The organism is Gluconobacter sp. P1D12_c (assembly GCF_018812105.1).
Taxonomy (GTDB): domain Bacteria; phylum Pseudomonadota; class Alphaproteobacteria; order Acetobacterales; family Acetobacteraceae; genus Gluconobacter; species Gluconobacter oxydans_A.
The window spans coordinates 114,526-229,868 of the sequence record NZ_JACSIQ010000006.1 but is presented as its reverse complement, the minus strand read 5'-3'; the positions used below and the strand labels follow the sequence as shown (position 1 = coordinate 229,868).

The 115,343-nt window shown below is 55.2% G+C and carries 95 protein-coding genes and 1 pseudogene (2 of these 96 only partly in view); 44 read left to right on the top strand and 52 right to left on the bottom strand.

Annotation, left to right across the window (positions count from 1 at the left end; translation table 11 throughout):
- The 3 genes from coaD to KP705_RS09035 form a co-directional block, all read right to left on the bottom strand.
- On the bottom strand, nt 1-411 hold the 5' portion of the coding sequence (gene coaD / locus KP705_RS09045; RefSeq protein WP_215764355.1) for a pantetheine-phosphate adenylyltransferase. The gene continues 108 nt to the left of window position 1, outside the view; 411 of the gene's 519 nt are visible here — the first part of the coding sequence; the start codon lies at nt 409-411; the stop codon falls past the left edge of the window.
- Entirely contained in the window at nt 404-3,244 is a 2,841-nt protein-coding gene (gyrA, locus tag KP705_RS09040; protein ID WP_215764332.1) for a DNA gyrase subunit A, read from the bottom strand. Before gyrA ends, coaD begins: the two co-directional genes overlap by 8 nt.
- Before the next feature lie 73 nt (nt 3,245-3,317).
- Nucleotides 3,318-3,944: a class I SAM-dependent methyltransferase gene (locus tag KP705_RS09035; RefSeq protein WP_374195560.1), complete on the bottom strand. Its 627-nt coding sequence runs from the start codon at nt 3,942-3,944 to the stop codon at nt 3,318-3,320.
- A gap of 220 nt (nt 3,945-4,164) precedes the next feature.
- On the opposite strand from KP705_RS09035, the gene KP705_RS09030 reads away from it, so the two are divergent.
- Nucleotides 4,165-4,962: a helix-turn-helix transcriptional regulator gene (locus tag KP705_RS09030; RefSeq protein ID WP_046900539.1), complete on the top strand. Its 798-nt coding sequence runs from the start codon at nt 4,165-4,167 to the stop codon at nt 4,960-4,962.
- Nucleotides 4,959-5,426, top strand: a complete 468-nt coding sequence (locus tag KP705_RS09025; protein WP_046900538.1) for a GNAT family N-acetyltransferase — start codon at nt 4,959-4,961, stop codon at nt 5,424-5,426. Before KP705_RS09030 ends, KP705_RS09025 begins: the two co-directional genes overlap by 4 nt.
- A 64-nt stretch (nt 5,427-5,490) precedes the next feature.
- Here KP705_RS09025 and ssb read toward each other — a convergent pair whose 3' ends face one another.
- Complete coding sequence (gene ssb / locus KP705_RS09020) at nt 5,491-6,072, bottom strand: single-stranded DNA-binding protein (RefSeq protein WP_046900977.1); 582 nt, start codon at nt 6,070-6,072, stop codon at nt 5,491-5,493.
- Nucleotides 6,073-6,204: 132 nt separating this feature from the next.
- On the opposite strand from ssb, the gene uvrA reads away from it, so the two are divergent.
- A complete protein-coding gene (uvrA, locus tag KP705_RS09015) occupies nt 6,205-9,237 on the top strand; it encodes an excinuclease ABC subunit UvrA (protein ID WP_215764331.1) in 3,033 nt (1,010 codons plus the stop codon).
- A 20-nt stretch (nt 9,238-9,257) separates the two neighbouring features.
- Here the strand turns inward: uvrA and KP705_RS09010 are convergent, their stop codons facing one another.
- From KP705_RS09010 to KP705_RS09000, 3 genes are all read right to left on the bottom strand, one after another.
- Nucleotides 9,258-9,497 carry a hypothetical protein gene (locus tag KP705_RS09010; RefSeq protein ID WP_046900536.1) on the bottom strand — a complete coding sequence of 80 codons (240 nt, stop codon included), beginning with the start codon at nt 9,495-9,497 and terminating at the stop codon, nt 9,258-9,260.
- An 83-nt stretch (nt 9,498-9,580) separates the two neighbouring features.
- Complete coding sequence (locus tag KP705_RS09005; RefSeq protein WP_200898340.1) at nt 9,581-10,522, bottom strand: rhodanese-related sulfurtransferase; 942 nt, start codon at nt 10,520-10,522, stop codon at nt 9,581-9,583.
- Between the two features lie 112 nt (nt 10,523-10,634).
- A complete protein-coding gene (locus tag KP705_RS09000; protein WP_046900535.1) occupies nt 10,635-11,999 on the bottom strand; it encodes an autotransporter strand-loop-strand O-heptosyltransferase in 1,365 nt (454 codons plus the stop codon).
- Between the two features lie 267 nt (nt 12,000-12,266).
- On the opposite strand from KP705_RS09000, the gene guaD reads away from it, so the two are divergent.
- Nucleotides 12,267-13,577 carry a guanine deaminase gene (guaD, locus tag KP705_RS08995; RefSeq protein ID WP_215764330.1) on the top strand — a complete coding sequence of 437 codons (1,311 nt, stop codon included), beginning with the start codon at nt 12,267-12,269 and terminating at the stop codon, nt 13,575-13,577.
- Between the two features lie 18 nt (nt 13,578-13,595).
- On the opposite strand, the gene KP705_RS08990 is transcribed toward guaD, so the two are convergent.
- The 5 genes from KP705_RS08990 to KP705_RS08970 are packed head-to-tail and all read right to left on the bottom strand — an operon-like array spanning nt 13,596 to nt 18,265.
- The gene (locus KP705_RS08990) at nt 13,596-15,041 is read right to left on the bottom strand and encodes a nucleobase:cation symporter-2 family protein (RefSeq protein WP_046900534.1); all 1,446 of its coding nucleotides are present in this window, start codon (nt 15,039-15,041) and stop codon (nt 13,596-13,598) included.
- 6 nt (nt 15,042-15,047) lie between these two features.
- Nucleotides 15,048-15,380, bottom strand: coding sequence for a hydroxyisourate hydrolase (gene uraH / locus KP705_RS08985; protein WP_046900533.1), 333 nt, complete (start codon nt 15,378-15,380; stop codon nt 15,048-15,050).
- Nucleotides 15,377-15,901, bottom strand: coding sequence for a 2-oxo-4-hydroxy-4-carboxy-5-ureidoimidazoline decarboxylase (gene uraD / locus KP705_RS08980; protein WP_046900532.1), 525 nt, complete (start codon nt 15,899-15,901; stop codon nt 15,377-15,379). The genes uraH and uraD overlap by 4 nt, the downstream gene beginning before the upstream one ends.
- On the bottom strand, nt 15,898-16,797 hold the full coding sequence (gene puuE / locus KP705_RS08975) for an allantoinase PuuE (protein ID WP_046900531.1): 900 nt from the start codon (nt 16,795-16,797) through the stop codon (nt 15,898-15,900). Before puuE ends, uraD begins: the two co-directional genes overlap by 4 nt.
- A gap of 16 nt (nt 16,798-16,813) precedes the next feature.
- Nucleotides 16,814-18,265: a SidA/IucD/PvdA family monooxygenase gene (locus KP705_RS08970; RefSeq protein WP_046900530.1), complete on the bottom strand. Its 1,452-nt coding sequence runs from the start codon at nt 18,263-18,265 to the stop codon at nt 16,814-16,816.
- Nucleotides 18,266-18,436: 171 nt separating this feature from the next.
- Between KP705_RS08970 and KP705_RS08965 the strand changes: the two genes are divergently transcribed.
- Both KP705_RS08965 and KP705_RS08960 read left to right on the top strand, forming a co-directional pair.
- The gene (locus tag KP705_RS08965; RefSeq protein WP_046900529.1) at nt 18,437-19,345 is read left to right on the top strand and encodes a LysR family transcriptional regulator; all 909 of its coding nucleotides are present in this window, start codon (nt 18,437-18,439) and stop codon (nt 19,343-19,345) included.
- Nucleotides 19,346-19,428: 83 nt separating this feature from the next.
- Nucleotides 19,429-19,914 carry a cupin domain-containing protein gene (locus KP705_RS08960; protein WP_064275269.1) on the top strand — a complete coding sequence of 162 codons (486 nt, stop codon included), beginning with the start codon at nt 19,429-19,431 and terminating at the stop codon, nt 19,912-19,914.
- Between the two features lie 72 nt (nt 19,915-19,986).
- On the opposite strand, the gene KP705_RS08955 is transcribed toward KP705_RS08960, so the two are convergent.
- Both KP705_RS08955 and KP705_RS08950 read right to left on the bottom strand, forming a co-directional pair.
- The gene (locus KP705_RS08955) at nt 19,987-22,107 is read right to left on the bottom strand and encodes a protein-disulfide reductase DsbD domain-containing protein (protein WP_308267325.1); all 2,121 of its coding nucleotides are present in this window, start codon (nt 22,105-22,107) and stop codon (nt 19,987-19,989) included.
- A gap of 123 nt (nt 22,108-22,230) precedes the next feature.
- Nucleotides 22,231-23,295, bottom strand: coding sequence for an SDR family oxidoreductase (locus KP705_RS08950; RefSeq protein ID WP_215764329.1), 1,065 nt, complete (start codon nt 23,293-23,295; stop codon nt 22,231-22,233).
- A 290-nt stretch (nt 23,296-23,585) separates the two neighbouring features.
- On the opposite strand from KP705_RS08950, the gene KP705_RS20065 reads away from it, so the two are divergent.
- Nucleotides 23,586-23,819: a helix-turn-helix domain-containing protein gene (locus tag KP705_RS20065; protein WP_252348310.1), complete on the top strand. Its 234-nt coding sequence runs from the start codon at nt 23,586-23,588 to the stop codon at nt 23,817-23,819.
- Between the two features lie 195 nt (nt 23,820-24,014).
- On the top strand, nt 24,015-26,387 hold the full coding sequence (locus tag KP705_RS08940; protein ID WP_252348309.1) for a mechanosensitive ion channel family protein: 2,373 nt from the start codon (nt 24,015-24,017) through the stop codon (nt 26,385-26,387).
- Between the two features lie 17 nt (nt 26,388-26,404).
- On the opposite strand, the gene KP705_RS08935 is transcribed toward KP705_RS08940, so the two are convergent.
- The 3 genes from KP705_RS08935 to KP705_RS08925 all read right to left on the bottom strand — a co-directional run bounded on the left by KP705_RS08935 (nt 26,405) and on the right by KP705_RS08925 (nt 29,211).
- Nucleotides 26,405-26,746: a hypothetical protein gene (locus KP705_RS08935; RefSeq protein ID WP_215764327.1), complete on the bottom strand. Its 342-nt coding sequence runs from the start codon at nt 26,744-26,746 to the stop codon at nt 26,405-26,407.
- A gap of 336 nt (nt 26,747-27,082) precedes the next feature.
- The gene (locus KP705_RS08930) at nt 27,083-28,369 is read right to left on the bottom strand and encodes a YncE family protein (RefSeq protein ID WP_215764326.1); all 1,287 of its coding nucleotides are present in this window, start codon (nt 28,367-28,369) and stop codon (nt 27,083-27,085) included.
- Complete coding sequence (locus tag KP705_RS08925) at nt 28,366-29,211, bottom strand: creatininase family protein (protein ID WP_046900522.1); 846 nt, start codon at nt 29,209-29,211, stop codon at nt 28,366-28,368. Before KP705_RS08925 ends, KP705_RS08930 begins: the two co-directional genes overlap by 4 nt.
- A gap of 107 nt (nt 29,212-29,318) precedes the next feature.
- On the opposite strand from KP705_RS08925, the gene KP705_RS08920 reads away from it, so the two are divergent.
- Both KP705_RS08920 and KP705_RS08915 read left to right on the top strand, forming a co-directional pair.
- On the top strand, nt 29,319-29,822 hold the full coding sequence (locus KP705_RS08920) for a DUF2721 domain-containing protein (RefSeq protein WP_046900521.1): 504 nt from the start codon (nt 29,319-29,321) through the stop codon (nt 29,820-29,822).
- A 278-nt stretch (nt 29,823-30,100) separates the two neighbouring features.
- Nucleotides 30,101-30,241 carry a hypothetical protein gene (locus tag KP705_RS08915; protein ID WP_157091237.1) on the top strand — a complete coding sequence of 47 codons (141 nt, stop codon included), beginning with the start codon at nt 30,101-30,103 and terminating at the stop codon, nt 30,239-30,241.
- 43 nt (nt 30,242-30,284) lie between these two features.
- Here KP705_RS08915 and KP705_RS08910 read toward each other — a convergent pair whose 3' ends face one another.
- Both KP705_RS08910 and pstS read right to left on the bottom strand, forming a co-directional pair.
- Nucleotides 30,285-31,529, bottom strand: a complete 1,245-nt coding sequence (locus KP705_RS08910) for a multidrug effflux MFS transporter (RefSeq protein ID WP_046900520.1) — start codon at nt 31,527-31,529, stop codon at nt 30,285-30,287.
- Nucleotides 31,530-31,676: 147 nt separating this feature from the next.
- Nucleotides 31,677-32,693, bottom strand: coding sequence for a phosphate ABC transporter substrate-binding protein PstS (pstS, locus tag KP705_RS08905; protein WP_046900519.1), 1,017 nt, complete (start codon nt 32,691-32,693; stop codon nt 31,677-31,679).
- A 323-nt stretch (nt 32,694-33,016) separates the two neighbouring features.
- Between pstS and KP705_RS08900 the strand changes: the two genes are divergently transcribed.
- From KP705_RS08900 to KP705_RS08885, 4 genes are all read left to right on the top strand, one after another.
- Entirely contained in the window at nt 33,017-34,708 is a 1,692-nt protein-coding gene (locus KP705_RS08900) for an OprO/OprP family phosphate-selective porin (protein ID WP_046900973.1), read from the top strand.
- Between the two features lie 227 nt (nt 34,709-34,935).
- Nucleotides 34,936-36,591: an OprO/OprP family phosphate-selective porin gene (locus KP705_RS08895; protein WP_046900518.1), complete on the top strand. Its 1,656-nt coding sequence runs from the start codon at nt 34,936-34,938 to the stop codon at nt 36,589-36,591.
- Between the two features lie 124 nt (nt 36,592-36,715).
- Nucleotides 36,716-38,596, top strand: a complete 1,881-nt coding sequence (locus KP705_RS08890; protein ID WP_215764325.1) for an AsmA-like C-terminal region-containing protein — start codon at nt 36,716-36,718, stop codon at nt 38,594-38,596.
- A 90-nt stretch (nt 38,597-38,686) separates the two neighbouring features.
- Nucleotides 38,687-40,012, top strand: coding sequence for a UDP-glucose/GDP-mannose dehydrogenase family protein (locus tag KP705_RS08885; protein ID WP_200898326.1), 1,326 nt, complete (start codon nt 38,687-38,689; stop codon nt 40,010-40,012).
- 61 nt (nt 40,013-40,073) lie between these two features.
- Here the strand turns inward: KP705_RS08885 and KP705_RS08880 are convergent, their stop codons facing one another.
- From KP705_RS08880 to KP705_RS08870, 3 genes are all read right to left on the bottom strand, one after another.
- Complete coding sequence (locus KP705_RS08880) at nt 40,074-41,456, bottom strand: sugar porter family MFS transporter (protein ID WP_046900515.1); 1,383 nt, start codon at nt 41,454-41,456, stop codon at nt 40,074-40,076.
- 380 nt (nt 41,457-41,836) lie between these two features.
- Nucleotides 41,837-43,240, bottom strand: coding sequence for a PLP-dependent aminotransferase family protein (locus tag KP705_RS08875; protein WP_046900514.1), 1,404 nt, complete (start codon nt 43,238-43,240; stop codon nt 41,837-41,839).
- Nucleotides 43,241-43,255: 15 nt separating this feature from the next.
- A complete protein-coding gene (locus KP705_RS08870) occupies nt 43,256-43,738 on the bottom strand; it encodes a hypothetical protein (protein WP_099211446.1) in 483 nt (160 codons plus the stop codon).
- A gap of 656 nt (nt 43,739-44,394) precedes the next feature.
- Here KP705_RS08870 and KP705_RS08865 point away from each other — a divergent pair.
- The 4 genes from KP705_RS08865 (at nt 44,395) to KP705_RS08850 (ending at nt 49,369) form a co-directional block, all read left to right on the top strand.
- Nucleotides 44,395-44,877 carry an RNA polymerase sigma factor gene (locus KP705_RS08865; RefSeq protein WP_046900512.1) on the top strand — a complete coding sequence of 161 codons (483 nt, stop codon included), beginning with the start codon at nt 44,395-44,397 and terminating at the stop codon, nt 44,875-44,877.
- The gene (locus KP705_RS08860) at nt 44,805-45,785 is read left to right on the top strand and encodes a DUF4880 domain-containing protein (RefSeq protein ID WP_252348308.1); all 981 of its coding nucleotides are present in this window, start codon (nt 44,805-44,807) and stop codon (nt 45,783-45,785) included. The genes KP705_RS08865 and KP705_RS08860 overlap by 73 nt, the downstream gene beginning before the upstream one ends.
- A 91-nt stretch (nt 45,786-45,876) precedes the next feature.
- On the top strand, nt 45,877-48,411 hold the full coding sequence (locus tag KP705_RS08855; RefSeq protein ID WP_215764324.1) for a TonB-dependent receptor: 2,535 nt from the start codon (nt 45,877-45,879) through the stop codon (nt 48,409-48,411).
- Between the two features lie 19 nt (nt 48,412-48,430).
- A complete protein-coding gene (locus KP705_RS08850; protein ID WP_046900509.1) occupies nt 48,431-49,369 on the top strand; it encodes a metallophosphoesterase in 939 nt (312 codons plus the stop codon).
- Nucleotides 49,370-49,507: 138 nt separating this feature from the next.
- Here KP705_RS08850 and KP705_RS08845 read toward each other — a convergent pair whose 3' ends face one another.
- Nucleotides 49,508-49,903 (bottom strand): nuclear transport factor 2 family protein, encoded by a 396-nt coding sequence (locus KP705_RS08845; protein WP_046900972.1) that lies wholly within the window; start codon nt 49,901-49,903, stop codon nt 49,508-49,510.
- An 88-nt stretch (nt 49,904-49,991) separates the two neighbouring features.
- On the opposite strand from KP705_RS08845, the pseudogene KP705_RS20060 reads away from it, so the two are divergent.
- A pseudogene (locus tag KP705_RS20060) lies at nt 49,992-50,261 on the top strand (AraC family ligand binding domain-containing protein); the annotation flags it as partial.
- Nucleotides 50,262-50,333: 72 nt separating this feature from the next.
- Nucleotides 50,334-50,792 carry an AraC family transcriptional regulator gene (locus tag KP705_RS20055; protein ID WP_235271780.1) on the top strand — a complete coding sequence of 153 codons (459 nt, stop codon included), beginning with the start codon at nt 50,334-50,336 and terminating at the stop codon, nt 50,790-50,792.
- Between the two features lie 57 nt (nt 50,793-50,849).
- On the opposite strand, the gene KP705_RS08835 is transcribed toward KP705_RS20055, so the two are convergent.
- From KP705_RS08835 to KP705_RS08820, 4 genes are all read right to left on the bottom strand, one after another.
- Nucleotides 50,850-53,198: a TonB-dependent receptor gene (locus tag KP705_RS08835; RefSeq protein WP_215764323.1), complete on the bottom strand. Its 2,349-nt coding sequence runs from the start codon at nt 53,196-53,198 to the stop codon at nt 50,850-50,852.
- Nucleotides 53,199-53,298: 100 nt separating this feature from the next.
- Complete coding sequence (locus tag KP705_RS08830; protein WP_215764322.1) at nt 53,299-54,642, bottom strand: MFS transporter; 1,344 nt, start codon at nt 54,640-54,642, stop codon at nt 53,299-53,301.
- A 72-nt stretch (nt 54,643-54,714) separates the two neighbouring features.
- On the bottom strand, nt 54,715-55,869 hold the full coding sequence (locus tag KP705_RS08825) for a Xaa-Pro peptidase family protein (protein ID WP_046900505.1): 1,155 nt from the start codon (nt 55,867-55,869) through the stop codon (nt 54,715-54,717).
- A gap of 157 nt (nt 55,870-56,026) precedes the next feature.
- A complete protein-coding gene (locus KP705_RS08820; protein WP_046900504.1) occupies nt 56,027-56,659 on the bottom strand; it encodes a TetR/AcrR family transcriptional regulator in 633 nt (210 codons plus the stop codon).
- Nucleotides 56,660-57,213: 554 nt separating this feature from the next.
- Here KP705_RS08820 and KP705_RS08815 point away from each other — a divergent pair.
- Entirely contained in the window at nt 57,214-58,944 is a 1,731-nt protein-coding gene (locus KP705_RS08815; RefSeq protein ID WP_215764321.1) for a Hint domain-containing protein, read from the top strand.
- Nucleotides 58,945-59,067: 123 nt separating this feature from the next.
- Here KP705_RS08815 and KP705_RS08810 read toward each other — a convergent pair whose 3' ends face one another.
- From KP705_RS08810 to pspF, 11 genes are all read right to left on the bottom strand, one after another.
- On the bottom strand, nt 59,068-60,822 hold the full coding sequence (locus KP705_RS08810) for a dihydroxyacetone kinase family protein (RefSeq protein WP_215764320.1): 1,755 nt from the start codon (nt 60,820-60,822) through the stop codon (nt 59,068-59,070).
- Nucleotides 60,823-60,861: 39 nt separating this feature from the next.
- Complete coding sequence (locus KP705_RS08805) at nt 60,862-61,881, bottom strand: ABC transporter permease (protein ID WP_046900502.1); 1,020 nt, start codon at nt 61,879-61,881, stop codon at nt 60,862-60,864.
- Nucleotides 61,871-63,376: a sugar ABC transporter ATP-binding protein gene (locus KP705_RS08800; RefSeq protein ID WP_046900501.1), complete on the bottom strand. Its 1,506-nt coding sequence runs from the start codon at nt 63,374-63,376 to the stop codon at nt 61,871-61,873. The genes KP705_RS08805 and KP705_RS08800 overlap by 11 nt, the downstream gene beginning before the upstream one ends.
- A gap of 28 nt (nt 63,377-63,404) precedes the next feature.
- Nucleotides 63,405-64,325 (bottom strand): substrate-binding domain-containing protein, encoded by a 921-nt coding sequence (locus KP705_RS08795; protein WP_046900500.1) that lies wholly within the window; start codon nt 64,323-64,325, stop codon nt 63,405-63,407.
- Between the two features lie 59 nt (nt 64,326-64,384).
- On the bottom strand, nt 64,385-64,867 hold the full coding sequence (locus KP705_RS08790; RefSeq protein ID WP_046900499.1) for an RpiB/LacA/LacB family sugar-phosphate isomerase: 483 nt from the start codon (nt 64,865-64,867) through the stop codon (nt 64,385-64,387).
- Nucleotides 64,868-64,881: 14 nt separating this feature from the next.
- The gene (locus KP705_RS08785; RefSeq protein WP_046900498.1) at nt 64,882-65,721 is read right to left on the bottom strand and encodes a DeoR/GlpR family DNA-binding transcription regulator; all 840 of its coding nucleotides are present in this window, start codon (nt 65,719-65,721) and stop codon (nt 64,882-64,884) included.
- Complete coding sequence (locus tag KP705_RS08780; protein ID WP_046900497.1) at nt 65,718-66,482, bottom strand: triose-phosphate isomerase; 765 nt, start codon at nt 66,480-66,482, stop codon at nt 65,718-65,720. The genes KP705_RS08785 and KP705_RS08780 overlap by 4 nt, the downstream gene beginning before the upstream one ends.
- A 475-nt stretch (nt 66,483-66,957) precedes the next feature.
- Complete coding sequence (gene cysC / locus KP705_RS08775) at nt 66,958-68,838, bottom strand: adenylyl-sulfate kinase (protein WP_215764319.1); 1,881 nt, start codon at nt 68,836-68,838, stop codon at nt 66,958-66,960.
- Between the two features lies 1 nt (nt 68,839).
- On the bottom strand, nt 68,840-69,634 hold the full coding sequence (gene cysD / locus KP705_RS08770; protein ID WP_064275312.1) for a sulfate adenylyltransferase subunit CysD: 795 nt from the start codon (nt 69,632-69,634) through the stop codon (nt 68,840-68,842).
- Nucleotides 69,635-69,684: 50 nt separating this feature from the next.
- Complete coding sequence (locus KP705_RS08765) at nt 69,685-70,365, bottom strand: phosphoadenylyl-sulfate reductase (protein WP_046900495.1); 681 nt, start codon at nt 70,363-70,365, stop codon at nt 69,685-69,687.
- A gap of 284 nt (nt 70,366-70,649) precedes the next feature.
- Entirely contained in the window at nt 70,650-71,702 is a 1,053-nt protein-coding gene (gene pspF, locus KP705_RS08760; RefSeq protein ID WP_046900494.1) for a phage shock protein operon transcriptional activator, read from the bottom strand.
- A gap of 112 nt (nt 71,703-71,814) precedes the next feature.
- Between pspF and pspA the strand changes: the two genes are divergently transcribed.
- The 10 genes from pspA to KP705_RS08710 all read left to right on the top strand — a co-directional run bounded on the left by pspA (nt 71,815) and on the right by KP705_RS08710 (nt 82,528).
- A complete protein-coding gene (pspA, locus tag KP705_RS08755; RefSeq protein ID WP_046900493.1) occupies nt 71,815-72,498 on the top strand; it encodes a phage shock protein PspA in 684 nt (227 codons plus the stop codon).
- 25 nt (nt 72,499-72,523) lie between these two features.
- Nucleotides 72,524-72,766 (top strand): envelope stress response membrane protein PspB, encoded by a 243-nt coding sequence (gene pspB, locus KP705_RS08750; protein ID WP_046900492.1) that lies wholly within the window; start codon nt 72,524-72,526, stop codon nt 72,764-72,766.
- Entirely contained in the window at nt 72,763-73,953 is a 1,191-nt protein-coding gene (locus KP705_RS08745; protein WP_046900491.1) for a hypothetical protein, read from the top strand. The genes pspB and KP705_RS08745 overlap by 4 nt, the downstream gene beginning before the upstream one ends.
- Complete coding sequence (locus KP705_RS08740; protein ID WP_235271750.1) at nt 73,953-75,377, top strand: GIN domain-containing protein; 1,425 nt, start codon at nt 73,953-73,955, stop codon at nt 75,375-75,377. Before KP705_RS08745 ends, KP705_RS08740 begins: the two co-directional genes overlap by 1 nt.
- Nucleotides 75,378-75,425: 48 nt before the next feature.
- On the top strand, nt 75,426-76,211 hold the full coding sequence (locus KP705_RS08735) for an ABC transporter permease (RefSeq protein WP_046900490.1): 786 nt from the start codon (nt 75,426-75,428) through the stop codon (nt 76,209-76,211).
- The gene (locus KP705_RS08730; protein ID WP_046900489.1) at nt 76,208-76,996 is read left to right on the top strand and encodes an ABC transporter ATP-binding protein; all 789 of its coding nucleotides are present in this window, start codon (nt 76,208-76,210) and stop codon (nt 76,994-76,996) included. Before KP705_RS08735 ends, KP705_RS08730 begins: the two co-directional genes overlap by 4 nt.
- Complete coding sequence (locus tag KP705_RS08725; protein ID WP_046900488.1) at nt 76,993-77,196, top strand: hypothetical protein; 204 nt, start codon at nt 76,993-76,995, stop codon at nt 77,194-77,196. Before KP705_RS08730 ends, KP705_RS08725 begins: the two co-directional genes overlap by 4 nt.
- A 77-nt stretch (nt 77,197-77,273) precedes the next feature.
- Nucleotides 77,274-78,677, top strand: a complete 1,404-nt coding sequence (gene radA, locus KP705_RS08720; RefSeq protein ID WP_064275239.1) for a DNA repair protein RadA — start codon at nt 77,274-77,276, stop codon at nt 78,675-78,677.
- A 127-nt stretch (nt 78,678-78,804) separates the two neighbouring features.
- Nucleotides 78,805-80,553, top strand: coding sequence for a Hint domain-containing protein (locus tag KP705_RS08715; protein ID WP_252348307.1), 1,749 nt, complete (start codon nt 78,805-78,807; stop codon nt 80,551-80,553).
- Nucleotides 80,554-80,575: 22 nt separating this feature from the next.
- On the top strand, nt 80,576-82,528 hold the full coding sequence (locus tag KP705_RS08710) for a glycosyltransferase family 4 protein (RefSeq protein ID WP_215764318.1): 1,953 nt from the start codon (nt 80,576-80,578) through the stop codon (nt 82,526-82,528).
- A gap of 7 nt (nt 82,529-82,535) precedes the next feature.
- Here KP705_RS08710 and KP705_RS08705 read toward each other — a convergent pair whose 3' ends face one another.
- Nucleotides 82,536-84,179, bottom strand: a complete 1,644-nt coding sequence (locus KP705_RS08705) for an alginate export family protein (RefSeq protein WP_308267322.1) — start codon at nt 84,177-84,179, stop codon at nt 82,536-82,538.
- Nucleotides 84,180-84,332: 153 nt separating this feature from the next.
- The gene (locus KP705_RS08700) at nt 84,333-84,932 is read right to left on the bottom strand and encodes a YigZ family protein (protein WP_211495631.1); all 600 of its coding nucleotides are present in this window, start codon (nt 84,930-84,932) and stop codon (nt 84,333-84,335) included.
- 71 nt (nt 84,933-85,003) lie between these two features.
- Here KP705_RS08700 and KP705_RS08695 point away from each other — a divergent pair, with 71 nt between their 5' ends.
- The 4 genes from KP705_RS08695 to KP705_RS08680 all read left to right on the top strand — a co-directional run bounded on the left by KP705_RS08695 (nt 85,004) and on the right by KP705_RS08680 (nt 92,321).
- On the top strand, nt 85,004-87,592 hold the full coding sequence (locus tag KP705_RS08695) for an MMPL family transporter (protein ID WP_215764316.1): 2,589 nt from the start codon (nt 85,004-85,006) through the stop codon (nt 87,590-87,592).
- A gap of 76 nt (nt 87,593-87,668) precedes the next feature.
- A complete protein-coding gene (locus tag KP705_RS08690) occupies nt 87,669-88,232 on the top strand; it encodes a VOC family protein (RefSeq protein ID WP_046900483.1) in 564 nt (187 codons plus the stop codon).
- Nucleotides 88,233-88,235: 3 nt separating this feature from the next.
- Entirely contained in the window at nt 88,236-88,754 is a 519-nt protein-coding gene (locus KP705_RS08685; protein ID WP_046900482.1) for a cupin, read from the top strand.
- 306 nt (nt 88,755-89,060) lie between these two features.
- On the top strand, nt 89,061-92,321 hold the full coding sequence (locus KP705_RS08680) for a TonB-dependent receptor (RefSeq protein WP_215764315.1): 3,261 nt from the start codon (nt 89,061-89,063) through the stop codon (nt 92,319-92,321).
- A gap of 195 nt (nt 92,322-92,516) precedes the next feature.
- Here the strand turns inward: KP705_RS08680 and KP705_RS08675 are convergent, their stop codons facing one another.
- Genes KP705_RS08675 through KP705_RS08665 form a run of 3 tightly spaced genes read right to left on the bottom strand, consistent with a single transcriptional unit; the run spans nt 92,517 to nt 94,993 of the window.
- Nucleotides 92,517-93,752 (bottom strand): FAD/NAD(P)-binding oxidoreductase, encoded by a 1,236-nt coding sequence (locus KP705_RS08675; protein WP_215764314.1) that lies wholly within the window; start codon nt 93,750-93,752, stop codon nt 92,517-92,519.
- Nucleotides 93,753-93,791: 39 nt separating this feature from the next.
- Nucleotides 93,792-94,745: a nucleoside hydrolase gene (locus KP705_RS08670; protein WP_046900480.1), complete on the bottom strand. Its 954-nt coding sequence runs from the start codon at nt 94,743-94,745 to the stop codon at nt 93,792-93,794.
- Nucleotides 94,742-94,993: a DUF3297 family protein gene (locus KP705_RS08665; RefSeq protein WP_046900479.1), complete on the bottom strand. Its 252-nt coding sequence runs from the start codon at nt 94,991-94,993 to the stop codon at nt 94,742-94,744. Before KP705_RS08665 ends, KP705_RS08670 begins: the two co-directional genes overlap by 4 nt.
- 132 nt (nt 94,994-95,125) lie before the next feature.
- Between KP705_RS08665 and KP705_RS08660 the strand changes: the two genes are divergently transcribed.
- The 3 genes from KP705_RS08660 (at nt 95,126) to KP705_RS08650 (ending at nt 100,502) form a co-directional block, all read left to right on the top strand.
- Nucleotides 95,126-96,313 (top strand): lipase family protein, encoded by a 1,188-nt coding sequence (locus KP705_RS08660; RefSeq protein WP_046900478.1) that lies wholly within the window; start codon nt 95,126-95,128, stop codon nt 96,311-96,313.
- A complete protein-coding gene (locus tag KP705_RS08655) occupies nt 96,310-97,116 on the top strand; it encodes an SDR family oxidoreductase (RefSeq protein ID WP_046900477.1) in 807 nt (268 codons plus the stop codon). The genes KP705_RS08660 and KP705_RS08655 overlap by 4 nt, the downstream gene beginning before the upstream one ends.
- Nucleotides 97,117-97,196: 80 nt before the next feature.
- Nucleotides 97,197-100,502 (top strand): efflux RND transporter permease subunit, encoded by a 3,306-nt coding sequence (locus KP705_RS08650; RefSeq protein WP_252348305.1) that lies wholly within the window; start codon nt 97,197-97,199, stop codon nt 100,500-100,502.
- Nucleotides 100,503-100,563: 61 nt separating this feature from the next.
- Here the strand turns inward: KP705_RS08650 and flgA are convergent, their stop codons facing one another.
- From flgA to KP705_RS08620, 6 genes are all read right to left on the bottom strand, one after another.
- Entirely contained in the window at nt 100,564-101,520 is a 957-nt protein-coding gene (flgA, locus tag KP705_RS08645) for a flagellar basal body P-ring formation chaperone FlgA (RefSeq protein WP_235271748.1), read from the bottom strand.
- Nucleotides 101,521-101,555: 35 nt separating this feature from the next.
- The gene (gene flgG, locus KP705_RS08640; protein ID WP_046900475.1) at nt 101,556-102,347 is read right to left on the bottom strand and encodes a flagellar basal-body rod protein FlgG; all 792 of its coding nucleotides are present in this window, start codon (nt 102,345-102,347) and stop codon (nt 101,556-101,558) included.
- A 33-nt stretch (nt 102,348-102,380) separates the two neighbouring features.
- The gene (gene flgF / locus KP705_RS08635) at nt 102,381-103,121 is read right to left on the bottom strand and encodes a flagellar basal-body rod protein FlgF (RefSeq protein WP_203548029.1); all 741 of its coding nucleotides are present in this window, start codon (nt 103,119-103,121) and stop codon (nt 102,381-102,383) included.
- A gap of 76 nt (nt 103,122-103,197) precedes the next feature.
- Nucleotides 103,198-104,385 carry a GNAT family N-acetyltransferase gene (locus KP705_RS08630; RefSeq protein WP_215764313.1) on the bottom strand — a complete coding sequence of 396 codons (1,188 nt, stop codon included), beginning with the start codon at nt 104,383-104,385 and terminating at the stop codon, nt 103,198-103,200.
- A 126-nt stretch (nt 104,386-104,511) separates the two neighbouring features.
- Nucleotides 104,512-104,979 carry a RidA family protein gene (locus KP705_RS08625; RefSeq protein ID WP_010503058.1) on the bottom strand — a complete coding sequence of 156 codons (468 nt, stop codon included), beginning with the start codon at nt 104,977-104,979 and terminating at the stop codon, nt 104,512-104,514.
- Between the two features lie 65 nt (nt 104,980-105,044).
- On the bottom strand, nt 105,045-106,820 hold the full coding sequence (locus KP705_RS08620; protein ID WP_215764352.1) for a chloride channel protein: 1,776 nt from the start codon (nt 106,818-106,820) through the stop codon (nt 105,045-105,047).
- 131 nt (nt 106,821-106,951) lie between these two features.
- Here KP705_RS08620 and KP705_RS08615 point away from each other — a divergent pair, with 131 nt between their 5' ends.
- Complete coding sequence (locus tag KP705_RS08615; protein ID WP_215764312.1) at nt 106,952-107,731, top strand: alpha/beta fold hydrolase; 780 nt, start codon at nt 106,952-106,954, stop codon at nt 107,729-107,731.
- Here the strand turns inward: KP705_RS08615 and KP705_RS08610 are convergent.
- Nucleotides 107,728-108,378, bottom strand: coding sequence for a DNA-3-methyladenine glycosylase (locus tag KP705_RS08610; protein WP_215764311.1), 651 nt, complete (start codon nt 108,376-108,378; stop codon nt 107,728-107,730). The genes KP705_RS08615 and KP705_RS08610 overlap by 4 nt on opposite strands.
- Nucleotides 108,379-108,575: 197 nt before the next feature.
- Between KP705_RS08610 and KP705_RS08605 the strand changes: the two genes are divergently transcribed.
- The 3 genes from KP705_RS08605 to KP705_RS08595 all read left to right on the top strand — a co-directional run bounded on the left by KP705_RS08605 (nt 108,576) and on the right by KP705_RS08595 (nt 112,226).
- Nucleotides 108,576-109,691, top strand: coding sequence for an energy transducer TonB (locus KP705_RS08605; protein WP_046900470.1), 1,116 nt, complete (start codon nt 108,576-108,578; stop codon nt 109,689-109,691).
- A gap of 72 nt (nt 109,692-109,763) precedes the next feature.
- Nucleotides 109,764-110,696, top strand: coding sequence for a hypothetical protein (locus KP705_RS08600; RefSeq protein ID WP_046900469.1), 933 nt, complete (start codon nt 109,764-109,766; stop codon nt 110,694-110,696).
- Nucleotides 110,697-110,774: 78 nt separating this feature from the next.
- A complete protein-coding gene (locus tag KP705_RS08595; protein WP_046900468.1) occupies nt 110,775-112,226 on the top strand; it encodes a deoxyribodipyrimidine photo-lyase in 1,452 nt (483 codons plus the stop codon).
- A 44-nt stretch (nt 112,227-112,270) separates the two neighbouring features.
- Here the strand turns inward: KP705_RS08595 and KP705_RS08590 are convergent, their stop codons facing one another.
- Entirely contained in the window at nt 112,271-112,717 is a 447-nt protein-coding gene (locus tag KP705_RS08590) for a hypothetical protein (RefSeq protein ID WP_046900963.1), read from the bottom strand.
- A gap of 76 nt (nt 112,718-112,793) precedes the next feature.
- Entirely contained in the window at nt 112,794-113,396 is a 603-nt protein-coding gene (locus KP705_RS08585) for a Crp/Fnr family transcriptional regulator (protein ID WP_235271778.1), read from the bottom strand.
- A gap of 270 nt (nt 113,397-113,666) precedes the next feature.
- Here KP705_RS08585 and KP705_RS08580 point away from each other — a divergent pair, with 270 nt between their 5' ends.
- Together KP705_RS08580 and KP705_RS08575 are read left to right on the top strand one after the other, a co-directional pair.
- The gene (locus KP705_RS08580; RefSeq protein ID WP_046900467.1) at nt 113,667-114,452 is read left to right on the top strand and encodes an OmpW family protein; all 786 of its coding nucleotides are present in this window, start codon (nt 113,667-113,669) and stop codon (nt 114,450-114,452) included.
- Nucleotides 114,453-114,729: 277 nt separating this feature from the next.
- Nucleotides 114,730-115,343, top strand: the 5' portion of a protein-coding gene (locus KP705_RS08575) for an efflux RND transporter periplasmic adaptor subunit (RefSeq protein ID WP_046900466.1). It continues 523 nt past the right edge of the window; the window shows 614 of its 1,137 coding nt (coding positions 1-614); the start codon lies at nt 114,730-114,732; its stop codon lies off the right edge, out of view.

Below are 115,343 nucleotides of genomic sequence, written 5' to 3'. Positions count from 1 at the left end.
GGCCGTCGTGCGATGCCCTTCGGAAGACAGCAGAAAGACCGTCTCAATTTCCGGCGCCAGACGACGCAACGCCCCAGAGAGCTGACTCTCAAAGTCGAAATCTCCCGCAGAGCGAAGGCCGCGCACAACCGTCCCAGCCCCAGCCTTGCGCACGGCATCCACCAATAGGGTATCAAACCCCAGAACCCTGATCCGGTCAGTATGAGGCAATTTAGAGACCTCTTGCCGCATCATCTCCAGACGCTCTTCCAGCGTCAGAAGCGGCTGCTTCCCCTCATTAACCGCCACACCAACCAGCAGGCGGTCAAAAAGAGTGGACGCACGGTCGATAATATCCAAATGACCGAACGTCACCGGATCAAACGTGCCGGGATAAAACCCGACACGCGGATCAGTCTGCCACTCAGGCATCAGGGGCTGCGTCACCCACAGAAGCCTCACCGTCCGTCACAGTGCCATCAACAGGCGCTGTACCGTCCGGCGTTGCCACGACATCCCCTTCGATCAGGTCGCCCTCTTCCCCATCATCTTCCACAACCGGGAAGACACAGATCACGGTTTCACTGTCGTTCAGGCGGAACAGCGTCACACCACTGGCCTGACGTGCCATGACACGCACCTGAGACACCGGCAGACGGATCAGACGACCCGTATCGGTCACGAGCATGACATCCGTGCCATCCAGCGTTGGAAGCGTTCCAACCACTTCCTTGCCGCGGCGATTGGCCGAGAAGGTCATGTTCGTAATGCCCTGACCGCCACGGCCCGACACACGATAATCATAGGCAGAGGAACGACGGCCAAACCCGCCATCCGTCACGGTCAGAAGTATTTCTTCCTGCTGTTCCAGCTCCTCGAAGCGCTCCTGCGTCAGATCGCCAGCGATCTCCACAGTGTCTTCGTCACCGGACACCACCTCTTCTTCAGCACCTTCTGCCAACGCAGCATTCTCGGCACGACGTTTTGCATTGGCCATCCGCAGATAGGCCGCACGCTCTTCAACGCTGGCATCCACATGGTTGAGGATACACAGTGAAATCACCGCATCCCCGTCACCAAGTCGGATACCGCGCACGCCCGAGCTGCCACGGCCGGCAAACACACGCAGCGTATCATCGGTGATCTGGAAGCGGACACAGCGCGCGTTCTTCGTTGCCAGGAACACGTCCTGACCTTCACGACACGTCGCCACACCAATGAGGGAATCACCCTCATCCAGCTTCATCGCAATCAGACCGGACGCCCGGATATTCCGGAAGTCGTTCAGGCGGTTACGACGAACATTGCCGCTGGCGGTCGCAAAGGTGAGGTGCAGGTCTTCCCACAGCTCCTCATCCTGCGGTAGCGGCAGAACAGCCGTAATAGCATCCGAACCAAGCTCTGGAAGCAGGTTGACCAGCGCGCGCCCCTTGGACGTCGGAGACGCTTCCGGCAGATGCCAGACCTTGGTGCGATACGCCTTGCCGCCCGAAGAGAAGAACAGCACCCACTGATGGGTATGGGCATTGAAGCTGCGAATAATGACGTCATCGCCACGACGGCCAGACGCCGTACGCCCACGCCCACCGCGGTTCTGCGAGCGGAACATCTCAAGCGGCGTCCGCTTGATGAAGCCGTCACGCGTGATGGTCACAACCATCTGCCCCGGCTCGATCAGGCTTTCGTCAGACTGATCGCCCAGCGCATCGGAGATTTCCGACATGCGTGGGGTGGCAATTTCAGCCCGGGCCGCCAGCAATTCATTGCGCATGACATCCATGCGACGACTGTGATTGCCAATGATGTCGAGCAGGTCGGCAATCTTGGCCGCAACTTCGCTCAGCTCACCCTGGATCTTCTCACGTTCCAGACCGGTTAGACGCTGCAAACGCAGTTCAAGAATACCGCGAGCCTGCGCTTCTGTGAGGCGAACCTTGCCATCATAGATGACATTGCCTTCGTCCTGGATCAGCTCCAGCAACGGCACAACTTCGCTCGCATCCCACTCGCGCGCCATGAGCAGCTCACGCGCTGTCGAGGCATCAGGGGCAGAACGGATCAGCGCGATCACTTCGTCAATGTTGGCAACAGCCAGCACGAGGCCAACCAGCAGATGCCCACGATCCCGCACCTTGTTCAGATCGAAGCGTGCGCGACGCAGAATGACGTCTTCGCGGAAACGAATGAACGCCTGCAGAACGTCCATCAGCCCCATCGTGCGCGGCTTGCCCTCATCGAGTGCCAGCATATTGACACTGAAGGACGTCTGAAGCTGCGTGAAGCGATAGAGCTGGTTCAGCACCACTTCCGGCGTCGCATCGCGCTTAAGCTCAATGACAACGCGCATTCCAGAACGATCACTTTCGTCCCGGATATCAGAGATGCCTTCGATTTCCTTCGCACGAACGAGATCGGCAATCTTCTCCTGAAGGGTTGCCTTGTTCACCTGATACGGGATCTCGGTGATGACGATCGCCTGACGATCCTTGCGGATCTCCTCGATCTCAGCACGAGCCCGGACCGGAACAGACCCACGCCCTGTCTCAAACGCCTTGCGGATACCGCTGCGGCCCATGATGATTCCGCCGGTCGGGAAATCCGGGCCGGGGATGATCTGCATCAGCTCATCCAGCTCGATCGCCGGATTGGCAATCATCGCCAGCGTGGCATCAATGACTTCGCCAGGATTATGCGTCGGGATGTTCGTGGCCATACCGACCGCGATACCCGAAGCGCCATTCACCAGAAGATTTGGGAACGTCGCTGGCAGAACCTTAGGCTCGTGCTCGCTCTCGTCGTAGTTGGGCTGAAAATCAACCGTGTCCCGCTCAATATCATCCAACAGGAACGACGCAGACTTGGCCAGACGGGCTTCGGTGTAACGCATGGCAGCCGGGCTATCGCCATCGACCGAACCGAAGTTACCCTGTCCATCAATCAGCTTGACGCGCATTGACCAATGCTGCGCCATACGAACCATGGCATCGTAAATCGAGCTGTCACCGTGCGGATGGTATTTACCCATCACGTCACCGACCGCACGCGCAGACTTGCGGTAAGGCTTATCAGACGTAAACCCACTCTCGCGCATCGCGTACAGGATGCGACGATGGACGGGTTTCAGGCCGTCACGCACATCCGGCAAGGCACGCGAGACGATCACCGACATCGCATAGGCCAGATAGGAGGAGCGCATCTCCTCCTCAATCGTCACCGGAAGACGATCGGAAGGTACAATATCAGTCGGCTCGTTCAGCTCGGTCAAGACAGGTCCACCACGCTAAAATACAGTCCGCACAGCATAGCCCATGCGCGGCCTACATGCCACACCCACCCCATTATGGCCTGTGAGACTGAAAAACGGTCACGTCCAGCAGGAAACTGCCGTCTTCTTCCAACCCCAGTCTTTCACGGACAGCTACAGGCGCACCACGCTGTAACGACCGGATGCCCTCTACCCGCTCCGCCGGCGTCCGTGTTCGTGATACCCAGCTCTCAAATTCCATCCGCAAACGGCTGCGTCTCAGGCTATCCACAACAAAACCGGATCTTCCGAGAGCAGACACCCATTCTGTCACGGCATAGTCCCTCACATGAGAGATATCCCGCATCAATTCCAACGTCTGGAGCCAACTATCGGACATAGCGTCTTCAGGAGCCGTAACATCCCCGAAAATAGCCAGACCTCCTGGCTTCAGAACGCGATGCACTTCTCTCAGACCAGCCTCAAAGCCTTCCCAATGATGGGCACTAAACCTGCATAAAACAGCGTCAAACACACAATCATCAAATGGAAGTGCTTGTGCGGCGCCCTGTTCAACAACAATGTTGCCAAGGCCACGGTCTTGAGCGGACCTGCTTAAAGCAGCCAACATTCCAGCCGTGACATCGCAGGCGACAACCTGCCCGACATGTGGCGCAACAGCATAGCTGACATGCCCCCCGCCACAGCCAAGGTCCAGCACACGTTCAAACCCGCCCCCTGAACAGCCCGAACCATCACGTCCAGATCATCGCCCTGATTATGCACCACGCTATTTACGTAAGATGACGCCCTGTCTTCATAATGCTTCGCAGCAAATTGTCCTGCCTGCCTAACCATCTGATTTTTCTCCCTTGAAGATCATCATCAGGCAATAAACAGTCAGGTATAAGATCCTATCTTATCATGGTATAAATTGCACCATGCCTACGTCTAGCCGTAAAACTCTTGGTCTGTTTCTTCGCTCGCACCGGGAAAGGCTTCCCCCGTCAGAAGCAGGCTTGCTGACTCCATTGCGTCGCAGACGCACCCCAGGGCTACGCCGCGAGGAAACAGCTCAACTCTGCGGGATCAGCACGACATGGTACACGTGGCTGGAACAGGGACGCGACGTCTCATGCTCGTCCGCCACCCTGTCGCGCATTGCCACGGCTCTGAAACTGTCCACGACAGAAAGACGCTACGTTTTCACTTTGGCAGAACTGCGAGACCCTCACGGGGATCATACCGAGCCAACTGCACCAGCTGCACTGCTCAGCCTCCCGGAACAGATCTCCAGCCCCGCTTATTTGCTCGATCCCTTGTGGAATGTTCTGAGCGCAAATTCCGCAGCCAAAATCCTTTTCGATGCCTGGCTGAACAGCTCAGAGACCAATCAGCTGCGCTATGTTTTTCTGAACCCCCATGCCCGAATTTTCCTTACCGACTGGCTAACCCGCGCCCAGCGGCTTCTGGCCGAATTTCGGGCCGATACAGTTTCGAGTGCCCGTACAGAACCTTTTCAGACGCTTGTCTCAACCCTTCAAAGAGAAAGTCCGGAATTTAACCGTTTCTGGGAAGACCAAAGCGTCCTCCCCAGAGAAGGAGGGCACCGGAGTTTTCAGCATCCAACACAAGGCCTTCTCCACTACCATCAAACAACGTTCATCCCGACAGCTCATACGGGCTATAAACTTGTCATTTTATCCAGAAGCACGACCACTCCGGATTCCACTCTATGAACCCGAACTACACTCTCCGCCCAGCCGATTTTTCCGAACAAGAAACACGCGACCTTTTGGCCCTTCACCTTGCCGGAATGCACGAAAACACCCCTGCTGGACACGTCTTCGCCTTGGATCTGGCTGCTCTCACCTCATCTGATATCGAGGTCTGGACTGTCCGCCACCGGGGCCACGTTGCGGGCATTGGTGCGCTAAAACGACTACGTGCTCAGGACGGTGAGCTCAAATCCATGCGGACTCATCCGGATTTTTTAAGACAGGGCATCGCCAGCACTCTTCTGGATCATCTCATTCACAGGGCACGCTCTCTGGGCCTGAAAAAGCTCAGCCTTGAAACCGGCCAGAATTCTTCTTTCGAACCGGCACTAAAGCTCTACAAGACCCGGGGCTTTCAATTCGGCGGACCTTTCGCTGACTATCAGGCCTCTGAGTTCAACCAGTTCCTTCATCTGTCGCTCTAAAACGGGCCTTTCACGCATAAAAAAACCGGACTGACACTGCCAGCCCGGTTCTCCGGAAAATCCCTTAGAACGGGATTTCATCATCCAGATCGTTATCTGGCGGAGCATCCCAGCCACCACCACGACTGCCCGACGCGCCGCCTGCGCTACCGCCGCTACTCCGAGAGCCGCCGCCAAAGCCACCTTCACTGCCACCGCTCCGGTTTCCACCACCAAAGCCGCCGCCGTTGTTGCTTCCGCCACCGTAGGACGAACCACCACCGTCGAAGCCACCACCTTCATCACCGCCACTGCGGTTACTGTCGAGGAGCACCAGCTCACCGCGGAAGCGATCAATCGTCACTTCCGTCGTGTAACGTTCCTGGCCAGACTGGTCGGTCCACTTACGGGTCCGCAGTTCACCTTCGAGGTAAACCTTGCGCCCCTTGCGCAGAAAACGCTCAGCCACATCGCCCAGGCGATCATTGAAAATGACGACGCGATGCCATTCCGTACGCTCGCGGCGCTCACCGGACTGACGGTCGTTCCATGTTTCAGACGTGGCGATCGTCAGATTGACAACCTTCCCACCTGACTGCGTGTTCCGGACTTCCGGGTCCTTGCCCAGATTCCCGACCAGAATCACCTTATTGACGCTACCTGCCATTCCGTACCAACCATTTATTCTCGAATTGTTCTTTTCATGCGGCTCAGAAAGCCCATCTATGAAATGATCTAGCATCCCTTTGGATGCGTTCCCATCTCACATTCTACTTTCTGCATAGTCTTCGGGGTTTTCGTGAGCTTTCCAGACAATCATTCGATCCGTGTCCGTGGTGCCCGCGCCCACAATCTCAAGAATATCGATGTCACGATTCCCCGTGACTCCCTGACGATCATCACGGGTCTCTCCGGCTCCGGAAAGTCATCTCTCGCCTTCGATACGATCTATGCCGAAGGTCAGCGCCGATACGTGGAAAGTCTTTCCGCTTACGCCCGCCAGTTCCTTGAACTGATGGGCAAGCCGGATGTGGACTCCATTGAGGGCCTCTCCCCGGCCATCTCGATCGAACAAAAAACGACGTCAAAGAACCCCCGCTCCACCGTCGGCACCATCACGGAAATCCATGACTACATGCGCCTTCTCTGGGCGCGCGTAGGTGTTCCCTATTCACCCGCAACCGGCCTCCCTATTGAAGCCCAGACGGTCAGCCAGATGGTAGATCGCGTCATGGCGCTTCCTGAAGGCACGCGTCTCATGCTGCTGGCGCCGGTCGTCCGGGACCGTAAAGGGGATTGCAAACGCGAATTGGCAGACCTGGCTCGCAAGGGCTTCACGCGCGTCAAAATTGACGGTGAGCTTTACGAAATTGCCGAAGCCCCCGAACTCAATCGCAAGACCCGCCACAATGTCGAAGTCGTGGTGGATCGGATTGTCGTCAAACCTGATCTCGAATCCCGTCTGGCAGACAGCTTTGAGACAGCGCTCGAACTCTCCGACGGTCTGGCCTACGCCGAAGAAGTCAGGCGTGCGGGAGAAACAGCTGCCCCCGCCCACATCGTTTTCTCCTCACGTTTCGCCTGCCCTGTTTCAGGCTTTACGATTGAGGAGATCGAGCCCCGTCTGTTTTCGTTCAATGCCCCGATGGGCGCCTGTCCCACCTGTGATGGTATTGGTACGGAAACCCATTTTGACGAGAACCTGATCGTCAGTGACGACACCCTGACACTTTCTGAAGGTGTGATTGCCCCTTGGAGTGGTGCCAGCACGGACTGGTATGACCAGACTCTTGCAGCTCTTGCGCGCCATTGCGGGGATACCATGAACACGCCATGGCGAGACCTGAAAGCCGAAACCAGGGATTTGATCCTGTACGGTTCCAAAGAGGCCATCGCCATTCCGTATCGTGATGGCAGCAAGGTCCATACCGTTACGAAGCCCTTTGAAGGCGTGCTCAAAAACCTGCGGCGGCGCATGGCGCAGACAGACAGCATGTGGGTCCGCGAGGAACTGTCGCGCTACCAGTCAGAAAAGCCCTGCCACACCTGCCATGGCGCACGCCTGAAACCTGAAGCCCTCTGCGTAAAGGTCAATGACCTGAACATCGCCGAAGCGTCGGATATGCAGATCCGCAAGGCACTGGACTGGTTTTCTGGCGTTGAAGTTACCCTCACCCCACAACGCGCGGAAATCGCACGCCGCATTCTTCGCGAAATCACGGATCGCCTACACTTCCTCGACGATGTCGGCCTCGACTACCTCACGCTTTCCCGCGGATCGGCCACACTTTCTGGGGGTGAAAGCCAGCGTATCCGGCTGGCGTCCCAGATTGGCTCCGGTCTGACCGGCGTTCTGTATGTGCTTGATGAACCGTCCATCGGCCTGCATCAGCGCGACAACGAGCGCCTTCTCGGCACACTGGAGCGTCTCAAACGCCTTGGAAACACCGTCATCGTCGTCGAACATGACGAAGATGCCATCCGTGCTGCTGATTACCTTATCGATATGGGGCCTGGTGCTGGCACGCGCGGCGGAAACGTCATCGCTATCGGCACACCTGCGGAAGTAGCCAAGAATAAAGAAAGCCTGACCGGTGCCTATCTTTCGGGTCGGAAGTTTATTCCAGTTCCCGAAAACCGACGCATCTCGGACAAAACACTCACATTGGTTGGGGCCAAGGGAAACAATCTCAAGGATCTGACTGTCGATTTCCCGCTGGGGACTTTTATTGCGGTCACCGGTGTATCAGGTGGCGGAAAGTCCACTTTGGTCGTGGATACCCTTTATAAAGCGCTGTCTCGGCAGCTCATGAAATCGAGCCAGTCTCCACTCCCTTATGACCGACTGGAAGGCGTAGAGAACCTCGATAAAATCATCGAAATCGATCAGTCTCCGATCGGCCGTACACCTCGTTCCAACCCCGCCACCTACACGGACCTGTTCGCCCCTATCCGGGACTGGTTTGCCGAACTCCCGGAATCCAAGGCACGCGGTTACAAACCAGGCCGCTTCTCCTTCAATGTAAAGGGCGGCCGTTGCGAAGCCTGTCAGGGCGATGGCGTCCTGAAAATCGAAATGCACTTCCTGCCTGACGTTTTTGTCACCTGTGACACCTGCAAAGGCGCGCGGTACAATCGTGAAACGCTGGAAGTGAAGTTCCGTGGCAACTCCATCGCTGATGTACTTGCCATGACTGTGGACGAGGCGTTGCCGTTTTTTCAGGCTGCATCGAGAATTCGGGACCGCCTCGCCATTCTCCAGCAGGTTGGTCTCGGCTATGTCGCCCTAGGCCAACAGGCAACCACGCTTTCAGGCGGTGAAGCCCAGCGCGTCAAACTGTCCAAGGAACTCGCCAAACGGGCTACTGGTCGCACACTCTACATTCTTGATGAGCCCACCACCGGCCTGCACACTGAAGACGTCCGCAAGCTGCTGGAAGTGCTGCATACGCTGGTTGATCAGGGCAACACAATTTTGGTGATCGAGCATAATCTGGAGGTCATCAAGACAGCAGACTGGCTGATCGATATCGGACCGGAAGGCGGTGATGGTGGTGGCAAGATCGTAGCCGCAGGAACACCGGAAGACATTGCTGCCTGCAAAGCAAGCCATACTGGCCGTTTCTTGGCTCCCCTTCTGGATGCCCCCGGTGTCAGGCAGCACCGTGAGCCCACAGGCAAAAGAATCACTCAGGCGATGATTGCCGCCAGCTTGCCCCAAAAGGCGGAGCGAACCCCAGCCAAAACGACAAAAGCGCCTAAGGAAAAAATAGTAGCGGACAAGAAACCTCGTGGCCGCCCCTCAGGCTCCCGCAACAAAACCAAAGCCTGATTCCTCAAGTCCTGAAGAGCTCAGCTCTTCAGGACAACAAAAGACGCTACGCAAGCCAAGCTACAAAAAGGTGTCAAAGGCCGTCGTCCCAATGCCTTCCGGACCAAAGTGATCGGGAGCCAGAGATCCAGCCCCTCGACAGGCGACACCAGAACAGTAATCGCAAAAAACGCAGCCATACCCTTTCCAATCGGGTATGCTGGTGCAAACTCCGCGGCAACAATCAGCATACGAGACGGCACCCGGATTAGAGCAATCATCAGCGCTCAGCGGTCCGGATCATCCTCCCAGAACAATCCATTTGCTCCCTTCTGAGAAGAATTACCGGCTAACTGGTCGGCAGTTATTTCTGCTGAGTGCCGAGATGCTCTTTCCCGCGCTGGCGCGCCAGCTTCTCCTGTAGCTCACGGGCAGCATATCGCTGGCGCTGTTCTTCTGTCCGTTCGTTATGACAATGGGGGCAGGAGACGCCTTGTACAAACATCGGAGAAGCCTTGTCTTTCTCACTGACAGGGCGACGACAGGCGTGACAGACATCGTAGCTGCCAATTTCCAGACCATGCTTCACAGAAACACGCTGGTCAAAGACGAAACATTCCCCTTCCCAGAGGCTTTCTTCCTCTGGAACAGTCTCCAGATATTTCAGAATACCGCCTTTGAGATGGTAAACTTCGTCCAGTCCCTCTGCCTTCACAAAAGACGTGGATTTCTCACAGCGAATTCCGCCTGTGCAGAACATGGCAATCTTTGGAACTCGACCTTTGGCCTCAAGCTCCTTGCGCCGGTTCCGGAACCACTCCGGAAATTCGCGGAATGACCGTGTTTTGGGGTCTTCAGCCCTCTTGAATGTCCCGATCGCGACTTCGTAGTCATTCCGGGTATCAATCACGATCGTATCCGGATCAGAAATCAGAGCATTCCATTCATCCGGTGCCAGATACTGACCAACATCCTTGCGAGGATCGATATTCGGCTGCCCCATGGTAACAATCTCTTTCTTGAGACGCACCTTCATGCGGCGGAAGGGCATTTCCGGCGCACGGGACTCCTTGATTTCAAGCTCCTCACATCCTGGCATCGCCCGAATATGCTCCAGAACCTGTTCCATTCCGTCATCTGACCCGGCAATCGTTCCGTTAATACCTTCTGGTGCCAGAAGCAGAATGCCCTTGATCCCCTCGCGGTCGCAGACCTCCTGCAAAGGCCCGCGCAACGCAACGATGTCTTCAAACGGCGTGAAGTTGTAAAGCGCGACGATACGGATCGGCGGAAGAGCATCAGACACAGGGCAACCATCCAGCTCTGCGACCGCAGGCAGACCCACGATCAGGTGATAATGTGCCCCCGCCAATATCAGGCTCGCGCCTTCAATTCCAGAAAACTCCTGAACCTGGGCCTCAAGCGACTGAGGCGGTTGCTGCTTCTGCGAGAGGTAGTCCACGATCCTTGATCACACGACGCACCGTCTGAATGACCTGCGATCCAGTAATCAGACGCGTGCATTCAAACTGCCGCTCTGTTCCCTTGTGGCGGGGGCACCAGAAGAAATCCTTGTGATCGAACTGATGCCTCGGATCGTTCCAGCACGAATTGCAGGTATGCCAGTTGATAATGCGATATGGCGTAAAGAATTCATTATTCGGATGCGTAAAGCCCGAAATCATGACGACAGGTGTGCCCGAGGCATGCGCCAGCCAAGCTAGCCCACTGGAGAGACCAATGAAAAAACTAGCGTGCTTCAGCCAACGCGCACGTTCTGACAAAGGGCGGCTGCCAGTCTCGTCTTCCGCGCCATGGGGAATATGATTGTACACATACCCTGTTCCATGGAACGTTTTCTGATCAATGCAGATCACACGGTATCCGGCAGATTTCAGGAAACCAATCACCTCCTGCCAGCCAGCCGGATTATTCCAGTACTTGCACTGAGTACTGGCCTGCGTCGCAATCACCACATACGGCCCCTCAATAGGCGGGGTATCCCCATCCTGGATCGTAATGCCTGGAGGGTTATCGTTCCAGGGATCAACACCCAGAATATAAGCTGCAGTCCGGTGCAGACCTACATGCCGGAAGTCCGTTGGCTGATGTGTCAGCTCCGTATCCGTGAAAAACAGACCTATATTGTATGAAGCGTAGAAACTGGACGTGAACGCCTTGTTTGCCTGAGCTTCATCGTGCCCGACCAATGTGATGTCTGGATTAGCCTCTTTCACCAGAGGCAGAATGACATCTGCAACTGAGCAGGACACCTTCGCGCCCGTCTGCTGCGCAAGGCGAATAGCTGCCGGAAGCCAGGCAATCGTGTCTCCAAGCGTTCCAACAGGCAACTGCACCAAAACAGGCCTTCCCGTGAGGGATAGCTCGTGGTGCAGAATGTCCTCCCGCGTACCGTCAGGCTTTTCCAGCCAGACATCGATCAGGAATGGAACAAAGTACTTTTTGGTGGATGAGACCATGCCGCCTTTTAAACGGGCGTCGAAGAGAATATTCCCAGTCGAATAATCTGATAGTCTCACGTGCCATTGCCCCAGTTCCGGGGCAATATCCGGTACCATGACACGGGCACCATCATTGAAGTCAAAGCGGACGCCCTGCCCTCCTTCCACAACTGGAACAGGCGGAATGGCCAGATAGGGGCTCTTCTCGTCCTCCTTCTGCGCGGGGTTACCGTCAGCAGGAGGAGCACCTTCCTGTGGAAGACCGGAGGCAGGCGTTACAGTTTCTGCAGGCTGGGAAGAAACAGAGGTCACATCAGACATCAGTAAAAGCGTCTCCAAACCGTTCCCGCAGGCCGTACAGAGACAGAAAGCCGCCTCTACCGCACCCACAAAAGCAGGCTCAATATTAAAAGTCCAAAACCATGTTCAAACCTGAATTCATCTCTTGAAAAGAGACTTTTCACAGTCTGCCACAAAACAGTGCCAAGGTTAAAATGAACTCAAGATCTTTGGACATTAAAAGAAACGTTCACCCTTTCAAGACAGATCGTTCCCAGAACGGAAATGCTATGCAATACCCAAAGGATCATGACAGAGCATACTGCAATCCGTGGCCCCTTCCTGACCTTCCATGCTGACCCTTTTGCGGTCGATCCTATGGCTGCACTTACGCACCAGCCTGACGGCCTGATTCTTTGCAAAAATGGCATCATCACCGCTGCAGGCGCCTGGGAAGATCTGAGAGACCAAATCCCGGAAGGTACTACCGTAGATCATTATCCAGACCGGCTGATTTCAGCCGGAATGATCGATACCCACGTCCATTATCCCCAGCTCCCTGTGATCGCCTCATATGGAGAACAGCTTCTGGAATGGCTGGAGACCTATGTCTTCCCTGCTGAAGCCCGTTACGCAGATATTACTTATGCACGCCAGATCGCCCGCAGTTTCCTGAAAGAACTTCTCCGCGTCGGCACCACAACGGCCGCCGTGTACTGCACGGTTCACCCAGAATCCGTGGACGCATTTTTTGAGGAATCAGAACGACTCAATACCTGCATGATCGCAGGCAAGGTCCTGATGGATCGGAACGCCCCAGATAACCTGCGAGACACCGCCCAGTCAGGCTATGATCAGTCCGCCGCCCTGATAGAGCGCTGGCACGGACGCGGACGGCAGCTTTACGCCGTCACACCACGCTTTGCCCCTACCAGCACACCCGAACAACTGGATTTGGCTGGATCTCTCCTTGCTACCCGCTCCGACCTGTTTATGCAGACGCACCTGCTCGAGAACCGGTCTGAGATCGAATGGGTCAAGGAACTCTTTCCCACCCGTTCATCCTATCTGGACGTGTATGACAAGTCCGGCCTTCTGCGCCCTCGCGCGATTCTGGCTCACGCCGTGCACGCACAGGAAGAAGACTTCCAGCGCTGCCATGATACAGGCTGCTCCATCGCACACTGCCCCGGTTCCAACCAGTTTCTGGGCAGCGGGTCGTTCCCCCTGTTCAACGCCTTGAAACCCGAGCAACGTGTCAAAGTCGGCGTTGGCAGCGATGTGGGAGCGGGGCCCTCCCTGTCTCTGCTTCAGGTCCTCTCCGACGGCTACAAGGTCGCTCAGGGGTTAGGCACGAAACTTCATCCTGCTCAGGGTCTCTGGCTGGCAACCGCCGGAGGTGCTCAGTCTTTAGGGCTTGAGGATCATATTGGCGCCATCAAACCCGGCCTGCATGCAGATCTCTGTATCTTCGATCCTACTGCAACACCTCTCGGGAAAATCCGGACCCAGACGGCTGAGACCCTGTCCGATCTCCTGTTTGCCCTCACGATGCTAGGCGATGACCGCAGCATCGAGGCCACATACGTGGCTGGTCGGAAGGTTCACAGCCGGAATTAATATCTGACCCGAGGGGCTTCAGCCGAACCTGCGCTGCCGTCCTTCGGCCACTGGTTCCTCAGGCTCAGCGGACAGTCCCATCAGAATTCTCTCATCAGGTAGATCAGCCACTACAATTTCTGCTTCCGGATCAACAGCCAGTGTCCGACGGACGTTGAACAACAGGTGCAGAAAAATGGCGGATAATGCCCCAAGAGTAATACCACTTCCGAAGACAATCTGGGCCCACATCGGAAATGTGTCAGAGATATGAGGCTGCGCCGTCGCGAGCATTCCCAGTCCGATGCTGGTTCCCACGATAATGACATTGCTCTGACGGTTGAAATCCACCCGCGTTAGCGTCTGCACACCAACCACAGCCACTGTCGCGAACATCGCAAGAGCAGCCCCGCCCAGAATCGGTAACGGAACCGCCGCCACAATCGCCCCGAGTTTTGGCAGACAGCCCAGCATCATCATGATGACAGCCGCAGATGCCACAACCCAGCGGCTCTTCACGCCCGTCATACGAACCAAGCCGACATTTTCTGCAAAGCAGGTATAGGGAAAAGAGTTGAAGATCCCACCCAGCAGCGTTGCAATACCATCAGCTCGCAGCGTCCGCGCGATATCCTCTCGAGTAATGGTTTTCCCAACGATTTCGCCAGTCGCATAAACGTTGCCGATCGTCTCAACCATTGTGATGACCATGACGATCACCATGGAAAGAATTGGCACCATATGGAAAGTCGGCGTCCCGAAGAAAAACGGCTGTGTCACTGAAACGAGCGGTGCAGAGGTCACGCCATCAAAATGGGCGTCGCCCAAAAGCCAGGCGGCCATCGTCCCGACACATAGACCAATCAGCACGGCGATGGTCGCGATAAACCCACGAAACAGGCGCTGCACAACCAGAATACTTGCAAGCGTTCCGAGCCCATAACACAGGCTTCGCAAAGGCACTTGATCCTGCACCAGTCCCGGTCCACGCCCGGAAACAATGTCATTAGCCGCAACGGGCAAGAGCGCCAGACCAATCACAAGAATAATTGAGCCTGTCACGACAGGTGGAAAAAACCGCACGAGTTTTGCAAAATGCGGCGCTAGAAGCAGGGTGACAATTCCCGCAACAATCACCGATCCGTAGATCGACAGAAGCCCGGGCGTTCCACCGCCCACCGCCGACCCGATGGCAATCATCGGCCCAACGGCCGTAAACGTCACACCTTGCAGTAGCGGCAGACGAACCCCTACCGGTCCGAAACCGACAGCCTGCAACAGGGACGCAATCCCACAGGTGAACAGATCCGCATCAATCAGATGGATCAACGTTTCCTGTGGCAGGTGCAAAGCCCCCGCCACAAGGATCGGGACAATCACCGCCGCCGAATAAAATGCAAGAATATGCTGGAAACCATAAGCCCCCAACCGCCAGAGGGGGAGCTTCTCGTCCACAGGATGAACCGCAGAGGTATCAGACGCCATCAGGTCTCAGCTTCCACGATATGTGGAATATCCATAAGGCGCAGCCAACAGCGGAACATGCGCATGCGTGCCCTCACCTAAACCGAACACAATCGGCACAACATCCAGAAAAGGCGGATCAGACAGCACATGCCCCGCCGCCCGGAAATACGCCCCGATCTCGAATTCCAGACGATAGGTGCCACGTTCCAGCGGGAGTTCCCGCAAGGCGGGACAACGCCCATCATGATCCGTCACGCCCTCGAAAAGAACAGCATCTTCCTGAGAAAGCCGGAAAGACACCCCGGCCGCCGGACGGCCCGAGACCGTATCCAGAATATGTGTGGATAATGAGCTCATGATGTCACCAGATCTTTCAGTCTCAACCCTGCAATCGCATCAATCTGCGAGAGGGCTTCCTTCAGTTCTGCGTCGGGCGTCCCGCCCAGACGACGTTCCATTTCATCCATAATGACCGTCTTGGCCACCTGTCCGGGGCCCGCGACTTTACGCACGCAGATCACAAACGGCATGGAAAAAGCTGTCTCATAGGCCGCATTCAGCGTCTTGAATCGCTCGTATTCCGCAGGCGTCAGACGATCCAGCCCGGCAGAAGCCTGCTCGGATGCAGACTCCGCCGTCAGATCCGGGTCAACTCCCGCGCGATGCCCAAGCTCAGGGTGCGCCCTAACCAGTGCCAACTGAGCCTCTTCGCCCGCATTCCGCACAACAGCAGAAAACGCCGCAAGCATGGCCTCTACACCAGCAAATGGCCGCGCTGCCAGAGCACCTTCAGCCACCCAGGGCGAATGCTCGTAAAGTCCACCAAACGTCTGGAGGAAAACATCCGACGTCATGGCATTCACATCGGAAATCTTCATGCCGGATGCACACTCATCCAGTGCCGCGCAATATCCAGCCGGGATGCCACCCAGACATCCTCATGGGACGCCACATGCTCCAGAAAACGCTGAAGGGCCAGCGCACGCGCAGGCTTGCCGACCAGACGGCAATGAAGCCCGATAGACATCATACGCCCACCTTCCGCGTACAGCATGTCGAACGCATCCCGCAGATACCGGAAGAACTGCTCGCCCTCTGTAAAGCCATTAAGCGCCGCGAACTTCATGTCATTAGCATCAAGCGTGTAAGGCACAATCAACTGCGGTTTGCCATGGGAGCGATCATAGTACGGTAGATCATCTGCGTAAGAATCTGCATCGTAAACAAAGCCGCCTTCTTCCACGACCAGACGGGCCGTGTTCGGGCTGGTGCGGCCCTGATACCACCCCAACGGGCGCTCCCCGACCACTTCCGTATGAAGCGCAATCGCCTCACGGATATGCTCGCGCTCCACGTCTTCCGGGAAATCCTGATAATCGATCCAGCGCAGACCGTGCGTGGCGATTTCCCAGCCGCTTTCCTTCATGGCGGCCACTGCGTCCGGATTGCGCGCCAAAGCTTTGGCCACACCGAACACGGTTGTGGTCATGCCAGCCTTTTCAAACAGGCGCTGCAAACGCCAGAATCCAACGCGACTCCCATATTCGTAAAGGCTTTCCATCTGCGCACAGCGCGCGCCAATAATGGACTTCGTCCCGACCATTTCAGACAGGAAAGCCTCCGACCCCGCATCTCCATGCAGGACCGAGTTTTCCGCGCCTTCTTCATAGTTGATGACGAACTGGACCGCGATCCGCGCGCCATTTGGCCATTTCGGATCAGGCGGCGTGCGGCCATAGCCGATCATGTCACGGGGATAAGTGTTTGTGCTCATCTATGCTACGCCCCCATCAAACCGTTGGCGGATCAAGGCTGATCAGTTCTTCAGTGTCATAGGACAACAGGCTTTCCAGATGCTTCTCACCGTCTTCAACAAACAGGTCACGCGCAATACCGCGCGTCAATTTCTCAACGCCAAAGCGCATGCCGCTGATGGATGCTCCTGAAAGACCCATGCTGGGCATGGACGCAAACGTGAAATTGTAGATTGCTGCCAGCATCGGTGCCTTCGGATCGGCCGGATCTTTCGGCAGGAACTGGAAGCGCTGACCCAGATACGGATGGCTGGACAGAAGCGTGCTTTCTTCCCCTTCTGGCGCCGTGAAATGGTCGCTCCACAGCATGACGGAGTCCGCAAAATCCTGCGTTTCCGGACGATGCTTCAGATCAATCGAGAAACCCGTACCAATAATCAGGAAGTCAAAGCGCATCTCGCCGTTGGGCGTTTCGACCACAATCTCATCGCCATCCGTACGCGCAGAATTCCACGGAGTACCGGGATGGAACGCAAAGTTCTCATGCTTGCGGCAACGCCAGAACGTATCCTGCGGCGGCGGCTGGTTCAGATTGTAGATGCAGCGCATGAAGCGCCAGCGGGTCAGATCCGGAAGCTCCGAGAAATGCGCGAGAAAGCCCGCGTTTTCCATCCAGCGGTACGGATTGATAGCTGGAATCTTCGTACGACGCAGACACAGGTCCACACGGGCCACACCGGATTCCAACGCCGTCGCAGCATTATCAAAAGCGGATGCACCAGCACCCAGAACGCCGATCCGCTTACCTTTCAGAGCGGCGAAATCAATATTCTCATGCGTATGGGCATAAACCGGCTTCGGAAGATTGTCTGAAATGAACGGCGGGACAAACCATGCTCCACCACCGTCAATCCCCGTAGCCAGAACCATCCGGCGCGCCCAGCGCTTCGTCTCAACACCGGCAGCGTTCCGGAAGGTTAGACGCAGCAGGCCGTCCGTCCACTCCACATGCACCAGTTCCTGATCGTTGACGACCGGCAGTTCCAGGGTATCACGCACCCAGTCCAGATAAGACTGCCAATCATGCCGTGAGATCTTGTCGAGCGACTGCCAGGCTTCCTTGCCATATCGCGCTTCATACCAGGACTGTGGCGTCAAATTGGGAACACCCAGATCCGGACCCGTCACATGCTTTGGCGTCCGCAGCGTGATCATTCGAGCAAATGTCACCCAAGGGCCTTCCCCACCCTTCGATGCACGCTCAAAAACCTGTGCATTCGTCACACCCTGACGACGCAGTCCGAAACAGGCCGTCAGGCCACCCTGTCCGCCGCCGATGATGGCAACATCCAGAACATCTTCCCCATCTTTCTGAACCGGAATATTCCAATTCCCCGTCGCATACCTGATCTTCGCCAGATCCTCATGAACCTGCGCCGAAAGGGTGGCCAGGCCGTCAGTCGGGGAGGAGGAACGTGTCATGAGCATCTTATCCTAAAGAACAGGCACAGGATCGTGGTCTTTCATAAGAAATGACCAGAGTTTCTTCCTATGTCAAAATGACAGGGTTCACCTGCCGCTCTGAAGTGTTTCATAGAGGGGTAATCTCGTATATCTCAGAAAAACGTCCCTGCCGTTCTCGAAAAAAGAGCGTATCCCATGCCGGTTTTTTCCCGCTTCCTTCGCTACTTCCTGTCCGTTGCCCAATACGGCTCGATCCGGAAGGCCTCTGAACATCTGCGGATTGCGGCATCTGCCATCGATCGTCAGATCCTGCACGGTGAGGAAGCTCTCGGCACCCCCCTCTTCGAACGGCTGCCCAGCGGCTTGCGACTGACCGCTGCTGGCGAACTCCTTTACACCAAAGGCAAGCAGTGGACGCGGGAGATGCAGGAAGTCCGCACCCAACTGGAAGATATGCGCGGATTAAGACGGGGACAGGTGGACATCGCTCTGCCAGATGCTCTGACGACAGGATTTCTGCCGCGCATTCTCAAAGACCTCCGAAAAAGCCATCCAGGCATCACAATCTGCACTCACGTTCTGGATAACGCTGTCATTCAGCAGGCCCTCATCAGCGGAGACGTTGATTTTGCGCTTCTCCTGAACCCAACACAGGCCCGTGGCCTGCTGGTCCGAACCCATATCGATTATCCTTTAGGCTTCGTCTGTCTTCCCGACCATCCGATTGCCCAACACAAGGACGCCCGCTTCAGCATCTGTGCTGAATACCCGATGGTTATGCCGCAGCAGCCTCTTGCGTTGCAGCGACAGATTGAAATTCTGGAAATTGACAGCAATGTCAGCGTCCAGCCTGCAGCATCCTCCGATAATATCCAGATGATAAAGTCACTGGTTCTGGAGGGCGTCGGACTGGGAATTCTCAGTCGTCTGGATGCCATGAAGGAAATTCTCAGTGGCGAACTGGCTTTTGTCCCCATTTCAAACCGGGACGTATCCCCACTGACACTCGCTCTATGTGTAGATCAGGCGCGACAACTTTCCGGAGCCGCGAGACTGGTGATTGCAGAAGTGGAAAAAACCTTCCTACACCCGACAGAGATATAACTTCAGAAGCAGCATGCTGAACGACAAACTCCACACCGCGTTAGGAAGGGCAGGCATAAGCCAGAACATCTAAGGACAATCCTATGTCTTTTCTCAGGATATTTTCTGCCAGCGCCCTCATCTGCTGTCTGTCAGGAAGCGGCGCCCTCGCACAGACGACTGCCGACATTCGAATTGTTCAGGGCGGAGAGAATGTTGTCTGGAAAGCTGCGCCTCCCATGTTCCCAAGTGGAACACGTATGTCCTTCCTGTACGGAGCCTCAGACAAGCCTGGCCCCTTTACCATGCGTGTTATGATGCCCGCAGGGTCAACCATTCCACCCCATACGCACAACATGGATGAAATGCTCACGGTCCTGGCAGGCAGTGTGCATCATTACATTGGCGAGAGCATCACAGCGAACGATGAAAAAATCCTGACAGCCGGAGGGTTTGTTCATCTCCCTCCCAATGTTCCGCACGCACTCAAAGCGGGCACACAGGGCGCCATTGTGCAGGTTTCGGGAACAGGCCCATTTACCATGACCTACGTGAACCCACAGGATGATCCGCAGCATACAAATCGTTAAGACCAGTCAGACAAAAAAAGCCCTGCTTCACATGTGAAAGCAGGGCTTTTTATATCAAAATGAGCTGAGAACTTAGTGGCCAATAATTCCCAGAACCAGACCTGGCGTCAGTATCTGCGGTAACACAACTTCCGATCCATGCGCTGGATAATAAACATAGAGCGGAACGCCATCGCGCCCGTGGGCTTTCAGGTAAGCGGAAATTCCAGCGTCCTTGTTGGTCCAGTCGCCCCTGAGATAAGCGACATGCCGCGCACTGAACGCCTTACGGACAGAGTCCACATCAAGCGCCACCCGTTCATTCACCATGCAGGTAATACACCAGGACGCCGTCATATCGACAAAAACCGGCTCTCCCTTTGCACGAAGGTCTGCCAGCTTCTCACTTGAAAACGACTGAATTTGATTGCCAGCTGACGTGGCAGGAGACGTCGCTGTTGCAGATACCGGTTCGGCAAGACTACGGGACAAGCCTGCCCCACATACGACCATGCACAGAACGGCTACAACACGGCAGAAGAAAACCGTGCCCCGTCCACCTTCCCGCATCGCGCGATGCTGTCCTATGCCGTAGATCCAAGCTGCAAAGCCCAGCAACACAAGACCGCCGCCTGCCACGACTACGAAATTCACACCGCGCTCAATCGTCGCCACCCACAGCAACCATACGCAGGTTGCCAGAAGCGGGAAGGCCAAGGCCTGCTTCAACACACCCATCCATGCTCCTGGCTTTGGCATCCGCGACGCCAGACCGGGAACACTTGCCACCAGCACATAGGGAGCTGCCAACCCAAGCCCCATGGAAAGAAAGACCAATAGCCCCATCACAGCGGGGCCACCCAAAGCTCCTGCAATGGCGACTCCCATAAACGGAGCCGTGCAAGGCGTCGCGACGATGACAGCCAATAGCCCCGTCATCATGTCGCCAGCATGGCCTGCCCCGTGTGGATGCAACTGACCTAACCGCCCCGCGCTGATTTCAAAGACGCCAAGCAAGTTCAGAGCCATGCCAAACAGCAGCCAGCATACACCAACCACAAATCCCGCTGATTGGAACTGGAAGCCCCATCCAGCTGAAGATCCGGCGAGGCGCAGTCCGATCATCAGAAGACCAAGAACTGCGAAGGCTCCTGTAACGCCCAGCGTATAAAACAGTGCACTCTGCAACTGCACACGTCGCCCAACGCCGCCCATTTTGGCCAGTGACAAGGCTTTCATGGCCAGAACCGGGAAAACACAGGGCATGAGATTGAGGATCAGGCCGCCGACAAAAGCAAACAGCATCACACGGAGCCAACCGGCACCGGTTGGTACGGCGTCTGCAGTAGGTGCGGGCGCCGCTGCGGCATCTTCTACCTTGGTTGGACCCACCGTCTGTTCAGCAGAAATTTGGATCGGGCTTTCCTGACCAGCCTCATCCTTCAACACGACCAGCCCCTTAAGCGGCGCATCCCGATGAGCGGTTTTCAGAAACTTCAGGTGAAGAGAAAGCTCGTCTTTGCCAACGTTCAGCGGCTGCGGTGCAACCTGATCAATCAGGCCACCTTCTTCCGGCAAAAACCAGGCTTCCGACACTGCTGTAGAAGACAGTCCTCTGCCTTCAAGCGTCAGGACACCCTCTGCAGAAACATGCGCCTTGAAGGGAGACGGAATCGGCATTTTCGCGTCTGCGGCCTGAAACAGGCCAGCCTGAGCGCCTTCAGGAGCGGGACCGGAAGACGCAGGCAGTGTCAGCGAAAAATCACCGCTTTCAGGAATGCAGACTTCGGCACAAACAAGCCATTCTGCATGTGCATGAAGTGTGGTCCCGCCAGTCCCTTTTAAGGTCAGACTGGCTGGAAGCAGCACATCTCCGACATAGGCGTAGGACATGAGACCGCCTTCACTCAGGCGAACTGGCATCGGCCAGTGGATGTCCGAAGTCTTGCCAGTTGCCCCGCCCTGCGCCGTTACATCAAGCGTCGGAGTGTCCCCGGCATCTCCAGGGTTGATCCAGTATGTGTGCCAGCCCGGTTTGAGTTGCAGCCTCAAACCAACACGCAATGACTGGTCCGGACCGATGGAATCACGGTCAGTAACCAGAGTTGCCGTATCATTGGCTGAGACGACAGCGGGGCTTTCCGCTGCAATAGACGCCCCATTGACAGCAAGACCACATATCCCCGCTGTAAGCAGGGCCAACAGACTTAACACACGACGCAAGGTAGTCTCATTCCCTCAGGACAAAACAGGACAGCCTGCATAACACTCTATGTCTGAGAAAACAGTGCTTTTCCGCAAACAGGACTAAATAAATCCTGTTTTATGGTTTTTGTCTCAGGGAATCAGTTTCTCCGCTCTCAGGCGCTCAAACAAATCAGAGAACGAGTCTGGCGTATATTGCCACCCGTCAAACCCTGCCAGACGGCTCTTGGACATGTCCGTCACACATTCGACAGGACGCCCCAGATCCGCGTCCGTATGCCAGGCAGACGCAAGGTGATCGATCCGACTTTCGGTCAGGCCATATTTCTCAGTAATCTGCGCCCACAAGTCTCCATCTTGCGACAGTATTTCTTCAAGATCTGTCGCGTGACCGGGATAAGGTGCAGCTTCCAAACCAAACCATGCAGCAAGGCGGGGCCACAGCCACTTCCAGCGAAACACATCCCCGTTCACCACGTTGAAGGCTTCATTCCATCCGCTTTCAGATGTTGACGCCCAGAGAAGCTGCCTGGCCAACTGACGGGCGTCAGTCAGGTCGGTAAGGCTATCCCACTGTACAGGCGAGCCAGGAAAAACGAAGGGACGTCCTGTTTCACGGCAGATCGTCGCGTAAACAGCCAAAGTGCTCCCCATATTCATCGCATTGCCAACTGCATATCCGATGATGGTGTGGGGACGATGTACGCTCCAGGAAAAGCCGTATTTTTCCGCTGCGGCAAACAGCACATCTTCCTGATCGTAATAGAAATTAGCCAAGGGTAGACGCGGCATGTCCTCCCGGAATGGCGTCTGGGGTGGCTCACCTGAAGCATAAGATTCAAATGGCCCAAGATAATGCTTCATACCCGTTGTAAGCGCAGCGTGCTCAAGCCTCTCTGGCGCAGGAAGTGCCTCAAACACATTGCGGACCATCGCGGAATTAACGCGACAGTTTTCTTCTTCCGTGGGCTGACGAAGCCAGGAACAGAAAAAAACGTGTGTGGGCGTCAGATTCTTCAGGGCCAACTTAAGGTTATTCAGATCCAACAGGTCTGCCGCAATCGCCAGAGCACCGGCCATGTCGTGTCGGGGCCGGCGCGCCAGGCCATGAACAGTCCAGCCTTCGGCAACGAGACGTGTCGCGAGCGTCTGGCCAACAATTCCAGTCGATCCAACAACAAGAGCAATACGGGACATCAGGGTCTCCTTCCCGAAAAGTGGTTCGCTCTTCATTTGAGCCCTTGGCGTTAACAGTTCCAGACGGCACCATACTGTGCCCTGGATACCAAAAAGTTCCCAGGAAATGACAACTTCCCTGCCGGCCCACTATCGCCAGGCTCCCTTTGACGAAGACTGCGCGCCACGCCGGGTTTTGAGACTTTTCAGCGGGAAATGGACGACCATGATCCTCCATACGCTCCACCTTCTGGAAGGAAGTTCACGCCCCGGTCGCCTTCAGCGGAGCATTCCTGATCTTTCAAAAAAAAATGATGACCCAGACATTAAGAGAGCTTGAAGAAAAAGGACTCGTCTGTCGTGAGATCCACCAGATCATGCCGCCCAATGTGGAATACAGTCTGACATCTCTCGGGAAGGTCTTCGGCGAGCCCATTGAACAACTCTACTTGTGGGGGATCGATCATGCAGATGCGCTGGAAGCGCTGGGGGCCAATGAACGCCGGGCAGTAGCTGCAGACACTCTGATGGAAGCTGCAGAATAACGCATCACATTTTGGACAGGGGACCTCATCCTGTGGCACTCCTGCTTGAAAAGGGCCTTCCCGGCCAAAAACAGACCTCACCTTGCGCGGACATGCTCCGGTCTCAAGGCATATCAAGGACATTTCAGAACGATGTGTTCCCCTTCATGGCCCGTCCAGTCACGAACACCCCGTCAAAAGAAACGCCATTCCTTCATGGCCTTTCTGGTTTTCCTGACGGCCCTGCTGGCAACACCCTTCAGCTGGGCAGAAACAACACCTGCAAAAGCCGCAGAGGCAACAGTCAGCCCCACGTCGGCTCCCCTGTCGGCTCAGGAAGCCCAGCAGCTTCTAAATGTTCTGAATGACCCCAAACAACGTGACAGCTTCACACACACGCTCTCGCTCATGGCGCGTGGTGTCAAACAGACAGACACGCCCGCGGCAAGCCCGGCATCCAAAGCCGCGACCATGCCGGACGTGTCACCAGAGATTGATAACGGTCTGAAGAGCGTTCGTACGCAGTCCTTGGGATATGTTCACAACTTCCTGAACCTCTTCAGTGACCTGGGGCTGGTCGGCCACTGGTTCAGGTCACAGATGCTGTCGGCAGAGACGCGCGCGCCAATCCTGCATGCATTTGGAATTGCCGCGCTGGTTATCGCGTGTGGTCTGGGGCTTGAACGGACCATCGCGCTGATGCTGCGCAAACCGCTCCAGAACCTGACGCTCAAGGCACAAGCGCGGGAAGTCCGGAACATTCAGGCGCTTCCTGAAACCGATCCGGCACCTCGCCCAGCGGGCACCGAAGCCCACAGCAACTCCAGCCAGACCCGTGCAGAAGACCAGAGACGTCAGGTTGAGACGCTCCGTTTCCTGTCCCGTATTCCTTACGCTCTGGGTCACTTTTTGCTCAAAGCCCTGCCCGTTCTGGCATTCCTGCTTCTGGCAGCTCTGGCGGTACTGGTTCTGCCCCTGACTGAGCGAACGGTGAACGTTATCCTGACGCTCGCATATTCTTATGCCGGCGCACGCACGCTCTACCTTCTGGTCGAGACGGGCCTCACTCCACGATCACCGACCATCCGGCTCCTGCCAGCGAGCACGCCGACAGCCTTCATGGTGACACGGTGGTGGAACGTACTGGTTGCGGCTCCCGCCATTGTCATCTGCCTCTCTGAACTTGGCGCACAGTTCAATCTGGCCCCCCGTGGGACGGATGCCATGATCAGAGCCGTCGTTCTTGTTGAACACGTGCTGATCGCCGCCTTCATCTGGCGCATCCGTCACATTGTCAGCAATGCGCTTCAGCCCAGCACGGTTGGCAAGAAAACAGGAATGTGGACGGTTATTGCCGCCATCACGCGCCTGTGGTGGGTGCCTGCCATGTTCCTGGATATTTCCCTCTGGATTGTCTGGGCAGCCCATCTGCAGGGCGGCTACGCCTGGATTCTCAAAACGACAGGCGTCACGATCGGTGTGCTCGTAGCCTCCCGTCTGGGTGCGGTTCTGGCCTACGGGCTTCAGGACCGGTTTTTCCGCGTCAATCCACAGCTTGTGGAGCGGTTTCCGGAACTTCAGAAACGCGCTGACCGATACTACCCTGTTGCACGCATGGTGCTGACGGGGGCCATTCTGTTCCTCACGTTGGTTGCCATCACAGAAGCATGGGGCCTGCCAACCTTCGGCTTCTTCATCAAGAATGCCCTGGGCCGTCGTTTGATGGATACCGCACTGACGATGCTGATTGCCGCGACTGTGGCTGCTGCAATCTGGGAAATAGTCAACATCATGCTGAACCGGCAGCTCTCGTCTTTCGAGACTTCAGGCCAGCGTTCCCGAGCAACCCGCCTGCGTACGGTGATGCCGATCATCCGCACCGTTCTTCTGGCCATCATCATCATCATCGTTGCCGTGACGACACTCTCGCAGATCGGCATCAACGTAACGCCCCTTCTGACCGGTGCTGGCATCCTTGGCGCAGCCATCGCCTTCGGTTCCCAAAGTCTGGTGAAGGACTTCATCACGGGCTTCTTCATGCTCGTCGAAGACGCAATCCAAGTCGGTGACTGGGTGACGACAGGCGGCGTCTCGGGAACGGTAGAAAACCTGTCAATCCGGACTGTGAAGGTGCGCGACATTACAGGCGATCTGCACATCATCCCGTTCTCGTCCGTCTCCTCCATTGCCAACACGGCGCGCGGCTACAACCAGATCGTCATCAAGCAGCAGCTTGATCTGTCGGAAGACCTGCCACGCGTCTCTGCCATCATGGAAAAAGCCGTCAAGGAAATGCGTGCTGATCCGGTTTTCGGGCCGATGATCCTGTCCGACTACACAGATCTGGGCGTAGATCAGAGCGACAGCGGAGGCGCCACCCTGATTGGCAGCATCCGAACCACTCCGATGATGAAATGGAAGGTCAAACGCGAATTCAACCGTATCGTGACCAACCGCTTCGCAGAAGAAGGCGTCAAATTTTATACGCCGACGGCTTACACCACCACACCGCCAGGCAACACCATGCAGTTCAAGGTCGCCAATGACACAGGACCGCAGCCCGTTCAGCCTTCACCTGAGAAAGCCTAATCCCTGTAGAAGGCGTTTCAGAAGTTTGGAAAGAGCGTAAAGCTGACCAGAGACAGGTAAAATATCACTGCCAGCAGAATATGGCACATGTAAAGCGGGGCAATCACATAGCCCCGCCGCCTTGCCCATCCCATGAGAAGACCAAAGGCAGCAACGGCCACGGCTAAAGCGACATTCAGCATAAGTCGGCTGTCACCATTCGCCAGTGCGACAATCATAAAAACCGCGCCGAGCAGGGCAAACCCGACATGGACCGGCAGCAGAGCCTTCAACGGACGCTTACTCCGGAGAACGCAAAGGCCGAGCCATACGCCTGCAATAACCGTTAAAGTGAAGCACAACATCGAAGCAATCAACATCTTCGATTCACCTTTTCTCTCATGTCTTTCCGGACATTACCGGATCTGGGAACAAAATGCTTGCAAGTATTCGTGCGCACATCATGCGCCTCATATCAGAGCGACACACAGAGCGTCTTTCCGGGACGCCCTCTCGAAGAGATCCTAATCGGTCCACACTCACAGACTTCGCCTATAGCGCCCGGCATCACGCGAAGTGAAACCAGAAACGACAATGGTCAAACGCCAGCGCAGACAAAGACGCTCTGATCTCTGCAATAAAAAAAGCCCGGCATCTCTGCCGGGCTTTCAACAATAGAGACATCAACTGACGTCTCCATCATCGCTCATCTCAGATCAGCGCAGAATGCCAGTGTGACCCACACTGTAACGGCCTGGCTGGGGCCAGACGGTCAGGCCATGTGGCTCTGCTCCAACAGGGATCTTGCGGACAGCACCCGTGTCCGTGTCGATGGCATAAACCACATCGTCAAAGCGACCAGACAGCCAGAGCAGTTTGCCGTCAGCACTGACATTGCCCATATCCGGGCTGCCACCACCCGGAATCATCCAGGTCTTGATGACCTTGTCCGTCGCGAAATCGATGATGGACACTCCACCCGGACCACCGCGCTTGCCGTGAATGCGATGGGAACCGCGGTTCGCCACATACATGACCTTGCCATCACGGCTCGGATACAGGCCATGCGTGCCGATACCCGTTGGGATGAAACCGGTTTCCGTAAAGGAGTCACCATCCACGACGAACACACCGTCAGCCATCATGTCGGCAACATAGAACTTATGCCCGTCTGGAGCCGTCAGAATATCCTGCGGCATTCCACCCTTGGACAGCTTCAGCATACCGATCATCTTCAGGTTCACGGTATCGACCTTGGCAACATAACCCCCAAACTCGCAGGTGAAGATCGCGTACTTGCCGTCAATGGAGAAATCAGCGTGATTGACGCCTTTGCACTCCGGCGTCTCGACTGAGCCCTTTAGCTCCATCGTGTGCGGGTCGCGGAAATCAAGACGCTTGTGGGCTTCAGCTACCGTGATCGCGTACTTGCCATCCGGGGTGAAGTACATGTTGTACGGATCATCTACTGCGATATTTGCGCCGGGCTTTGCGGTCGCAGGGTCGATCGGCGTCAGGGAGCCATCCGGACGTCCCTCACTGTTGTTGGTTACCCAAAGCGTCCGCAGATCCCAGGATGGCACGACGTGCTGCGGGGAGCGACCAACGGGGTAGGTATCCACAACCTGAAAAGACACCGGATCAATAACGGAGACGCTGTTCCCACGCAGATTCGGGACATAAACCCGCGCCGGATCATGAGCGATCGCCGGGGAAATATGGGACGGCGTGGTCTCGCTATAAATATTGTGCGGATCAATCACGGCGGGCATGCCCGGAATGGTCTGCACCGCATCTGAAGCAACCGGAGCGGCCACAGGAACAGATGCGACAGCAGGTGCTGGCGCTGAGACAGGCACCATAGCTGGCGGAGCTGCTGGAGCCGCGGGGGCCGGAGGTACAGGAATCGGTGCACTTGCGTCCGCAGGAGCCGTGGTCTGGGCCTGCGCCGCAGAGGCTCCCAGCAGCGTAAGCGCCGCCAGAAGGGGGGTCTTAAAATTCATGGATGGCTCCTGTTGAAGGACTGAAGTGCCGTTACAGCGGTGCGTATCTGCATCTCTGTGCCGATACGTCCCAGTCCGGGCGTAGCCTGGCGCGGATCCCCGCCATAAACGCCATCGGTGACACTGGGTTTTGGAGCGGTGCGAAGCGCTTCCTGACGGACCAGGGACGGATCCACGGCCAGCATCAGGGACGTATCGCTCAGCTCCGCATGCATACCCACTTCTGCTGCATGGCCCTGCGCTTTCAGGGCATCAGCATACTGATGGGGAATAACTTCATAATAATCGCGCAGGTCCAGAACTGCTGCCTGACCCTTCCATCGCGTGTTCAACTCCTGGGCCACATGCACCATGGATGCCTGATAGCCCCCATGATCTCCGAGAAAAACGATTTTCCGGAAACCCTGCACACGAAAGCTTTCAGCGGCACCTGTCAGCATTCCTTCGAACACGGCAGGTGGCACAGAAATCGTTCCCGGAAAACGCATGTGAGAAGTTCGCGGGGAGGTTGAACCTTCCGGCACATAAGCAATGACGGGGGCTACAAACGTCTGCCCGGCCTGTCTGGCAATTTCGTCAGCCAGAACCTGCGCCCGCACATTATGCTTGCCGACAGCCATGTAAGGCCCGCTTTGCTCCGTACCACCGACAGGAATGATAATAGTATCCGTACCGCCATGAACGGAGCGGTCGATTTCCGTCCAGGTGTGGCAGGCGAATTCAACTTGTGCCGCCGTTCCCGAGCAATGCATCACGGCTTGCCCGAATGCCAGCGGAGCCATACCAATCCCCAGGCCAAGCATCGCACAGACGGAGCGCAATAGACGGGGATAAATCGGCATAAGACGGGCATCTCTGAAAATGGTCGTCTTTCCCTACTCCATCCGGGGGTATGTTTTCCAGAGCACCCCGTCTTTTCGCTCTCATAAGATACAGTATAGAGAGCGGTATGCCTTTTCCTGTTTCTTATGACCCCGATGCGGTCGACAGTGCCGCCCATCTGATCCAAGTCGCGCTGACGCCGGTTTTCATGCTTTCGGGCATTGGAACACTGATCAACGTCTTCAACACACGTCTCGCCCGCGTGGCAGACCACCTCGAAGACGTGCGAAAAAAACTGGCCACTCCACCTTCCGACACCAACACGCCAGACCCGTTTTATACACCCGCGCGACTGGCAGCCCACGAGCTCAGACTCCATCGACGAATCTTCGTTCTGGATGCAGCCATCATGCTCAACGCGATCGGCGGGGCCTCGACCTGCGGCGCGGCAATGGCTCTTTTTGTCGGCTCACTGCGCGATGCAAGCACGTCCACATGGCTGCTAGCCTTTTTCGGCATAGCTCTGGCTTGCACTGTTGGCGCTCTTTTCTTCTTTCTGGCAGACACGCTTCTCAGTTGGCACGGGCTACGACGCGACGGGCTTTCTCTTTCGTCCCCCAAGAAAAATTGAGGACTTGCGTAATTTTATTGCGCGAATGTGTCGGTTCCCAAATTTTGATGCCCTAAATTGCCATGGACGCGACAATAGAACACCCCTGAACTGAAACGTGAAATAATCGCTGTTTCAGGTCAGGGGAGTGCATTTCATGAATTGCAGCAAAGTTCTGGCAGGGATTTATGCGTTAAACGCAGGTCTGATCCCGCATCTTCATTTATTGCTTTGAAAGTGGTTTCTGGAGTTTCTCCCGTCCCACGCCATCAACGGCAAGTAAAACGGAGAAAATTTCCATGACGTCCATGACCCTGATCCACCTGATCGGCCTGCCAACCAATCTTCTCGCCCAGTTCTCAATGGTCGCATTCGTGCCTGTTATCGGCGCTCTGATGATCGCTACTGTTGCAGCTGACCGCGTTTCTTCCAAAGGCTGACATTCAGCCTTTGGTCACGCCTTGGCTCTTCACGAGCAGGGCTTCAGTGACGAACGGATAAATAGGAGTTCGGATCCAGACGACGACGCCACAAGTCGCTGATCCAGCAGCCCATGATTCCGATCATCATACCCACTGATGTGGACCCGATCCAGTGTGACGGTAGCAGCGCCATTAAGACGCCTGCACCTCCTGCGATGGTCCAGTTCAGTGTACCAATCAGGGCAGATGCTGCTCCTGCCTGATGCCCGTGATGCGTCAGGGCCAGAACACCAGCGTTTGGCCCGACAAATCCGAGCGACGACGTCGTACAGAAGATCAGGATACAGAGTATCCAGGGATTTTGTGGCCCGACCAGCCCCAGCGAACAGATCAGCACACCAAGCAGTGTGAAAGTCAGAACAGCCAGCATTCCGTATTCCATGACTCTGGTAAACAGAAAGCGCTGCGCCATCCGTGCATTGATCTGTGATCCAATGACGAAGCCTACCGCGTTCAGCCCGAAGAAGATGGCGAACAGACGCGGCGAAAAATGCAGAATGCCTTCAAAAAGAGCCGGGGCATTGGAAAGATAGGCAAACATCGTAAAGGTGCCGAAGCTCGCAACCATGGCGGCAGAGCAGAACAGTGGCTCTGTAATCAGGCCCCAATACCGGGTGACCACTCCTGTAAAAGGAAGCGCAAACCGCTTCTCTGGTGGAAACGTGTCTGGCAGCAGGAACCACGTTCCAATGAACAGCAACACTCCGAACCCTGCGCCAACCCAGAAGATCAGTCTCCACTCCCCCAGATCCAGCAGAAAACTGCCGATGGAAGGTGCCAGAAGCGGTCCGAGACCAAAAATTAGCATCAACTGGGACATCAGCTTCACACCAGCCGGCCCGGTGGCAACGTCCCGCACCATGGCTCGTGGCGCTACCGACGTTGTCGCCCCTCCCATGGCCGCGATGAAACGCAGAATGCAGAACAGGTGAAAATTTGTGACTACGGCCAGTAGAGCAGAGGCAATCACATACACCACCAGCCCCAGCAGAAGCGGTAATTTACGACCATAGCGGTCACAGAGGGGCCCCAGTGTAAACTGCCCGATCGCCAATCCAGCGAGCCAGGCTGTTAGCGTCAACTGGGCTGAACCAGCTCCCTGCCCCAGATCATGTTCCAGCATGGGAAATGCTGGCAGATACATATCTGTCGAAACCGGCCCGAGAATGAAAATAAGACCGATCAAAATCCGAACGACCGGCGAAAGGGTCGTTACAGGAGCATCAGGGGTGGAGGAAGTGGACAAAAGTACACCACGTCATGGGAGGGCGATAAACAGGAAAACGGGCCCCTCGTTAAAGAGAAGCCCGTTTCGGTACTCAACGCCTTTTTATGCGCCCTGACCATCCCCGAAAAAGCAGAAACGATCAGGAAACCAGGGAAGACTGGAAGATTATTTCCCCCAGCCAGCCAGCACGCTGTCCTTCACACTCTTCGGAAGGCCAACATAATCAAGGCGGGCATTGTCCGCGTCACCGTTCTGGAAACCCCAGGCGAAGAAGTCACGAACAGCCTTGGCTGCCTTTGCATCCTTCGGGTTCGTCGGAACCAGGACGAATGTTGCAGTCACGATAGGCCAAGCGCCTGCGCCAGCCGTGTCGAGCAGGTTTACAGCATAATGATCAGCATGAACCCAGTCAGCAGCGTTTGCTGCTTCCACGAAGCTCTTGAGCGTCGGGGAGACGAATGCACCCGTATGGTTCTTCATCTGGGCAATATTCAGATGGTTCTGTGCAGCATAGGAATACTCGACGTAACCGATGCCGCCTTCGGTCTGCTTGACCATTGCTGCCACACCGTCGTTGCCGCGAGCGCCAGAGCCACCCGGCCATGCGATTGACGTGCCAGCACCCAGCTTCTGCTTCCACTCAGGGGAAACCTGGGACAGATAAGACGTAAAGACAAAGCTCGTGCCAGAACCATCCGCGCGATGAACCGGCGCGACATCCGTTTCCGGCAGCTTCAGACCCGGGTTCAGGGCCTTGATGCGGTCGTCATCCCATTCCGTGATTTCGCCATCATACAGGGCAGCAAGCGTCGGGCCGTCCAAACGCAGGCTGCCTGGCTCGATTCCAGGAACGTTGGCGACAACGACAATGCCGCTCATCACAGTCGGAAACTGATACAGGTGTTCAGCAGCCAGACGATCGCCAGCCATCGGCTTGTCCGAAGCACCGAAGTCGACGGTACGGGCGATAACCTGATCCTGGCCAGCGCTGGAGCCGACACTCTGATAGTTCACGTTGACGCCGATCTGCGTCTTGGCTCCAGCACCCCATGCCCCATAGATAGGAGCAGCAAAGCTGGAACCTGCACCCGTGATTTCCGCAGCACGGGCGGAAGACAGCGAGACAGAACCAAGGGCCGTCATTGCGACAAAACCGAAAAGCGCGAGCTTGTTCTTAATCATGATGATCCCTAACCGGGCATTGGTAAACGGAGTTATGTACTAGCCCCAGCCCTTCAAGGGAAACAGGGGGAGCCTCATGATAGTTTCATGACAGGCTCAGAGGGCCTGATGCACAAATATCACACCCATTTTTCATTCCCCCAAAGAGCCAAATAACGGGGGAAATTCGTCCTTTCCTAAAAGACACATATTTTCAAAGAGATGACAGGTTTTGTCATAAATGAGTCTTTTTCCCGTCATGAAACCTTCCCACTCTTCGAAAAACGGAATCAGATACCTCCGCTGTGGATCACCTGCCATTCATGCAAGGACGCACCACGGCAATGACTTTTTCTCTCCGAAGAACAACTGCTCTTCTGGCGACTTCGACCCTGATGTCTCTTGGAATATTCGCTGGACAGGCACACGCGGCTGACCAGATGGAAATCATGGAACGTCAGATCCACGCGATGCAGGCGCAGTTGAATGCCCTGAAGAAAGAGCATAACGACGAGATCAAGCGGGCCAAAGCCGTCCTTGCCCGCCAGCGTGAAGAGGCTGAAAACAACCCTTACGGTCAGCGCAGCAGCTACATCGGTTCACACCAGCAATCCACAGCGCCGCTGATCACCGTGCGGCAGGGCACAGGTGGTCCGGACAGTGGCCGCCCGGCGTCAGACCGTGCAGATATCACCTCTTGGGCTGACTTCCAGCGCGCAACGTCCCAAGACGAAGAAGTTACCGTCGGTGGCGTGAAAATCGGCTTTCCGAAGGGCCGCCCCACCATCCAGTCTTCTGATGGAGCTTATGCGCTCTCCATCGGTTTGGCCTTCCATGAAGACTTTGGCGGGTTCTTCAATTCGGGCCCACGCCGTGGTGAAAGCCGTGGCGCTTTCAATAGCTTTACCTCCAACATGCGCCGTCTGCGTATTCCGTTCATGTTCCGCTACAAGAACTGGGTTGCAGCTGTTACGCCTGACTTTGGTGCGAACCATAACGACGGTTATGTAGGACTCTATGAAGGCAACCTGAACTACACGGGCTTCCGCAATACAATCCTTACCGCCGGTTACTTTCAGCCTCGCGTGACGGAAGAGGACTCCGAGAGCTCCAACGACTTCTTCACGCTTGAACGTCCGAGCATTACCGATATGGTCCGCAACATCGCTGCTGGCGATGCCCGTTTCAGTGTTGGCGGACTGCATTATGAAAAGCGTTGGTGGGTCGCAGGGTACTTCACGGGCCAGGAATGGGGCCACCGCAATGGCTCTGACAACGGCAGCACCTATTATGGTGGCGGCAGCAGCAACACCGTTGACAGCCAGACAGGCGGAACACTTCGTGTTGCAGGCCGCCCGGTTGCAACGAAGGACTGGGATGTCCACGTGGGCGTCTCAGGCATTTCCGCATTTCGCGTAGCCTGCAACACTGGAACGAGCACCACCTCCTGCTCGCGCTCCACGTCCTTTGGTCAGCGTCCTGAATTTGATATAGGTGAAGCCAACCTCGCTGGAACGGGCACGATCAGCAATGCCGCACAGGTGTGGGCTGCCGGTCCTGAACTGGGCGTTCGCTGGAAGCGCCTGATCGTCAAGGGTGAATACTATCATGTTGGCGTTCAGCGCTCTGGTGCAGGCCTGAAGTCTGCTGGCTTCCAGGGCTGGTACGGCTCCGCAGCTTACACGATCCTCGGCGATCCACGCATGTACAACTATAAGGAAGGCGCGTTTGGTGCCCCTGGCGTCAAGTCTTCTGAAGAGTTCAACCCTGCTCTCAACCAGTGGGGCGCTCTTGAAGTTGTTGGCCACTACAGCGTGATCGACCTCAACAGCAACCTGAACGATCCCAATCCAAGCAATGTCATCCGCGGTGGTCAGCAGACTGTCTGGACGGGTGGCCTGAACTGGTACCCCAACCGTCATTTCCGCTTCATGCTGGATTACAGCCACTTTATCGTGTCCCGCAGCATGCAGGCGACTAACCTGTACGGTCGCACTGGAAACTCTATTGCAGCCCGAATTCAGGCTGGTTTCTAACACTTCACCTTTTCTCAGACAGGCGGGGCGGATCATGGATCCGACCCGCCTTTTTCATTTATGGAGCATGAGACAAGAACAATATCGTCCGCAGCAGCCAGCTTCCTGTCGCACAATGACACGCACCTCATTGTGGTTTCTGTCTAAAGTAGTCGGCCTTCGCTTGTATTACGCTTGCGATATTGGCCCCGACAGACGAGCTGCCCCTCCAGGACGCCCTTTCGCTTATGTATGTCTCTTTGCCCCGTTTGAGTTCCCTCGCAGCAACGACCCTTTTATTATCTCTGGCTCCTGCCCTTTCCGCTTTCTCTGCCGATAGACTGGAAATCATGGAGCGCCAGATCCGGGCGATGCAGGCTGAAGTTCAGAAACTCAAGAAAGAGCGCAATGAGGAGATCAGGCAGGCACGGGCCGTCCTGGCACATCAGCGCGAAGAGACAGAAGCGAATCCCTACCGGCAACGCGCGGCCTTTCTCCCGCCTCCTCCCCTCCTTCAGGCCATGCCAGCGATTGCCCCACTTACAATCCGCAGGCCGGGTGCCCACCCGCAGGACACGCCGCCATCCGACCGCGGTATCGTGACATCATGGCGGGATTTCCGGGCCGCCACAGCTCAGGATGAGGAAGTCAGCGTTGGGGGGATCAAGATTGGCTTCCCCAATGGACGCCCGACCTTCAAGACATCTGATGGTGCCTACGCCTTATCCATCGGTTTGGCTTTTCAGGAAGATTTTGGAGGTTTCCCAAGCGTTTCACATAGGAATGGGGAGGACCGCGGCAACTTCAACAGCTTCACGTCCAACAGTCGGCGTCTCCGCATTCCGTTCACTTTCCGCTACAAGGACTGGGTCGCAAACGTTACGCCCGACTTTGGGCATGGCAATAATGATGGGCAGGTCGGCCTTTACGAAGCCAACATCAATTATGCTGGCCTCCACAACACAGTCCTGACCGTTGGATATTTTCAACCGCGTGTGACGGAAGAAGATGCGGAAAGTTCGAATGACTTCATGTTTGTCGAACGCCCGGCAATCATTGACCTTGTTCGCACGATCGCCGCTAACGATGCCAGATTCAGTGTCGGCGGCATGCACTATGCCGATCGCTGGTGGATTGGCAGTTACTTCACTGGCCAAGAATGGGGTAACCGCAACGAACGTGGTTATTACGCCAGCATCGGGGACAACATCACAGATAGTCAGACAGGCGGGACTTTCCGGGTCGCCGGGCGCCCGGTCGTGACCAAAGATGTGGACATGCATGTCGGCATCTCGTCCATTGCGTCTTTCAAGGTAGCAAAAAGCGCAACTGGCCGCAGTTACACCTTTGCTCAACGCCCGGAAATCAATCTGGGTGAATCCATTCTTATGACCACAGGCGCCATCAATAATGTTGCACAGCTCTGGTCGGCAGGGCCGGAGTTTGCATTGCGATGGAAGCGGCTTCTGGTCAAAGCCGAGTACTATCGCATCGGTGTCGAACGCTCTGGCGGCTTGCCCTCACTTGGATTTCAGGGATGGTATGGGGCCGTTGGGTACACGCTGTTTGGGAACCCACGACGATACAGCATTCAGGAAGGAGGATTTCTCGCCCCAGGCGTTTCTCCGGACCAGGAATTTGACCCGCTGCATGATCGTTGGGGAGCTCTGGAAATCGCAGCCCGTTACAGTGTGGCGGATCTAAACAGCCGCATCGGCGATGCCGATGGCGTCCGTGGTGGACAGCAGACTGTCTGGGCGACAGGCCTGAGCTGGTATCCCAATCGTTATTTTAAATTTATGCTAGACTATAACCACTTCATTGTCAGTCGCTCTTCCGCCACCGTTAACCTCTATGGTCGCAACGGGGATGCGGTCGTCGGACGCATTCAGTCAACATTCTGAACAGCATTCATTTGCAATCCAATGAAATGTTTCGGAAAATTATTTTTTCCAGACGAACTCTCCCGCTCCAGAGGTCTTCCAGTTATTGTAGAATTTTATATTCGGTATTTGGAAAGACTTTCTCTTGCTTAAATGGCTTCTTGGGGCGTTCCTCTGCCTTCTTGTCGTTTGTAGTGCGATCATCGGGGGCGGCTGGTTCTGGATCGACCAGAAAGATTTCGCTGCACTTGCGACCAAGAAGCTCGAAAAAGCCACAGGCCGAACGGTCACGATCGGTTCTCTACGCGTTCGCGCTGGACGCTGGATCACGATAGACGCCAAGGATCTGCATCTGGCCAATATTCCCGGAGGAAGCCGTCCAGATATGGTGAGTGTGGGCGCCCTGCATGCCAGGATAAGAGTGACCTCACTTTTGCATAGGCCAATTGAAACACGCGATGTCACGATTGACCACTTTTCAGGTCTTTTTGAACGAACGCCGGACCGAACACCTAACTGGCGCTTTAAGCCTCAAAAAACTTCCGATCATGCAGAGACCAAACACCTCGGCTCTGACAAGCCAGACCTGAGTTGGTTCCCAGGACTGCGTAACGCTACCATTAAGGACAGCGATGTCACTTATCGCTCCGCAAAGGGCTCTTCGTATCAAGTCGGCATGCAGCATGTGACTTTTCAGTCCGATAATGATGCATCACCTTTGATTATGACGTTTCAGGGCGCGTACAACGGCACTCCCGTTACGCTGGATGCCACCATGCAGCCGCTTAAGGTTCTACGCCGCGCGCCAGAGCCCTATGGGGCTAAAGCACACATTACTTCTGGCGATCTTGTCATCGATTTCGACGGCACCCTGACAGACGCTTTGAACTTTGATGGTGTGAACGGCAATATTGCCCTTTCCACACCAACTGCGTCGCCTGTGTTTGAACTTGCCGGGCTATCGGGTACTCACCCTGCTGTTCCACTGGCTCTTAAAGGAACCTTCAGCCATACCGGAGACAACTGGCATCTTACGAATGCCTCAGGCACCTTCCAGAACAGCAAAATAAAAAGTGGGACCTTTGATCTCAACGAGGGCGGTAACGGCAAGCCCGATATCATTGCGACAGACCTGAATCTGGGCCGCGTAGATCTCAATGATCTGAATAAAGCCCTGTCATCCGGAAAATCTTCCGGATCAACCGATATTCCGTTGATTGCCCCCGCCAATCCGGATCCGGTTCTGCACGTCAAACTCACTGCAGATGAGATCCTCTACAACGCCCTTACATTCTCGAAACTGAAACTGGAGGCATCCCAAACACCGGGTCGCATTGACGTCAGCACTTTAGCACTAGGCTATCTTGGAGCGGGGCTTCAGGCCAACGGTCACATGGAAGGCCAAGGCGGACATTCGCGCGTCACAGCCAACATCGCTCTATCCCATGGTGATATTGATCGCCTTCGCCGTACCGCCGGTCTCGCTCCCGTCCCGGTCAAAGGTGCCCTGTCGATCCGTATTATCGCTTCAGCAAATAATGTCCGCACTTTGAACGAAGCTACACGGAAGGCCGATCTGGTTGCCGCGGTCAGCATGGAAAAAGGCGAAATTGCCCGTGAAATCGTGGAAGCTGCATCCATGGATCTTCGGCTACTGTTCCGGCACGCCAAGGGAACGACACCGATCACCTGTATGCTTGGTGTTCTGGAGATGCATCAGGGAATTGGAAAAGTTGTTCCGCTTCGCCTGAAAACCAGTACCGGCGTCCTGGCTGCCAAGGCAGATTTTGATCTGAACCGTCGGTGGTTAGACCTTGTTTTCGCGAGCCGACCATTCTCAACAAGCTTTTTTGCTCTCGATATCCCAATACGTGTGAGCGGACGTTTTGACAGCCCAAATTTGAGCATTGCGAAGTGGTCGAAAAAGGGACGGGATCTTCTGGCGGATTCTAACGAATTGACAGTTCTGCCTGCCGCCCTCCGTTCCTTTGCATCATCGAATGCCTGCGTCCGCCCCACGCAATGACACATCATTACAACTGCTTGGACGACACCAATTTGCTCCCTCAATGTGCGCAGGTTATGCAGACCCCATAGCGCTTGGAGAGTTTCTGTTATGCGTATAGCAATGATCGGTGGTGGTTACGTCGGACTGGTCTCCGGTGCGTGCTTTGCCGAATTCGGTTCAGATGTAGCCGTTGTCGAGCGGGACCCCAAGAAACTGGCAGCCCTGCGTGAAGGCCGTATTCCCATTTATGAGCCGGGTCTTGATGCCATTGTTGCCAAGAATACCGAGACCGGGCGCCTAACATTTGGAGACGACCTGTCAGCCGCCATTAGTGGGGCGGATGCTGTCTTTATCGCCGTCGGCACCCCAACCCGACGCGGCGATGGTCATGCAGACCTCACCTACGTCTATGCTGCAACAGAAGAAATCGCCCGATCGGCCAAAGAAGGCCTGCTCGTTGTTACGAAGTCTACGGTTCCCGTCGGAACGGGACGCGAAGTGGCGCGGATTTTAAGAGAAATACGTCCCGAGCTCACCTTCGACGTCGCCTCAAATCCCGAATTTCTACGCGAAGGCAACGCGATCGGGGACTTTATGCGACCGGATCGCGTGATCATTGGAATCGATACATCCGGTCCCGACAAAGGGGAGCGGGCGACAAGGATCATGCGCGAAGTCTATCGTCCTCTGCATCTTATCGAAGCACCAATCGTCATCACCGATCTTGAGACGGCGGAGCTTACCAAATACGCGGCCAATGCCTTTCTTGCCATGAAAGTCACTTTCATCAACGAGATGGCTGACCTCTGCGAAAAAGTCGGGGGTAATATCCACGATGTCGCGCGTGGCATGGGCCTTGATCAGCGCATTGGTCGGCGCTTTCTGCATCCAGGACCGGGTTATGGCGGGTCATGCTTTCCCAAAGATACACGCGCTCTAACGGCGATCGCCAGTGACGCTGGCGCTCCCTCCCGCCTGGTCGAAGCAACAGTGGCGGTAAACGAAGAACGCAAAAGCCGCATGGCAGAACGCATTATTGCTCACGCTGGAGGCTCCGTCCAAGGCAAGACGGTAGGTGTCTTGGGCCTGACCTTTAAGCCTGATACTGATGACATGCGTGAGGCTGCTTCTTTACCTATCCTCGCCCATCTTCATGAAGCAGGCGCCCGGATTCAGGCCTTTGATCCAGAGGGCATGGAACCTGCCCGTGCGCTTCTTCCTGACGGGGTCATTTACTGTGAGGATGCACTGGAAGCAGCTACCGACGCTGACGTTCTGGTCGTTCTGACGGAGTGGAACGTGTTTCGCGCCATTGATCCGGACCGCCTGAGCAAGGCCATGCGAGGAAAGGCAATTGCTGATCTCAGAAACATTTGGAACCCAGCGACCATGCGGGCTGCCGGATTTGACTACAGCTCGATCGGCCGAATCTGAGCATAAAAAAAGCCGGCTCCATGCAGGAGCCGGCTTTTTTGAGGCATTGTTTTCCTAGAGATCAGGACTTGTGAACGGGGGCAAAGGTCCCGTTTCGAAGGCTCATTTCAAGTTGTTCCAGAGACTGTCCTTTGGTTTCCGGCACATAGCGCAGCACGAACAGGAATGCCGCTGCATTGACAAGGGCGAAAAGCCAGAACGTCATGTGCGCACCCAGCCCCTGTACCAGCGAGAGAGTCGTCAGGGAGATCAGAAGATCTGCACCCCAATGGCTACCCGCAACAAGGCTCATACCCTTGCCACGGCATGACAGCGGATAAACCTCAGCACCAACCAGCCAGACCGCAACCGACAGACTGCCCGTGTTGCAGATCGTGTAACCCATGATCGCAATAACCGTGATCCATGCACCCGCACCGCCCTTCATATGAAGAGCAAACATTGCACCGAGCACGATCAGGGAAATAACTGCGCCAGGCAGCAAACGTAGGATCAGTGTCCGGCGGCCCCAGTTATCGACAGCCCAACCACCAAAGATCGTCGCGCAGACCATCGCCAGACCAACAGCAACGGACGTCAGAAGAGCAGATTCCTGTCCGAAGCCTGCATCCGCAAAGATCGTTGGAGCGTAGTACAGAACCGCGTTGATGCCGGTCAGCTGACAGAGCAGCGCAATACCAACAGACGCGATAAGGGCAGGACGAACCCAAGGCTTGGCAAGTTCTGACCAAGGAGCCTGCTCATCATGGTTGTCTATGATGGCCTGAAGCTCATTCTGGGCAACTTCTTCCGAAGACCGCACACGACGCAGAACAGCAAGAGCTTCGTCTGTGCGGCCTTTAAGTGCGAGCCACCGTGGGCTGTTGGGCAGAAAACCCATTCCGACAAAGAGAATCAGTGCCGGCAGCATGCCGATGCCGAACATGATCCGCCAGCTGCTGTCCCGGAGAAAATAGCCCGTCAGGAAGGAGATCGTGACACCCGAAACAATCGCAAGCTGAAAGCCAACAACCAGGCGTCCACGCCGGTTGGGTGGCGAAATTTCTGCAATGTAGATCGGGACAATCTGGGATGCCGCACCAATCGCAAGCCCCAGAATCAGACGCGACACAATGAGAACCGTAACCCCTTGAGCAGCCGATGCAAGCGCAGTGCCACCAAGAAACAAGGCGGCAGCAAGCATTACTGTCCGGCGGCGGCCAAACCGGTCCGAGATCCCGCCTGCACAAAGACAGCCAATCAGCGCCCCGAGAATGATGGCGGATGTTACAATCTCGGATCCGATCGTATCGAGATGAAACTGCTCACGAATCTGTAGAAGTGCTGACGATATGATCCCGGTATCATACCCAAAAAGAAGGCCACCCGTTGCAGAGATGGTGGCGATGAAGTTGGTCAGCGCTTCTCCGCTGAGCCGTCGTGAAACATCAAGGGACTGCGTCATTAGGGTCTTCTTCCGTCCGTGAGCAGGGTCATTCGGGGTGGGTGCTTCTTTAACGTTACAGCACCTAAAGGAACATCATAGAAGTGAGTATTTTCATATTTCGATGATATTTATGTTATTTATCACTCAGATGTGACACTCGATGATGCATGTTTGTCACATCTGACCGCATTGCTGGCGGTTGAACTTTGACTGTCACCACAGGGACAAAGCGAACATCAGGCTCGCTTTCCCAAGACTAGTCCGTTTTTAGGAAGAGACCACGATCACCATACAGCGAGGAGCGGCGTGGCAGGCCTGTTCTCCCGGAATATTGAAAACTCCCGTCAATAACGGGGTAATCAGACAACAGATGGATCAGAATCCATCCGCTCTACAAATCATACGATCGATAAAAAATCTGTAGCTCTTTTGTGACTGAGAATAGTCACGATATCATGGAGCGAATTTTCTAAATTGGAAATATCAAGGATACTTCCGAGAGAAATTCTGGCGCGCTGCGGAAAGTCACCATCCACTGTGAACACGTTGCTCGGGACCAATGCGATACCACGATGGCGCGCATATGATACAAAATCCACGCTATTCCACCATTCAGGAAGCTTTAGCCAAACATGTGGACCATTGGGATCCATGCCGTGGCCATCCCCCAGAATATTTCGGGCGATCGACTGCCTGAGTCGTAATTCCTGCTTAATAGCCCCCAAAATCTCTTTGGACTGTCCCGATTGCATCCAACGCAATGTCAGCGCACTCAATAGTCCTGCACTTGTGAGGGCAAACGCCCGCACAGCAACAGCAAAGCGTCTGGTCATTTCGGCATTTGGCAGAGCAACATAAGCGGTTCGCAAGCCAGGACTCAAAACTTTCGCCAAGGTAGAAACATAGATTACTCGGCCATGGTCGAGCGCGGCCAATGCAGGGATGGGATTGTCGTGCAGCAAACTGTAAGGATCATCTTCCACGACATAAAGACGATTATCGTGAACAATCTTCAGGACGTCCTTACGGCGCTCCAGTGACATTGTTACGGTTGTCGGGTTCTGAATAGCGGGAATACAATAAAGCGCTTTTGGCTGATATTGTCGGCAGGCCATTTCCAGTTGTTCGGGTATGAACCCATTTTCGTCGCCATCTACCCCGACAAGAATAATCCCGAGTTGATCAGCGACGGTTCGTATCCCGGAATAGGTAATGCGATCCGTCAAAATAATATCGCCCGGGTTGGCCAGAATACTCATGGCTGCCGCAAGAGCAGTCTGAGCGCCAGGTACAACCAGCACATCATCTGGACGTCTTGATCCAATAACGGGCTCGATCCACCTTACCGCATGCTGGCGCTCTTCCAGTGTCCCACCCGTTACGCGGTATGACATGAGATTGGAGATATCCTGCTTCTTCAAAAGAGCCGCAAGATCACTCTGCATAATGCGTTGAAGTGATGGATTTTGGGGTATCGGCGGCAAATTCATCGTCATGTCAACAATGGCTGCTTTGGGAGATCGCCAATGGCTAACCTCGGCCCCCATCCTGACAAAAGTGCCGCGCCCTACTGTTGCATTAATCAGTCCACGACGATGCGCTTCCCTGAATGCCCGCGTTACGGTTGTAAGGTTTGTCTCAAGGGCACTGGCTATTTCCCGCTGCGTTGGAAGCCGTTCACCACCATGAATAATACCATTACGGATTGAGGCTGCCAAAGCCTCTACAATCGCGAGGTACATAGGTCCGTTATAAAGGCCTACATATTCATTCCATTTTTCTAATAATTTTTTGTTTTTCATCGATAAGACGCTTGATTATTTTCTAAGCGACTTCAGGATAAAACCGAAAAAGCGGTCCATCGCCGGACCAATAAAATATCCAACGAATATGGATGCAAATGCCAGAGGCCATGCAAGATATTCATACGGTGCAAACCAAGCCTGGCCTTGGATAATCGTTATGACGGTTATGGCAACCAAAACGAAACCCCAAAGCGAAGACGACATAAAGGGAGCGAAGTACCGCCCGTAAATCCCATTTTCTTTTTCAGAAATCGCTTTCGATATACCAATATGGTACAGAAAAATCATCGACGAAACAAAACAGCCGAACAATGCCATCCAGCTTGTGTGGAAGTGATTTTTATCGTCAATATATGTGTAGTACAGAGCCAACGCTACATAGGCATGCGCCAAGAATAGCCCCAGAACCATGCCAAAAAGCCGATGCTTCAGGACTGTCTCAGCTTCGACGTTTTTATTATTATAAACTTCATTCTTATTAAATTGCTCAATCATGATTCTATTCTCTGTCCTGCAGCACGGTCCAAGGCGTCGAGGTCAGTATATCCTCTGTCCATGAGCCTCCACTCTTTGGCGCAGATTGTCTGCCCTTTAGCGGCAATATGCAAATTTCTGCAAACAGATAAGGTCGTTGAAAATCAATACAAATGAAGACAATTTCGGGGAAGTTTGCGCCACAGAAGCATACAATATTTCTGTAGGCCGCGATCAAACATAAATTTTTGCATATCTTATTGTTTTATAACAATTTTTTTATGTATGGAATTTAATATGAAAATATTATCTTCGCATTGAAATACGCCTTCTCCCGAACCCTTCTAAATAAGAGACTTAAGAATTTTACGAAGTTTTTTTAGTCGTACATTTGAAAACCAAAAATGTATGTATCGGAAGCTTCTGAGTTCAAAATACTCTGTGCTCTCTTCATGCTCACAGCGTCACACGAGTGCGCCTTAAAAATAAAATCTTTCAACATAATGACCGTGGCTTACTTTGTAACTCTGTGAAGGTTTTAAGAAAGGAGAAGATATTCCTTTCAAAAACACATCCTGTTCCATTAGCAGGCAGAGCATTGATCCACGAACGGAAGAAATGCCTGTGTTTTCCATATCCAGGAATGACCTTTCCGCTTTTTGCCTCAGTGATACACGATGACGGAACTGGTCAAATCGCAGTCATGCTGGTCTCTTCTCTCATCCAAAATTCAGCGCCGGACAGGACGCAGAGATTCCGAAGATTTGTTGCAATCTGCATTCCTAAAGCTTCTGGAGCTCAAACCATCCAACATCCGCAATGTCGAAGCCTATCTTGTAAAAACAGCCCAAAATACAGCCTATGATAGTCATCGACGAGAACAAAATGGCCCCGTTGCCTACGTTGAAGACGACGATATAAAAGAACTTCCCTGCACAGGCCCCACGCCCGTCGAAACAGTTATGTCTCGACAACGCTTGGACATATTGGAAGACGCTATCAAAGACCTCGACCCGCGGACACGAGAGATATTCCTACTTCATCGGCTCGAAGGCTTGTCTTATCCACAAATTGCAAAACGTTCCGGATGCTCAATCAGCAATGTGGAAAAACATATCAGCAAAGCTCTGGCCTTTCTGACAAAAAGACTTTTGGATTAAGATTTATGCCTACTCCTCATGATACGGCAGCTTTCTGGTTTGCGCGTTTGAATGCTCCCGATTGTTCGGAGCAGGATCGCGAGAATTTTTCCGTATGGTATCATCAACATACAGCCAACGCGCAGGCGTACGAGCTTGTTTCTTCTATTTGGCGTGCATCCGGGAAAATCGCTTCGCACTCTGGGGAAACACCACTCACTATCGCCGCATATCGCTTCAGCCGCCGCAAAATGCTGGCTGGCGCTATCGCGATGGCTGTTGGCTCATTTGCTCTTCTTCCAGCCCCGGCAGAAGCGACGATACGAGCAACCAGAACCGGTCAACAAATTAGATTGTCCGTTTCACCTGCAATGACAATTCTGCTGGATAGTGACAGTTCCGTTGCCATTCACAGCGAAAAAAACACTCTGGATCTGTTGTATGGGCAGGTCGAAGTTAACCTCAAAAACTGTGAAGCCCGTAACACGATAAACCTTGATCAGTGGAACATTGGGCTGATTTCAGGGACGTTCAATCTGTCGAAGTCCTCCCTTAAAAACACCATTACGGTTTTAAACGGAGCAGCAGCTCTGGCACATCCGGATATGGCCGGATCGCAAATACTCAAGGCGGGCGAACGCGCTACGATTTTGCCGGATAATAGGTTGCTAATTGATCGTCCATCTTTGGAAGATGTACTCGCCTGGCGGAGTGGACGGCTGGCATTTCGAGATACGCCGTTAAGGGAGGTTGCGGATGAAATGAACCGCTATTCCACCAGAAAGCTGGAGATCAGTCCTTCTGCTGCAAATCTGCGAATTTCAGGGTTTTATCATTTTGGGCAGAACGAAACCTTTGCGCGCCTGCTTGAAAATTTTCTGCCCATTCGCGCCAGTTTTGAGAAGACCATCACGATCGTTAAGCTTTAATGACAACGATCATTTTCCACTGAGGGGATACGCATCCCATTCGTCAACGAAGCAGACACCCATTGCGGCTTTATGCTTCGGAGACTCATTCATGCTTCGCCTCAGACCGTCCTTCCGACAGGCCACGCTGGCCGCGACGATTTTCGCAAGCCTGCCAGATTCAGCTTTTTCAGCTACTCCCTCCTCGCTGGAACTGCATATTGGTTCGCAATCACTTTCCTCTGCCTTGGCAGAGCTTTCCCGTATCAGCCATCAGGATATCCTGTTTTCAGAGGCAGCACTGGGATCACGTACAGCTCCCGCATTAAACGGAAAATACACGTTTGATGAGGCATTACGGCGACTCACACAAAATAGTGGCTTGCTTGTTTCCCGAGATGTCAGCGGCGCCATCACCGTCAAAACAGGTGGTGCGTTACCAAAAAAAACTCCGCGCCCCGTAGCCGAAAAGTCTGCCCCCACCCGTGAAGAGGCTATGGTCGTTCTTGGTACTGGGCAATCCAGACAGGTTCAGACGCTCTCACGAAGTGAGTTGCACAAAGCTGCACCGGGGACCTCTCCCCTAGCCGTGCTTTCCGAGTTGCCTGGCGTCAATTTCCAGTCTTCCGACCCTCTAGGGGCTTATGAGTGGGCTCAGCAGATTACCGTTCGTGGGTTTTTTACCGATCAGCTCGGCTATACCTTGGACGGAATTCCACTCGGAAACATGCAGTACCGTAACAACAATGGCCTAGCCATTGGGCGCGCACTGGAAACAGAAAATAACGGGCCCGTCACCCTTGCCCAAGGCACCGGTGGCTTGGGTACAGCCTCAACCAGTAATCTTGGCGGCACGATCCAGTTTTCGTCCATTGATCCAACAGATCATTATGGACTGGATGTTTCCGGAACCGTGGGAAGCTCGAACACGTGGCGTGGATTTGTGCGGCTCAACAGTGGCATTTTACCGGGCGGAGGAAAATTCTACGCCAGTTACGATTATCAGTATGCGGACAAGTGGAAAGGCTGGGGACAACAAAAGCAACAGCAGCTCAACTTCAAATATATTCAGCCTCTGGGCGATGCAGTCAAAGCCACCACTTATCTGGACTTTGATGACCGTCGCGAGGACGATTATCTTGATCTTTCCACCAGCCTGATCAAGCGGTTTGGCTATAATCATGACGATATCAGCAACAACTATAAGCTGGCTGAGCAGATTGCCCGTGCTTACCAGGCAGGACAAACTCTGCCCTCTCCATACACGTCTCCAGACGATACATATTATCGTGGAGGCGGCGTTCGCCAGGACATGGTGGGCTACGAAAAATTCGATTATCACATACTCCCGCATCTAACAGGCTCCACGACAGTTTATGGTCATTATGATCGGGGACCGGGCACGTGGTCTGATCCGTACGATCCCACGCCTGCCAGTCTTGGAGGGTCGCCGCTTTCTGTTTCGACAACAGAATATCGAATGCAACGTGAAGGCGTTCTGACCAGTCTCGCGTATCAGCGCTGGAACCATAAAATCGAAGCCGGCTTCTGGTTTGAAAACAATCTTTTCAGTCAGGCTGCAAAGCTCTATCCACTTCAGGAAGGGGTAACCCCGTCAAATATTCAGCGCTTTTATGAAAATCCGTTTGCCGTGCAGTGGCAATATACATTCCGCACGCATGTTTATCAGTTCCACCTGGAAGACAGCTGGTCAATCACACCTAAGCTCAGGGTAAATGCTGGCTTCAAATCTTTGGTGTCGAGTAGTTCTGTAACAACGGCCCAAAGCGCAAATCCGATTAATGCCTCCATTTCCGCATCTAATGGATTTCTGCCTCAGGTTGGCGTTCTGTATCGCTTTAATCGCCATCATGAAATCTTTGCTGATTTCGCACGCAACATGTCTGCCTATACGGCGTCAGCTTCAACCGGGCCATTTTCGACGACACAGGCAGGATTTTCCTACATCCACAACAAGCTGAAACCTGAAACAACGAATACAGAAGAGCTTGGCTACCGTTTCCATAACGACAGTGTGCAGGCGTCTCTGACAGGCTATTACGTCGATTTCGAAAATAGACTTCTCGCCTCCTCCATGAGCTCTGTCATTGTGGGCAACCAGAATGTGCTTGAAAACGTGGGAAGCGTAACATCTCGCGGCGTAGAAGCTGCAGCAACCTGGCGCTTTTTCCGGAACTGGTCTCTCTACGGCGCCTGGTCCTATAACGACGCGCATTACAACGATAATATCAAAAGCTCTGATGGGTCCATTCTGCGCATTTCGGGCAAGCAGGTCGTGGCTGCCCCACGCAACATCGGAAATTTCAAGCTCGCTTATGACGACGGGACCATCTGGGGCCAGTTCGGTGGCCAATATATGAGCCGACGTTTCTACACGTTCCTGAACGACTCTCCCCTGCCAGGCCGTGTGCTGTTCAACCTGTCAGCCGGTTATCGTTTCCATCGCCCGGGAATTCTCAAGGGGCTGGAAGCACAGGTCAACGTCGTGAACCTTTTCGACAAGGGATACATTTCCAGCATTGGCACCACCGGCTTCAAGAACAGTGATCCAACCGGAGCCTATCAGACGCTCCAGGCCGGTGCTCCACGGCAGGTCTTTTTCACCCTGAGCAAACATTTCTTCTGATCAGCCAAGGAAAATTCTCATGCCATCACTATCACGTCGCGGCATTCTGGGAGCCGGAGGTGCCTTGCTGTCCACCACTCTGGTCAAGGGCGCTTTTGGACAAAGCACGCCAGCCATCCCGCATGAGCCTTTTTCATTCCTGTTCATAACGGACACGCATCTCCAGCCAGAACTGGATGCCATGAAAGGCTGCCAGATGGCCTTTCGGGCAGCCTCCAAAGAACAAGCAGATTTTGTCCTGCAGGGTGGAGATCACGTTTATGACGCAATGGAAGTTTCTCTTCCTCGCGCACATAAACTGCTTGATCTGTATGAAATGACTGAGCAGGAACTTGGCAAAAAGGTTTACCATACCGTCGGCAATCACGACTGCTTTGGGGTCTATGCCAAGAGCGGGGCTTCAACGCAGAACACTGAATTCGGAAAGAATTTTTTCCGTAAGGCTTTTGGCGAAACCTATTATGCGTTTGAGCATAAAGGTGTTCATTTCATCGTTCTGGATTCCGTGACAATCACGCCAGATCGCGATTACGAGGGGCGCTTTGACGCACGGCAAGTAAGCTGGTTGAAAGCCTATCTTCAGAACGTCCCCGCAACAGCACCGATTATTATTTCGACGCATATTCCCATGGTGACCGCATTTTACACCTATGCTGACGAAAGCCCGTCTCTTTTCAAGCACCAGGCGCTGAGCACGGTGAATACACGAGAAATTCTCGCCTTACTTTCTGGACATAACGTTTTGGCTGTTTTCCAAGGCCATACTCACGTTCTGGAACAGGTGGAACATAACGGCATCCAGTTCATCACTGGCGGCGCTGTCAGCGGAAATTGGTGGCACGGACTACATCTTGGAACACCTGAGGGCTACATGATGGTTCATGTCGAGAACAATACCGTTCGCACGGAGTATAAAACTTACGGATTTCACACCGTCTCCCCTCAGAACACTTACTGACTCAAACTTGGTTTTAATTGGGGAATTATTTTCCAGCTGAGCCGCCTTCACTCTGATTTTGCAATCGATTTGAAAGCGGCTCAGCTCATTTGTCTCTTTGCCCTTATGTGCTTCATACAAAGCCATCAAGGCAATCTATTACTGCAGCGATCCCAATGCCTTATCTTCGTAATGACCTTCAATGACGTGCGTCAGTTCATCCACGAGACAGATACGGGCGCCTCGAAACCGGTAGAACGCAATAACCTTGATCAGGCTATGCTCGCCGGAATGACGTGTAGCGCGCGCGAAATGCACCGTAGCCGCGCTGTCACCGTCACAGATGAGATATTGGATACTGATATCCAGTTCTCGGAGGCTACTGCGTAAAGCCATGGTATGGGTGCGAAAATCATCGAGTGTCATCTCCTGTCCATCGACGAACTGTCGATAGTCCGTCGTCATGAAATTGGAGAGTCCACTGATGTCTGACGTAAAATCCGTAAAAGTGGCAAACATCTGGCGGATTGTACGCTCGTGTTTTTCTAAGGGCATAAAGCCTCCTTTAATTTTCCGAACATCTTCAGAAGTAATATCGGAGAAAAACATGGCGCTCTCTCGAAAATAGGTCATATTTCGACTCATGTACGCCAAAATATCTTCTCCTATACCAAGAGCGCTTTCCACAGACACCGACATCCCGTGGCTATCGGCAGGACAGATCAGCCAACCTCAGCGACGTGTAACTGACCTTCACATCCATAAAACCGGCCAGATTATTCTGATGGAACACGGGATTATGGTCGTCAAAACTGAAGGGGCTTACTGGCTGATCGGCCCGGGACAATTTCTCTGGGTCCCACCGAAGACAAATCACGACGCTCGCTCTCATGGATCAATTTCTGGATGGAGCCTGTATGTCAGGGAGGATAGGTGCGCATCCCTTCCCGTCAGGCCTTTTGTCGCAGACAGTACGCGCTTGATAATGGCTCAAGCCGAGCGCCTGACATCTGTTATTACTGATGAAAAATGGGATGACCGTACAACGCGCCTGGCTGAAAGCTTTTGGGATGAACTGCTTTCCATCCCTTGCAGTTCCGTCACATTGCCTGCCCCGAAAGACGTCAGGCTAAAGCTGGTCACCGAAGCTCTGAGCAGTGACCCGGCTGATGTGCGAGAACAGCAGGACTGGGCAAAGTTTGCCGGAATGTCCTTACGCTCTTTCGTGCGCCATTTTACCGCTGATACGGGAATGTCATTTTCAGTCTGGCGCCAGAAACTCCGCATTCTCAGCGCGCAGGAAAAACTGGCGCGTGGCGAGAGGGTCACCTGCGTAGCTGCCGCGGTAGGCTATGAGAGTCTGGGTGCTTTCGCTGCGGCTTTTAAGAAAAGCACCGGATACTCCCCAAGCGATTACATAAAACGGGTCACCAGAAAGATTTAAAATCTTGACGCCCTTGTTCAGGAAAGGGCGTCAATTTGTCGAACCTGCCTGCCGTGATCAGAAGTCTACTTTCAGGCGACCACCAACCATGCGTGGCGTTCCTGGAACGCCGAAAATACCATTCAAACCCGTGTCCCGCGTTACGTCGTAATGTCGGTTCAGCAGATTGTTTGCGTAGGCTGAGACGGACCATTTTCCGCTCTTAGGCGCGAACGTCAAACCGGCGTCCAGCAGGAAATAAGCTGGCAGCCGGTAAAGATTGTTCCCGGGAATATTTAACTGGGATCCGCGGTAACTGTAATCGACATAGGGCGTAAGCCCCCATGCCTCACCGAGCTTCACCTTGTAAGACGCAGAGCCCTCAAGCGTCAGCTTCGGAATTCCCATATCGACGTTATTGAAATTCTTGTACTGCGCGCTCAGCACGCCCGTCTTGATGTACGCGAGAGCGACAGCCGTTGAGTCGATAGCGTTGAAATCCTTATAATTCCCGCGCTCGTATCCAATATGTTGGTGCAGAACCAACCCCGGGATCGGGTTGGCATCAATCTCCATCTCGACGCCCCAGATACGGCTCTTGGGAATATTGACGTACTGGCCTACCACGCCATAACGCGGGATAACGGCCAAACCGATCATCTGCTGATTATGATAATCGTACCAGAATGCATCACCATTGATACGAAGCTTGTGATGCAGATAATCGGACTTGAAGCCGATTTCATACGCCAGAAGGGATTCCGGCTTTGTTGGATTAAGCTGCGATTCAACAACCGTATTGTTGGCTGTGAACCCGCCCGGCTTGAACCCTTTCCGAATTGATCCATAAAACATCAGATTATTGAACGCCTGATATTCAATGCCACCCATTCCGGAAAACTGATTGGTCAGAGCACCATGTCGGCCATACCGGTTGTCAAAAGGCGTTGGATACGCCGGAGTGTTATACCGCATAGTCCGCATATTATAGAGCGTACGGTCATCGGATTCATGCGTCAGGCCCGCCTGAAGATGCAGCCGCTTGGTAAGAGCAAAGCGCAAATGGCCATACTGACTGAACGCCTGCTGATCCTGATTATAGCTCGTCCGCTGCACATAAGGCCGGGACCCGGACTGGGAATAATCATTGAAAATGGAAGAACGCATTTGCGTGCGGTCATAATACATCCCCACCGTCCACTGAAGGCGTGACTGCGGGTTACGTGATGCTAACTTGACCTCCTGAGAGAACATATTGGCGTTCGTGTTGACGTCCACGTCATAGATTGCATAGCGCGTGCCATCCAGATCCATGAGATTATGAACGTACATCTGCTGGAATGCGCTGATAGTCGTCAGGTTCGCAAACCCCAGGTTCCGGGTGATATTAACGCCTGCCCCCCAGAAGGTGTTGTTATAAGATGGTTTGGTCTGTCCCTCATTGCCTGACAACTTGAGAAATTCTGGGCGAAAGCCCCACGAGGTATCTCTGTTATTGCTGTAAGCTGGCGTATTTCTCGATAGGTCCTGAATATTATAAACGCCAGTAGCCTGGGAATTATCCTGCATCCAGTTCCCACTCAAAACGATGTTCGTCTTATCGTCAGGCTGCCAGGCAACCTTCGCGCGCAAACCACCTTTGTTGGCATTTCCCAAAGTCTGGCCTGTGTTGATGTTTTTCTGAAAGCCTCCCCCCTGCTGAGTAAAACCAGCAATCCGGTATTGCACGTTGGAGGTGATGGGGCCGGAAACATAGAGGTTGGTAATGCTACGATTATAGGTCGCAATATCTTCCGACGCACCATAGTGAAGCGCCTTCGTCGGGTCCGCCGTTTGAACGTTGATCTCACCAGCCGTCACGGTTTGTCCGTGCGTGTAACCGGATGGCCCGTTGCTGACATCCACACCCGCCATATCAAACATCGCAGCGCCTGCCATATATCCAATAGGCAAAGCTACGCCATCCACATAGGTCATGACGGATGGCGTATTGTTGGAGGTAAAATCGTTTAGCCCCACCCCACGCAATGTAAAATTGACACTGGAACTCGCACCTTGAGGCTGCACTGTGAGATTGGGCGCAAGGTTCATCAGGCCTTTAACGTCCGTCACCTGATGCCTTGCAAGATCCGCGGCATCGATATGAGTGACTGAAATGCCCTGCTTCTGTCGCGCCGCCTGCCCAAACACGTTTCTCGTCTGCCGCACCATAATCGTCTCAGGCTGCGAAGATTGCATGGCCTGTCGATTATGCTGAACGGGAGACAACACAGGCTTTTGTGCAGTTGCCCCAGCTTTGGGGTGAGGCGCATGTTTGTGAACTGCGCCCTTTGTGATTGGGGCCGCGACAGATGTTTCCGTACAGACAGAAAGCGTCATGGCAAGAGCGGTGCCGCACAGAAGAAAATAATTGTTATATCGGAACATTTCAGGTCTCCCCGGAATATCTCCGGTTATGAAGGTGGCGTGTTTCATGCACTCGCATGAGCGAACTTGGTGGAGAGGGACGTGTGGAGGCAGACGTGACTTACACGCCGTAATCTCCAGTAATCGCCTCCAGAGAACGGTTTTTGGTGGACGGCCCGAACAGGAGGATACTGAGCGCGCCACCGAACAAAATGACGGCGGTCAGACCAAACACTCCTGCAAAGCCTACTTTGGGATATGCGGCACCAATCAAGAGCGGGGCAGCAATCGCTCCTACTCGACCAAGTGCCGATGCTGTTCCCATGCCCGTCGCGCGGAGAGACGTTGGGAAAATCTCAGGAGTGTAGGCGTAAACCCCGGCATACGTTCCATTCATGAAGAAGGAGAGCAGAAGGCCGGATACGAGAACTGCGGTCGAAGAACTCGCCATCCCCAGACCAAGAGCGCTGACCATCGCGGCAGCTAGATAACCCACAATGGTCGCTTTTCGTCCCCACGCTTCGTTGAAATAAACAGCGCTGAAATACCCGGGGATTTGTGCCACGTAGATTGCGATTGAAAAGCCAAAACTATGCGCAATGGTAAAACCCCGAGCGATCAGAAGCGTAGGCAGCCAGGAAAAGAACGCATAATAGCTGAACGTAATGGACATCCAGAGAAGCCAGCTCATGACGGTGACCTTGCGCATGGGTGCCGACAAAAGCTGCGTGAATTTCTTGGACATACGCGTGCATGGTGATGATGGCGCGCTTTCTGCCTCATAAGCCACAGATGGGCGCCCTAGTTCTCTTTCGATGCCACTGAGAACAGCATGAGCTTCCTGTCCCCGCCCGACGATCTGAAGCCAGCGGGGAGATTCTGGCAGAGATCTGCGCCACCAAAGGAGCAAAATCACCGGACAGGCTGTCAGAGCCAGCGCCCAACGCCACCCGTCCGCTGATCCCGGGATCAGGGCGTATCCCAGCAGAGCCGCAGCAACGAAGCCAAACGAGAAAAAGCCGGCCAGAGCACCAGTAAAGGCTCCGCGATAACGGCGCGGCACAAATTCTGAAAGATATGGAGCGATAATGGCGGATTCAGCGCCAGTCCCAAGACCCGCGATCATCCGTGTCAGAATAAAGCTGTGCCAGTTTGTACAGAAGGCCGAAGCCAAAGATCCCAGACAATAGCAGGCCAAAGCCCACATCATGACAGATCGGCGGCCCCATCTGTCTGCAACCAAACCGGCACACAGCGCACCAATGAAATATCCCAAAAACGCGGAGCTGCCCAATAGCCCCAGCTGTGACAGGGGCAGGCCCCATAAATGCTGAATAGCAGGCATAACGAATGCCAGAATGGCTCCATCAAGCCCGTCAAAGCAGTACCCTGCTCCTCCCACCAGAAGGAGCTTGTAATGAAAGCGGGAAAACGGAAGCTGCTCCAGCCGTTCTGAAATAGTCATCGATAGCGTTCCCGACACAAGGGAGAATGAAAAAACAAACTTCGTCAGGAAAAATCAGCGTGTGCCTCAGGCCTAACGAACGATGAGATTTTCTTTTTCATCGGGATATTTTGTCAGTATTTCGTATCCGGATTCAGTGATCAGAACTGTATCCGAATGCCGGTATCCACCCTGCCCTTTGATATAAATTCCCGGCTCAACACTGAAAATCATACCCGGCTGAATGACGTTATCTTCACCCAAAGCAAGGAACGGAGCTTCATGACTGGTAACGCCGAAACTGTGGCCGGTTCGGTGCAGCGGCGTGTCATAGCCCGCGCGATGCGCAATAGCCTGGCAGGCCGCATCAATTTCGGAACCAATCGCACCCGGTTTGAGCATACCGTACGCTTTGTGGCGCATTTCCATCATGGTATCGAAGGGGCGTTTCGCGTCTTCGGGGACATGATCCAGAAAGAACGTTCGCTCAATTTCCGCGCCATATCCGTTGATGCGCCCCGCAATAAGCCCCATGAACGGGCCTCCTGGTTCACAAGGTGCGGTCAGGCATGAAAAATTATGCGGATCGTCTGTATAGGCGGGCGGCTGGATGAGACCGGCAGCCTTGCTGGACATGACATTATAAGCCGGTGCTTCCGTCAGGCAGCGGTGGTAAAAATAGGGTGTCACGTCTGAAATGGCCTGAGCCACCATCACACCTGGCTTGACCTTGCCCATCATCATGGCAAGCGCCTTGGTCATCACGTCACTTGTCCACGCGATACGTGAAATCTCATGGGCAGACTTAATCTGCCGGACGTCATCGACGATATTCAGGATCTGGCACCGAGGTCCGATCGCTGCCTGCAAATAAGCCGGACAGGCAGCCTCAATACCGATTGTGCCCTGCGCCGGCAGAATGCTCGCCAGACGATCAGACCATCGCGCTCCAGCAGGGGCTGGGAATTCGGCATACTCCGCAAGTGTCAGGGCACCGACCTTGTGCCGCTCCACATGCGGGATCTCAAGCCTGGGAACAATGAACGTCGCGTCAGAGGCAGTCAGAACCAGTACAAATGGACGTTCATGAACGAAATTAGCGAAATTTGTCAGGTAATAGATGTTGTCGGGATCAAAAGAGACATACGCCGCATGGCCGGCTGCCTCCATTTTTTCCCGGACTTTCTTATGGCGTTCGGCCATTTCGGCGGGAGAAACCTGCAAAGCAGTAAGAGGCGGCATTGTCATGTCTGACCCTGTTGTGCTGGCGGGAGGTCTCTCAACGCTCCCATTCAAATTCTTATAAAAGCAATACAACCTACTTGTTTGTTGCACGTCAAGATAAATTATTTGCGTATCGGAATGATTCGACCCTGTCCGTGCGGGACGTTCCCAGCCCTCTCAATCAGGGAGTTTTCAAGGCAATCCGAAGGAATTCTTCACGAGCAAATCTGCGCCAGACTTCAAAGGAGCGATAGAGATCCTCCAGCGGAATGCCTCGTGCCGTTTCAACTGCTAACCCGCGCAAAAGCGCAGCATTCAGAAGTCGCAGATCAATAAACTCCTGACTGGGCGCCACACCCCGCTTACCGGACAGCCACCGCGTCATAAACTGGTCAATGCGGGCAAGAACCGGAGCCGTCACTTCTTCCAGATCCGGATCGCTTCGCCTTGCCAGCTCTATTTCCACCGTCGCAATAAATTCCGGCCCGGCGGTCACGAGTGCCCACATCGTATCCAGCATGGCATCAACACGCTGCTCAGGTGTTTCCTTGTTGCTGATGGCCTGCCTGTAGAGGCGCGCGCGCTTAAGAGCATAATGACGCAAAACCGTGGCCATAATCAGCGATTTTGTGGGGAAGTGGTGCTGCAACGCCCCAAGACTGACACCTGCCGCCTTTGCGATGCGCTGTATTGTTGTCGCGGCATAGCCCTGCGTCTGAAGTAGATTGACGGCCGCTTGCACAACCTTGGCTCGCGTCGAGGCGCTACGATCAGCCTGCGTACGCCGCCGCACGGGGACGGAAGAAACACTCATGAGATTACAGACAGGCCCCTGATGCCAAAATCAACGATAGGAAAATTCTCTTACAGTGAAGCTCTCGCTTCCGGAAATTCCTCTTCAATTCCATTCGCCAATGCTTCTTCCAATCAACACTTTCTTAGGGTTTCTGTTCTAAGCAAAGAGCTCGGGACATGACGTTATCGAGATCATCAGTCTCTCCATATCTCAAATGGAAATCTCACGTTCGCCGGGAGGGAGGCATTTCCAGAAAAGACTATGCTACCGCAGGCCCTCCATGATTTGAAAATATCAGAGCGCTTTTCTGGCCTCGCGCCATCTCATATTCGGAATCCAATATGAAAATTCCGATTAACGCCGTCCTCTAGAATGCATTTTTTTTCAAAAAGTATTCCCCCTGAAAAGATCAGGACTTTTTAGAAAGTTAATGTTTTCTTTTTGGTCTTTCGGCCATAGAAAATCATGAAAATCAGTATTTCCATTTTACAAAAACCACCTGAAATCATACCATTAGTTTACTTAAAACAAACCATTCGCATTCAGCGTCGACGAAGAAGCATAGGAATCACATGACAACGACAGTCAGTTCAGGAAGCTCCACGACCGTTAGCGGTACGACACAAAGCGGTTTCGTTGTCCGGGGTGGCGGCACACTGAATGTCTCAGGTGGCGGGAAAGCAAGCAGTATCGCTGTTTCTTCAGGCGGCGTTGTTAATGTCAAAAGTGGAAGCGCATCGGGCATCGTACTGAGTTCTGGCGGCGCGAAATATGCTGCCAATGGCGCTCGGCTCTACACCTATTCTGGAGCGACAGTCACAGGCGTCACGGTTTTTTCCGGCGCTGAAATCAATAACCGAGGCGGTGTGCTCAGTAACGTCACCGTTTCCTCTGGTGGCTTTGCCCAGGAATTCGGTAACAGCTACGGCCCATCCAAGGACTATTATACGACTGTTGCCAATGGCGGAGAATTCTCCGTACAGGCTGGTGCGTCGTCCATTAGCGCCACGGTGTCTTCCGGTGGAATTTATACAGTTCATTCAGGCGCCATTATCAGCGGTCTGGACATTACCTCTGGCTCTCTACTGACATTTGCAGACTTCAAGGCTGGTTCCAGCATGTCAGCCAGTGTCAGTGGCTCGACCTTGAATGTTTATTCAGCAGGTAAGCTTGTACAGTCCGTGGGCCTGGATACGACTGCCTATGATGGTCATAAGTTCGACGTCTCAGCGTCTTCGGGTCAGTACGATAGCGGCGGCATCCGGGTTACGGTCTGCTATCTGTCCAACACCATGATTTTAACGCCAGACGGTGAAAAGGCCGTTGAAACCTTGCAGATTGGCGATCTGGTTATGGTTAAACGAAACGGCAAACTTCAGCCAGAACCAATCCGCTGGGTGGGCCGTCGTTTTGTGGACGTCAAAGCCAGTGCAGACCCTGACAAATGGCCCGTCTGCATCAAGGCCAACGCACTCGCCGACAACGTCCCACACAAGGACCTGCGTGTTACCTCGGAGCACTGCCTGCATCTGAATAATCTGATGGTTCCGGCGCGGATGCTGGTCAATGGTCGCTCCATCACAACAGATAAGTCCGAGAGCTTTTTCGAAATATTCCATGTGGAACTCGAAACACACGGCGTTCTCATCGCCGATGGAGCAGAAGCTGAAAGCTATCTGGACACGGGAAACCGCACTTCGTTCGAACAGACCGGAGATGTTGTTCGCCTGAACAATCAGACATGGGTGTCTGATGCTGCGGCGCCGCTCGGTGTAAACCGCGAGCAGGTCGAACCGCTTTATACGGCGCTTCTGGAGCGTGCGATCAAGCTGGATATCGGCGAAGCATCGCGTCCCGCAGAACAAACTGATGACCATGATCTGCATTTGGTCACGACGGACAACACCGTGATTTATCCATCACGGACAATGCAGGGATCGGTTCTGTTCCAGATCCAGCCGGGCGTCACATCGGTTCGTCTGGTTTCAAGAAGCAGTCGCCCAGCAGATGTTATTGGTCCATTTGTTGATGACCGTCGCAATCTCGGCGTTCTGGTTGGGCAAATCAAACTCTGGGACAGCACAATTTGCCATTCCATCACGTCCCATCTTTCTGCATCCGAGGACGCAGGCTGGTACGCTGAAACCAACGGTGAAGCCCGTTGGACGAATGGCAATGCTCTGGTGTCTCTGGGAAACCGGAATGCTGATGCGATCGGGATGCTGGAAGTTCAGGTTCTGAACGCAGGGCCATATCTTCTGGAGAGCCAGAACGATTCAGCGCTCCAGCTTTCTTTCGGCTAAGCCGTTAAAAGGATCAGGAGCTTTTGGTAAGAAAGCTCCTGACCTTTCACTTCTGCCAGGTCAGGAGTTCTCAAGACAAGGCGTCGCCTGGCGCGTTTCTCTCAGAAAGCCCCCGTTTTTCCCTTACTCTCCCAAAGAAACTGTGCGTTTTTGCTCACCTTCAAGAAGCTGAGTCTGCAGTTCCTTTCCCACCACACCGACACAAAGCGCGAGAGAAAGAGCTCCCGCATCAGGGTGACCCTTGCTTCTTTCACCATGGGTTCTAGCGCGCCCCATGCGAGGGAGAAGATCTTTCGTAGCCTCGGCAGCGGCTTGTGAGGCATTGGCGGCCTTAGACCATGCCACGGGCAGAGCCGCACCACCTGAAAGCTCCTGCTCAAGCATTTCCACAAATGGCACGAGAGCATCAATGAGGGTTTTGTCCCCAGGCTTGGCTTTCCCAAGAGACATGATGCGCTCCATTGCCTGCCTTACTCCCTGAGCAAGCTGTGTTGAAGAGGGAAGCACATTGTCATCCAGCGCCAGACTGAACGCTCTCAGGCCCTCGCCCCACAAAGCGCCAGACGTTCCGCCAGCACGATCTGCCCAGGCATCTGCCGCCGCTGAAAGCGTGGTTGCAGGCCCAGCCCCTGAAGTCACGGCTCTGGCGGCCGCGGCTTTGGCAGCAGCCGAACCACGGGCCATTCCCTGACCATGATCTCCATCTCCCGCCACCGCATCAATATGGCCCAGCTCAGTTTCTGCCGCTGCAAGAGCCTCGGCCAGGGTGCTCATAACTCCCGAGACGCACTGACCGCCTCGCCGCCCTTCTGCTGTGGACGATTTCATATATGTCACGCTGGTCTCGGCTGGCGCGTCCTCGAAGGTTGTACCTACTTCTTCAATCAGGCCATGGCGCAACGCCGCCGTATCAACCGGAGCGCACCAGAGGCGCTCCAGTTCTTCATCAAGCCAGGTCAAGGTCAGTGAACAGCCTGCCATATCAAGACTGGTGACATATTCTCCAACCAAAGGGGCCACAGCCGTCAGACCTGCTTTTTCCAACAGGGGCGCCAGTGCTTCCCACAGAACAAACAGCTCCTCCTGTTTCGTGCTTCCCAACCCGTTGAGAGTCAGAGCCACACGCCGGGATGCCCCGGCAGGCAGTTCGCTTAGGACTTTTTCCAGCAAAATCTGTGCCAGGACCTGCGGTGTCGGAATACTCTCCTCCCCGATCCCCGGCTCCCCATGCACACCAAGCCCAAGCGCCATACGGGCATTCGGTACGTGAAACAGCTTGTCTGCCTCGCCCGGCAGTGTGCAACCCTCGAAAGCAACGCCGAATGTTCGTGTCTGACGGTTTACGCGGTGACCAATCTGTTCGACAGCGTCCAGATCCAGCCCTTCTTCCGCAGCGGCGCCCACAATCTTGAAAATTGTCAGATCACCCGCAATACCGCGCCGACGTTCCCTCTCGTTTTCTGTTGCACTGGCCACGTCATCCATGGTTGCAAGAATGCGAACGTCATATCCCTCTGCCCGCAACCTGTCGGCGGCGATACCGAAGTTCAGAACATCTCCAGCATAATTGCCAAAGCCCAGAAGAATGCCTCCTCCGAGATCTGCCTGACGGACGACACTTTGAATGGCCTGCGTTGAGGGAGACGCAAAGATATCTCCAGCAATGGCCGCGTCTGCAAAACCAGTTCCCACATATCCGATGAATGCCGGATAGTGCCCTGATCCTCCCCCCACAACGACAGCCACCTTGCCTTTTGAACCCGGTTTAGCGCGCACAACACCACCTCGGACCATTTTGACAAGGTCTCGATGCACCATGCTGTATCCATGCAGGGCCGAGGCTGCGAATTCGGAAGCATCGCCACAGATCTTGGTCATGTGAGTCTCTCCTTTATCAGGATGAAAAGCTGCTGACGGTCAGGACGCGTCGCGGTTGAGGTAATGACGGGCGAGGGAGTCCAGAGAGATGGCGAGCACAACGATGCCGCCGCTCACAACGGACTGCCAGTACGGCGAGATGCCGAAGAGGACGATGATGTCTTCAATAATCCCGATGATCACGGCCCCCAAAACAGCGCCAACCGGGCTTCCCAGGCCACCCGTTGTTGCAACACCACCAATGACGGCTGCCGCAATCGGAGACAGAACCCATGTGTCACCGATGGATGGCTGTGCTGTTCCGAGACGCGCGACCATGAGAATGCCAGCCAGAGCAGACAGGAAACCAGCGAGAGCGAACGCGCCCATCCGAATGGCATTAACGCGAATACCGAGCATTCTTGCAGCCTGCGGGTTGCTCCCGATGGCGTAAATGTACCGCCCGACAGGCGTACGCATCATGACGAATGCAACAACCGTCAGACAGACCAGCAGCACCAGAAATGGAACCGGGACGCCGAAGACAAGACCTCTACCAAGGAAGCTGATTTCATACGGCACTCCGGTAATGGCGACGCCGCGTGTCGCCACCAGATTGGCACCGCCATAGACGCCCGCCATACCGATGGTCAGCACCAGAGAATGCAGACGAAGCTGAGTAATCAGCAGGCCATTCAACAAGCCACATCCAGCCCCCATCAGCAGACACAGAGCGAGAGAGAGCCAGGGATTCAGACCGACCTGCACCATCAGCATTCCGCCAACGACGCCAGCGAGGCCACCAATCGCACCAACGGACAGGTCAAGCTCGCCAAGGATCATCAAGACGGCCTGCCCAATGGTGACCAGACCGATGAACGCGAGCGCACGCGCGATGATGATCATGTTGAATGATGTCAGGAAGTGCGGCGACAACAGACACGAAATCCCGAAAATCAGGATCATCGCACCAATGACGCCACCCAGCGGATTGGCGACCATTCTGGCTATAAGCGCACGAATGGAAGACGCCTTTGGCGGCGTGGGAGTTGCTCCAGGGAGCGTGGTTTCAAGCGACATGACGGGTCTCCGTGGCGCCGATGATCGCGCCCACAAGCGTATTGACGTCAGTGGTAGCCTGGTCGAACGACCCGGTGGTCCGACCGCCGTACATGGTGATGATTCGCGTTGCGCAGCGCTGCAATTCAGTCATTTCAGAAGAAACGAGGATGATGCCGACACCCTCTTCCGCGAGCTGTTGCATGATGCGGTAAATCTGGAATTTCGTGCCGATATCGATACCCTTGGTGGGCTCATCGAAAATCAGGATGCGAGGACGACGGGCCATGGCACGGCCGATAATGGCTTTCTGCTGGTTTCCACCGGACAGGAAGACAATTTTCTTGCCGACGGAGGATGTTCGCACATCAAATTTCTGAATCGTTTCAGAAACGATTGATTTCTCCTTTCCGGAAGAAATAATGCCACCGCGCTTCATCTTTTCCAGAACGGAAAGGCTGATGTTTTCGCGCACGCTCAGAAGCGGAAAAATACCGTGATGTTTCCGTTCTTCGGAAAGATAGACCATGCCCATAGCCACGGCCCGATCTGTTCTGCCGCGAGGCATTTCTTTACCGTTAAATATACAGCGGCCGGATTTTGCGGAATGATACCCGAACATGGTCTGCATCACTTCCGAACGACCAGCCCCCACCAGCCCCGCAAAACCAAGAATTTCACCACGACGGAGCTGAAAAGAGACATCTGAAAAGCCCGGTCCCGTCAGGCCTTCCACACTCAGAAGAATATCAGAATCATCAATGGCACCCCGCGGCTGGAATTTCTCTTCAAGCTGAACAGAACTGCCAGACATCAGACGGATAAGCTGATCTTCCGTCATGCCATCCATCGGGTACGTACCGACACTGCGACCATTGCGCAGAACAGTCACGGTATCTCCCAGACTGAAAATTTCTTCCATTTTGTGCGAGACAAAAACAATTGCACAGCCACTGTCCCGCAACGTGGTGATGATGCGGAAAAGATGTTCCGTCTCGTTCGCCGTGAGGGAAGATGTCGGTTCATCCAGGATCAAAACCTTGAACTCATTCCGGCAGGCCGCACGCGCAATCTGAAGCAACTGCTGATCTGATACGCTGATGCGACTGACGGTCTGTCCCGGTCGGGCATGAATCCCAAAGCGCTCGATAAAACGGGCTGCCTCCGCTTCCATGGCCTTCCGGGAAATTGTCAGATGACCAAATCCCGAACGATGGAACGGCATGAACATGTTTTCAGCAACCGTCATGGACGGAAACAGATTCAGTTCCTGCGGTACGTAAGCAATACGGGAGAAAAGGCTATGATCTGCCAAAGCATCCTGCCCCTCGATCAGGACCTTTCCTTCGTCAGGCGTGACAAGACCTGTCAGGGTCTTGATCAACGTTGATTTACCCGCACCATTTTCTCCGGCCAGGATATGGATTTTGCCCGGCTCAAGCATCAGATCGACATGATCGAGCGCGACCACACCGGGATAGCTTTTACGGACAGCTTCAACCTGGAGAACCGCCATGATCGTTACTCCTGCCTCAGAGCCAGGCTCAGAGGGTTTTCTTGGTGATGACGTCGATGCCCGTATCGATGTATTTGGGCGTTTTCTGCCCCATCGCGCTCTGCCATGCCGAGACAACAGCCCAGTAGCCCTGCATTTCCGGACGACTGGACGCTGTTGATTCTGCAACCCCATCCCGAATAAGCTGAAGCATATCGTTCAGGTTATCGAGGCCGACTTCCTGGACTTTACCTGCCTTCCCGCTTTCCCGAATGGCCTGTCCGATGCCCACAGGACCAGATGCATCACAGGCAACCCATCCCACGAGATTGGGGTGCGCCTGCATGATGGCAGAGGCCTGTTTCTGACCTGTCTCGATGCTGTCGTTGTCGATCCCGGTCGCGACAACTTTGATATCCGGGTATTTTGCAAAGACCTTCTTTTCACACTCTGCACGTAAGGTGTGGTTAGGCGCTGTTGGCACACCCATCATGATGGCCACTTCACCTTTTTTGCCAATCAGTGTGGCAAGCCGTTCGGCCGCAATCGTTCCCTGCTCACAGAAATCGGCGCCCACTGCCGTAATATTCATACCCTCCGGAGGAAGAGAGTCGAAAACGGTCATGGGAATTTTCTGCTCGATGGCTTCATCCATCGTCGCGCGATTTCCCTTCTCGTCCAGCAGATCAAGAATAAGTCCGTCAGGGTGAGTAGCAATCGCTCTTTCGATGATGTCGTTCTGGGAAGAGACATCAGCTGTTTGCGGCGCACGGTATTCGATTTCGATTTTCTGTCCCGTGGTTTTGGTGATCATGTCTGCTGCGGCGCGAGCACCGGTATTGAGCTTATCAAACCACGGATGCACAACTTTCGGAATCAGAACAAAGCGCAGCGGCGTGCTGGTGTCAGCGGCCTGTGCAGCAAGTGGCGTTGCGGCCAGAACAGCACCAAGGAAAAGAGCTTTTTTCATGTTTGTCGTCTTTCCAGATAACCCGTTCCGGTATCAGATCGGAAACAGGGGAAGTATTTTCAGCAGTTGGATGTCTGCAGATGATGCTCGGAATATTTCCGGCTCAATTCTTCAATGCCCGCAACGTTGCCTGCGGACGGCCCAGACGGGTCAAAGCTATGCGCCAACCAGGCATCCACAATGCTTTTGGCCAGTTCCGGCCCGATGACGCGTGCCCCCATGGTGATGATCTGGGCATCGTTTGAAAGGGCAGCACGTTCTGCAGAATAGGTGTCGTGCGTTAGCGCAGCCCGAATTCCCGGAATTTTATTGGCGGAAATGCAAACGCCAATTCCTGTTCCGCAGCACAGGATTCCCCGATCAAAATCCCCGTGCGTGATCGCGAGACCGACCCGCTCACTTAGCTCCGAATAGAGCTCAGGATGATCATCTTCAGGATGGGACATATCAACAACCGTATGCGGTGTTGTGGCGCGAAGATGTGCAGCAATGAGGCCTGCAAGACCTTCTCCGGCCCGATCGCCTCCAATCGCAATACGCATGATTTTCTCCGTCTTTATGGGTTACATTCAGGGGAGGTGCTTGATCCGCTCGCCCTGACGGTGGAGATTTCCGCAATTTTCAGATTGATCCCCGCGTTGCGGAGCGTGTCTTCCAGGTCTTTTTCGAGACCTGAATCCGTGATCACCACATCGAATTCCGTTAGATCGGAAAACCGATTGAGCGTGATGACACCAAATTTCGTACTGTCCACGAGCAGGATTTTGCGATCGGAAATATTCATCAAGGCCTGCTTGGCTTTGATGATATCCTGCTCCTGATGGTACGCCGTCATCCCGCGGATTGCCGCGACGGACAGGAACAGCGTGTTGACGCGCAGCGATGCCGCGGCCTGCTCACACAGTGTTCCGAAGAACGCGTCAAAATCCATGTTATAGCGACCGCCAAGCAGCAGAAGATTCACATTGGGCTTGCTGGTGAACAGGCTCGCAGTGCCCATGCTGTTCGTGACAACTGTGAGAGACGCACTGTCCGTCAGACGCTCAGCCAGAACGCGGGATGTTGTTGAATCATCCAGCGCAATGATTTCACCTTCTTCAACAAGGCCTACGGCCACAGCCGCGATGGCCTGCTTGGCCTCCATCGCACGATGGCTCCGCTGGGAAATACTGCCCTCCGAAAATGCTTTTGGAGGCGTAGTCACCCCCCCATGCACACGGCGCAAAACTCCGCGTTCCGAAAGGACCTGAAGATCACGGTGAATGGTCATGCGGCTGGTGACAAAACGTCCGGCCAACTCGTCAATCTGTGCGCCACCACGATCCCGAACATAGTCTAGGATGTTCTGGCGGCGCGCAGAGGCCGAGCGCGTTTCAAAGGTTACTTGGGGCATCATGCGATGACTCCCTCAGCCAACGCTTGAAAATGCTCAACATTCCAGGCAGCCCGCCCAACGAAAACACCATTCACATTGGGTAGCGCGACATAGCCTGCTGCATTGTCCTGTGTGACACTTCCGCCATAGAGGAGTTTGACGGCAGAACCTGCACTGGATCCGGCGATGTTAATCAGGATCTTACGCAGATGATTATGCGTTCTCTCAACAAAAGCCGCATCTGCAGGGCGCCCTGACGCACCAATGGCCCAGACAGGTTCATATGCAATGAGAACCTGTGGAACATCGTCTTCAGACACCCCATGAAGAGCGATCTTCAATTGGCGTGCCAAAGTTTCATTTGTTACGTTATAAGAATATTCATCGGCCGTATCGCCGATACAGACGAGTGGCCTTAATCCATGTCGCAGAGCCGCATGAACCTTGAGATTGACGGTTTGATCCGTTTCTCCGAAATAAGTCCGGCGTTCTGAGTGACCGATTTCCACCAGTTCCGCACCACATTCCGAAATCATTGTCGGAGAAATTTCTCCGGTCCACGCGCCCTCGTCCTGCCAGTGCATGTTCTGTGCACCTACTGCCACACGGCTTCCTGAGAGCCTGTCACAGACATCCTTTAGAGACGTAAATGGTGGGATGACGAACGGCTGGATAGCTGCCGGGAAAGACATCCGTGCAAGCTCGTTCGCGGCCGCGACAGATGCCCCAGGCCCCTTGTTCATCTTCCAGCTTGTACCAACCCAGATAGCGTCACGCTCCATCGTCCATCTCCGATTTGAGCACCCGATTCGTAACAACTATACTGTTATAAATAACTTCATCAATGATAATTTCGTCACAAAAAGACTGTTACCACTGGGATTGAGAATGATGTTTTACGGATATAGCAAAGGCCGTTAATGCGTAATTATCTGATATAATTGGGTATTATGCGTGATAAACGACGCCGATTGCTCCACAGATTTTCATCACATAAATACGTGATAAATGTTACTTTTTATGTGATGTCTATGTGGAATTACGGGTTAGAAGACGTATTCATCGCCTACTTACGCAGCCAGATTTTGGCCTAAAACCGATCAACACAGAATGAGGCAATTCTCCCTCTCTTTCGAGAACAGGACAAACTATGTGACCGGGATCGCGTGACACGTGCACCGTGAGGTAGACGGCTTTTGAGCAAAAAAACGGCGGGACAAAGCCCGCCGTTTCTCAATTCATCTTATTTATTTGCAATCAGGGCTGCACAACCCGAAGCACAAAGCCCGTCAATTCACTGACAGTCTCTGCCTCCGTCCGGTCAGCTCCCAAACGCAGCTCCGGAGACAGTGGAGCTTCGTAGGGCGCTGAAACACCCGTGAACTCTGGAATTTTTCCCGAACGTGCCGCAGCATAAAGCCCTTTGGGGTCACGCTGTTCGCAAGTTTCCAGAGGTGTATCCACAAAAATCTCGTGGAAGCCCTCACCTACAATCTGGCGCGCCAGATCACGGTCTGCCTGAAGGGGCGATACCAGTGCGACAACGACAGCCTGGCCGCTTTCAGACAGAATTTTCGCAACATGCGCCGCACGACGAATGTTCTCGCGACGGTCTTCCGGCGAGAAGCCCAGATCGCTGCACAGTCCGTTCCGTAACGTATCTCCATCCAGAACGGTGGCTTTCACACCCTGCCCTGCCAGAGACACTTCTGCGGCACGAGCCACAGTGCTCTTGCCGGAGCCCGGGAGGCCCGTCAGCCAGAACACGCCACTCTTATGACCACGCGTCTGAGCTTGCTGGACAGCAGAGATACGGCTGGCCGTCGGGTGGATCGCATGAACACCCTCTTCGAGTTCAGCAGGACCAATCAGCGGTGCGCCGCCAACAATCCGCTGATGACGATCGACCAGAACGCCACGTCCATCGCCCATTCCCGGAGAGAACGGGTCAAACAGCACGGCGTGAGAAGCGGCGAGCGTGATCTCGGCAAATCCGTCCGGTGGGACCTCATCGCCCTGACGCAATGTCAGGTCATCCAGATCGACAACCGCATCAATGGAGGCCACCGTCACATCATGCTCTGCTGTTGTCAGACGAAGCGTGAAGCTTTCCCCAACACGAAGAGGCTCACCCCGCAGCCAGAACAGACGCGTGCGAATACGGGCAGAACGCGCCGGGGCTGACGCTTTATCATCTGCAGGAAACAGCAGGTCCCCACGATCCGGCACCAGATCCGGCTCCAGGCGCAGCGCAATGGATTCACCCGCACCAGCAACCGGCAGTTCCGGCGCATGCCAGCGGCAGACTTCTGCAACCGTTGCGATCTGGCCTTGGGCACCAATTGCCAGACGATCGCCCGCACGGACAGTGCCACGCTCGATCCGGCCGGCGACGTAACGCACGCCATCAAAGCGATAAACGTCCTGCACCGGCATCCGGAACGGCAGAGACAGACGGGACGTCGGCGGGGGCACATTGGCCAGAGCCTCAATCAGCGTAGGCCCCTTGTACCAGGCAGATCGCTCGGAACGGCTGGCAATATTGTCACCATCACGCGCAGACGCCGGAACAACGGCTTCCACTTCGATTTCCAGACGACCAAGAAGCTGGCGGACATCAGACTCGGCCTGAACGATCTTAGCCTCGTCAAAGCCCAGAACGTCGGACTTGTTCAGCAGCACAATGACGTGCCGGATCCCGATCAGACGCAGCAGCATGGCATGACGCCGCGTCTGCTCCTGCGCACCCTCCTGAGCATCCACAACCAGAACGGCGGCCTCGGCATCGGCAGCACCCGTAATCATGTTGCGCAGGAACTGGCGATGGCCCGGCGCATCCACAATCACGAACTCACGGGAGCCCAGACGGAACGGAATCCGCGTGGAATCAACCGTCACGCCCTGATCGCGCTCGATCTGAAGGGAGTCAAGCAGGAAGCTCCACTCCACCGCCAGACCACGCTTGCGGCTGCTCTCAACGATCTGCGCCAGCTTGCCGTCCTGAAGGCTGTCCGTATCGTAAAGCAGACGTCCAATCAGGGTGGATTTACCGTGATCGACGTGCCCGACGATCACGATCGGCGTGGCGGCCGCGCGATACGCCCCAGAGAGTTCCTGGGTTGCGATAATGTCACCCATCTTACAGATACCCCGCCACGCGCAGACGCTCGAATGCGTCTTCTGATTCATGATCCATGGCACGCCCGGCGCGCTCGGATGTCTTGCTGCTTTCCAGCTCGGCAATCACTTCGGCTACGGTCGTGGCATTGCTCTCGATCGGGCTTGTGATGTCCTGATCACCTAGAGAGCGATAACGCTTACCATCCTTGGCAAAATACAGATCCACGAGGGGGATGCCTTCGCGTTCGATGTAGCGCCAGATGTCGATTTCCCGCCAAGCCAGCAACGGATGGACGCGAATATGCATGCCGTCTTCATACGGCGTGGCATACTGGTCCCAGAATTCGGGCGGCTGATTGCGAACATCCCAGCGATGACCGGCGCCACGCGGGCTGAACACGCGCTCCTTGGCACGTGTGGCCTGCTCGTCACGGCGAATACCAGCAATCACGCCACGCAGCTTGTGCTTGTCGATCATTGCCGCCAGACCCGCCGTCTTGCGCGCTGCGGAACGTGCAGCGGGCGGCAGGGACGGATCGATTTCTTCGACCGGTGGGCAGTATCCCAGAAGGAGGTCCAGATCCCACTTCTTGGTGTACTCATCCCGAAAGGCATACATTTCCGGGAATTTCTTCTCGGTATCCACATGCATGACCGGGAACGGCACGCGCCCCATGAACGCCTTGCGCGCCAGCCAGACCATGACGTTGCTGTCTTTCCCGAGGGACCACAGCAGCGAGAGGGGCTTCAGTTTCCGATAGGCTTCACGCAGGATGAAAATGCTCTGAGCTTCGAGCTGGTCAAGATCATCCATGACGCGCGGTTCCGCCAGGGTTTGTGTCCGCGTCATTGTCCGCTCCATGTTCATGCCGGCCGATGAATGCCGCATTCTGTCTTGGTCAGACCGGCCCAACGACCTGCCCGCCCGTCTTCTCCGTCTCCAACCGGCCGTGTGCAAGGCGCACAACCAATCGAAGTATATCCTTTTGAAACCAGAGGATGCCGCGGCAGGTTCCGACGACGCATTTCTGCTTCAATTTTTTCCATGCCCCATCCCGCAAGCGGGTTGAGCTTCACGGTGCCATCCGGCTGCGGTTCCACAATGGGAAGAGCCGCCCGTGTTGAGGCCTGACTGCGCTTGCGCCCGGTCAGCCAGACGTCAAATTCCGGAAGCACCAGTTCCAGAGGCTCCACTTTGCGCAGAGCGCAGCAGGCATCCGGGTCGAATGCCGCGAGCTGATCCTGTGGATCTCTGTTCTCAAGTTCCCGCGCCAAGGGAGAAATGGTCCGAACGTCCTGAAGGCCGAGCGCATCGGACAGCTCATCACGATAGGAGAGCGTTTCCGGGAAATGGCGCCGCGTATCCAGAAAGAAAACCGGAACAGACGGGTCTATCCGGGCAATCTCATCCAGAAGAATGGCCGACTCAGCTCCAAATGAGGAAATAACAGCGACGCGGCCTTTCAGGCACACGAGCGTTTCCTCAAGTACGTGACTCTCCGGCGCATCCAAAAGATGTTGAAGTTCGGATTGTGAGAGAGGCATTTACTGCACCCATATCCCTGTTCACACACGCCAGAATCACGACGTAAAGGAGACATAGGCGCGCTTAACCCATTATTCAACTATTTTATTTTGTATAACCATATTAAATGGTTTAATTGAGCATTCCTCATTGATCGAGGCTCGGTGGAATTTTTGGCCTGATTTACCAATTAATGGCTAGATTTCTCGCAAATGACTCACCCCACAAACAACATCATTCCTGAAAATTCCCACACCACAAAATCTGGCACACTTCATGCATGAACCCAGGTATGAAACTGCGTTCATCCTTTTTTGGTCAGGGCCTTCCGCGCTTCCTTGTCGGCCAGACCGTGCAGCCGCAGGTGGTGGCGGAACTGGTAATAGGTCAGCCCCAGAAGATCTGCGGCCTGCCGCTGGCTGAACTGTGCCTCCTTGAGGGCCGCTTCCAGCAACACCCGTTCATGACCTTTAACTGTCTCGGCAAAATCCAGCGGGAAGGTTCGGAGAACGTCTCCCTGAACATGAGCTGTCCCGGTCGAGGCTGGAGCCATAACGCTGCTCCAGTCAGGCGTGACGAACGGATCAAACACAATCTCATCCAAACGGCGCTCGGGCTGATCCATACGGTACACACTGCGCTCCACCACATTACGAAGCTCACGAACGTTGCCGGGCCAAGCGTAATCAATCAGCCGCTGCAAAGCCTTCTGGGAGAATCCCGCGAAAAGCTTTCGGCCAAGTTCCGCGCTCATCCGCGTCGCAAAATGGTCGGCCAGCAGGGGAATATCGTCCTGCCGGGCTCGCAGAGGCGGGACATTGACCACATCGAATGCCAGTCGGTCGAGCAGGTCCGGGCGGAATGTTCCCTCCCGCGCCATGGCCGGAAGATCAGCGTTGGTGGCACCAATCAAACGCACATCCACGCGGATCGTCTCACTGCCGCCAACACGCTCAAAACTGCCGTATTCAATAACGCGGAGCAGTTTTTCCTGAACCGCCAGAGACGCTGTGCCGATTTCATCCAGAAACAGCGTCCCGCCATCTGCACGCTCGAACCGGGACAAACGCCGCTTCTGCGCACCCGTAAACGCGCCAGCCTCATGTCCGAACAACTCGCTGTCCAACAGCGCTTCCGGAAGGGCCGCGCAGTTCAGCTTGACCAAAGGTGCGTCCCAACGATCCGACAGCAACGCAAGCCGCGCCGCAACCAGCTCCTTCCCCGTCCCGCGCTCCCCGATCACCAGAACGGGGCGCTTCAGGGGAGCAAGACGGGAGATCTGGTCCAGCATCGCCAGAAATGCCGGAGCCCGCCCGATGGGTGTCGGAACCTCGTCCGCTTGGGTGGATCTCGCCATTTCTGAGCCTCGTTCGCCACTTCAGATTGTCACAACCATAACATCCCCAAAACGAGCCCGCTGACAAGACAGGTCATTGTGCTCTAATCCAGTTCTCAGGAAGGAAAGCGTCATGGGTATTTTTTCTCGGCTCGCCGACATCGTGAACTCCAATCTCAATGCGATTCTCGCCACGGCAGAAGATCCGCAGAAGATGATCCGCCTTGTCATTCAAGAGATGGAAGACACGCTCGTTGAAGTGCGTAGTCAGGCCGTCCGCACCATCGCAGAACGCAAGCAGCTCGAACGCCGCGTGCGCACCATGATGCACGAAGAAGACGAATGGCACCGCAAAGCCACACTTGCCATCGAACGCAACCGGGACGATCTGGCCAAGGCGGCGCTCTCAGCACGCCACACGGTCGAACAGTCCCGCGAAGGGCTTGAACGCCAGATTGCACAGGTCACGGAAGGTCTTGAGCAGCAGAACGACGACATCACCAAGCTTCAGGCCAAACTGGCGGATGCGAAATCCCGCGAGAAAACCCTGACCATGCGTGCCCGCACGGCAGAAGGCCGCCTCAAGACTCGTGAAAAGCTTTACGATACCCGTATTGACGACACGCTGAACCGTTTCGAACAGGTCGAGCGCGCTCTGGATGAACTGGAAGGCAAAGCCGAAGCCTATGATCTGGGACGTCGGTCTGGTCGCCCTTCCCTGCACGAAGAGTTGGCCGCTCTGGAGACGGATGCAGCTGTAGAAGATGAATTCGAGACTCTGAAACGCCGGATTGCAGAAAAGAAGCGCGAAGCCTGATGACTGCTGCAAGAAAGTCTGAGTCATGAATGAGGATATCGTCGCTCTTGTCCTGCTTTTTGGCTTTATCCCGGCGCTCGTCCTTGGCCCGCGCCTATTGCGTGCCCGGACGGGCAACCTTCCCAATCAAGGCATCTCAGACCCACATCTGCAGGCTGCCCTGACACAGGCCGAGGCCCATGCTACGCGTCTGGAAGAAAGGATCGACCAGCTCGAACGCATCCTCGACGAGGATATCCCGGGCTGGAGAGCTAGGAGTTCACGATGACATCCCGCACCGCCCTGCGCATGCTGCTGCTGTCCATGCTGACAGGGGCAGTTTCTGCCTACCCGGCTCAGGCCGCGCGCGTCACCATGTCCGGATCTGATCTGGATATGGCGATTCCCTGCACAGGTCAGGTGCGGATCGTCGTAGACTCAGGCATGAAAGACGGCGCGACCTTAGACAGCAGCAATGCAACGCAGGTGACGATGCGCAGCGGCAAGGAAGAGTCGGACAGCCGCATCTCCATCGCCACGAAAAGTTGCGCGCCCAATGGTAAGGTCACAATCAGTGTGTCCCCTTATACCGGCGTTTCAATCCATGACAGCCATGACACGCATTTCATCATCAAAGGAAAACTGGCGTCCCTTGATGCCAGCCTCGACTCCGCGACGATGGATATCGAGAATACGCAGTCCCTTGATCTGAGCATGCATGGTGCCTCCAGTGTGCATATCGGCTCTCTCGAACGGGCGGCCCAGATCGTGGCTTCCGGCACATCAACGCTGATCGCCGACTCTGCACAACTGACCGCTCTATCTGCACAACTGTCGAACGACGCCTCTTTCATGGTTTCGCAGGGTAGTATCGAAGCCCTGACGATCGTGACGTCAGACAATGCGACCGCCACCGTTCATGGCAACGCTTCCGTTGCAACGGTGACAGCCAACGGCACAGGCGCCGTCAATATTGAGCGCGTCTCCGGCCCGATCGTTCGGTCTGGCAGTGGCGCGGTAAATGTCGGCACCCCGGCGGCAGTTGCTCCGCCGCCGACTGTCGTGACACCGACCGCACCACCAGTTACGGCGACGTTGCCAGTCGCTCCTCCGCCCGTTCCCAAAGCTTCGGTGTCGGCTCCTCAGCCGCCAGCTTCCACAGAAAAATCTCCGCAGATCAGCCAGCCTTCTGTTCCGGCTCCATCAACATCCGCAGCACCGACACCGGCACCATTACCTCAGAAACCGGCCCAGCAGGAACAGGAAGCCGTTCAACCCCCGGCTGCCGTCGCACCAAGTACTCCCACCCAGACGCAGCAGACACCCTCAGTCAGTGTCCCCACGGCGCCGTCGGAAGCTCCTCAGAAGCTGCCACAGGCTCCCCTTCCGGATACTGTGGCACCGCCGCCTGCTCCTTCGACGCCCACAGCTCCGGTCATGCCGCCTCAAGGCGACACACCAAAACAGGGAGGCTGATGATGAAGACATCCCACGATCTGGTACGTTTTGCAGGGGGCGTCCTCGGCCTCCTGCTTGCTACAGGAACGATCAGCCCGGCCTTCTCTCAGGACGCAGCCCCTGCCATTCCCGCTCCCCCGGCTCCGCCGGCCCCACCAGCGTTTCCAATTCCAGAAAGTGTAAGCTCCGTCACGGGAGCTACGCTGGAACTGGCACCGACCTGCCTGACAGACCTTCATATTGTTGAGGGTGATATAGCTAAGGTTGTTCAGGGCAATGGCAACCTGACAGCCGCCGAGGACAAGACACTCAAACTTGCTCTGAGTGACCCGTCCTGTAGCACCGAAGCCAGCTCGACAATTCAGGTTCCAGCCGGGACGAATATCCATCTCCGCGGCAACAAGACCGACATCACTGTCACTGGACTATCCGGCCATCTTAGTGGCTTTTCCGGAAGCGGTGACGTACGCGTCAACAGCGCAACGGGCGTGGATCTGCGGATGACCGGATCCGGCAATGTTTCCATTGCTACGGTGACAGGCAATGTGCACGTTCTCAATTTCTCAAGCGGTGACCTGCTTGTTGGGCTCGTAACAGCACCTCGTGTTGAGCTGTCCGCGACATCATCAGGAAACATGCTGCTCAGGAGTGGCTCAGTAGAGAACCTCTCCATTCGGGATCTCGGTTCGTCCGATATCACAGCACATGTCAGTACCATCTCAGCCAGCCTGTCACTTTATGGCTCTGGGAACGTTCTGGTCGATAGTGTTTCAGGAACATTATCCCGCAGTCACTACGGCTCGGGAGACCTGACAGTTCAGACCACAGGCCCCGGTGTGCATGTCACCGCAGCCGCACCGATTGATGGGCAGGCGATCACGAAAGACATTTTGGCCAGCCTTGGTCAGTCCGTGAATTTCGATTCCGGCACGCAGCAAGGCTGGGAGGCTCTTGGCTCTTTCGGCAAACACAGCAACGGCCACCATCTGGGCGGCCTTCGTCTTGCTCTGATCGTGGTCTGCGTCTGGCTGGTCCTGCGTCACGCCAGACGTTATCGCAAACGAACCGGGGAGTCCTTTTTTGGCGCTCTCTGGGCGGATATTGCTGAAGGCCTCTCCGCTTTCACCCGAAACTGGCAAACACGCATGGCTGACCGTCGCATGGGAGGACAATCATCTGCAGGTGACGCACCCCATGTCTATTATACACGCCGTGCTGTCGATCTTTATGAAGAGGTTATTCACACAGCCAGAGATCAGAGCGCGCGTCATAAGCAACGCCATGCCCCGGAGACGACATCTTTCAGTTCAAACCATACTCTGGTGCGCCTGAACGACCGCCTGGCTCGTATGGAGCCAAGGTTGGCGCGCATGGAACAGTTCGTAACCTCCCCGGATTTTGCGCTGGAGCGCCAGTTCCGTGACCTGGAACGCTCCGCCTGAGCAAGACAGACTTTGACGTAGCCGGGCGCGCAGGGTAGGGGCTGAAGGGTGAATGCCGTTCTTGATCCCATAGCGGCCCTTGGCCGTGCCGTCCTCGGACTCGTCCGCCAGTCGGGTGCTCTCGCCATGTTTGCGCTGGAAGGGCTGTCGCATCTCGTGCGGCCACCGTTCTACTGGCGCATCTTCCTGTCTACGCTGATCGAAACGGGGTTCTTCTCCCTTCCGGTTGTGGCCCTGACAGCCCTGTTCTCCGGGGCCGTCATCGCTTTGCAGTCCTATGTCGGGTTTGGGCAGTATCACGTCCAGAGCGCCATCGCCGGGATTGTGGTTCTGGCTGTCACCCGCGAACTGGGGCCGGTTCTGGCAGGACTGATGGTTGCCGGGCGTGTTGGTGCCGCAATGTCTGCCCAGATCGGCACCATGCGCGTCACCGATCAGATCGACGCGCTGACGACACTTTCGACCAACCCGATGAAATATCTGGTGACGCCACGTCTTCTGGCGGGAACCATCGCCCTGCCCTGTCTCGTCATTGTGGCGGACGTACTGGGTGTTCTCGGCGGTTTCACCGTATCGGTCGCAAAACTTGGTTTTTCACCATCCACCTACATCACGGCCACGCTGGATTCGCTGAAGACCATGGACGTGGTGGTTGGTCTGGTTAAAGCAGCGGCTTTCGGCTTCCTCATTGCTCTTCTGGGTTGCTACCACGGCTATAACAGTCGGGGCGGCGCGGAAGGTGTGGGTTCAGCCACCACAGCGGCCGTCGTGGGCGCCTCTATTCTGCTTCTGCTGTTTGATTACCTCCTCACAGATCTGTTCTTCTCCCAATGAGCACACCCAAAATCCGCATCCGCGGCCTTTCGAAAGCGTTCGGCCCCAAGGTCGTGCTCGACGGGATCGACCTTGATGTCGAGACCGGCACCTCCATGGTCATCATTGGCGGCTCCGGCTCAGGAAAATCCGTTCTTTTGCGGTGTATCCTTGGCCTGATCGAGCCCGATGCTGGCACTATCGAAATTGATGGCGAGAACGTTCTCACGGCTCCGCGCGGGCGACAGGAAATCCTGCGTCGACAGATTGGCATGCTGTTCCAGAACGCCGCTCTGTTCGACAGCATGAGCGTCGCGGACAATATTGCCTTCGGGCTTCGGGCCAAGCACTCAGACCGTGACGGCCCAGTTCCGTCCCGATCCAAGGCGCGTGAACTGGCAGGCGGAATCCTCCAGCAGGTTGGATTGGACCCCTCCGTTGGGCAGCTTAGCCCTTCTGAACTGTCAGGCGGCATGCAAAAGCGTGTCGGGCTGGCTCGTGCCATTGCCGGACAGCCTAACATCCTGTTCTTCGACGAACCGACCACAGGCCTTGATCCCATCATGGGGGCCGTCATTGACGGCCTGATCGTGGATTGCGTGCAGAAGCTGGGCTCAACGGCGATCGCCATTACCCATGACATGGCTTCAGCGCAGCGGATCGGCAATCAGGCTGCCATGCTTTACCAGGGCAAACTGGTTTGGCAGGGACTGGCCGCAGACCTGATGAACTCAGGCAACGCAATGGTGGACCAGTTCACGCATGGACGCCGGGAAGGTCCGATCACTATGGAACTTCGCAAATGAAGCCGTTCCGACGCCCTCCCATTTCCCGCAGAGTCTGGCAGCGTCTTGGCCTGACATATCTTATCGCGCTGCCGATGGTGTTCATTCTGTTCATGCACCCGCCCAAAAGCCAGAATATCCTTATTCAGGCACTGATCCTGCTTCTGATCGTGACGGCTGCCCGCATCATGGCACGCATCATCATCCGGACAGACGATTAACGCCTTCTCTGACTGGATCATAACGGGAACGCTCCCTATATCGGGAGCATCCAGAGTCCATGTGAAGAGAGATTCCCTTGGCCAAGAAACCAACCGCACGCTTTGTCTGCCAGTCCTGTGGGGCTGTCTATTCCAAATGGGTGGGCAAATGCGAAGCTTGCGGGGAATGGAACACGCTGGTTGAGGAAACTTCCGAACCCACAGCCCGCAAAACGGGCAAGCTGAGCACCGGGCGTCTTCAAACCGTTCGCCTTGATGGTGAGGCCAAGCCGCCCCCACGCATCACGACAAGCATTGCAGAGCTGGATCGCGTTCTTGGCGGCGGTCTTGTGCCTGCATCCGTTGTTCTGGTTGGCGGTGATCCAGGTATTGGTAAGTCCACCCTGATGCTCCAGACAACCTGTGCGCTGGCTCGGAGTGGTCACAAGGTTCTGTATGTCTCGGGCGAAGAATCCGTCGATCAGATCCGCATTCGCGCGCAGAGACTGGAGCTGGACCGGGACAGCAAGACACTGGATTCCCTGGATCTGGCAGCTTCCATCAATGTCGGAGACATCGTGGGATCGTTGGAAAACGATCGGTCCCATACTGTCGTGGTCATTGATTCCATTCAGACCATGTGGCTGGAAAGCGTGGAAAGCTCTCCAGGGTCCGTGGCGCAGGTCCGAGCCAGCGCATTCGAACTCATCCGCCTGGCCAAAACACTCGGCTTCGCCCTGATCCTGATCGGTCACGTCACGAAGGAAGGGTCTCTGGCAGGGCCACGTGTGCTGGAACACATGGTTGATGCTGTCATGTATTTTGAAGGTGATCGCGGTCATCAGTTCCGCATCCTGCGTGCGGCCAAAAACCGCTTTGGCGCAACCGACGAAATCGGCGTCTTTGCCATGACTGATACGGGGCTGACGGAAGTACCTAATCCTTCTGCCCTGTTCCTCGCCGAGAGACGCGGCAACATTGCTGGATCGGCTGTGTTTGCCGGCCTTGAAGGCACACGCCCCGTTCTTCTGGAAGTTCAGGCCCTGCTGTCCCCCAAGGCTGGAGACGGGGCACCACGTCGCGCCGTTGTCGGATGGGATACGTCTCGCCTGAACATGCTGCTGGCCGTGCTGGATGCGAGATGCGGCTTGAAACTCGCCAACATGGACGTCCACCTGAACGTGGCTGGCGGGTTAAGGGTCAATGAGCCCGCCGCAGACATGGCCGTGGCCGCAGCCCTGATCTCCGCAGCAACAGGGCAACCTGCATCTTCAACCGCTGCTTATTTTGGGGAGGTCGGCCTTTCCGGCGAAATCCGACAGGTCAGCCAGGCTGATCTTCGGCTTAAGGAGGTTGCGAAGCTGGGATTTGTTGAGGCTATTCTTCCCAGACGGGTTTCCGCTGCTTCGGCTCGCGTCAAGCCGCCCGCAGGCCTCAAATTACGCGAGATAGGGCACCTTACAGATCTCGTGGGTCTTTTCACCGAGACTAGTGCAGGCTGAATAAATCCTGCTGGCACATAGAAAATAAATCGTGAATTAACGATTTATTTGCGACATATTATTTCCTTCTCTGTCTAAGCTTTACGAACCATGACGGCCTGATTCTTTTCAGACTACTGAACGTCCATTGAATGTTCTGTTGTCGGGTGCTGTCCCTTCGAAAGCGAGTATTGAGATGGCGAGCCAGCAGACATCCTCCTCAACACCACTTCCTTCAGGAAATGGCCCCGTTACGACCGTAAGCTCAGGCCAGGTGGTCAACGGTGGCACCATTTCTCCTGATGCAACACAGGTTGTTTCAGGAGGCACGGCAAATGGCACGCTGCTTCAGGGCAGCTCGGTTTTTTCCGCTGGCAGCACTGGCGCCGGCATGACAACCCAGTTTGCTCGGCAGGATATTATTGCCGGTGGCGCAGCAGTCTCCACAATTGTGAAAGACCTCGCCATCCAAACCGTCCTGGATGGCGGGGTAGCTTCGGGCACAGTCTTGAGCGGATATCTCCCACCCTATGCGCTGCAGAACACGAGTTCTTTTCAGGTCATCGAAAGCGGTGGCATCGCTATCGATACTGTTTTTTCTGGAAAAACCGGAGAAGCGCAGCGTTATACAGGCCTCACCCAGTCCTTTAGCTACATCAAGACATTCCAGACTGTCGAAAGTGGCGGCACAGTCTCGGGCAACCAGATCGGATTTGGTGGAGCGTCCACAATTGAGGCTGGAGGCAGCTCTGTTGACACGACCCTTTCTGGCTTCTCCAGTAGCTGGAACGGGTGGAATTTTCAGACGGGGCAAGGTGTAAGTGTGACGTCCCACGTCTACGCTACTCTGGATGTTTCAGGGTACGCAGACAAAACGTCCGTTTACAACGAAGCAATCATGACAGTCGGGGGTACGGCCGATCATACCACCGTCTTTTCCGGCGGAAGCCTCACCGCACTAAACGGGGCCACGTTGTCGCACCTCACAGTCAGCAGTGGTGGCACCGTGAGCCTCGGCGCCAGCACAGTTCTGACAGATCCGCTGACAATAGAGCGAGGGGGTGGAATTGTTTTTTCGGATATTTCTTCGACAAACGGGTTAAGCGCGGTTTTTGTCTCTGCTCCGTCGATCCAGAATGCCACAAGCGGCGCGACGGTTCAGGCGTCTTCTGAAACCGCAACACCAGCGGTTTTTCTGGATGTCATGTCCAGTGGAACCGTTGTGAAAGAGATTGCTGTCACAAGCGCGTTCTCATCTCCGATCTATTTTCGGAATGCTCCTTCGGGCGGGGGGACAGAAATGCTTTACGGTACCCCCTGCTATTGTCCGGGAACGTTAATTCAGACTCCTCAGGGAGAGCGGCCTGTAGAAGATCTGGTTATTGGTGATCTGATTTTAACAGCGTCAGGGGATGCCCGCACTATCCGATGGCTCGGACGTCGCGCCTATGACCCACTTTTTGCCTACGGCAACCGGGACGTCTTACCGATCCTGTTTCACAAGGGGTCCTTGGGAAATAACCTTCCAAAGCGGGACCTGACTGTTTCTCCGCTACACGCCATGCTGATCGACGGCTATCTCATTCCTGCCCTGCATCTGGTCAATGACCATTCCATTCTTCAGATCCAGAAACCGGAGACGATCCGATATATTCACATCGAGCTCGACGGCCATGACATTCTACTTGCGGAAGGCGCCCCCTCAGAAAGCTTTCTGGATGACAGATCCCGAGGGATGTTCCACAACGCACATGAATATGATGCCCTGTATCCTGATGCTCCCCGACAGCATCCCAGATACTGCGCACCACGTCTCGAAGATGGGCCTGAACTCGCCCAAATTCACAGCCGCTTGAAAGAGCATGCAAAATGTCTCTTTCCGAATGAAGCAGCCTGATCTGCAAGGATAAGTCTTCCCTGTGCCACAGTTTCTGGCTGGTCATATCGACATTTGTAACCATGATCGCATTGCTGGGTGGGCGGTTGATCTGAAAAATCCCGATCGACCTGTCCGCCTGCGTGTTTTCCAAAACGGCCAGTTGGTTCAAGAAATTGCCGCTATAACATTTCGCGCAGACCTGAGAAACGTAGGCCGAGACGGATGCTGTGCTTTTGACTGGGCCTGGCACGAGCCGCCACCGCATGAAGGGTGCCTGATAGACGTTCGTGACAGCCTGCAGGATCGTGCTTTTCAGGGTTCTCCTTTTTATATTGAGCCGCAGCCCAGCCGTCTTGTCGGAACGATAGACATCGCAGACCGTCTGCATATTGCAGGCTGGGCCATGGATGAGCTTAATCCAGACAGAACTGTCTGGCTGACAGCCGTAATTGATGGCGTACAAACCGTGCGCTTTCCTGCAAACCAGTTTCGACGCGACCTGCGGGACGCTGGTCTGAATTCCGGTCGATACGGTTTTGACTATGTATTTGACGCCGCGTTGGATCCGCAACAAGACCACGTTATTCAACTATTCCATGGTCAGGAGCGGTTTGGTGAGCCCTGTCACCTTCCGACCGCCGAGCATCTGGATAAACCTCTCAAGCATTATTTCAGTGCACTGCTCCAAGGATTGAATACCCCAGCGGCAAGATCGGAGGCTCTGGCGTTTCTGACCAAAGCGGCGGAGACCCTCCGACAGCAGACTGGTTCGGATATTGCCAGTATCAATGATCGTGCTTTTGCTTACAGGGCCAACCGACGGCATGACGATGTCACATCAGTCATGCCCTGCGCCCTTTTCGTGGACGACCGCGTTCCCGACCCTACAGTGGATGCTGGATCCGTAGCGCTGCTGTCTCATATTCGTGCAACACAGGCGATTGGGTATAATTGCTGCTTCATAGCATCCCGTCAGGCACCCTCAGAGCAGGATTATTTCCGCCTTGCATCGCTCGGCATCGACTGCCTGATGCCACCAGTCTTCACTGGCCCGGAAGAAGCTCTCAAACGCCTCGGACCAGGGCTGGATGTTATCTATCTTCATAGGTTGAATAATGCTGAAAGCTATTCCGCCTTATCCCGCGCCTTCGCCCCAACAGCTACACTGATCTGGAGCATTGCCGATCTCGCATCACTTCGCCTGCAGCGTCAGGCAGGGATAGAAAATCGTCCTGAACTTGCGCGAACAGCAACGCGTATTGAAGTGCGGGAAAACATGTGTGCCTGGCTAGCAGATTGTGTACTGACCCATTCTGCAATCGAGGCCGAACGTCTTGAGCGCATGGTGCCTACAGCAAATATTCACGTTATACCTTGGGCTGTTCCCGTCAAAACTCGTTCCCGTCGGCGCCAGGACAAGCCCGTCATTGCGTTTGTCGCTCACTTTGCCCATGCCCCAAACACAGACGCTGCAAAATGGCTCATTCTGGATATTCTACCGCGCCTTAAGAAACGCATTCCCAATCTTGTCTGTCGCCTGATCGGCAGCGCCATGCCGCACGCAGTTCACATGCTTGCAGGCGAAGACGTTGAAGTTACGGGGCACGTCTCCAACCTTGAAGATACCCTGTCCGACGTATCGCTTTGTGTCGCTCCGCTCCGTTATGGTGCAGGGATCAAGGGCAAGGTTTTGGATGCATGGTCTGTTGGGCTGCCGATTGTCATGACGCCCATTGCAGCAGAGGGACTGGTAGATGTGTCCAACCCGGTATGGGCAAAATCTATCGCTGACAGTGCGGAAGATTTTGCAGAAAAAATAGCAGCTCTTCTGGTGCCATCTGCGGCAAAGGCTCAGATAGCGGCCGCAAGGAAGCTGCTGAAAGAGCGTTTTTCCGAGAACGCTATCCAAGCCAGTCTGGAAGATATTCTTCCGCCCGTGATGATTGAAACACTGCCACTGCCCGAGGACAGGTCAGAACCCGTCCTGAACTGATAATTTTCTAGAACCTGAATGTCACGTTTGACTGCGCATAGCTGCCACTTTGCGCGCCCGCTTTGCGCAAACTCTGTGACGCCATGAACCGCGCTCCATAAATCTGCCAGGTCAGATGATGGTTGATCTGAAGCGTCAACGACGCCTGCGGTACGACGCCCACATATCCTCCCCGATAAGCATGAGCGAATGTGTATGGGCCAGATGAACTCCAGATCGCCCCGTTTGCGTTTTCCCGCCACATAAACGGTGCTTTCAGACGCAGGGACGCAAAGCCTTTCCAGGGCGTGATGCTGATAACCGGAGACAGGCTCACCAGATTGGACGGTGAAATATAGGTTGTCGTATCCAGATAGTTGGTCTGTGGATTAAACGGCGCCATGTAAGTGCGCACCGTTCCGTTCTGACCATCCGACCCACCGGAATAAATATCTGCCTGCACACCCAGGAAGGGATGCAAGGGAGAAGGTGTATGCCTGTAACCTATGATCGTGTTGACGGCCCACGCACGAACGCTGCTTTTCCGCTCTGTCCCGGCGTATTGGAATGTTCCGTTCTGGTAGAGTGCCCCCACCGAGTATTCGACGGAGGCGGATGTTCCATACCAGCGAAACCCCAGATTACCGCGGGAGGATGTCCCTTTAAGAACGCGCGCTGCTGTCGGAACGGCAGACAGACCGCTGCTGTATCTGTAGCGGATATAAAACAGGTCCAAAAACGAGTGAACGCGCTCGCCACCAACGGAAAACGCAGGAACGATCATCGTGGTGTTTCCACCATAAAGGCGCGTCCCATAATCCTCGGTGTTGTGGAACATGAGAGGACTGTCTGTTTTCGTCTGAACGAAATCGTATGCGTCCACTCGGATCCGGGGCCAGAGGGCGTAAAACCGGCCACCATTCCAAGACAGGGGAACGTTTGGAGTTTCACGATTGTACAACATGTAGGACGGAGCATCGAGGAACTGCTGGCGTCCAAACATAAAACCTGTCTGTGCCCCGGCGACTTTGCCCTTCAGTTCGACGAAACCCTGTTGCAGGTCCAGCCTCTTGCGATATGTCGACCCATACCCGAACCCCTTCCAACCGCCTGCATCCGCATTGATGAGTTGACCGAAAAAACGCACGTGCTCACCCAGATGCAAGTCTGCCCCGATCAGATTCCGGATGCCGAAGCGGCCTGACTGGGCTTTTCCACTGCGCCCCAGAAATGGCGCTTCTTCATACCAGTTTCGTAACCGCGATTCTCCCGACAGGGTCAGCCAGATCGTGCGACTATTGTTCAAGGCGATGAATTTGAGTGGATCAAAGAAGTCCGTGCGCTTGCTTTTGTCTCGCAGGTAGCTCCAGTCCTCCGCCCAGGCCGCTGCGCCGTAGCGACCCACGGGGCCAAACCCCGCCGCTTCACCGTTTCCGTAGTTGAAATCACCCCACGGCCCCTGATGACCATTCGGTGCACGGTTCTGCTTTGCAGTGATTCGCCGTGGCTGGCCGACCACACCGGCATGAGGATAATCCTGGATGATCGGTCGCTCGGTGGAAGGAACCTTGATCCACTCCTCCTCTGTTGGAGGGGATTCAATCGGACTGGTTTTCAAAGGAACGGTCTGGGCATCTGCGTGATGACCCAGGTTGACCGTCAACAGAAGCACTCCGGCAATGAGGCTTCTTTCATGACGGAAAGAGACGACAGAAAGAAGCATCGAGAACCACAATTTGACATGAAGAGGCAACGAAAACGAGTGAGCCTCATATTACACAGTATGTAAAGAGAGATTTTATTTATAACTTTTTTATTTAGTTGTTTATAGATCCGGGCGAGAGATGGCCATCTGGCCACGTGTCAGATCTCGCAGGTATTCCGTGATCATGTCTGCCTCTTCAACAGGCACAGCGACCGTCAACCACGCACCTTCTGCATCAAAGTCACACAGTGTCTTTTCTGCCCGCCACCCCGGAAGTTTGGCTTCAACCTGCGCATAAACCGAGAATGGGCAATGAAACCGCAGGGGCAGGGTTTCGATCCGTTCGATTTTGGCAGCCTCTCGCAGACAGGCTGCAGCCGCACCGCCATATGCCCGAACAAGCCCACCGGCCCCCAGCTTTACACCACCGAACCACCGGGTGACGACCACCATCACATTGTCGAAATCCTGCCCCTCAATCGCAGAAAGGATAGGGCGCCCTGCTGTTCCAGAGGGCTCTCCATCATCGCTGGCACGGTATCTTTGACCCGTCCGGAAGGCCCAGCAATTATGAGTCGCGTCCGGGACAGCAACCTCAGCAAAGAACGCCAGTGCTGCGGTTTCATCTGCGACAGGGGCCGCGCGCGCAAGGAAAGTGCTGCCCTTGATCACACTTTCATGTTCAGCCAAGCCATCGAGAGTCCACGTCATGGCTTCCATTGTGCCCCATGATGGCGGAAATGTCAGGTTGGGGTAGGGAAATGCTGCCCGTTCTGTTAAGGGTAGGCCCCATGTTTTCGGATCTGATCGGCCGGCTGAATGCCGCCTGTGCACGTCGTGCGCCACTGGTGGTGGTTCTGTTTGCGCTCCTCTGTGCGGGATGTGTCGCACTGAGTATCACGCGCCTCAGTGTGACAACTGATACCGGCAAGATGTTTGCCAGCGACTTGCCGTGGAAACAGCGGACGGACGAGATGAACCGTCTTTTCCCGCAAGATGACAATCAACTCGTCGCCATCATCGACAGCCGCATCCCAGAACAGGGACGCGCCACGGCCCGCGCCCTTGCTGCCGAACTCAGCAAGGACCATGAGCACTTCGAAATGGTCAGCCTGCCAGGCGACAACCCCTTTTATAACAGTCACGGCTTCCTGTTTCTGGATAAGAAGGACCTTGAACCCCTTCTGGATTCCATTGTTTCAGCCCAGCCTTTCCTTGGAACTCTGGCAGCAGATCCTTCAGCCCGCGGGCTGTTCGGTGCCCTTGGCCTGATTGGGGACGGTATCAAGGCCGGGCAAGGCATTCCTAGTGGCTTCAACGGCGCTCTGGACGGCTTTGCGGACTCTCTGACCAAAGCCGCAGCTGGGCAGCCTCAGGATCTGTCCTGGCAGAATCTTCTTGTCGGTCGTCTGGCTGAGTTGGGCAGCCGCTACGAATTCGTCGTCACAAAGCCCAAGCTGGATTATAGCTCCCTTCAACCGGGAGAAGGCGCCACGACGGCGATGCGCAAGGCGATTGACAGCCTTGAATTCGTGAAGTCCGGTCAGGCCACCGGCAGCATTACTGGCGAGGTCAAGCTCAACGACGAAGAGTTCTCGACCGTTGCCCATGGCATGGTGTTCGGTCTGGTCGTTTCTCTGGTTCTGGTCGCACTCTGGCTGATTCTGGCCGTGCATTCCATCCGCGTCATTGTTCCCATCCTGCTGACTCTGATTTCAGGCCTTCTGCTGACGACCGGCTTTGCTGCGCTTAGCGTGAAGGAACTGAATCTCATCTCGGTGGCGTTCGCGATCCTGTTCGTGGGCATTGCTGTGGATTTTGCCATTCAGTACAGCGTCCGCTTCCGGGGACAGCGCAACGAAGATGGCTCCATGCCCTCTCTGCGTGATGCCCTCGTTCTTACCGGACAGGAAAGCGGTGCACAGATTTTAGTCGCGTCGCTTGCAACGGCTGCGGGCTTTCTGGCCTTCACCCCGACAAGCTTCATCGGCGTTGCTCAGTTAGGCCTGATTGCAGGCTTCGGTATGCTGATTGCCTTCCTGTGCACCATGACACTGCTCCCGGCCCTGCTGACGCTCTTCCGGGCGAAGCTTGGGAAAGGGGAACCAGGCTTTGCGTTCATGGCGCCAGTCGATCACATGCTGCGTCACAAGCGTAGAAAGGTCGTGGGCGTGTTCGCACTTCTCGGGGTCGTGGGCGTTGCCCTGATGCCGCTGCTGAAGTTCGATGCAGATCCTCTTCATACGAAGAACCCAAATACAGAGGGCATGCACGCTCTCCACCTTCTGGAAGATAACCCTCTTACCACCCCATATTTTGCCCAGCTTCTGGTCCCGAATGTTCAGGATGCGGCAAAGAACGCAGCGGCTTTCTCCAAGCTGTCGAGCGTCCATGATGTGCTGTGGCTGGGGGCGCTCGTCCCGGACGATCAGACCGACAAACTGGCTATGATCGAGGACACGGCTTCCATCCTTCTCCCGACGATTACCGTTCAGACCCCCTTACCTGCACCAGACGCAGCGGCCATTCGTGCATCCGCTATCGCAGCGGCAGCCAAACTGGACAGCGTAAAGGATCAGCTTCCTGCACCACTTGAGAAAATCCGCCAGGCTCTCAACACGCTTTCGACAGCCCCTGACGCAACACTGGTCAATGCCAGCCATGCCCTGACACGCTTTTTGCCGGATCAGCTCTCCATGCTCCGTACGGCGCTTCAGCCGAAGCCCATCACGATCGACAATATCCCAGACGACATTCGAAAGGATTACGCACTTCCTGATGGTCGTCAGCGCCTGACGATCCATCCCAAGGGACAGATTTCCGAGACGCCCGTGATGCACCGGTTTGTGTCCCAGTTGCGTTCGGTCAATCCGGATATCAGTGGGCCGGCAATGGAGATCACCGAAAGCGCGAACACCATCGTTCATGCTTTCACGATTGCCGCCATTTCGGCTCTGATCATGATCGGCATCATTCTTCTGGTGGTGCTACGCCGCATTCTGGATGCAGCTCTTGTTATGGCGCCGCTCCTGCTCTCGGCTCTCCTGACTGTTATCCTGATTGTCACGGTTCCAGAAACACTGAACTACGCTAACATCATTGCTCTTCCCCTACTTCTCGGGGTTGGCGTGTCTTTCAATATCTACTTCGTGATGAACTGGCGCGAAGGCATCAAGGGTCCGCTGACGTCTCCGACCGCACGCGCGGTTCTATTTTCTGCCCTGACGACAGCAACGGCCTTTGGATCGCTGGCAACATCTGCTCATCCGGGCACTGCGAGTATGGGCCGTCTGCTTCTCATGTCTTTGGGCTGCACACTGATCTGCACACTCTTCTTCGTACCGGCGCTTCTCCCGAAACGTCCGATCGACGACGCCTGAACTGACATAGTTCGTCACTAATGTGAACGGCTGACCGCAACCGTTCTTTAACTCACAGGTTGAGACCTTCATAACCATGAAGGATCTCTCCGTGAGTGCAGACCATTCAGGACTTCCGCGAGGTATCGACCATGTCGGTGTAACCGTACCCGACATCAACCTTGCCATCCGCTTTCTCGAAGCCGCACTGGGTGCTGTTGCGCTATACCGCAACGTTACCCACACCCAGCCCCAACAGGGTCCGCAGACAGAGAAGATACTCGGGCTGCCAACCGGCAGTGTGGTCTGGGAGATGTGTATGATGTCTCTGGGGCATGGGCCTGGGCTCGAACTCTTTGAAATTCATGGCCCAGACCAGAGACCGGCCGTCCGCGCCTGTGACTTCGGCGTGCAGCACTTTGCCGTCTATGTTGACGATATCCATGCGGCCTGTACCCGCTTCACCGAAGCGGGTGGCGAGCTTCTGACAGAGCCCCAGGGGCAGCCTTCTCTCGAAGCTGGCCCTGGTAACATGTTTTGCTACGGCCGTGCGCCATGGGGCATGATTATCGAGCTTCTGTCCACACCCTCACGCAGCCGCTTTGACGATATCGCCCCAAAGCCTCGCTATCAGCCCCCAGCACGACATGAGGAACAATAAGCCATGCGCCCTCTCTCTCTGCTTTTTGCTTTCGCTCTTGGCGTTACCGCATTTTGTCATGCGGCTGAAGCTGCAGATCCTGCGCCTCCCACAGCATACTACTGGCACAACTGGACGGACCATAATGGCGTCAGCCACATGACGCGCTGTCCGTTTCACAATTACATTCTGAAAACCATGTCCAAACCTGCGGGGCCGCAATGGCAGGACCGTCTTAAGAGCGGTCAGGCCCAGATCATTTCTACCGTGCAACCTCCGCACTGGGATGGAAGCTGGCACCCTGACCCAAAAGTGCAGTGGATCATTCCTCTCAAAGGCACATGGTACGTCACCGCAATGGACGGAACACGTGTCGAGATGGGACCGGGGGATGTTTCTCTGGGTGAAGACCAAATGAGCCGTAAGGACTCACAAGGTCACATCGGACATTTTGCAGGAAATGTCGGCGATGATGCTGTGACACTCATGGTCATTCAGACTAATGAACAGCCGACCACAGATCAGCCATGCCGGTTTAAATAAAACCTTCTGCCAACTGTACTGCCTTTTCCTACTCTATTCGTATTAAATTTTTCTCAATCGTCACTTTTAAAAAATGAAAGGAAAATACCGTAGACAAAATAGATTTTTTTAAAGTTTTCGGTATCCGATAACAGATAAGACCCATTTTCGTTAAATACATAATTTGAAATAAATGTGTTGTAATGGACACACCAAGAAAATCTCACTCCAAAATCGCATTGTTACCATTGCGTACAGGAGACATTTCCTTTCAGTTTTGTAATTGAAGATACATTGAGACATGAAACGAAGGGATATCTGCCAGCAATGAACACCTCTTTTCCAACGTTGGCCCGTCCGGGCTTTTCACTGAAACCCTCCCGGACTTTTTTGAAAATTGCCTTGCTGGCTGGTATTTCCTACACGGCGCTTCCTGTTCCTGAAGCCTGTGCAGAGACAACGACGAAGCATCTTTCTGCCGCTCACAAGTCTGCTGCGAAAAAAGCGGCTGCGCCCCATGCAACAGTCCAGTCCGCACATCCCCAGACATCGGTTCAAGCCAAGCCCGTTACAGTTGCGCCTGTGTCTGCGCCTGTTCAGACAATTACGAATGCCAACCTGCAGCCAGGCGCATCACCTGCCGCTGAAGTCGTTACTGTTACAGGAACGCGTCTTTCCCAAACGCGCCTGACGAACGTTATGGCAGGCTCAACCGTCGATGCCGCGCAGCTTCGTGCCCGCGGCTATACGGACATGGGCATTGCCCTGATGCGTGAGAACACCGCCTTCACGGTGGGTGACAACTCCCCTATCGGTTCACAGGGCAGCTTCGGTGCTGGCCAGTCGTTCGTTTCTCTTCTGGGCCTTGGCTCACAGCGTACCCTCACCCTTGTTGACGGCATGCGCATGGTCGGTGGGTCGACCGCTTCCAACTATGGTGCAGGCTCAGGCTCACAGGTCGATGTCAGTGCAATTCCAACATCCTTGATCAAAAAGGTTGATACCCGTCTCGGTGGCGCAGGCGCAGCTTATGGTGCTGATGCTGTTGCGGGTGTTGTGAACTATCAGCTCGATGATCATTTTAAGGGTGTTGATTTCAACGCACAGGGTAACTGGACGCAGAAGCTGGATGCGCCGCAGGAAAAAATTACGTTCAAGGCTGGCACAGACTTTGACCACGGCAAGGGCGGCGTCGTTTTCGACGTGGAATATCGCAATGCTGGCGGCATGGTCGCGAATGATCGCCCCTATACAAGAGGCAGCCTGTCCACCACTTACGCTCGACCTGCTTATGGCTCGACTACGCCATACGCGCGCGTGCTGACACCAGGCGTTCGTTTTCTGCAGAATTCGGTCACTGGTTTGCCGACCACAAGCGCAGTTTACGGTCAGCTTCCAGTCAAGGCAGGTAAAGCCGGATACGCTATTCCTAACGCTGCCGGACAGGCGCTGATGTTTAGCCCTAACGGCCAGTCTCTCGTGCCTATCACGTATAACTCTGCCATACAGGACGGACTTCGTGCTTCAGGCGGGAACGGCATCGCGCTGCAGGATTACAACCAGCTTTATGCGCCATCCGACAAGCTGAACCTGACCACGCTTGGCCACTATGACTTCACCGATCACCTGCACGCAACATGGCAGGGATGGTATGCCCGTGGAACAGCGTCCAGCCTGGTTGGTCAGGGTACCTGGAACACGCCTCAGTTCGATGACCCACTGAGCCTCCAGAGCTACCAGACGAACACGGTCGTCAATGGTGCCTACAAACTTAGCACAAACAATCCCTACCTGACGCCAGCCGTACGCGCGCAGATCGTCAATGCTCTTCAGGCGGCAGGAAAGCCGACGGATACGTTCTATCTGTCACGCTTGAACCAGGATCTTGACGCAGGCATGTATCGTACCACCATGCAGATGTTCCGCTTCCAGGGCGGCCTGAACGGTGATTTCGACGCAGTTGGCCGTCATTTTGAGTGGTCTGTGAAGGGTGTGTACGGCAAGTACATGAACGACACCTGGGAACCGTCTATTGTCACGCAGAACCTAACCAATGCGCTGAACGCAACGACGGACGCCAGCGGCAATATCGTCTGCTCTCCAGGCTATACAAACTCTACGGCAGTCACACGGAGCTCCACCTGCTCGCCGTTGAACCCGTTTGGTTATAACCAGATGACGCCAGCTGCCCGCGATTACGTCATTTCGGACGCGCACAGTAAGAATACAAACGCGCAGCGCGATCTTCAGGCAGAAATTCACAGCACGGTTGCCCACCTGCCGGCTGGTGATATCCGCTGGGATCTTGGCTACGAGCATCGTCGTGAAGGCTACAACTTCAACCCAGGCAGCTTCTTCCAGGGTGAACAGCAGGCGGACGGAACCTACAAGCAGTACGGTAACTCCACCGCCATCCCTATTACGTCGGGCGCCTATCACACGCATGAAGTCTTTGGTGAGCTGGATATTCCGCTCGTTTCCCCGAATATGCATGTCCCGGGCGTTTACAGCCTATCCGCAACAGCAAACGGCCGCTTTATTAACAACAGCATGACCGGCAACTACTGGACGTACATGTTTGGTGGTGCGTGGTGGCCAACGCAGGATTTCGGTCTGTCCGGGAACTATGCCCAGTCCGTTCGTAATCCGTCCGTGACTGAGCTTTTTGCTCCTCAGAGCACGACCTACAATACAGCAGAAGATCCCTGCTCCATCGAGTACATCACCTCTGGTCCTGCTCCTGCAACGAGAGCGGCGAACTGCGCAAAGGAAGGAATTCCCAAGGGCGGTTTCAGCTCGAACATCAATTATTACACAGCGCAGGGCAAATCAGGCGGCAACGCAAAGCTGCAGAACGAGACGTCTCACAGCTACACAGGCACGCTGGATTTCCATCCGCACTTCGTCCGTGGCCTCGACATGACGGCCTCTTTTGTTGATGTCAAAGTCAACAATGAGATCACATCCCTGAGTGTCGGCGACCTGATGAATGCCTGCTATGATTCAGGCTCTTACCCGAACAACGCATACTGCAACTCTTTCAAGCGTGATTCGGACCACCAGGTCGAAAGCTTCACGTCCGGTTATTTCAACATTGCCAACCAGCACATGCAGATCCTGCAGGCGAACATCGATTACTATGTTCCGTTGCAGCGCCTTGGCTTGCCGCAGTCTGCTGGCAACATCGAGCTTCGTGGCAACTATTCTCACTATTTACGTAATCAACAGACGTATCTGGGCAGCACATATGTCCTGAACGGCGATACGACGTCTCCGAACAACCTGTTTACGCTGGACTTCAACTATACGCGTGGTCCGCTATTCTTCCAGTGGCAGACCATTTATTACGGAAAGTCCAAATATGCCCTACAGGTTTCAGATTATACCTACGAGCATAACAACCGTCCGGGCTTTGCGTATTTCAACACGACATTTGGCTATCAGATCACCAAGAACATTGATGCCAACTTCATGATCAACAACATTACCGGAGCACTTCCAAAGTACCCCGGCACAGTCAGCCTAACCCGTTATTATGATGCCATAATGGGACGGTCATTCCAGCTAAATATCGGTGCTCATTTCTGATCTTTCGATTTAGATATGACACGAAAAAGAGGGGCTTCTGGCCCCTCTTTTTTTTATGCTCAACGCCTTCTCCGAAAGTCCTACAGAGCTCCTTACTCCTGCGCGAAAAGAACCCTGTTTCTGCTGAACAGCCCTTGTAAAGAGCATAAGAGCGGGGGGAATTCCCCCAGCCCACTCTCATCAGACGCTTGTAAATCAGGCGCTTTCTTTGACCTTGTGCTTGACCTTAACGTCATGCCCCTTGAGCATTCCATGCCAGTACAGGCGGGGGAAAACTTCGGTTTTCAGGAGCCAAGCGAAGCGGCTGGGTTTCCGCTGATCATACGGGAAACTCGGAGCAACCTTCCCGCCATACAGGAATTCTGCCAACACGACTTTGCCGTAAGACACTGTCAGTGGGCAGGCACCATATCCATCATACGCCCCTGTTTGAGGGCGGCCGTCGAGAGAGGCCAGCAGGTTCGAGACCACAACAGGTGCCTGCTCGCGTGCTGCTGCAGCTGTCTTGGCGTTGCTTGTACCGAGAACATCTCCGGCGCCGAAAACAGTTTCGTATTTCACATGACGCAGGCTGGCCGGGTCTACATCTAGCCAACCACCGGCATTCGCAAGAGGGCTTTTCTTGACGAAATCCGGAGCGGACTGTGGCGGGACAACGTGCAGCATGTCGAACGACCGAACAACAGTTTCGTTTGTGCCAACAATCTGGAAGGTGGCTTCGCGTTTCTCACCATCGACCTTGATGAGGTTCTCTTTCTTATGAAGATTGACCCCATAAAAATCGATCTGCTTCTGGAGGGAAGGCACGTAGTATGCCACGCCAAACAGCGCGTCGCCCGCCATGCAGAAATCGACTTCCGTGCGATGAAGCGACCCTTCCTTGCGCCAGTGATCGCTCGCCAGATAGACAATCTTCTGCGGTGCACCAGCACACTTGATGGGCATAGGAGGCTGTGTGAAGAGCGCCTTTCCACCATCAAGATGACGGATGCATTCCCAGGTGTAGGCAGCCGTTTCACGGGAATAGTTGGACGTCACACCATTACGGCCCAGCGTCTCGGGTAGTCCCTCGATTTTATCCCAGTCCAACTGAAGTCCGGGGCATACAACCAGCCGACGATATTCCACCACACGGCCACTTTCGAGCGTCACCGTGTTCGCGTCAGGATCGAAAGACACCACACTGTCTCGCAGCCAGGTCACGTCTTTCGGAATCAGGCCACCTTCCTGACGGAGCGTTTCCGCCAGTGTCATCACGCCGGCTCCAACCAGCGTCCAGCCCGGCTGGTAGGCATGCGTCGTAGATGGTTCGATGATGGCAATCGACAGGTTGGGTCGCTGATGTCGAAGCTGCGCTGCAATGGTGATGCCTGCAGCACCCCCACCAACGATGACGACGGAGAAGCGATCCTGCGGGTTGGAATCTGTCATGTTCGATGCTCCAGAGTCACGGGCTGACAAAAGAAGACCCTAAACCAGACGGGCCAGTCTTTCGGTAAGAAGAGTGTAGAACGCGTCGGAATCAATGTGATCAATCCATAACGCATTAGGGAGGCGATCAGTTACCTTCCAAAGATCGACAACGCTCTGTCCCAGACAAAGCGGTGCTTCAATCTCGATCTCGACGTTACAGTCCCGTCCGGAGAACAGGTCTGGCCGCAGCAGCCAGCCAATCGTCAGCGGGTCATGGAGTGCACCGCCTTCCCATCCATATTTCAGCTTCTCAAAGCGGTCTTCAGCACCCAGCATCCGGACAACCATATCGCCCACAGGTGTTCCGAGCGCGGCAATGGGTGCCAGCCGGGCAGGAGTCGCGATAGCGCGATGGGTCACATCGAGCGGAAGCAGCGTGACAGGAATGCCTGCACCCATCACGATTTTCGCAGCGTGGGGATCAACGAAGAAGTTGAATTCCGCAGTTGGTGTGATGTTTCCACCTTCGCGCTGCGCGCCACCCATTGCGACAATCCGGGAAATTTTGGGCGCAATATCCGGGGCGTGCGTCAAGGCGTGCGCCAGATTGGTCAGAGGACCCAGGCAAACCAGCGTAATGGCGCCTTTCGGCTCCTTCCGCAGCACATCAATCAGATGGGTAGCGGCGTCCATCGGCTGCTCACGGAGACGAGGGGTTGGCAGGTTAGCGCCCCCCATTCCGGTTTCACCATGTACGTATTCCGCACTGATCGGCGCCTTATGAAGAGGCCGTGCGGCACCGGCAAAAACCGGTACATCCTCACGCCCTGCCAGTTCGAGCAGGGCGCAAGCGTTTTTCGTGGTCTGGGCGAGCGACACGTTGCCAGCAACGGTCATGATCGCTTCGACCCGCAGTTCTGGCGAGGCCAGCGCCAGCAGGATTGCCACGGCATCGTCCTGACCGGGATCCGTGTCGATAATAATCCGGCGGGGGCTGACCTGCGTCATCATGCGTCCTTTTCGTCGTCCTTGAACCAGGCCTCAACCGTCCCCGTGACCTTCAGGGTCATCGGACGACCTTTGCGGTCCACGGCCTTGCCAACAGACAGACGTGCCCAGCCCTCGCTGATGCAGTATTCCTCAACATTGGTCTTCTCTTCGCCCTTGAGGCGAACACCAACGCCGCGGTTCAGCACGTCTTCATTGTAGTACGGGCTGTCCGGGCTGGCGCACAGGCGGTCGGGAGGGGTATCGCTCATAATCGGTTCCTTTCTGTCTTCTGTGGCATCTTCTGTAGCGCCGGATGGCCTCGCCTCCAAGTCAGGATGGCTCCCCGGAGACAACCGGCGCTGCTATGATGCGTTTTCCTCCTCAGGAGACCATGAGTTACCATGACATTCATTCGCTTCCGCCGAACGATGGGCGCTACACTTCTCAGCCTTACCTCTCTCGGTGCAGCCCTGTCAGGTTGTGCATCGCAGGATGACGGAGACTCCTATTCCGTCAGCGTCCCGGTGGCAGCGGGTCAGGCCATGCGTCTGGATCACATGATTTCCCATGTTCCGGGCCAGGCCTGGCGTCTCACTTATCGCAGCGCAGATGCCCGTAATCCGAAGCAGCTTGTTCGGGTTTCAGCGGAAGTTCTGGTTCCCGCAGGCAAGCCGCCCGCTGGTGGGTGGCCTGTCTTGGCCTGGGCTCATGGAGAAAGTGGCCTGCATCTGACATGTGCGCCTTCTGTCATGGGCCTCGGGACTGTTCAGGAACGCTTTTATGGTCCCTGGCTGCGACAGGGCTTTGCGATCGTCGCCACAGACTATCCGGGTCTTGGGGAGCCCGGCGAGGCATTGCTTCTCAATGCTCGTTCAGAAGGGATGAGCATCCTGGATTCCGTGCGAGCTGCTCACGAACGCCTTCCTTCGATCTCAACGACAGTGCTTCTTAGCGGTCATTCGCAAGGCGCTCAGGCGGCTCTGGCAGCCTCTGCGATGGCGGCGTCCTACGCGCCTCAATTGCATATTCTGGGAACGATCGCTGTTGCCCCGCCCTATCTGGATGCACAGGGCATTCAGGATCTTCTGCATCCTCGTAATCCGCGCAGTTTTTCCCCAGCTGTTCCGGAGCTCCTGTCTCTTGGCGCGTCTCTGGCTCAGGCCGACCCATCGTTTGATGCCAACGCTGTTTTCACAAACCGGGCTCTTGCCCTCATGCACGACGCAGCAAGCACATGCAGTTCGGATTTCTTTCCGATGGTCCACCGTTCAGGCCTGACACCCGCCACTACACTCAAGCCCGGCGCCGATGCTGTATTGGCGCCAGCACTGAAATGGGCTGAATATCCGTCTCTGTCGCTCTCAACGCCTGTCATGATTGCGACGGGCGCGCAGGATCTGCATTCCTCCCCAACCGAGCAGCGTCGTCTGGTAAATGCACTGTGTGCAGCGGGCACCTCCGTCAGCCACACGACCTATGGCGGTGCCAGCCATAGTGGCACTCTCGCTGCGGTCACCACAGATGCTCATGGTTTCGCACGAACCCTCCTTGCCGGACAGAAGCCCGCGAGCAACTGCCCTGCACAATGACGATCCTCATTACAGGGGCTGGCTCTGGAATTGGTCAGGGATTGGCACGACGCCTTTCCCGGCCTGGGCAGGTCCTGTCTCTAGGCGATATCCATCCGGAAGGTCTGGCGCTCACCAAGTCCCAGTGTGAGCCCTTAGGGTCAACGGTTCAGACGCGCACTATAGACGTTCGAGACCAACCAGAAATGGAGGATTGGATCAAGAAGTCTGCGCCCTCCAGACTGGACATGGTCTTTGCCTGCGCGGGTCTGACTGGAGGCCTTCCTCCTAGCGCCGAGGATATCCCTCTGGTCGAGGAACGGGAACAACATGCCAGAGCCATTTTTGAGACGAATCTGACAGGTGCCCTCAATACCGTTTTTCCAGCAATCGAGCAGATGCGCCAGCAGAAACCAGATGCAAATGGCAGGCGAGGCCGCATCTGTGTGATGTCTTCAGTTGCGAGTTTCGTCTCTTATCCCGGCACACCGTCTTATTCAGCGTCCAAAGCTGCAATTGATCGCTTTATCGTTGCCAGTGCGCCCAGTCTGGAGCGACAGGGTATTTTACTTACAAGCGTCTGTTGCGGTTTTGTTGAAACCCCGATGGTACAGGCCAATCGTTTCCACATGCCGGGGCTGGTTTCCACGGACGAGGCGGTCCGTCGCATTTTACGTGGAACCCTGCGCGGTCAGAGGCGAATTGTGTTTCCCTTCTGGCTTGGGTTAGGAGCGCGTCTGACAGACCTTTTACCCCCGCGTCTGGCTGAACTTTACTACTGCAGGCAGCCCTCTGCCCAACCGGGCGGAATGCCCGATTACTGACCAGTCTCACGGTACGAAAATGACTTTTCGTGTCCTAATAGTAATGACCAAAAGACCATAATCGGGGATAAGCTGTCGGCATGAATTTCTGCCGCTTTTTCATTGACCGCCCCGTCGCAACAATCCTGATGTCTCTTGCCATCTTCATGGCCGGCGTCATCTGCTATCCTCTTCTGCCTGTTGCGACGATGCCTGATGCCACCACAACCAACATCATGGTCGTGGCATCACAGCCGGGTGCGGACCCACAGCAGATGGCAACCTCTGTCACGACCCCGCTGGAGCGGCGTCTTGGCTCCATTGCCGATGTGAAGAGCATTGAATCTGACACGAGCCAAGGTCAGGCGCAGATTTTCATTGAGTTCTCGTCTTCCCGGAACATCGACGGTGCCCTGCGAGACGTACAGGCCGCTCTTCGGGCTGCCCGCAGCGATCTTCCCACCGGCACGCTCGACGATGATCCGCAGGCCTTCAAACTGGATGGCAGTGGTTTCCCGGTTTACCTGCTCAGTGTCACGACAGACCAGCTGACACAGGCCGAGCTTTATGATGTGGCCAATATTCAGGTCAAACCTTATCTGGCCAAGGTCAAAGGGGTAGGCCGCGTCGAGGTCGTTGGCTCATCGAACCCGGCCGTTCGCGTGGAGCTTAATCCGGGACCTATGTATAAATGGGGCATCGGACTTGAGAATATCCGCTCGGCCCTCGCCTCTGCCAATGCCTTCACTCCAAAGGGTTTTATCGACAGTCATGGCACACGCATGCTGCTGTCGACCAACGATCAGGCCGTCAAAGCAAGCGAATACAGGGATCTGATTGTCGGCTACCGGAACGGCCTGTATCCCGTTCGTCTCAAGGACGTCGCAAACGTCTATGATGGTGTGCAGGACGTCTATCAAACGAGCTACATCAATGGTCACCGGGCCATTACGCTCATTGTTTCCGGCCAGCCCCACGCCAACACCGTGGCGATCGTTGATGGGATCAACGCTAATCTGGACAAACTGCGAGAGGGTCTGCCGGGCAGCGTCAAACTGACTGTTGGCCTCGATACATCTCGCTCCGTCCGGGCCGCCCTTGAGGATGCCAGAGAAGCACTCATCATTTCCGTTGTTCTGGTAGTGTTGGTGATCCTGCTTTTCTTCCGCAGGGTCATGACCACTGTCATCCCGGCCGTCACAGTGCCGATTGCCCTGTCCGGCACGCTGGCCGCAATGGCCTACTTTAACTTTACTCTGGATGTTCTATCTCTGATGTCCCTGACGATCGCTGTCGGGTTCGTTGTCGATGATGCCATTGTGGTGCTTGAGAACATTGCGCGGCACATTGAAGACGGGATGGATCATTACGAAGCCAGCATTGTTGGCTCGTCGGAAATCGGTTTCACGGTCCTGTCCATCAGTGCCTCGCTTGTAGCTGTGTTTATTCCTCTGCTGTTTTTGCCGGGAACTGCGGGCTCGATCATGTTCGAGTTCTGCATGACGATGATTTCCGCCATCGTGATTTCAATGTGGCTGTCCCTCACCCTGACACCCATGATGTGCGCCCGCATGCTTGAAATTGATCATGGGACCGCTCCCCGTAAGGGTCTTACAGGCGCCATCGTGCGCTTTACTGAAGCGGGTCTGGATGGCCTCGTGCGTCTTTACGCCCGTTCCATGCACTGGTGCCTGCGGCACACGATCCTTATGGGTCTGACCCTTCCCCTGAGCTTTATCCTGCTCGTGGGTTCAGTCATCGTCATGCCCAAGGAATTTATCCCCGAGCAGGATATTTCCCTGATTGGCAGTCGCATCCAGGGCGATGCGACCATGTCCTTTGATGAAATTGACCGCAGACTGCGTGCTGTCGGTGCAATCGTGCAGCGGGACCCGGACGTAACGTCCACGACCATTTTCAGTAACGATAAAAACTCCGGCCAGCTCTACCTGCATTTAAAGGAAAAAAGCGAGCGCGCTCCGGTAGCAACAGTGCTGGCCCGTATTCGCAAGGCTGTTCCTGTTGAACCGGGAGCAGACGTGATGTTCTGGAATGTCGGCGGCAATAGCCAAGGGGGAAGCAGCCAGAAAAATACGGGTGCTTATCGATATGTTTTACGCAGCGAAGATATTGCCAGCCTGACAGGCTATCTCCCTAAAATGCTAGGAGCGCTGCGTGCATCCGGGCAGTTGGTCAACCTTTCTTCCGCAACGGAAAGCCAGTCCATCGCGGCCTACGTCACGGTCCATCGCGATACGGAAGCACGGTATGGAATCACACCGCAGCTGATCCAGAATGTTCTGTATGATTCCTACGGCCAGACCATCGTCTCCACGATCCACCTTCCCCTGACGACACACCGGGTCGTCATGGTTCTGGGGCCGCAGTATCGAACTGATCCCAACATGCTGCATCAGGTCTGGATTTCAACTTCTGCTGGCACAGCGGCGGGCGGTGTGGCGTCCAACCTGATTAGAGCCAAAGCCTCCACCAGCGGGACTGAAAGCACGTTTGCAGCTCTTGCGACGGCATCTATTCAGAACTCACTGGCCAACCAGATTTCCGGCAACAGTTCCAGCGGCGCTGCTGTATCGTCTTCGACAGAAAAGATGATTCCGCTTGAAAACGTGGCCTCAATTCTCTGGAAACAGCAGCCGCTCGATGTCACCCATCGTTCGGGGTATTATTCAACGGCCATTTCATTCGATCTGGCGCCCGGCGTTACCTATGCTCAGGGCGTGCAGCTCATTCAGGACACACTGAAAAGCACCCATGCTCCAGAAGGTGTTCTGGGCGAGTTCACGGGGACAGCGGGCGATACAACCAAAGTCATGATCAATGCACTGCTGGCGTTCGCAGCAGCCATTGCCGTCATGTATATTGTGCTTGGCATTCTGTATGAGAGCCTGATTCATCCCATTACCATTCTCTCCACGCTGCCCTCTGCCGGCATTGGCGCCATCATAGGGCTATGGTGCTTTGGAATGCCCTTCAGCGTTGTTGCTGTTATCGGCATCATCCTGCTGACAGGCATTGTGAAAAAGAACGCTATTCTGGTGATCGACTTTGCCATTCATGCAGAGCGCCATGATGGATTGTCGCCCAAGGATGCCATTTTCAAAGCATCCATCACGCGTTTCCGCCCAATTCTCATGACCTCTCTAGCGGCGGCCCTTGGTGCTGTGCCGCTTATCATCGGACATGGTTACGGGAGCGAGATGCGTGCCCCACTAGGCGTCTCTGTACTCGGAGGCATGATCGTAAGTCAGTTGCTCACGCTTTATACCACCCCGATCGTCTATCTCTGGATGGATGCGATTGGAAAATGGGTCCGGCGAATGATGCTCCGCATTGGAAAGCTCTTCCAGCACCGCGCTATGCCCAACAGTGTGCAGAACCAGAGTTAAGCCAGACGAGCGGACTACTTTTCATTTTGAAGCCTGAAATGCCACTGCGTTTCAGGCTTTTTTATAACGTCGGCAAGTTCACTGCTGCAGGACGGTTTCGGCTGTCCGCTGAAAGAGGAGCAATGTCCGGGATGACCTCTACTTCGGTTCGTCCCATAACCCGCCCCGTCAGAACCATGTGGCTGTTGGCGTTGTAAATATGAACAGTATCGCCTTTGCCTCCTGCCTCCAGAACGTTTCCTGACACCGTCAGGCGAACTCCCGGCAAGGTGTAGGACAAAACCACGGGTGATCCCCGACGCACTAATTGAGGGTGCACAAGTTGCGAAGACGCCAGAACCTGTCCCGCAGACAGACTGCCTCTTGCTTCTAGGCCTACTGCATCAGCAACGGTCTGCAACGCGTCTTCAGGCACATCGGATGACCGGACCAACGTAACACTCACATCTTCAGGCAACACAGGCTGCCCAGGATGAAACCCATGACGAAGCGTCACGGCCCGGACCTCCATGGTCACGGAGCCATTCACCAAAAAGGATGTTACTTTCCCACCCGATGTGGCTGGAACCTCCATCCGGGCATTGAAATGGCCACCCCCTCGTGGTGGACGCTCCAGATGCAGAAGAACTGGAGCCGCCTGATCCTGCGCAGGAACTGACACAGACCGAAAACCACTCAGGGTAATTTCAACATGAGCGTCCTGAGGCAAATCCAGCCCCTGACGCAAAACCGGTAAAATATCATCTTCCCCGATTGAGCGTGTTGCCCGCGTCACCGTCGTGGAGACCAAAGGGGATGCATCTGGCCAATCCACACCAAACTGTGCAGCAATCGCTGTCAGTTGCGGGCCACCTACAACATAGCTTGCGCCAAGTGCAGGAGCGTCTCCGATATCGGCGTCCTGCGCTGACGTCAGGCCTGAAAACAGATCGGAAAGATGAACACGAGCATGATCGATAATTATATTCGTACGGAGCGCAGCCGCATGGACGGAACCCGTTGCTACAGCTGAAAACACCAGCAGTCCGACTTGCCACCACCCTCCTTTCACGCTTAGCGGCCACCAAGGTTGTTGAGCGTCTGCATCATGTCGTCTGCTGACGTAATGACCTTGCTGTTCATTTCGTATGCGCGCTGCGCCGTAATGAGATCTGTAATTTCCGTCACAACATTGACGTTGGAGTTCTCAACATAGCCTTGCATGACACTGCCATAACCCGTTGTATTCGGGGTTCCGAGCATTGCATCGCCAGAGGCCGTGGTGGGCGTGAACAGGTTCTGGCCCATCGCGTCCAGGCCATTTTCATTCGTGAAGGTCGCAAGCTGGAGTTGACCGACAACTGTTGAATTGTTCTGCCCGGCGACGGTTACGCTGACCTGCCCGGACTGATCAATGCTGACACTCTGGGCGTTATTGGGGATCGTGATGGTCGGGCTTAGCTGGTAGCCATCTGCTGTGACGAGCGATCCCGTATTGTCCATCGAGAATGTGCCGTCTCGCGTGTAAGCCAACTGTCCGGAGGGTAGCTGGATCTGGAAGTATCCCTTGCCCTGCACGGCTAGATCCAGAGAGTTACTGGTCTGTTCAAGACTACCCTGATCGTTGATGCGGTAAATAGCGGCTGTTTTCACGCCCAGACCAACCTGCGCTCCGGCAGGCACAGTCGTGCCTGTATCAGACGAACTCGTGCCGACCCGGCGGATATTCTGGTAGATGAGATCCTGGAACTCAGCACGGGACCGTTTGTATCCGGTCGTACTCATGTTCGCGATGTTGTTCGAAATGGTCTCCACGTTGGTCTGTTGGGCCTGCATGCCCGTTCCAGCGATATCGAGTGCGCGCATGTGGCTTTAATCCTTGTCCCGTCAGGACGTCTGTCAGGCGGAAACCTGAACGATTTTATCGATGGCGTTCTGCTGACGTGTCGCCTCGGCGTTGACGAACTGCGCCATGAAATCGAAATTGCGCTGGATATCCATCATCTTCGTGACCTCGGACATCATCTGCACATTACTGCCCTCGACCATGCCTTGCAGGATCGAAGGTCTGTCCACGGCATCAGTTGGCTGGTCTGATCGGAGAAGATGACTGCCCTCAGCCTGGAGGGTGTTGTTGTCCCGTGCAGTGACGATACCGATCTGCCCGGCTTCACCGGTTTCAGTGGTTATGACACCATCGGAAGAAATGGTGAGTTGATGATCCGTTGCTGGCAGCACGATGGGCTGCCCTTCCCGGTCCAGAAGGGCGTTACCACTTTCGTCAACTACCGTTCCGTCCTGCTGCTTTTCAAAACGGCCCGCGCGTGTCAGTCGCACACCGTTGTCGGTTTGCACCTGGAAATACCCCTCTCCACCCAAGGCAAGATCGAGCGGGTTTCCCGTCTGCTGCATGTCGCCCTGCTGAAAGTCACGATAGGTCGCGCGATCCTGAGTATAGGCCTGGGTCTGAGCGCCTGTGGGCTGGGTACTTCCGTGCTGCCGGGAAAGGTAGTCACTGAACAGAACGTTTTCGCGTTTGTAACCAACCGTGGAAGCATTGGACATGTTGTCTGCCACCACAGACATAGCGCGTTGCTGGGCATCCATGCGCGAAAGGGCAATATAGGTGCTGTTCTCCACGGCTGAAGCTCCGGCATTCCACTGTCATGGAGGAAGCTTAACTGTCAGACCCTTTCCCAATCGTTAACTGCCCCCGTCAGGACGAGTCGTCCTGACGGTATGGAGAGCCTGCTGCCAGGGCCTCGGCTTCATACAGAAGAGCGCTCCGCTCTTCCTCCAGAAAGGCCGCAACAGCTCTCCCCAGTCCCGGATCCAAAAAGGCGTGCGCCGAGCGCGTAAGAGCTGGCAGATAGCCGCGCTGGATCTTGTGTTCCCCCTGCGCGCCAGCTTCCACACGGGTCAACCCATGGGCAATGGCGAAATCGATGGCCTGATAGTAGCACAGCTCAAAATGGAGGAAGGGCCACTCTCCGTCACATCCCCAGTTGCGCCCGAAGAGAGTATCTTTCCCCATCAGATTCAGGGCCCCAGCCACAGGGCGACCTTCATGCTGCGCGAGCATCAGGACGACACTATTGCCCAAGCGCTCTGAAAGCATCGGGAAAAAGCTTTCAGACAGGTAAGCACTCCCCCATTTTCTATCGACCGTAGACTGATAGAAGCGATAGAAGGCTTTCCAGTCCTCAGCGGAAATGTCTGCGCCTTGCCTTGTCACGAATGTAAGGCCCGCGGTCTGGGCCGCTTTACGTTCCTTGCGAATGGCCTTGCGCTTACGGGATGACAGGGCATTCAGGAAATCCTCGAAAGACGCGTATCCCTGATTTTGCCAATGATACTGAATACCTAGGCGCTTGAGGTATCCGGCGCTCTCAAATGCCTCCATCGAGGCATCATCGCAAAATGTCGCATGTACGGAGGACAGGCCTAGTTGCCCGGCTGCTTGCATTAAAGCCGATGCCAGCGCTCGTGCGACGGCCTGTGGTTCCACCTGATCAGGCCGGATAAGAAGGCGGGGACCGGGGACTGGAGAAAACGGAACCGCGCACTGAAACTTGGGATAATAGTGCCCTCCAGCAGCCTCATAGGCCCGGGCCCAGGACTGATCGAAGACATATTCACCCATGGAATGGGCTTTTCCATAGAGAGGAGCGAGCGCTGCAATCGTTCCATTGGGAGCGCGTAGTGCAGCATGCCTGACAAGCCATCCGGTTCGATCCGCGACGGATCCACTGTCTTCCAAAGCTGAAAGAAATCCGAAAGATACAAACGGATTTTCGTCGCCGGCGCAGGCATCCCATTCAACCGGGCCGATTTCATGGATGGACGCATGAAGCGTCAGCGTCCAGTCAGTCGCTTCTGATGGTGGGGGAGTAGAGGCGCTCATGACGGCTGATCCTGCAAACGTACATAACCCATAGGGCAAACGTGTTGATCAGGCATAGAAAAGACAACGTTTTGCTGTCCTGTCCATGAAGTTGGATGGGCAGGAAGCCCATCCAGTCCGGTGAAATCAGACGACTTCGAACAGGGCTTCCACTTCAACCGGTGCATTCACTGGCAGGCTTGGAACGCCAATTGTAGAGCGGGCATGACGACCTGCATCTCCGAAAACTTCAACCGCGAGATCGGACGCACCGTTCATGACAACAGCATGTTCCGTGAATTCCGGTGTGCAGGCAATGAAACCGCCGAGACGCACAACCCGCTTGATGCGGGACAGATCACCGCCCAGAGCGGCCTTGGCCTGGGAAATGACGTTGATAAGGCATGCGCGTGCACAGGCTACACCTGCATGATTGGAGACTTCGTCGCCCAGCTTGCCGGTAATGAGCAGCTTGCCATCCACGAGAGGAAGCTGACCCGAGACGACCAGCAGATTGCCTGTCAGGACAGTCGTGACGTAGTTGGCAACCGGTGCCGCAGCTTCCGGCAGTGTGATTTCAAGGGCGGCGAGACGATCTTCAGGGGTGTTGGACATGAGTGTTCTCCTGTGAATGGATTGTCATTTTGAGGCGCATAGACGTCGATGCCAAGGGTGAACCGTCACACGGCTGACCCCTCTTCGCCGGCCAGTGTTCGGCGACTGCGCTCAAGCTCTTCGGCATAGCGACGCAGAGCGTGCTGTTCCGTCAGGATCCCAACGACCTGACGGGATTGAAGATCTTCCACGACTACGAGAGCGTCGGCTTCTGCCCGTTCGAACAGTTCCACGGCTTCCCGAACTGTCAGCAAAGGCGTCAACATGGCGTTTTCGAAATGGGCGAGGCTCTGCACAGGCGTTGAGGCCGCGGGAACGGCTTGAAGCTCTGCCACATTAACCATTCCCACATAGCGGCTATCCCGATCCAGCAAGACAATTCTCTGCGCGGAGCCCAACGGAAAAAGAGCCTGTGCCCGGTTCAGGGGGGTGTCAGACGAGATGGTTCGCACCTGTCCGCGCATCATGCGCCGAACGTTCAGAGAGCGCATCCACCCGATATCCACGGCAGAGCGAATGGATTCACCGCGCAGATGAAAGCGCCATGTGGCGAAGCTGTAGCCGAACAGACGTCTCACTGTGAGGAGCGACAGAACAGCGGCTACGAATGTTGCACCACTCATGGAAATACTGCCTGTCAGTTCCAGAAGCAGGCACACCATGGTCATGGGGCTACCAATGATGGCCACGGCCATGGCGCTCATTCCAATCAGAGCACAAGCCGTCAGGGACACTGGCGCCAAGCCGATCCATTCAAGCAGCGCGCCATACACTGTCCCGGCAAGGCTACCGAGGTACAGAGATGCAAAGAACAGCCCCCCGCGAAATCCGGAACCGATGGAAATGCAGGAGGCCAGCGCTTTCAGTATCAGCAGGCCGAGAGCCAGACGGGGCGTAATCCATCCCGCAAAAACCACTCGCATGGCGTCATGTCCCGCCGACAGGACTGATGGGTGAATGACTGCTAATCCACCAACCATCAGTCCGCCGACAGCAGGTTTCAGCCACACAGGGCCAGGGAGTCTGCGAAACAGAACCTCGGTCTGGGTCACACAATACATGACGCCGATGGCGGTCAGAGCAGACAGAATGCTGATGACAACAACACTGACACTCCCATCCCACGTCAGGGTCCCCGGATCTGCAATCACAACCGCGGCAGGCATATGACCGAACAGATGCGCCACACCCACACCGGCAAGAGCAGCAACAGCGACGGGTGACAGACTGACGAGAGAGTAAGAGCCGATTACGAGTTCAAAGGCGTAAAAGGCTCCCGCCACGGGCGCGTTGAATGCCGCACCGATCGCCGCGCCAGCAGCCGCGCCCACCAGAACGCGTAAATCTTCACGACGGACCCGGAAAGACTGGCCAATGCGGGACCCAAGAGCAGAGGCAATCTGTGTAAAGCCTGCTTCGAGGCCGATGGAGCCCCCTATGCCATTGGACAGGATCGTTTGAAGCGCAACGATGGTGCTGTCTCGCACAGACATGCGACCACCATGCAGAGCATTGGCTTCAATGGGATCGACCGGACGGCGTGGCATGACTTTTGCAACCACCGCACCGAATATTCCAAGGACAAGGCCGCCCAGTGTCAGGACGAGGAGAAGACGCCATGGAGGGAGCCATGTCAGGCCGGAAAGGTGACCGTCCACAGTGTTCCCGCGACCGAATAGTTCGCTATGGAGGAAGAGGGTGACGGTTGTAACAATCACTACACACAGCCCGGACAGTCCCCCGACCACGGCAGCCAGAACAGTCAGCCAGATCTCGTCAGCGCGCACCATCGCACGCAGCGTCACGGGGGCCTGAGTGGGGTGACGAAGGAGCTCGCGCAGATGGCGACGCACGCGAAAACGCAATTCGTTACGGGTGGGACTGGTGGACAAGAGGTCTCCCCGGCGGCAGGTGTAGTTCTGTTTGGCTGGAACGCTGCTTGCGATCAACCGCTGTCATGGAAGGATCATGCATGAAACTCAACGCCATCGAACGCGGGGACGGACAGGAAACGGTCGTTTTCCTGCATGGACTGTTTGGACGCGCCCGTAATCTTGGTTTTCTTCAGCGTGAGGCAGCCCAGACATTTCGCACGATCGCCCTGGACCTTCGCAATCATGGAGACAGTCCGCATGGCCCTGTCACCTACGCCGCCATGGCGCAGGATGTGCTGGAAACCCTTGATGATCTCGGGGTCGCTTCCTTTTCGGTCGTCGGACATTCCATGGGTGGGAAGGTTGCCATGATGCTCGCTCTGGCAGAGCCAGACCGTGTAGTCCGCCTGATGGTCGCTGACATGGCCCCCGCGCGGACCCAGCAGGGCCATGGCGACATGATTGCCCGGCTGGATGCCATCACGTTTCCGCCAGACCTGACCCGGAGTGGTGCGCTGGACTTGCTGGAACCCGTCACAGGCAGCAGAGCCGTCGCGGAACTGATGGCTCAGAATGTTCGCCTAGACGGTACGCCGGGCTGGGCCATTGGGTTTGATAACATTACGCACGGGATACGTCTGATCGAAGATTGGCCTGAAATTCAGGCTATTCCTTATGAAGGGCCTGCTCTGTTCCTTCGTGGTGGCAATTCCGACTATGTCAGGCCGGAGCACCACCCCCTGATCATGGCACTGTTTCCTCATGCCCGGATACAAACTCTGGAGGGCGCAGGTCACTGGCTGCATGCGGAGCAGCCCCGCCCTTTCATTGCTGAAATGATGGCGTTCCTTAACGCACCAGCCGACTCCCCAGACTAACCCGTCAACACGTTGGGAGCAGTTTTTCGTCCTTCTTCCGCCACGCGCCAGCAATACCAGGCAAGCGCGGAGCGATATGGGGAAAAGGGGAGCGTTTCAATTTTCAGGGCTTTGGGCTTCGGAGCAATGTCCAGCCCTTTAATCCGGCGCCAGCCTTCCCGGACGCCAAAGTCATCCACCGGCATCACATCGGGCCGGTTCAACGTCAGCATTAGCAGCATCTCAACGGTCCATCGTCCGACACCACGAAGGGTTATGAGCCGCTGGATCAGATCCTCGTCTTCCAGTGACTCCGCGTCTTGTCGGCTTGGCACAAGTCCATCCAAGCGAGCCTGCGCAACGCCCCGCATGGCGTTCTGCTTGCTGGCGGACAGGCCGCAGGCACGCAGAGCATCTTCAGACAAAGCAAGAAGGGCATCAGGTGCTGGAGGCGTGCCATCCTCGGACGCCTCAGGGCCAAGAAGGCATAGCCGCCCGAAGATACGGCGCGCAGCCACACCATGAAGCTGCTGCCCGGCGATGGCACGGAGGAGGGCGTCATATGGCTCCTGATCGCCTCTTCCCTGAAGGCGACATGGACCAATCCTGCGGACTGCGGCTGCAACATCCGGATCAACGGAAAGACACGATATGAGACTGTCTGTCATGAAGCTGTCTTTCCTGCCAGGAACATGGTGCTTTGTCTCTTTCGTGAACTGCCCATTACTGCCATGATAGTGACAGACGCAATGCCCACCCCCAGACCGGATACCAGCCTGCCGGATGACGAACCCGCCCGCCCTGGTGCATAAAGCCTGGCGATGACTTGCCGCCACCTTTCCTCTTTTGAGCAGGCCCGCAACGTATGAGCGGGAAAATGCCGTCTGCCAATGGCAAGGTGGAGCGTCGCGAGCCAAAGCTGTTCGCTGCGTCCTTACGCCCTGTGAATGCACATCTTCAGTCACCGAAGGGATTCCGGTCCCGGCTGAAGGATTATGTCCCACCTGCGAAAAGCCCGGTTCGTCCCGTCCTGACGCCCATGATGCGTCCACAGACCATTGTGGAACCGGGGCCGACTGTTCCGTTCTGCATTTCTGCTGGCCTTCATGCGGCAGTGCTCGCTTTGCTGCTTACCCAGCATCAGGGCGTGCATGGTTCACCTGCAGGAAGTGAGCAACCACAGGTTGAGATGGTCTTTGACCAGCCTCCCTCAAAAAGCAGCATGCAGGGACCGCGCGCCAACGATCAGGGGGGCGCTCCGCCACCGCCGCCTGCACAGAGTCAGGAAGAAACCCAGCAGGAGCAGCAGCAGCCAGAGCAGCAGCAATCTGCACCGACACCTGCCGTACCGACGCCTGAAACGCCGTCGGCCCCGCCCGTGCCCGAAGAATCGTCGTCAGAGCTTCCCAAGACCACACCGTCTCAGCAGGTTACGCCGGGCGCCGCACCCAGCCAGAGAAGCACACAGACGGCGTCGCACAGTCATCGTGCCCATCGCTCTAACCGGTCACAGAACAACAATCCGTTCGCCCATCCGATGGATCTGTCCTTCGGTGAACAGCCATCGCCCTATCGCCATCGCCGTGGACGCGCAGCGGGATCGGGCGGACCGATTGACATGTCGCTGGGGCCGCTCAGCATGAACGGCGCCATTAACGCGCCTTATCAGACACGCACCAGCGTGAAGGGCGTCAGTGAAGATTACGGCAGCGAGATTGATCGCTGGATCCGGTCTCACATGTATTATCCGGAAGATGCCGCCCGCGCCGGAGAGGATGGTCCGTCTTCTGTCCATGTTGTTCTGGACAGATTCGGGCACGTCAAAACAGTCCGGCTGACGGGCCAGTCCGGCTCCTACTCACTGGATGCTGCCACCACGGGCATGTTCCAGGGGGCAAAACTGCCGCCAGTGCCGCCGGACATGAAGGGCGACCACTTCGATATCGATGTGACGATCAATTACATTCTGATCCGCCGCTGATCCGCAGTTTCGACATCGGCGAAGTGATCCCTTACACTTCGCCGGTCTCTTTATCACTGTTCCGGAGCCCTGATGCGCCGTTTCCTGCCTGTTCTGCTGCCCCTCTGTCTGGCTGGCTGCTTCAGCATGCCCCGCCCTTTCTCGGACCCGGGACAACAGGCCCGGCAGCTCGCAACGGCAAACCTGCCTCCTGCCCGACTGGCCGTTCCGACATCTTCTGAGTCCCTGTTGTCCGATGATGCTGCGAAGCTTTGGGCTCATGACGTTGCGGAAGCCATGGTGGCACAGTCGGTGCCGGCTATTGCCCAGCCGAAAAAGCCTGGGGACTGGTGGCTGAAACTGAGCGCAAGCACGCGCAACGGAGCCGTTGTACCGCACTACGTCATCATGACGCCTGAGGGGAAAGCCCGCGCTGAAGGCGATGGCGCACCGGTTGATATGGCAGGCTGGAGTGCGGGAGATCCGTTGGCCATTAAAGGCGCCGCCATGCAGGAGGCTCCGGAACTGGCCAATCTCCTGACAGGTATCCAAGCGGATATGATGCAGCAGGACCCCCACAGCCTTATGCGCCGAGCTGCTCATATTTATTTTGAAGGCGTTAAAGGAGCGCCCGGCGACGGAAATACCTCTCTAGCCCGGGCGTTCTATGCCTCGCTGCCTGACAAAACAAACTCTGTGCAGACCAACGCCAAGAACGCGGATTTTACGGTTCAGGGCGTCGTGAAGGTCACAACTGCAGGGACAGTCGATAAAACTTTGATGCAGCACATCGAAATCGTCTGGCATGTCGTCACACCAGACGGAAAGGAAGCCGGGGCAGCAACACAGCTTCACGATGTTCCAGCTCATTCGCTGGATAATGCGTGGGGCGACACGGCGATCATGGCTGCTGAAGAAGCCGCAGGCGCTGTACGGACCATCATCACCAATTATTCCGGCCGGGAGCACAAGCCGCTGCCCGCGTCGACACAAACAGTGAAACCATCTGACGCAAAGCACGCTTAATTTCAGCTCACGCATTCTGTGAGCCCTGTTTTCGAGGTTTTCATCCTCTGTCCTTCATGCCCTCGGAAAGAGAGCCGAATGCTTGCCCGCGCGTCACAGACTAAAGAATCCCCTATCATCGTCTGGTTCAGGGATGACCTTCGCCTTGCCGATCACCCCGCCCTACAGGCTGCTGTGGAAACCGGGCGCCCGCTGATCTGTGTTTACATTCTTGATGATGAGACACCTGCACTCCACCGTCTGGGAGCGGCATCCCGGTGGTGGCTGCATGGCGCACTGGCCGAGCTAAGAAAATCTCTGACTCAACACCATGGATCGCTCCTGACGCTTCATGGCTCCGCAGAAACACTGATCCCTGCGCTTGCAAAAGAAACCGATGCTAACTGTGTTTTCTGGCATCACCGGCTTCATGCCAAAGAACGTGAACAGGATGACCGTATTGCTGATGCGCTCAGTCAAAACGGTGTCTCCGTGACGGCAGAGTGGGGCACTGTCCTGCTGGATCCTGAGCGGGTTCGCACGAAAGAAGAAAAATTCTACCGTGTTTTCACAGCTTTCTGGAAAGCGTTTCAACTTCAGGATGTTCCTGATCCTGTAGATGCGCCGTCCCACCTGTCGTTCTACTCTGTTGAGAGCACTCTGCTTTCCGATCATCGGCTCGATGAGCAGGCTCTCCTTCCTACCCAGCCTGACTGGGCCGCCGGCTTGCGGTCTCACTGGGAACCGGGAGAAACGGAGGGACAGGAGCACTTGGAGGACTTCCTGAAGCATGACTGTACCCGTTATGGAACCGGTCGGGACGAGCTAGGGCGTGAAGGAACTTCGCGCCTGTCCCCTTATCTGGCGTCCGGGGCAGTCTCTCCGCGGCAGGTCTGGGCCGCGATTCAGCGTAAAGGGGCTTCCGAAGAAGGCGCGAGGATTTTTCTCTCCGAAATCGGGTGGCGAGAGTTCGCGAAATACACCCTATTCCATCAGCCTCTTCTGCCTGAAACCAGCCTGAATCCGAAGTTTTCATCCATGTCGTGGCGCACGAGCCAGACAGATTTGAAAGCATGGCAACAGGGATTTACTGGCATTCCAGTTGTGGACGCTGGCATGCGACAGCTTTGGGTGACGGGATGGATGCATAATCGGGCGAGAATGATCGTCGGGTCATTTTTGACGAAGCATCTGCTGATTGACTGGCGTGAAGGGGAAGCCTGGTTCCGTGACACTTTGGTAGACGCGGATTGGGCAAGCAATGCCATGAACTGGCAGTGGGTTGCGGGAACGGGCATTGATGCCGCGCCGTTCTTCCGGATTTTTAATCCGACCAGACAGGGTGTGAAATTTGATCCAGACGGCGATTATATCCGTCAATGGGTGCCTGAGCTGAAGAAGCTCTCAGGAAAGGCACTGCTCGAGCCCTGGAATGCGCGGGAAGATGAACTGCGCCACGCTGGCGTCATTCTGGGAAAGACGTACCCACGTCCGATTGTCGAGCTTCAGGCCGGTCGGGACCGTGCTATGAAAGCGTTTCGCTCTCTGTAACCTAACAAGATACCAGCCGGATTACTCCGGCTGGTGAGGCTGTCTCAGAGACCGCCATTCAGGAAGTTCGTCGCATCGCTACGGCTCTTCTTGCCAAGCGCATTCAGACGGTTCTTCTGCTCCTGCGGCGCATTGCGCAGCTTCTGAACCTTTTCCGTCTGGGCGGTACGAGCCGTGTTCAGCTTGTCACGCTCGTTGTTGATCTTGTTCTGAATGTTGGCTTTTTCGTTAGCCGGAGCATTCGTGTACTGGCTCTTGAGAGCCTGAATCTTCTGTGTGCGCTCAGCCTGGGAAGCAGCCGACTGCGTCTGGTAATTCTTTACGCGGTTGTTAAGATTGTCTTCTTTCTGGGAAAGGTTACCGAGAAAATCGTTCTGTGTGCTCTGCGTAGCAGCAGCCGGGTCAGCAGCGTAAGCGCTGGAAACCGCTGAAACAGAACCGGTCAGCAGGCTGACAGCAAGAAGCGAACGAAAGAAAATACGGTTTGTCATGAAATCTCCTGTAGTCGTCTTGCGGGAAGACATCAGCATTTCATGGCGGGAATGTGGCTTCCCGACAAATCAATCTTTATTCGAGGCCTTCCGCAATTGCTGCAATGCGGTCAGGTTGCATGATTGTAATGTGAGTGATGCCACGAATGCTTATGAGACCTTCTCGTTTAAAGGCACTCAGAACACGGCTGACTGTTTCAATAGTCAATCCGAGATAATCAGCGATATCGGTTCGCGGCATTGGCAGATCAAGCTCAATCGGCGCATGAGGCTCCGGCACTGGCGCGGAGAGCAGGCGCGCGCGCTCCATCAGGAATGTGGCAAGACGCTCGCGTGCCGTTTTTCGGCCAAGCAGGGTCATGCGTGCCTGCATCAGGGTCAGTTCACGCGACGCTTCCTGCCGCAGTCGATGCTCCAGATTGGGAAAGCGACTTGTGAGTCGCTGCATGGACGCATGGGGAAAACGACACAGAACCGCAGTGCCGAGCGCCTCTGCACCAAATGCATAGCTCGTAGATGCAGCAAGCCCCAGGAAATCTCCGCCTTCAGCAAAACCGGTAATCTGACGACGCCCGTCCGGAAGAAGTGTGAACAGTTTGACACGGCCACCAGTCACAACAAAAAAATCGTGGGCTGGTTCGCCCTCCTCTATAAATGACCGTCCATCCGGAACAGTCATTTTTGAAGACTCACTGGCAAGTATAGCAAGATCACAATCGTCAATCGCATTACAGATACTGTGTTCGCGACCAATGCAATGAGCGCAGCGATCGTGGATTTCGTCCGGGATACGCGTTGATGTCATGATGATTGGAACTCTCCCGGCCTGTAACATTTGCTGTGCCGCCACACCCATAGCACATAATTCCCCAGACTTGATCCAGGTCAAGGTGAGGCAGGGGGAGGAGTGCTTTGTGAGGTCAACTATTGTTGATGGAAACCCTTTAATATGAAGACTTCAGCTCTTGCGCTGGTCGCTGCCCTAGGCCTGGTGGCATCTCCTGCCTTCGCTCAGACGACAGCTCCTGTCGTTGCTCCTCAGGCCACTGTTTCCGCTCCCATGACGGCAGCCCCTGTGCCACAGGTCAACATTGTCCCGCCGTCATCCGGGCACTGCGGCCTGTTCGAGACCTGTGCGAACACGAAGATCGGCCTGGGCAAGGGCGACTTCCTGATCCGTCTGTCTGCTCTTGGTGTTCTTCCGCAGGATACATCGTCCCGCGTGAAGGTGATCGGTGGTCGCGTCAAGGCAACCAACCAGGTCGCTCCTGAATTCACGTTTGAGTATTTCTTTACGGATCATATCTCTCTGGATCTGATCGCAGCCAGCACACGTCATGAGCTTGCCGCTGAAGACACAGCTCTCGGCAAGGTTGATCTGGGTAGCACGTGGGTCCTGCCGCCGACACTGACGCTGGCCTGGCACTTCCGCCCGCACAAGCGCTTCAACCCTTATGCAGGTGTGGGGCTGACACTGGCATTCTTCCACAACATCAGCCCGGCAGGCGGAGCGGTTCAGAAGCTTGATCTGCGCACCACGGTTGGTCCGGCCGCCAACATCGGTTTCGATTACCAGCTCGTAGGCAACTGGTTCTTCAACTTTGACGCCAAGCAGATGTGGCTGTCTGTTCCTGCATTCATCAACGAGCGCGGCGGGGCTTCTGGCCCATACATTCACGCTCGTGACAGCCTGAACCCGACCACGGTTGCCGCTGGCATCGAATACCGCTTCTGATCCGTTCCTGCGGTTCAAGATCTAAAAAGCAGTTCATCCTTCACGGGGTGAGCTGCTTTTTTTATGTAATTTTTGGGTCAAAACGATAAAATTTTTGCAATATGTTGCGGGAAGCCTTTAGAAAATCCGAGTTTTCAGCTTCTAGTGATGCTGACCGATGATTATGTCACGTAGCGATTGCCATGAAATCGTCGGGGTTCAGGAATAGCAGGGCGGTTTATGCTTCTGCCGCATTTGCGGCATTGGTCGTCTGGCAGATACGGGGTTTTCAAAAAGTATGCGTGTTGCGCGCGCCAGCGCTCTGGCTCTCGGCCTGCTGGGTCTGGTTTTCCTTGTTCTTTTCTTGAGAACCTATTTCTTCGCTCCGCCTCACGCGGCTACCCCCGAGCAACCGATGTTTGCACGGCAGAATGGTAGTCTCGTCTTGCGGGATGGCAGCCCTTTGCAGAAACGCCTTGTGGTCGCTCCGGTTTCCCTGTCGCATGATACAGCTGGAGTGACCCTGCCGGCGCAGGTCGTTGCTCTGCCTGATCATCAGGTCAATGTGCTGGCGCCAGCAACGGGCCGGATCATGAGTGTCGCCGTTCAGCTCGGCCAGCATGTTTCACGTGGGCAGGTGCTGGCGACAATTGCAGCCAGCGATCTGGATCAGGCCTGGGCTGACGATCGTCGTGCGCGTGCTGCACTGGATTTCTCCAAGCGTGCCTATGACCGTGCACGCGGCGTTCTGGCTGCGGGCGGAAATGCCGTTAAAGATCTTGAATCTGCACGCAATGATCTGGCTCAGGCAGAAGCGGAAGCTCTGAGAACACATCAGCGCCTGCAGGTTCTGGGCGCCCGCTCTGATTACGCTGCGCAGGGGCAGGTGCCGCTTGTCTCGCCCGTAGATGG

What these genes read in the sequence shown, in the direction of transcription:
- KP705_RS08830 (WP_215764322.1), bottom strand. Translation starts at nt 54,642, where the DNA reads ATGACTATTTCAGAACGGCTGGAGCAGCTTCCGTTTTCCCGCTTTCAT.
- KP705_RS08940 (WP_252348309.1), top strand. Translation starts at nt 24,015, where the DNA reads ATGGCCTTTCTGGTTTTCCTGACGGCCCTGCTGGCAACACCCTTCAGC.
- KP705_RS08700 (WP_211495631.1), bottom strand. Translation starts at nt 84,932, where the DNA reads ATGGAAGCCATGACGTGGACTCTCGATGGCTTGGCTGAACATGAAAGT.
- KP705_RS08930 (WP_215764326.1), bottom strand. Translation starts at nt 28,369, where the DNA reads ATGAATTTTAAGACCCCCCTTCTGGCGGCGCTTACGCTGCTGGGAGCC.
- pspF (WP_046900494.1), bottom strand. Translation starts at nt 71,702, where the DNA reads ATGGCGAGATCCACCCAAGCGGACGAGGTTCCGACACCCATCGGGCGG.
- cysC (WP_215764319.1), bottom strand. Translation starts at nt 68,838, where the DNA reads ATGGGTGACATTATCGCAACCCAGGAACTCTCTGGGGCGTATCGCGCG.
- KP705_RS09030 (WP_046900539.1), top strand. Translation starts at nt 4,165, where the DNA reads ATGCCTACGTCTAGCCGTAAAACTCTTGGTCTGTTTCTTCGCTCGCAC.
- KP705_RS08870 (WP_099211446.1), bottom strand. Translation starts at nt 43,738, where the DNA reads ATGATTGAGCAATTTAATAAGAATGAAGTTTATAATAATAAAAACGTC.
- KP705_RS08895 (WP_046900518.1), top strand. Translation starts at nt 34,936, where the DNA reads ATGTATGTCTCTTTGCCCCGTTTGAGTTCCCTCGCAGCAACGACCCTT.
- KP705_RS08625 (WP_010503058.1), bottom strand. Translation starts at nt 104,979, where the DNA reads ATGTCCAACACCCCTGAAGATCGTCTCGCCGCCCTTGAAATCACACTG.
- KP705_RS09000 (WP_046900535.1), bottom strand. Translation starts at nt 11,999, where the DNA reads ATGTCTGATGTGACCTCTGTTTCTTCCCAGCCTGCAGAAACTGTAACG.
- uraD (WP_046900532.1), bottom strand. Translation starts at nt 15,901, where the DNA reads ATGAAGATTTCCGATGTGAATGCCATGACGTCGGATGTTTTCCTCCAG.
- KP705_RS08585 (WP_235271778.1), bottom strand. Translation starts at nt 113,396, where the DNA reads ATGACTGTTCCGGATGGACGGTCATTTATAGAGGAGGGCGAACCAGCC.
- KP705_RS08665 (WP_046900479.1), bottom strand. Translation starts at nt 94,993, where the DNA reads ATGAGCGATACCCCTCCCGACCGCCTGTGCGCCAGCCCGGACAGCCCG.
- KP705_RS08615 (WP_215764312.1), top strand. Translation starts at nt 106,952, where the DNA reads ATGAAACTCAACGCCATCGAACGCGGGGACGGACAGGAAACGGTCGTT.
- KP705_RS08855 (WP_215764324.1), top strand. Translation starts at nt 45,877, where the DNA reads ATGCTTCGCCTCAGACCGTCCTTCCGACAGGCCACGCTGGCCGCGACG.
- KP705_RS08990 (WP_046900534.1), bottom strand. Translation starts at nt 15,041, where the DNA reads ATGGCGTCTGATACCTCTGCGGTTCATCCTGTGGACGAGAAGCTCCCC.
- KP705_RS08655 (WP_046900477.1), top strand. Translation starts at nt 96,310, where the DNA reads ATGACGATCCTCATTACAGGGGCTGGCTCTGGAATTGGTCAGGGATTG.
- KP705_RS08835 (WP_215764323.1), bottom strand. Translation starts at nt 53,198, where the DNA reads ATGTTCCGATATAACAATTATTTTCTTCTGTGCGGCACCGCTCTTGCC.
- KP705_RS08600 (WP_046900469.1), top strand. Translation starts at nt 109,764, where the DNA reads ATGCGCCGTTTCCTGCCTGTTCTGCTGCCCCTCTGTCTGGCTGGCTGC.
- KP705_RS08630 (WP_215764313.1), bottom strand. Translation starts at nt 104,385, where the DNA reads ATGAGCGCCTCTACTCCCCCACCATCAGAAGCGACTGACTGGACGCTG.
- KP705_RS08950 (WP_215764329.1), bottom strand. Translation starts at nt 23,295, where the DNA reads ATGTCCCGTATTGCTCTTGTTGTTGGATCGACTGGAATTGTTGGCCAG.
- KP705_RS08865 (WP_046900512.1), top strand. Translation starts at nt 44,395, where the DNA reads ATGACGGAACTGGTCAAATCGCAGTCATGCTGGTCTCTTCTCTCATCC.
- KP705_RS08780 (WP_046900497.1), bottom strand. Translation starts at nt 66,482, where the DNA reads ATGGAGCGTGACGCTATCTGGGTTGGTACAAGCTGGAAGATGAACAAG.
- KP705_RS08970 (WP_046900530.1), bottom strand. Translation starts at nt 18,265, where the DNA reads ATGCTCATGACACGTTCCTCCTCCCCGACTGACGGCCTGGCCACCCTT.
- KP705_RS08795 (WP_046900500.1), bottom strand. Translation starts at nt 64,325, where the DNA reads ATGAAAAAAGCTCTTTTCCTTGGTGCTGTTCTGGCCGCAACGCCACTT.
- ssb (WP_046900977.1), bottom strand. Translation starts at nt 6,072, where the DNA reads ATGGCAGGTAGCGTCAATAAGGTGATTCTGGTCGGGAATCTGGGCAAG.
- KP705_RS08920 (WP_046900521.1), top strand. Translation starts at nt 29,319, where the DNA reads ATGCCTTTTCCTGTTTCTTATGACCCCGATGCGGTCGACAGTGCCGCC.
- KP705_RS08825 (WP_046900505.1), bottom strand. Translation starts at nt 55,869, where the DNA reads ATGACAATGCCGCCTCTTACTGCTTTGCAGGTTTCTCCCGCCGAAATG.
- KP705_RS08740 (WP_235271750.1), top strand. Translation starts at nt 73,953, where the DNA reads ATGATGAAGACATCCCACGATCTGGTACGTTTTGCAGGGGGCGTCCTC.
- pstS (WP_046900519.1), bottom strand. Translation starts at nt 32,693, where the DNA reads ATGATTAAGAACAAGCTCGCGCTTTTCGGTTTTGTCGCAATGACGGCC.
- flgG (WP_046900475.1), bottom strand. Translation starts at nt 102,347, where the DNA reads ATGCGCGCACTCGATATCGCTGGAACGGGCATGCAGGCCCAACAGACC.
- pspB (WP_046900492.1), top strand. Translation starts at nt 72,524, where the DNA reads ATGAATGAGGATATCGTCGCTCTTGTCCTGCTTTTTGGCTTTATCCCG.
- KP705_RS08685 (WP_046900482.1), top strand. Translation starts at nt 88,236, where the DNA reads ATGCGCCCTCTCTCTCTGCTTTTTGCTTTCGCTCTTGGCGTTACCGCA.
- KP705_RS08960 (WP_064275269.1), top strand. Translation starts at nt 19,429, where the DNA reads ATGTCTTTTCTCAGGATATTTTCTGCCAGCGCCCTCATCTGCTGTCTG.
- KP705_RS08680 (WP_215764315.1), top strand. Translation starts at nt 89,061, where the DNA reads ATGAACACCTCTTTTCCAACGTTGGCCCGTCCGGGCTTTTCACTGAAA.
- KP705_RS08580 (WP_046900467.1), top strand. Translation starts at nt 113,667, where the DNA reads ATGAAGACTTCAGCTCTTGCGCTGGTCGCTGCCCTAGGCCTGGTGGCA.
- puuE (WP_046900531.1), bottom strand. Translation starts at nt 16,797, where the DNA reads ATGAGCACAAACACTTATCCCCGTGACATGATCGGCTATGGCCGCACG.
- pspA (WP_046900493.1), top strand. Translation starts at nt 71,815, where the DNA reads ATGGGTATTTTTTCTCGGCTCGCCGACATCGTGAACTCCAATCTCAAT.
- KP705_RS08595 (WP_046900468.1), top strand. Translation starts at nt 110,775, where the DNA reads ATGCTTGCCCGCGCGTCACAGACTAAAGAATCCCCTATCATCGTCTGG.
- KP705_RS08885 (WP_200898326.1), top strand. Translation starts at nt 38,687, where the DNA reads ATGCGTATAGCAATGATCGGTGGTGGTTACGTCGGACTGGTCTCCGGT.
- KP705_RS08935 (WP_215764327.1), bottom strand. Translation starts at nt 26,746, where the DNA reads ATGTTGATTGCTTCGATGTTGTGCTTCACTTTAACGGTTATTGCAGGC.
- KP705_RS08690 (WP_046900483.1), top strand. Translation starts at nt 87,669, where the DNA reads ATGAAGGATCTCTCCGTGAGTGCAGACCATTCAGGACTTCCGCGAGGT.
- KP705_RS08660 (WP_046900478.1), top strand. Translation starts at nt 95,126, where the DNA reads ATGACATTCATTCGCTTCCGCCGAACGATGGGCGCTACACTTCTCAGC.
- guaD (WP_215764330.1), top strand. Translation starts at nt 12,267, where the DNA reads ATGACAGAGCATACTGCAATCCGTGGCCCCTTCCTGACCTTCCATGCT.
- KP705_RS08860 (WP_252348308.1), top strand. Translation starts at nt 44,805, where the DNA reads ATGCTCAATCAGCAATGTGGAAAAACATATCAGCAAAGCTCTGGCCTT.
- KP705_RS08800 (WP_046900501.1), bottom strand. Translation starts at nt 63,376, where the DNA reads ATGGCGGTTCTCCAGGTTGAAGCTGTCCGTAAAAGCTATCCCGGTGTG.
- KP705_RS08650 (WP_252348305.1), top strand. Translation starts at nt 97,197, where the DNA reads ATGAATTTCTGCCGCTTTTTCATTGACCGCCCCGTCGCAACAATCCTG.
- KP705_RS08965 (WP_046900529.1), top strand. Translation starts at nt 18,437, where the DNA reads ATGCCGGTTTTTTCCCGCTTCCTTCGCTACTTCCTGTCCGTTGCCCAA.
- KP705_RS08845 (WP_046900972.1), bottom strand. Translation starts at nt 49,903, where the DNA reads ATGCCCTTAGAAAAACACGAGCGTACAATCCGCCAGATGTTTGCCACT.
- KP705_RS08850 (WP_046900509.1), top strand. Translation starts at nt 48,431, where the DNA reads ATGCCATCACTATCACGTCGCGGCATTCTGGGAGCCGGAGGTGCCTTG.
- KP705_RS08695 (WP_215764316.1), top strand. Translation starts at nt 85,004, where the DNA reads ATGTTTTCGGATCTGATCGGCCGGCTGAATGCCGCCTGTGCACGTCGT.
- KP705_RS08610 (WP_215764311.1), bottom strand. Translation starts at nt 108,378, where the DNA reads ATGACAGACAGTCTCATATCGTGTCTTTCCGTTGATCCGGATGTTGCA.
- KP705_RS09010 (WP_046900536.1), bottom strand. Translation starts at nt 9,497, where the DNA reads ATGATTGCTCTAATCCGGGTGCCGTCTCGTATGCTGATTGTTGCCGCG.
- KP705_RS08670 (WP_046900480.1), bottom strand. Translation starts at nt 94,745, where the DNA reads ATGATGACGCAGGTCAGCCCCCGCCGGATTATTATCGACACGGATCCC.
- KP705_RS08880 (WP_046900515.1), bottom strand. Translation starts at nt 41,456, where the DNA reads ATGACGCAGTCCCTTGATGTTTCACGACGGCTCAGCGGAGAAGCGCTG.
- KP705_RS08875 (WP_046900514.1), bottom strand. Translation starts at nt 43,240, where the DNA reads ATGAAAAACAAAAAATTATTAGAAAAATGGAATGAATATGTAGGCCTT.
- KP705_RS20065 (WP_252348310.1), top strand. Translation starts at nt 23,586, where the DNA reads ATGATGACCCAGACATTAAGAGAGCTTGAAGAAAAAGGACTCGTCTGT.
- KP705_RS08725 (WP_046900488.1), top strand. Translation starts at nt 76,993, where the DNA reads ATGAAGCCGTTCCGACGCCCTCCCATTTCCCGCAGAGTCTGGCAGCGT.
- KP705_RS08805 (WP_046900502.1), bottom strand. Translation starts at nt 61,881, where the DNA reads ATGTCGCTTGAAACCACGCTCCCTGGAGCAACTCCCACGCCGCCAAAG.
- KP705_RS08790 (WP_046900499.1), bottom strand. Translation starts at nt 64,867, where the DNA reads ATGCGTATTGCGATTGGAGGCGATCGGGCCGGAGAAGGTCTTGCAGGC.
- KP705_RS08820 (WP_046900504.1), bottom strand. Translation starts at nt 56,659, where the DNA reads ATGAGTGTTTCTTCCGTCCCCGTGCGGCGGCGTACGCAGGCTGATCGT.
- KP705_RS08925 (WP_046900522.1), bottom strand. Translation starts at nt 29,211, where the DNA reads ATGCCGATTTATCCCCGTCTATTGCGCTCCGTCTGTGCGATGCTTGGC.
- KP705_RS08815 (WP_215764321.1), top strand. Translation starts at nt 57,214, where the DNA reads ATGACAACGACAGTCAGTTCAGGAAGCTCCACGACCGTTAGCGGTACG.
- KP705_RS20055 (WP_235271780.1), top strand. Translation starts at nt 50,334, where the DNA reads ATGGCTCAAGCCGAGCGCCTGACATCTGTTATTACTGATGAAAAATGG.
- KP705_RS08730 (WP_046900489.1), top strand. Translation starts at nt 76,208, where the DNA reads ATGAGCACACCCAAAATCCGCATCCGCGGCCTTTCGAAAGCGTTCGGC.
- KP705_RS08590 (WP_046900963.1), bottom strand. Translation starts at nt 112,717, where the DNA reads ATGACAAACCGTATTTTCTTTCGTTCGCTTCTTGCTGTCAGCCTGCTG.
- KP705_RS08675 (WP_215764314.1), bottom strand. Translation starts at nt 93,752, where the DNA reads ATGACAGATTCCAACCCGCAGGATCGCTTCTCCGTCGTCATCGTTGGT.
- cysD (WP_064275312.1), bottom strand. Translation starts at nt 69,634, where the DNA reads ATGGATGATCTTGACCAGCTCGAAGCTCAGAGCATTTTCATCCTGCGT.
- KP705_RS08605 (WP_046900470.1), top strand. Translation starts at nt 108,576, where the DNA reads ATGAGCGGGAAAATGCCGTCTGCCAATGGCAAGGTGGAGCGTCGCGAG.
- KP705_RS08765 (WP_046900495.1), bottom strand. Translation starts at nt 70,365, where the DNA reads ATGCCTCTCTCACAATCCGAACTTCAACATCTTTTGGATGCGCCGGAG.
- KP705_RS08915 (WP_157091237.1), top strand. Translation starts at nt 30,101, where the DNA reads ATGACGTCCATGACCCTGATCCACCTGATCGGCCTGCCAACCAATCTT.
- uraH (WP_046900533.1), bottom strand. Translation starts at nt 15,380, where the DNA reads ATGAGCTCATTATCCACACATATTCTGGATACGGTCTCGGGCCGTCCG.
- KP705_RS08745 (WP_046900491.1), top strand. Translation starts at nt 72,763, where the DNA reads ATGACATCCCGCACCGCCCTGCGCATGCTGCTGCTGTCCATGCTGACA.
- KP705_RS08810 (WP_215764320.1), bottom strand. Translation starts at nt 60,822, where the DNA reads ATGACCAAGATCTGTGGCGATGCTTCCGAATTCGCAGCCTCGGCCCTG.
- KP705_RS08785 (WP_046900498.1), bottom strand. Translation starts at nt 65,721, where the DNA reads ATGATGCCCCAAGTAACCTTTGAAACGCGCTCGGCCTCTGCGCGCCGC.
- KP705_RS09025 (WP_046900538.1), top strand. Translation starts at nt 4,959, where the DNA reads ATGAACCCGAACTACACTCTCCGCCCAGCCGATTTTTCCGAACAAGAA.
- KP705_RS08900 (WP_046900973.1), top strand. Translation starts at nt 33,017, where the DNA reads ATGACTTTTTCTCTCCGAAGAACAACTGCTCTTCTGGCGACTTCGACC.